The sequence below is a fragment of the Roseibium algicola genome, from assembly GCF_001999245.1.
Taxonomy (GTDB): domain Bacteria; phylum Pseudomonadota; class Alphaproteobacteria; order Rhizobiales; family Stappiaceae; genus Roseibium; species Roseibium algicola.
Genome location: NZ_CP019630.1, coordinates 3372672 through 3488014 on the forward strand (window position 1 = coordinate 3372672; position 115343 = coordinate 3488014).

Here is a 115343-nt window from a genome sequence, read left to right on the forward strand (position 1 = left end):
GGTGCTGTCGGTGGACAAGGCCTGGAAGCGTCTGGAACGGGAAGCCATGTCCGGTCTGGAGGACAAGGACCGCAAGAAACTGCGGAAGCTGCTGCGGCAGGTCGAGAAGAACCTGTCGATTTCCGTCGACGACGACCCGGAACACGAGGCCGATTTCGACACAGACGGCGATGAAGTCGCGGAAGCCGAAGCCAAGGAAATAGACAAGGCCAAGACGAAGGAACTTTCAGTGGCCTGATCCGCGTCTGGCTGCCGAATCTCCCGTCAGCCGCCAGATGGCACCATGTGCAGGGCGGCCGGGAAAGATTACAAATCCGTCATTTGAAAAGGGGCGTTGTGCTTCTTACCTCCGTCGCAGCCAGACTGGCACATACGGAGGATGCACACATGCAACTGAGGTATCGGACGATAAACGAGGACCGCGGTGCCCGCCGGGCAGCAGAGCTGCGAGACCGGTTCCGGCACGTGTCGGATGCTTCCATCAACCACCCGCAATTCGGTTTGAGACACGGTGCGCAAGCCCGCACCTGGAGCGAGGTCAAATCTCGTCAGTCTCAATTTCAGGAGCTCATGGCCTGGAGTGTGCTGGCGGTGGTGATGGTCTTCATCGGATTGATGATGCTCTAGACATCGCTGCCATCCTGGCTGAAACCGACCGGTGACGCTTCGGAGAAAGCGGCACCGGCACGAGATGAACACGCGGCGAACGGCTGGACCGTTCGCCGCTTTTTTGTGTCTACCGGCTATGGCCCATCTGGGGGATGCAGGGCTCTGCTCTCCGGCGCTAGAGCATTCGCGTTTCACAAACGGTTGATCCGGCTTATGAAGATTGTCGAGGACGTCGCAAGCAACCGCTGTGGTCAACAGCAACTGGGGGAATGTCATGAGTGTCGCGGTGACTGGCGGGAGAAAGAATTGGCTCGGGCAATCCACAGCCGTCAGGCGCGGCAAAGCTGCCCGGCTCTCTGCGACGCTGGATCACGGCAAAACCCTCCGGCCTTTCCTGGCATTCATTGTCCTCCTTGCCGGAACAAGTTCAGCGGCAACCGCGCAGACGCCTGATCCCGAACCGAAATTGCCCGCGGGTCTTGAAGCCGAGATTGCGTCTTGCAAGGCGGATCCAGCGAACCGGATCGGCGGCGCCGCGATTGTGGCGAGTGCCTGGAGGACCGGGCAGCGGAACGGCGGGCGGAACTGGACCGCAGACGCGAAAAACTCGCTGAACGGCTCTGCAATCCCGCGCATACGAAACAGCTGTTTGAAGGTGGAAAAACCTGGGAGGCGCTGCGCCAGAGCGAATGCGGATTGCTTGGCAAGCTCCCGGGAAATACCGCGTCCTATATCAACATGGCGTCCTGCGAGATGACGCTGGCACTTCAGCAAAGCGAGGCGCTGGCTTTACTGGAGGATTTTGCCAATCCGTGGTGCCCTTCCTACGAACTGGTCGAAGACGCAAGCCGGAAGGGCGAGCCGGTGCCAGGGGAAGCGGTCGAGATTGTGGGCAGCTCCCTGTCGTGGACATTCGAGCCCACGCCAGACGCCCGGATCGTCGTGTCGGACAGTGTGTCCGGAGAGGTCGTTCCACTCGATATCTCTGGCTGCTCGTTTTGTTCGGGTGATGCGGACAATTGCGAGCAGGACGGTATCTACACCATGCGCGAAGACCCGGAACGTCCGCTTTTTGTCGCGGTTTGCCACAAGGGTGCACATTCCCAGCGTCTGACCCTGTTCGACCCGGTTGTCCGGGGCGCTGAACCCGTCGTCGAGAGTACGGGCGAATATTTCATCGAATGGCAGATTCAAAAGGGACGGCTGGAGTACCTGCCGGACGGGGCAGGGGACGCAGTCTGGCCCGAATACGACTGACCAATCGCTGTCGGCTGGACTGCGTTCATTTGAATGCAGTTTCCAGTTCCTCCAGCAAGGCCTTGATCCGCCGCACCCCTGACCGGCCTTTTGGATAAACAGCCTGTAGCCCGGCGGGGGGCAGCTCGAATTCCCGCAGCAATGGCACGAGTTTGCCCGCTGCCAGGTCTTCAGCAACATCCCACTGGGACTTGCGGGCAATCCCGAACCCGGCGAGACACCAGTCGCGCACCAGCCCGCCGTCATTTGCCGTGCGCCGTCCACTGACCGGGCAGCGCACTATCTTGCCGTCGATCAGGAACTGCCAGGAATTGTCGGGCTCGGAGCCAAAACGCATCAGCAGGCAATCATGCCGGGCAAGGTCCCGGGGATGGTGCGGACGGCCATGGCGTTCCACGTAGGACGGAGCGGCACAGACAATCCGGGCGTTGGCCGCAAGCTTGCGGACGATAAGTGTTGAATCCTTCAACTCGCCATACCGGATCGCAACGTCGTACCCCTGCGAGGCAACGTCCACGAAACCGTCACTCAGGTGAAGATCGATCGTCACGTCCGGATGAGCTTCCAGAAACCGATTCAGCACAGCCCGAAGGCGTGTTCTGCCGAGGTCAAGCGGTGCCGACAGGCGAATGGGTCCGGCCAGTCTTTCCGCGCCTAACCGGATACGGACATCCAACTCTTCCGCCTCGGCAAGCAGGCGGCGGGCGCCGTCCAGCAGCAAACGTCCTTCCTCGGTCAGACTGAGGGCGCGCGTGCTCCGTGTCAGCAACCTGACGCCGTAATGAGCCTCAAGCGCTGCCAGCCGCTCGGACGTCGTAGCGGGGGAATAGCCCATCTCCCTGCCCGCGGAGGCAATGCCTCCCGTTTCCGCAATGCGCACGAACAGCGCGAGATTGTCCATCATTATTCGAAAATTCCGAATTTAGGTTTCGGAATTGTCTCAATTATCTGGCCTTGCCGCAAGCATTAGGTTCGTGGGCAACAAAGGCAGTCCGATGATTGCTGCCGGAAAGGAAACGGGATGCTGCTCGATCATATCACCATCAGAACCCACGATCTCGTGACGACACGTGCCTTCTTCCTTCAGGTCTTCGACGATCTGGAGGAGCGTCCGCGTCCTCGCCGCATCCGCCAAATTCCGGGGCACTGGCTCTACTACGGCAATGAACCTCTCATTCATCTGATCGGAATTCCTCCACACGCCGAAGAGGATCGGCAGGCCGACGGCTGGGACCACATCGGTTTCCGCCTCGAAGGTTACGAGGCCTTCCGGGCAAAGCTGGAACGGCTCAGCATTGCCTATTCCCCCATGGAGCTGTCGGAACTGGGCGAGCGTCGTCTGTTCTTTCGCACGCCCACCGGTCAGCTGATTGAAACCGTCTTCCGGGAAACCGACCAAAGGAGTGCGTGAGATGGCATTTACCCAGGAAACAAGAACCGTGGTCATTGGCGGCACATCCGGCATCGGAAGTGCCGTGGCCGATGCGCTGGCACGCCGGCCGGGAGAGGTCTTGCGCGCAGGGCGCTCCAATGGTCTGGACGTTGAAGACCCGAAAGAGGTTGCTGTCTATTTCGCCGCGATCGGTCCGGTTGACCATGTGGTTTTCACGGCCGGCAGCCAGGCACCGGGTGGACCCGTGTCCGGTCTTGATCTCGAGGCAGCCAAAACCGCTTTCGACACGAAATTCTGGGGTGCGGTCGCGGTGGCGCAAGCCGCGGCCAAGCATGTTCGACCGGGCGGTACCATAACATTCACCAGCGGTTTTCTGGCGCGGCGAACGGTTCCAGGAACCTTTGTGAAAACCGCAATGAATGCAGCGCTGGAGGCAGGTGCCAAGGTGCTGGCGAAGGAGCTTGCTCCCGTCCGGGTCAACGTCGTCAGCCCGGGCCTTACCGATACATCCGCTTACGCCGCAATGGATCCGGCCGCCCGGACAGCCATGCTGAACAAGGCTGCAGAGACCCTCCCTGCCGGGCGGTTCGCAAGACCGGCGGATGTGGCGGCAGCCTATCTCCTTCTGATCGACAACTCTTCCATGACCGGTGCCGTGATCGATGTTGACGGCGGCGCCCTGATCAACTGACGTTTGTGAAAGGACTTTCCATGACCAGCCTGTTCGACCGATATGACCTCGGTCCCCTTGCCCTGCCGTCACGTATCGTGATGGCTCCAATGACGCGCTCGCGCAGTACGCAGCCGGGCAACGTGCCCAATGACATGATGGCGGACTATTACGCCCAACGGGCAAGCGCCGGGATGATTGTCAGCGAGGCCACGCAGATCTCATCACAGGGCCAGGGTTACAGCTTCACTCCCGGCATCCATTCGGCGGAACAGGTCGATGGCTGGCGCAAGGTGACGGACGCCGTTCACCAAAAAGGCGGACGCATGGTATTGCAGCTCTGGCATGTCGGCCGCATGAGCCATGCCCAATTCCAGGGTGGAGGTCAGCCGGTTGCTCCCTCGGCCATCGCCCCGGGTGCGTCCATCTGGGCGGTTGATCCGGAGACCGGGCAGGGTGGCATGATCGAATGTCCCGTTCCGCGAGCACTCACGGCTGAAGAGATTTCTGCCATCGTCGAGGACTACCGGACAGCTGCAGCCAACGCCAGGGCAGCCGGGTTTGACGGTGTCGAGATCCATGCCGCCAATGGGTATCTGATCGACGAATTCCTGCGATCGACCTCCAATCGGCGGACGGATGCTTATGGCGGCAGTCAGGAAAACCGTATCCGGTTTGCGCGGGAAGTGGCCGAAGCCGTTTCAAAAGTCATCGGGGCGGAGCGGATCGGCATTCGCTTTTCACCCTTCATCACCCAGCGTGGCATGGACGATCCGGCAGCACCTGAGACGATCCTGAAGCTCGCCGGGGAACTGGACAAAATCGGTCTTGCCTATGTTCATCTTGCCGAGGCCGATTGGGACGACGCGCCTGAAACGCCCGAAAGCTTCCGGGCTGCCTTGCGAGAGGCCTACTCCGGTACCGTCATTGTTGCCGGCGGCTATACCAAGGTGAAGGCAGGCCGGATCCTTGCAGATGGATATGCGGACCTCGTTGCCTTCGGTCGTCCTTTCATCGCGAACCCGGACTTTCCGCGCCGCCTGGCGGACGGAGTGCCGCTTGCCGATTTCGATGGGTCGACGCTCTTCGGTGGCGATGCCGCAGGATACACAAGCTATCCGGTGGCAGCATGACCACACCAATGAGCAAGGCAGAGATTGCAATGGCGACCGACAGGGTCGGGACGCATCTGGTGTCGGAAGAAAACGGCGTGAAAGTCTGGCATCTCCGACTGGCGCCGGGCGAGACACTGCCTGCCCACCGGCACGAGCGGCCGTATTTCTGGACCGTCCTGACCGATGGCAAGGCCGTCTCACGTCAGGCGGATGGCCGCATTCTGGACGTGACCTACAGGGCGGGTGATACCCGGCATATGTCAGATCTGTCGCCGGATACGGCCTTCGTGCACGATCTCACCAACACGGGCGAAGCGGAACTTGTTTTCGTGACCGTCGAATTCGTTCGGTAAACGGGTTTCGGCGTCAGGACGAGTGGAATGAGGACGATACCTGTTGCTTTGCTGCGAGCACAGGACCGTCCTTTTCAGCGTCTGCGGCAGCATCAGGCGGCGTATACTTGTGCGTTTATTTTCAGCTTGAATGACGCTATAATTGTGTCCTTGGGTTCCGAAGCCTGGGAGAACGTGCGGTTGGCCGTATTTTGACCGACAAGACGCATATTCTCATCCGACCGTCGGCGGTTGACTGACGTGCCGGCTCGAAGAGACAGGCTCCATTGTTTTAACGATTCTCGATACGGTGTTGGTCATGCCGGTAACCAGTGCAGAGCTGAAGCAGCATCTGGAGCAGAATGAAGCGGCTGTCGACAGGGTGTTGCGCCGGGTTCAGGGGTTCACGGATTCCCTGATGACGCTGGATGCCTTGCGCAGCACGGCGGGCATCACCGGGCAGCCTCTTGAAGAACTGCTGGCTGATTTTCTGAACGAGGAAAATCTCGGCTGGGAGTTCATGTTCCACCTCACCCAACCAATCGAGCCGATCAACGCCGCCAATTTCGACCTCGAGGATCTCGGTGATTTCGCGCACAAGATGCTGGGCTTCAAGCTGTATGTTTTCGATGAAATAGGATTTTGCGGTATCGCGACACTCGTGTCTCACCGGCTCGCGCTGACCGCCTGGCATGTGACGGTCAAGGACAAGCGGAAGGAGCGCCGGTCCGGCCTCACGGTTCGCACGCAAGAAGGGAGCAAGTCGCTGCGCGTGCTTGGTGTGCGTTTCGAGATGCCTTGCCATGACGATCAATGGGATGTCGGCCTGCAGGACGGGGATATCCTGCGTGCCAACCCGGATGTCGCCTTGCTCGCCATCGAGCAACCGATGACAACGTATTACGAATTGCCGGCGAAACCTCCGGCGTGGATCACCGGGCGGAGAAAGCTTTGCCTGAGCCACAGACAGGACGACAACGGCAGGGGCGTCACCTTCGTTACCGGTCGTGCGACGATCGATGATCCGCCTCGTATCCAACTGGAATGGGAGGACGGTGTCACCAGACCCGGGTCGTCAGGCGGGTCGGTTTTCGACACGGATCTTGCATTCGCCGGTTTCCATCAGGGACAGCTGAATGGTGTGTCCGAGATCGTTCCTTACGCCACCTTCGCCGGCATAGACGAGTTTACCCAGGCAATTGCGGAGGACCGGGCACCGCCTTACATCTATTCGTTGACGGGGCGTGTCGATGGTCATCTGATTATTGGGCGGCAACGCTATTGTCATGCCATCCATGACGTTGTGCGGGGAGCCGCCCGTCACTTGCGCGGGATCTGGATCAAGCGGATGGAGATCGACCAGACGACGGGACTGGAATTTTCCTACGATCTCTTGTGTCAGGTTCTGGCGCAGAACGGTCAAGCGGCGCAGGTGTTCAGGGTTGAACTGTCTCTGGGAATGGAAGACCTGCTGGAAACGCTGAACGAGAGATTGCATGGCGGAACGCCGCTGCTGGCGCGGCCCGGGGCTGCGGACGACGAAACCAGTGAAGGGGCGAGCGACAAGGATCGTGCCAGGCAACTGGTGGACCTCCTGGCCAAGACGACCGGCGCGACCGCGGACAGGCCGAGCTGGATCTATTTCGACAATCCGCGCGGAGGCCTGCGCAAGGCGGCACAACAGCAACTGGAACTGCTTCTGGCAATGATCCTGAGCGATACGCGTCTTCGATTTGTCATGGCCGGGGGCGAGACCTACAGCGTTCCGGGGCCAAAGGCGGAAAATGCCAGTGCGCTGACCGGGCCGGGAGTGATGGTGGATTACATCGGCCAGTTCGACCGCGAGGATGTCCGTCATACGCTTGAGGCGATCAACCGATCGCTGGGGCTTGGCCTGCCGACGCATGTGGTCGATTTCGTTCTGATGCAGGCCCTTCACGGCGTGCAAGCCCAGGGAACGGTCTATCGCAGTGCGGAAGTGAAAACCGTGTCGGAGAATCTGCAAAGGTCTCTCGCACCGTTGCTTCCGGCCCAAGGAGCATCATCGCCATGAGCAAGGACGGTGATCAGCTCGCGGAAGGCCTGAAGGCGGCCATGCGGTTTGCCGCAACGCGCAAAACCTTCACGCCGCGTGATGCGGTGGAGGCAGCTTCCAAGGTCTTGCAGGACAAGCTGACGCCATTGACGATTGCCCGGTTGCTGACGGAGCTCAACAAGGTCGTCCTGGAAATTTCCTCCGAGCCCGTCTGGTCACTTCGCAACGGGCCGCGCCATGGTGTGCTCAAGACCATCGAAACACCGGAGGAAGACACACCTGTTGCCAGAGCCCTGCGTGGGGAGGAACCGTTCTCGCAGGAGACCATCGAACGACTGATTGCGGAGACACCGGATCTGCCCGAGCAGGATCAGCTCAAACGGATCGAAGAGATATCCGATGACCTCGACAGGGCCGGACCGAGTGCGCCTGCCTATCCGTTGCTGGTGCGCCTGCGCGGAGTGATGAACCGCGTGGATGCCGCAAGGCGGGCCAATGCCATGCTGAGCCGGGAGTTTTTTGGCCGGGAGAAGGAACTGGCCCGCTTGCTCGACTGGTGCGCGCGGCCCCAGGAAAAAACACCTGTCAGCGCCTTGTTCATCACCGGCCTGCCGGGCATCGGCAAATCCTTTCTGATTGACCGGGCAATGGCGGAATACAGGTCTGTTCAAAAGGCGCCAATCGTTCTGCGCCTGGACTTCGACCGGCGCGGGCTGAACCTGGAAGATCCCGACAAGCTGGTGCATGAGCTCTCCCGCCAACTGGGCGATATCCTGACAGACGAAGCCCCCAGACTGCGCGATCTGAGGCTCAAGTATTCCGGCAATGCGGAAACGACCGGCACGACGGTGAGCAGTACCCTTTTGCCGACCGAGCTGGTCGATGCCATGGGCGCTGCGGTGCGGTCGCATGGCGGGCAGGTGGTCCTGGTGCTGGATACGCTTGAAGTGTTGCGCGGTCATGGCGAAACCCGGCCCATTCTGCTGTTCGAGGTTCTGGACAATCTGGTGCGGGCCGGGCTGTCGCCGATCTCGATCATTGCGGCCGGACGGGGAGATGCGCTCGATTCCGTCCGCAAACGCATCGAGGGACCGCCTCTGGAGCTGGAAGGCCTGAGCGAGACGGAATCCCGCAATCTTCTGGACAAGTTGGGGGCTCCGCCGGATTTGCATGACAGGATCTTCGAACTTTCGCGTGGCAACCCGCTGATGCTGCGGCTTTCAGCCAAGGTAACGCAGGCGGAGGACTTCGATCCGGGCGAACTGGAATACGGCGAAGCAGGCAGCATCACGGAAGCCTATCTTTACCGGGCTATCCTTTCGCGCATTGACGACCCGCTGCTGGCGAAGCTGGCACACCCTGGTCTTGTCCTGCGCCGGATCAGCGCCGAGGCAATCCAGTTCGTTCTGGCGCCGGCGCTCGGGCTCGGTGAGCATATCGACGAAGCTGCGTCCAGGCGACTTTGGCAGGAACTCAGCAACCACCATTGGCTGGTGGCCGTTGACGGTCAGGACTGGCTGAAACACCGCAGCGACCTGCGGCGGGAAATCCTGCCTATGCTCTACGTCGAAAAGCCGGAGCTGGCCGCAAGAATAGACCGGGCGGCGGCGAACTGGTTCGCCGGGTTTGACCGTGAGACCGCGCTCTATCATGCCTTCCAGGCGACGCGGGCCGGAGACCCGATGCCCGAATTCACCGCAGCCGACGTTGCGGGCCTCAGCGAAGATGAACTGGACGAACTTCCTCTTCCGGCGACGAACGCCATTCTGCAGGAGCGCGGCGAGCGCTCACGCCGGGCGCGCTACACCAGCAGCGAGCAGGGAACATCCGAACCGGTTCCGACTTCGAAAGCGGAGGAGGTCGAGCCGGAACTGGTCCGCGAACTCGAACTGACCCTTCGGCGGGGCGATGTGTTCGAGGCCGATCATATCTTCACCCTCAACAACGCCTTTCCGCGAAATCCCTCACCTTCCCGTCCCGAGGCCGCGGCAACGCTTGCCTATTTCTGGCTCTCCGGCCAGTGGGCGCGGGCCATGTCCCTTTGGCGGAAGCTGCCGAAATCCTTGCTGGAACGATTGAGCCGGGAAGACCCGGGCCTCTACGGGCTGGTCCTGCTGGAAATCGAGGCGGAAGCGGATTTCGACGGACTTGTCGCCCGGTTGCGGGGTGATGAAAAACTGGCGGCAACAGCCTGGCAGGCGCGTTCCGAGGGTTCCAGGATTGCCCTGAAGGGGGCGCTGGAATTCGCTCTCATGGCCAGCCAGGAAGGGCGGCCGGAGTATGTGGAGATCCTGGATCCGGTTGCCATGTCCGTCTTCAGGTTCGGCGAGAGAGTTTCGGAGTACCCGGCTGACGCAATCCGGCAGGGTGCCAACCGCGCCGAGCGGTTTGCGATCATGACCGGACAGCAGCATCCCGACACGGATCAGCACACCATTGCCCGAATGAACCCTGCGATCGCGCCCTTGAGCGTTCTTGCACGCATTCAGCACAGTCCGCGCATGGCGCAATATCTGCGCGGCTTTTACGAGGGGTTGCATGAAACGCTGGAGATGCTGGGAACGCCTGATCTCTTCGACAGTTTCGAACGCTATTCCAGCGACATCGAGATCGAAGGACCGGAAATTCTGGGGGCACTGGGCCTTACCTGCGACTGGGTAGGGGCATTTGCAGTGTTCAATGCTGTTCCGGATGCGCCGACGGTTGCGCGGGCGGCCGAACGGTGGCGGCGCTTCAGTGGCGGTATCTGGTCCTACCCGGGTACGCCGCCGTCTTACTGGGGCAACGGCGAGAGCGATGTCTTGCTGATGGCGCGGGTCAACAGTCTGCTTTCGCGGAAGGATCCGCCGGCAACCGCCCGTGCGCTGTTGCGGCGATTGGCCTATGCGGCCGACTATCCCGACACGGAAGAAGGGGCCCGGCGTGCCCGGAGTGTTTTCGAGCGACGGCTGATGCGGCCTCTGGCAATGGCGATGACCGCGGGCTCTGCCCAGGACATTGCAGCTGCCCTTGCACCCAGGCTCATGGGGCCAGCCCTGACAGCGGCGTTGGCCGTGATCGGGGCTGATGCTGCGAAAAGAAACGAACCGGTCGACGCGTCGACATTGTTCTAGTCGCGTGCGTTTGCAGGTTCGTCAAACACGAAAGAAAGGAGAGAACCGGGCACTGTTCAGGTTCCGTGTTTCCGGCAAGGCCGCAAGCCTCGTCGATGCCCGAACCTATGGGGAATACCGGACAATAATACAGACATTGATATTGGAGGAATTTCCATGAACACGCGAGCATTATTGGAAAGTCAGGGACGGCTCGAAGCATTGAAATCGGGCGGACGGCTTGAGGCTGCGAAACGCGCCATCGAGGCAGGACACCCCTTTGTTGAGCAACTTGGACTGGACATACCGGATACGCTTGATGCGCTGGATATGTCCCTCGGCCAGCTTGAAGCCGCCGGCACGCCGTTGACGCAACTGGAAGCCATCGTGCGACTGGTTACCCGGCCGCCGATGGTTGTTGAAAACGGCGCGGTCTCGCTGATCCCGCTGCCGGATGAGTTCGGTGCCGACATAGACATCAAGATCAAGCGGAACGAACACTGGATCGGCTCGATCGGGCGGGTTGAATTCATCAACCACTCGATGACCTGGGGCGGAACCGCCTGGGTGGTTGGAGAAGAAGCCGATGGCCGGCATCTTCTGGTCGTGACCAACCGGCACGTGGCCAAGATTGTCGCACGCCGAAACGCCAGGGGAGAGGGTGTCTTCATGCGCTCGCCCTTCACGATGGTCCGTTACGGTGCGCGCGTGGATTTCAACGAAGAGGTTGGCGCGTTGCCGTCAGACGAGCGCCCGGTCGAGATCCTTCGCTTCACCTATCTTGCAGATGATGCCAGCGCCGATGTCGCGATCGGGCGGATCGAAAAACCTGCCGGCTTCGCCGTGGCGCCCTTGCCTCTGGTGGATACGGACGCGGAAACGGACGAGATCGTTGCGGTGATCGGCTATCCGGCCTTCGACAGCCGAAACGACCGCACCGAAATGGAGAAGTATTTCAAGGGCCTCTACGATGTGAAGCGGTTTGCTCCGGGCAAGATGATGCCGGTTGAGCCGGGAACCGTGCTCAGCCACGACTGCACCACGCTCGGTGGAAACTCCGGCTCACCGATCCTGAGCCTTGATCGCAACAAGGTGGTTGGGTTGCACTTCGCCGGAGCCTATGGAATTGCCAACAGCGCTGTCAGGGCGAGCACATTGCGGGATCTTCTGTCAGGCAACCGGCCCACGCAGGTTCTGGTCGAGGCTAGCCTTGAACAGGAGGTGGCCGACGGTTTCCACGACCCGAACCATTTTATCGGCCGGAACGGCTACGATCCCAACTTCCTGTCGAAAAAGGTCGACTTTCCGAAGTTGCCGGACGGCATGTTCAATCTGGCCAGCCCGACGGATGCGCTCGCCGGCCGTCCGCATGAGCTGCGCTATACCCACTTCGGGCTTCTCTATGATGTCGATCGCAGAAGCCCCGTGGTTACTGTCGTCAACATCGACGGCGAAAAGGCAATCAAGATCAAACGCAAGAAACCGGACAAGTGGTTTTTCGATCGGCGCATTCCTGTGGAAGCACAACTCGGCAAAGGCGACTTCCCGGGAGATCTGGACCGGGGACACATGGTCCGGCGCGAGGACCCGAACTGGGGCGATGACCGCCCGGTGGCGCAACTGGCAAACGACGATACGTTCCACTACACGAACGCCTCGCCGCAGCATTCCTCCCTCAACCAGAACCGGTCCACCTGGCAAGGTCTGGAAAACCATATCCTCGACAGCACAAAGACCCATGCCTTCCGGGCAACGGTCTTCACAGGCCCCCTTTTCGACGACGACGAGGATCCGTTCCTCGATGGGGTCGGCATCAATCTGCCCCTGCAGTACTGGAAAGTGGTGGTGATGGATGCCTTGCAGGACGACGGCAGTCTTCGCCTGCACGCGACCGCCTATCTGTTAAGCCAGGGACAGGCCATTCAGAAATACCTGCAGGACCGCCGCGAGTCGGAAGCTGTCGAAGGGTTCGCCTTTGGTGAGTACAAGACGTTCCAGGTGTCGGTTGCCTTTCTGGAAGACCTGTCGGGCTTCGATTTCGGACCGTTGAGGGATGCAGACCCGCTGGCGGCGCTTGCAGACGAGCTTGAGCTGCCCGACAGCCGACCGCAGTTTGTCGAGATCACGGGAGCAGATTCTCTGGTCCTGTGAGGAAATGTGAGCCTGCTGTGCGCGTGAGATGACCAATCGGTCCGAGCATCCGTCTCGGCAGGTCCCTGCCGTTGCTCCGGTCTTTGCCTTTATCGGCAGGGCCGGAGTGGCAGGTGTTTGATATCGACGACTTGAGTTGCGCTAGACCAGGAACGGGTAGCCACCCTCCAGTTTCAGAAGGGCGATCTTTGTTTCCGTACCGCCCGAGCCGGAATATCCGCCAAGGCCGTTTGCCGACAGGATCCGGTGGCAGGGGATGATGATCGGTATCGGGTTGGCGCCGCAGGCCTGGCCGATCGGCTGTCCGTATGTGTCCAGTTCCCTGGCAAGGTCGCCATAGGTGCGGGTTCCGCCATAGGGGATTGCGAGCATCGCCTTGAACACCGCCTGGTGCAGCTCGCCGCCTTTCGGGGCGAGCGGCAGGTCGAAGGTTTTCAGATCACCCGCAAGATAGGCCTGTACCTGGCGTGCCGCTTCCTTGAGCAACGGTGTTTCTTCTTTGCCAGAGGGCCCGTTCCAGTGTAATTGGGTGATTGCGCCGTCAACTTCCGTAATGGAAAGGCGTCCCAGCCATGTTTCAATTTCTGCAACCGGCATAACCGCCCCCGCTTGTCTTTTAAGGTTAGGTAGTGGGTTGGTGCAATTATCTCAACCGGACCGTTCCTGCCGGGACATGTCCGCTACTCTCTTTTTCATCTGCGGATGATCGTTTGAAAAGGGCCGCCGCCGATGGCGCATGACAGTCAGCACCGTTCGACCGGCAATGCCGCCGCTGCCACGGCGCCGCTCGCCGGGATCGGTCTCATCGTGCTGGCTTGCCTCAGTTTTTCCGTTCTGGATGCAACGGCCAAATACATGTCGGCCAGCCTGCCGACGCTGCAGATCGTCTGGATGCGGTTCGTCAGTCATGTGATCCTGTCCCTGGTCCTGTTCCAGGTCTGGAAGAAACCTTCGCTCCTGAAGACGAACCGGCCGGTCCTGCAGATCGTGCGGTCGTTCTGTCTGCTCGGCACCACCATTTTCAACTTTCTGGCAGTTCGTTACCTGCAGCTGGCCGAAACCATGTCGATCATGTTCGCCGCGCCATTCGTCATCACGGCGCTTGCCGGGCCGCTGCTTGGGGAATGGGCCGGATTACGCCGCTGGATTGCGATCATTGTCGGCTTCATCGGGGTTCTGGTGGTCACCCGGCCAGGACTTGGCGGTATGCACTGGGCGGCGATCTATTCGGTTGCGGCCATGTCCTTTTACGCGGTCTATGCGCTGCTGACACGCCAGCTCACGGCAACAGACAGCTCTGCCGGAATGCTGATCATTTCAGGTATTGTCGCAGCCATTGCCATGGCGCCGGCCGGTATCTCGGTCTGGGTCACGCCTCCGGACCTGTGGACATGGGTTCTGCTGTTCGCGACCGGCGCTTTTGGTGCGGGTGGGCATTTCCTGTTCATCATGGCGCACAGGATCGCGCCTGCACCGGTGCTGGCGCCCTTCATCTATACGCAGATTGTCTGGATGATCGCGCTTGGCTTCCTGATCTTCGACGACGTGCCCACGTATACGACCATTCTCGGGGCAGCCATCGTTGTCGCGTCAGGCCTCTACATCCTCTACCGGGAACGCGTGAAGGGGATCTGATCAAGGCTGCATCTGCCCGTACGCTGGCCTTAGGCGGTTGACGGGATTGGATAGTTCCCGTCTTAATACCCGCCGGGGTTAAAACAACCGCCGGTCAGGAAGGATCGCCAGCCTTTAAGGGAGGTGTGGGATGGAGCTGAACCGCCGCAGGTTCTTGACAGGGGCAGCAGCCACGGCAGGCTCATTGGCCTTGCCGCAGGTGGCGCACGCCAATGCAGCTGCAAACGCTTATTTCAGTGGCTATCAGGAAGATAGCGGGTTTCAATACAGAAGAACCAACTTCAAGAAGATCGATCCCGTCTGGCATCGGCAGATGGTGAAGTATTTCAGTGACGAGCCACCCGGCACTGTGGTGGTCGATACCAACAATCACTTCCTGTACTGGGTATGGGAAAACAACACCGCGCTTCGTTATGGCGTTGGCGTCGGGCGTGAAGGCTTCCAGTGGTTCGGCCGCGCCCGGATTGACCGCAAGGCCCTTTGGCCGCGGTGGGTGCCGCCACCGGAGATGCTGAAGCGGCAGCCGGATCTTCCAAGAATGGTCGAAGGCGGAGCTGCCAACAATCCACTAGGGCCACGGGCCTTGTATCTCTACCGGGATGGAAGCGACCTCGGGTACCGGCTGCACGGCACGCTGGAGCCCTGGAGCATCGGCCATGATGTGTCGAGTGGCTGCGTGCGCATGTTCCCGGAAGACATTGTCGACCTTTACCAGCGCTGCCCGAAGGGAACCGGCGTTCTGGTGCTGGAGCATCTTGGAGAGAAAGCGGGCTGAGCCCGTTCATCCGGAGCAATTTGCAATCGACCGGCGGAGCTGCAGTCGAAAGGGCTGAGGGCTGCCGGGCGAGGGGGAAACTTAAAGAGGATTTGGGGGCTTCCTTGGAAAATACATTTGGCCGGATCGGCCGGGGCGCAGTCTTTGCGCTCATGATCGGATTTGGAGTGGCCGGCTGCAACAGCGCCGGTGGATTGTCGTCACCCGATGTGACCAACGCACCGGCCGCCGGTTTCGGAAATATTTCGTCGGGTTCGGAAGAGGAATTCATCATCAATGTCGGTCGCCGGGTCTATTTCGACCAGGGCTCGGCTGTGGTCACCGATGAGGCCCGCATCACAATCGAAAATCAGGCCAAGTGGCTGAAGTCGAACAAGAAGTGGCTGGTCAAGATTCAGGGCCACGCCGACGATCCGGGCAGCGAGGCTGCGCAGAAGACATTGTCGACCCAACGGGCGAACGCGGTCATGGCCGAACTGGTCAAGCTGGGGGTCAATCCCAAGCGCATGTGGGTGAAGGGGTATGGCGTGGAGCGTCCGGTAACGGATTGCGACAAGGTCACCTGTCAGTCTCAGAACCGCAGGGTTGTCGTCAATCTACGTGAGGAATTCGACGATTCCGCTCCCGCTGGACGGCGCTGATCTTTGTGAGGGGCTTCGATCCCAAACTTCGGAAAAACAGAAAAACCTGTTTACCCAGAGGGGAGAGGGCTATAACGGTCTCTCCCAACGCCGCTGCGGTTATTGAGAAATAGGAATGTCTGAAGACAACGGTTCCCCTCCCTCCCAGCCGGAATTTCCGCAAAAGCCTGGTAAAAGGCTCACTCTCGGGCACATTGCCGACCAGCTCGGTATTTCCACGGCAACCGTGTCGCTGGCGCTTCGGGACAGTCCGCTTGTTGCCGAGGAAACCAGGGCGAAGGTCAAGCAGACCGCGGAGGAGATCGGATATATTTACAACCGGTCGGCGGCTTCTCTCAGAACCGCCCGCAGCCAGATTGTGGGCGTTGCCGTTCATGACATCCTGAACCCTTACTTCGCCGAAGTCTTTTCTGCGCTCGAGGACGTTCTGGAAGAGCAGGGGCAGATGATCTTCATCTGCAACCACCGCGACGACGTCAAACGCCAGCGTGCGTTCGTCAACACGCTGCTGCAGCACCGCGCGGACGGATTGATCCTGTGTCCTTCGGTCGGAACCTCGGCCGAAGAGATCAACAGGCTGGTGGACCAGGGGATACCCGTTACGCTGGTGGCGCGCGAGGTTCCGGGGGTCTGGGCACCGTGCGTACGCGGTGACGATCTTGCCGGCACCTATCAGATCACCAAGCACCTGATCAAACAGGGGCACAAGGACATCGCCATGGTTGGCGGTCGCCGTGGCAGCTCGACCGGCCGCTACCGCAATGCGGGCTGGCGCAAGGCGCTGGAAGAAGCGGGGATCGATCCCGCGAGCCAGCTTGACCTGCCTGAGCTGATGACTCAGGCCGATGGCCGGGCCGCAGTGCCGAAGATCCTGGAAGCCGAACATCGCCCCACAGCCATCGTCGGCTTCAACGATCTCGTCGCCCTTGGAATGATGACCACGTTCCGGCGAGCGGGGATCGAGCCGGGGCCGGACATGGCGATTACCGGTTACGACGATATCGACGGCGCCGATGCGCGTACGCCCGCGCTGACGACGGTGTCAGCCCAGCCGGACAAGATCGGGCGGTTGGCAGCACTGACCCTGCTGCGCCAGATCGCGGGTGACCGCGTGCCCAATACGCCCATCGTGATCGAACCCGATGTGCGGATCCGTGAAAGCTCGCCGCCTCCCGGCGTGCGACTGGCCCCCAAGCTGGCCGACTAGACAAGTCGGCTGGCGGTCGCAGCCTGCTTTTAAGAGGCCGTCAGATCATCCTGTCGACCCTCGCCTCGCGCGGGTCTGGAACAATCCAAAAAATTTCTAGGCGGCGGTTCCCTGAAACCGGCTCGCGCTTCGCCTGTCCGCGATGACTGCAACGTGGCTCGTCATGTTCGGATGCAAAAACGGGCGGCCAGAGCCGCCCGTTCCAGGTGTTCCTGCTGTTTCAGGTCAGCGCGGCTCGTCCGCCAGACCCTTGAAGATGGCGTAGCAGGCCAGCAACAGCACGATCGTGAAGGGGAATCCGGTCGAGACCGCCATTGCCTGCAGGGCTCCCAGGCCCCCGCCAAGCAGAAGCGCGATGGCGACCAGACCTTCGAAGGTGCACCAGAACACGCGCTGCGGCACCGGCGCATCGACCTTGCCACCTGCCGTGATCGTGTCGATCACCAGAGAGCCGGAGTCCGAGGAGGTGACGAAGAACACGATGACCAGAATGATGGCGATGAACGAGGTGATCGATGCCATCGGCAGATCGGCAAGCATGCCGAACAGCGACAGTTCAGGGCTGTAGCTCGCGATCACGTATTCATGCACTTGGCTGTCGTTGCTGGCCAGGACCTGTTCGATGGCGGTGCCGCCGAACGCTGTCATCCAGATTACGGACACGATGGTCGGAATGATCAGGACGCAGACGATGAACTCCCGAACAGTGCGGCCACGGCTGACGCGTGCAATGAACATGCCGACAAACGGCGACCAGGAAATCCACCAGGCCCAGTAGAACGATGTCCACCCCTGGCGGAAGCTGTCGTCCTCGCGGCCGAACGGCATCGACAGCGGCACGATTTCCCTGCCGTAGGCAATAATGTTGGCGAAGAAGTCGGAGACCAGCGTTGCGGTCGGACCAGCGGCAATCACGAACACAAGCAGCAGAGCCGCAATCAGCATGTTGATTTCCGACAGAACCTTCACGCCGCCGTCGAGACCACGCAGAACCGAGACCAGCGCAACGCCGGTGATGCCGATGATCAACACGACCTGTGCCGTGGTGCTGACAGGAATGCCGAAGACGAAATCGAGACCCGCATTTGCCTGCTGGGCGCCAAAGCCAAGTGAGGTCGCGAGACCGAACAGGGTCGCGAACACGGCCAGGATATCGATGACATGGCCCGGCCAGCCCCAGGTGCGCTCACCGAAAATCGGGTAGAACACCGAGCGCATGGTCAGCGGCAGGCCCTTGTTGAAGGAGAAGATCGCAAGAGCGAGTGCAACCACGGCGTAGATCGCCCAGGGGTGCAGGCCCCAGTGGAAGATGGTTGCGGCCATGCCCATGGCCTTCGCGGCCGCGACATTTTCCGGAATGATATTGCCGTCGGCGTCGAAGGGCTTTGGCACACCGATCGGCTCGGAAAAGGCCATGTGATAGACCGGTTCCAGAACGCCGAAGAACATCAGGCCAATGCCCATGCCGGCGGCGAACAGCATGGCGAACCAGCCGAAGTAGGTATAGTCGGGTTCGGCGTCCTTGCCGCCGATGCGGACGTTGCCGAGGGGAGTGACGATCAGCGCCAGGCAGACGAGGACGAAGACGTTGCCGGAGATGATGAAGAACCAGTCGAGGTTCGATGTCAGCCACTTGCGCAGATGATCGAACATCGGGCCGACTTCGGTCTGAAAGGCAAGGGTCAGAAAGACGAAGGCAACGATGGTCAGGCCAGAGACCAGGAAAACCGGATTGTGGATGTCGAGGCTGAAAGGGCCGACAGAAGTTTCGATGTTGTCCTGGCCAATCTCGTATTCGGTGTCGATGAGATTGGCGGCGCCTTCCGGATCCGGAATGCCTTGATTGTCGCTCATGGGAGCGCTCCTTTTGTTCGGGAAACGGGTTATCTCACGAGGAAGACGGAAACATCTGCATGGCTCGCGACGCGTCCACCGTTCGACGGCCAGAAGTGATCCGGCACGTGCGGGATGTGCGTTGCCATGACCACGAGGTCCGCACCGGTATCGTGAACAGCCTTCAGAATCGCGTTTTCCAGGTCGACAGCCGGATCGTGAGAGAAAACGGCATGACCGGAAGCGGTGATTCCGTGTTTCTGCCCTTCTGCGGCAGCGTAGGCAGCCAGCTTTTCCCGAAACTCGTCCGGAGTGTGGGCAAGGGCGCTTGGGGTGTTTGAAGTTACCGCCGCAAATACCACGGGAATACTATTGGTTTTTGCTATATAAGCACCCGTTGCGATGGCTTTTTCAAGTTTATCCGCATGACTGAGGTCAATCGGAACTAGTATTTTTGTGAACAAATGTCCCTCCAAGATCTGTTCAGGCAAGAATATACAAGATTCAAGCCGTAGAGGTCCTTGCGCGGAGGGTCCGCTTCAGTATTGCATTCTAGTGTAATGTCGTCTTGTCCCGCTCCGCTACGATTACACTACTGTTGCATATACGGAGGGCGGCGTCAAAAGAACGGCAAGAATACGTCCCGATGCGACATATTGGCGCGTTGGGTTTGAATTAGCGCGCAATTTTGCGCGGGAAGCCGGGAAAACGCTACGGCATCGCGTGTCGAACGTGGCCGCGAGCAGGCCAGACGGTCTAGGCCGGTCAGAGGGCCGGAGCGTGTTCCGGATTCGAACTCTTGTGGGCAACGCATTTGTTGCGGCCCGTCGCCTTTGCCTCATAAAGCGCCGTGTCGGCCTTTTGCATGAGGGTCGAAAATTCCAGATCTTCGCGAGCGACGGTGGCAAGGCCCATGCTGCAGGTGACCGTCTGTTTGACGATGTCGAGCTGGCATTCCTCGATAATCTTCACCCGCAGGCGTTCACACACCAGCATGGCATCTTCGATTTCGGCGTTGTGCAGGATCATGCAGAACTCTTCGCCGCCGACCCGGCCGAAGATGTCGACAGCACGCAGGGCGCTGCTGACGGTATCGGAAAATTTTTTCAAAACCTCGTCGCCGGTGGCATGGCCGTACAGATCGTTGATCTGCTTGAACTTGTCGATGTCCATCATCACAGCCGTGAAGGGGCGTTTTGTGCGGCGGAAGCGCTGCACTTCTGTATTGGCCCGTTCCAGGAAAGCGCGGCGGTTCAGGATCTGGGTCAGGTCGTCGATGCTGGCGACCCGCTCCAGGTTGATCTTGGCGTTCATCAGGGCCTGGTGATCGCGCTGGCGGGCGATCTCATGTCCGACCCAGTCCGCGAACTGACGCACGATCTGAAGATCCGACGGGGAAAATGCCCTTTTGCGCACGTCCGGGGCGGTGAAGTTGATTGTCCCATGAACTTCACCATCCACGAGAATCGGGGCGCCGATATACGTCTCCAACTTGAAGATCTCGTGGCAGGGATGCCTGGCGAACTCCGAGCTCGCGGCATTTGCGGTCGCGATCGGCTCTTCGGACCTCAGCGTCAACAGACAATAGGTGTCCTGCAACGGGAACGAAGTGCCCGGAACGAGTTCTCCTTCCGGGCTCTGGGCGTGTGTGATCGTGTAGTGGTCGTCAATCACGTGACTGATAATGCCAAAGGGAACCTCGAAATGTTCGGTCCCCAGACGCAGGATTTCGGCAATCTTGTCTTCGTGGCCGAGCTCGCGGGTCGAAGTGATGGCATAAAGTTCGGCCAACGTACGTTCCGTTTTCTTCCGGTCGGTTATATCGGATATCAGAACCACGATAGCTTCAACGGCACCATCATCGCCGAAGCGCGGGTTACAGCTCATCAGGCATTCGCGCAAAATGCCGTCGGGAAAATGGAAGCTGACTTCCGATGAAACCTTCTCACCGCTCATCGCTTCCTCGAAGATCGTGCGAACGGCTTCGCGTTCCTTCCAGGGCAAGCGGTCACGAAGCCGGGTGCCGATGAGAGTTTCCGGTTTTTCGTTGAACCAGTCACACGCGGTCTTGTTGATGAAGACGCATCTGCCCTCCAGATCGACCTCGGTGACGCTGGCGACAATGTTGTCGGCCATGAGCGAAAGGTTCTTGTAAGCGTTTTCCGCCTTGGCCTGAGCGTGTTTGAGTTCCGTGATGTCGAACCGGATGCCGGCGATGCCGCCGGCGCGGGTGCGGGTTTCCGAAATGCGCAGCCAGCGGCCGTCACTGAGGTTTTGCTCCAGGATCGAGCCATCGCCGGCCTGATGCCGATCGAGGCGCTCCGCCAACCATTCGTCGTCCGTCTTGCCGCCCGTCTCGTATTGCTTGCGGTTTAGGCCGAACCGCAGGATGTCCTCGAAACGATTGCCGGGGAACATGGCCGGTGCCGAATGGGCATAGATCTCGCGATAATTGTCGTTGCAGATAACCAGCCGGTCATCCTTGTCGTAGAGTGCGAAGCCTTCCGAAATCGCGTCCAGAGCATCTTCAAGCGTCAAGGCGATGTCGCTCAGTTTGCTTTCCAGCGCCTTTCGTTCCGCCTGATCCCGCGCGATAAACAGGATGCCGGTCAATGTGTGATCTGTATCGAACAGCGGTGCGCTGACAACCTCGACGGATACGGTCGACCCGTCTTCGAGTGCCAGATCGATTGAATAGGCCTTGCGGTTCCGGTGATCCGTTGGCGATTGGTAGAGTTCCGCCATCTGGGCGAACTGGTTCGGATCGGCGAAGAACCGTTTCGTTGTCGTGCCGACGACCTTTTCGCGATCCACCTTCAGCAGTTTGGACATAGCCTTGTTTACGAAAACGATGGTGCGTTCGGGGTTGGTCACGAGGACACATTCGTTCAAATCGCCGAACGTCTGTTCAAGATCCAAAGTGATGTTCTTGGTCATTTCCGTCCCCATTGTCCGACCTTTGTGCGGGCCGCGGTGTCATTCAAGACAATAAAAGTTTAATAAAAGGGATACGTAACGGAAGACTCCTTGAAGAAAATACGCATGTTAACCTTGGTCAGGTCTAGCGATCAGTATTTATGCCAAGTGCTCAGTTCTTGCGGTTTTCGTTCAGGAATTTTTCTATCCGTCCCAGGGCATCGCGTATGTTGTCTGTGGAATTCGCGTAAGACAATCTGATGTAGCCTTCGCCCAATACACCAAAGTCGGGGCCCCCGATGGTCGCAACGCCGGTTTCTTCCAAGAGGGCGGATGCAAGTGCCTTGGCCTTCCAGCCGGTCTGCTTGATATTCGGAAAGGCATAAAAGGCACCAAGCGGAACGCGGCAGGAAATGCCCTCGATGGCGTTCAGGCCGTCAACGGTCACCTTTCGCCGGCCGTCGAATTCCCGAACCATGTCCGCCACTGCGGTTTGCGGTCCGGTAAGCGCTGCAAGAGCGCCGAACTGGGCGGGGGCGTTGACACAGGACCACGCGTTGACCGCGAGCTTGCGCGCCTTGTCGATCAGGCCTTCAGGCCAGAGGGAAAAACCCATCCGCCAGCCGGTCATGGCATAGGTCTTCGACCAGCCGTCGAGCAGGATGAGCCTGTCGCGCAGCGACGGGAACCCCAGCAGGGAGACGTGCTCCATGCCATCATAGGTCATCTGCGAATAGATTTCGTCGGACATGACGGCTACATCAGGAAAGCGTTCCAACCCGGCGACGAGCTTTTCAATTTCATCGCGGGGGGTGACGCCGCCGGTGGGGTTCGCCGGCGAATTCAGGATCAGCAGACGGGTCTTGTCGGTGATCAGCGACAGCGTCTCTTCGGCAGAAAAGGCAAAGTCGTTTTCCTCGCGGATCGGAACCGGCACGGGCCGGGCGCCGGTGAACTCGATCATCGAGCGGTAGATCGGGAAGCCCGGATCGGGATAGAGAATTTCACTTCCCGGTTCGCCGAACATCAAGATGGCCATGAACATGGTGACCTTGCCACCGGGAACGATCAGAATGTTGCCCGGGTCAGTCTCCACTCCGTGACGTTTCAGAAGGTCGGCGGAGACTGCTTCGCGCAACGGGGCAATGCCGGTTGCGGGCGTGTAACCGTGCTGACCGTCGCGCAGGGCCTTGATGGCCGCTTCAACGATGTGATCCGGCGTTTTGAAGTCCGGCTGACCGATGCCCAGGTTGATGATGTCGCGGCCTTGTGCGGCAAGTTCCGTTGCCCGTGCCAGCACGGCGAATGCGTTTTCCTCGCCAATCCGGTCAAATCCGCCAATCGTGTGCAGCATTTTGGTCTCCATGCCTTTGCGCGCTTCCTCGAGCCGACGTTAATGCGGTGGACAAGGATTTGAAAAGGCTGAAGAACGGTCAAAGCGTTCGGGCGAGTGTCCACAGGTATGCCGGGAAAAGGGAAATTTCCGTACCGCCCTCCCAATACGGAGGTGAAATGCTTATATTCGCGCCCAAGCGGCCCGCCGACCGGCGGGCGACCCTTTATCTTCTGCCAGGAAAGCGCGCAATGACTGCGACCCAGGACAGCCAGGCACAGATCCCCGTTACCGTTTTGACGGGGTATCTGGGTGCCGGCAAGACCACACTTCTCAACCGGATCCTGACCGAAAACCACGGTCAGCGTTACGCGGTCATCGTCAACGAGTTCGGCGAAGTCGGTATCGATAACGATCTGCTCGTGGAATCCGACGAAGAAATCTTCGAAATGAACAACGGCTGCATCTGCTGCACCGTGCGCGGTGACCTGATCCGCACTGTGCAGAACCTGATGAAGCGCAAGAATGCCTTTGACGCGATCATCGTCGAAACCACCGGTGTTGCCGATCCGGCTCCGGTCGCACAGACCTTCTTCATGGACGACGATGTGCGTGCTGCCGCGAAACTCGACGCGGTTGTGGCCGTTGTCGATGCCCGCCACGTGCTGCAGCGTCTGGAAGACACCGAAGAGGCCGAAGATCAGATCGCCTTTGCCGACGTCATCCTGATCAACAAGACCGATCTCGTCTCGGGCGAAGAGCTTGCCACCGTCGAGGCGCGTATCCGTTCGATCAATCCGTATGCCGTGCTCCACCGGAGTGAGCGTTGCGGCATCGAGATCGCCAAGGTGCTGGATCGGGGGGCGTTCGATCTCGACAGGATCCTGTCGCTCGATCCGCATTTCCTCGAGCATGGTCATCACGCCGACGAATGCGGTCCGGACTGCGACCATGACCACCATCATCACGGCCACGACCATCATCATGACCATGGACACGATCATGGACATGGGCATCACCATCATCACCACGATGAGGATCCCCATTCGGTGAAGAGCATTTCCCTTAAGGCAGGCGACCTTGATCCCAACATGTTCTTTCCCTGGATCAACCAGGTCACGCAGGTTCAAGGCCCAAACATTCTGCGCCTGAAGGGCATCATTGCCTTCAAGGGGGATCCGCAGCGCTATGTCATCCAGGGGGTGCACATGATCGTGGAAGGCGATCATCAGCGCGACTGGAAAGAGGATGAGCCGCGAGAAAGCCGCCTGGTCTTCATCGGACGCGATCTCAACTGGGATGTCCTGAGAGACAGTTTCCAGGCCTGCGCCGCGCAATAAGGAAGAAGAGACTTGCCGACAGTTGCTCCCGTGGAGGTGGACGGCTTCGTCGTCCGCGCCGGCTATCTGAAAGAAACGGCCTTTTTTGCGTCCGGAGAAGGCGACATCGTCCTGTCCGGACAGGGTGAAACGAAACTGAAGCCGCACAAGGCCGGGCTTCTGGCTGCCGAGCCGACAATCGACGGCAAGGGGCTGATCACATCGGGTGACGACGGCTGCATCTTCCTGAGTGCGGCGGACGGATCGAGCGAATGCGTTGCTGAACGGCCGCGCAAGTGGATCGACCTGATCGCTGCCGGACCGTCCGGTGCGCTTGCCTTTGCCAGCGGCCGCACCGCCTGGGTGCGGTTCGCGGACGGGCGCGAAAAAGAATTTGCGCATGAACGGGCCGTCGGCGGTCTTGCCTTCGCGCCCAAGGGCATGCGGCTGGCGGTCGGACGCTACGATGGAGCGACGCTTTGGTGGGCCGGCACGGACGGCGCACCGGTCGAACTCAGCTGGAATGGCGCGCATCTGGGCGTGAGCTTTTCGCCCGACGGCAAGTATGTTGTTACCGCCATGCAGGAAAACGCTTTGCACGGCTGGCGCCTGTCGGACAGCCAGGACATGCGCATGACCGGCTACCCGGCCAAGGTCAAGTCGTTCAGCTGGTCGGTCAAGGGGCGATATCTGGCGACCTCCGGTGCCAATGCCGCCATCCTCTGGCCGTTCTTCGGCAAAACCGGGCCGATGGGGCAGACACCGCTGCAGCTGGGCACAAGGGGTGACAACCTGGTCAGCGCCGTTGCCTGCCATCCGAAGGAGGATGTCGTTGCTGTCGGCTACCAAGACGGCATGATCCTGATGTGCCGGTTCGAGGACAATGCCGAGGTGCTGCTGCGGCGTCCGGGCCTGGGGCCGGTGTCTACAATGGCCTGGGATGCCGATGGTGTTCGGCTGGTCTTCGGAACGGAAACCGCGGAAGCCGGGATCATCAGTCTGCAGGACTGACGGGCCGTAACCTGGAAAGGGAGATCCTGACACGAGATGGCACGTATCATGATGCTGATTGTCATGTTGCTGAGTGGAACCGCGACGTCCCAGTTGCCGGAGTTCACGCAGCAATATCGTCAGCGACTTGGTGGGGCCATCGACGCTCTGGAGGAAATTCTGGCCGATTTCAATCGTGACGCCGCTCGTTACGGACTGACGTCGGCAGAAGCCATAGCGCGTCAGAAATCCTCGGAAGATCCCTTTATCAGAGCGCGCGGCGACAGCATGCTGAACGCCGAAATCCGCTTGAGCAGGCTAAAACTGCAGAGGGAAGAGCTGGAAACGGCCGGGCCGCTGGATCGCATGATCATCTTTGCGCGCGGCTTCGACCCAACCCTGGCGCAGGCAACGGCCGAAGACTACGAGCCCGCCGTTCCGGTTACGCCGGCCGGCTTTGCCAGTGCAGGTTTCGGTGCACTTGGCGGGCTCCTTGTCATGCGCCTGCTGATCGGCGCCGCGCGCCTTGGGCGCCGCACCAGACCTGCCCGTCCCTAAACGCCCCGCCAGGCCGGCCTTTGGCGAAGCCTTTGACCGGCCGCCGGAAAATACGCTAAGCAGGGTTTCTGGAATGGCCCCAACGGGAAGGATGCCGGATGGACGCAATCACGCGGATGCGCTGCTTCATTCAAGTTGTCGATTCAAACGGATTTTCCGCAGCGGCCCGTGAAATGGGGCGTTCCAAGGCGCTGGTCTCGAAATATGTCGGCGAGCTGGAAGACGAACTGGGCGTGCGTCTGTTGAACAGGACCACCCGTCAGGTGTCGCTCACCGAAGTCGGCGAAGCCTATTACAAGGAAGCTGCCGAAATCCTGCAGCGGATCGATGATCTGCAAGCCTCGGTTCAGTCCTCGCACCAGGAAGTCCGTGGGCGTTTGCGTGTTTCGGCTCCCCGTTCGATGGGCGACGACCTGCTGAACCAGGCCATGATGCATTTTCTGGTGAAGTATCCGGAAATCAATCTGGACCTCAGGCTGGAAGACCGCTTCGTCGATCTCGTGGAAGAAGGTTTCGATCTTGCGGTCCGGGTCACCCAACTAGAAGATTCCAGCCTGATCGCCCGCAAGATTGCTCCCTTTCGCACCGTGGTATGCGCCACGCCTGAAGCGATCGAGGCCTATGGGGCGCCGAATGTGCCCGCCGATCTTTCCACACGGCCTTGCATCATCGATACGAACTACCGCTTCAAGCAGAACTGGGCCTTCTACACGAATGGAGAGCGTTCGTCGGTGGCAGTGAAGGGCCCGCTGGAAGTCAACAGCGCTGCCGCAGCGCGCGAAGCGGCGTTATGTAACCTCGGTTTCCTTCGTACGCCGCTGTTTTTTGTGTCCAAAGATATCCGCGACGGCAAACTGGTTACGCTACTGGAGGCCTATGAGGAGCCGATGCGCGGTATTCATGCAGTTTATCCGCACCGCCGGCACTTGAGCGCAAAGGTGCGCGCCTTTGTTGATTTTCTGGTCGAATGGTATTCGTCAGGTCAAAACGACTGCTGATTTTTTTTAGCTGGTTCAGCTATTTCCCATTCCTTTGAGAATACGTTTTCGGATTTTATTTTCCGTTTCGTTTTTCTTGGTTAAATGAATGTAATCTGTAAATTTCTATCTATGGTTATTTAAGGGAAATTACTTACAATAAGTTTCGGTGAAGGTTTTCCTTGAAAAGCCGATGTATAAATCCCAAGGTTTACTCATGGAAAACGCGCAGGAACATATTGCCGCTCGCCTGGAAGAGGTTTTCTGGAGCCGGGGTTTCGCCGAGCCGAGCGTTCCCGAACTCAGGGCCGGGGCAGGTGTCAGTATGCGCACGCTTTACCGTCATTTTCCCTCGCGCGAGGCGATGGTGCTGGGCGCCCTTGAATACCGGCATCGGCGCTATCTCTCCTATGTTCGCGAAGGTGTGACGTCGCCCGGGCTTGAGGCCGCCGTTCAGCTTTTTGACAAGCTGGGAGGCTGGATGCGCATGACGGCGGGCAAGGAGTGTCTGTTCCGCCAGGCGCTTGCAGCAAATCCCGGCAGCACCGAAATAGCGGCGATGGTCAAGCGCCACAAAGGCGAGCTTCTGCGTTTCTTCGGCGAATTGAGCGGGCAGGAAAGTTTCGCCTCGCGTCTTTACCTCCTGCATGAAGGCGTCACCGCCTGTTATGCGGAAATGGGGGAAAGAGCCGTTGAGGACGCGAAGAACCTTGTGAGGCAGATGTTCAAGGCAGCCAACGAAAGCCAGCTTTCCTGACCTGAGCATTAAATCAGGTGCACTGTTGCGGTGCTTTCTTCTTCTGCCGACCGTATGCAGGCCCGACAACCGGAAACAGGCAAAGCAAAAAAACGGCGGCTCAAGGCCGCCGTTTCCGTTTGTCGTGAAAGTTTTAATCAGGCCGACTTCGCTTTAGCCAGACGCTCTTCCGCCATTGTGTCGGCCACGCGTTCCGGGGTGCTGCCTTCGCGGGCGGCCCGCTCGAAAATCGTTGCCAGGGTTTCGCCGATGGCGATCGTCTTTTCACGCACCAGCTTGTCGCCGCTGTCCGCTGTTGCCAGGGCAATGGAGATCACGCCGCCGGCATTGATCGCGTAGTCGGGAGCGTAGAGGATGCCGCGTTTCTTCAGGGCCTCGCCGTCCGCCGGCGTCTGCAGCTGGTTGTTGGCAGCCCCTGCAACGATCTTCGCCTGGATTTGCGGAACGGTGCGAGCATTGAGGCCTGCGCCGAGCGCGCAGGGAACGAAGATATCCGCCTCCACCATATGAGCTTCGGCCGGATCAACCGCTGTGGCTCCGAACGCATCGATGGCACGCAGCACAGCCGGTGCATGAATGTCGGAAACAATGAGCCTTGCACCGGCTTCGTGAAGCTGGCGGGCAACGTCATGCCCCACGTGGCCCAGTCCCTGCACGGAGACAGTCTTTCCGGAAAGGTCGCTGCTGCCGTAGACAAATTTTGCGGACGCCTTGATACCTTCGAAGACACCGAGAGCCGTATAGGGCGACGGGTCGCCGAGGCCGGTTGCCTTGGTGCCGCGCACATGGGCGGTCTGGCGGGCAACGGCTTCCATGTCGTCTGGCGACACGCCAACGTCTTCTGCGGTGATGTAGGTGCCGGACAGGCGCTCCACATGGCGGCCGAATGCCTCCATCAGGGCTTCGGACTTGTCCTTGCGGGGGTCGGCAATGATGACGGCCTTGCCGCCGCCGAGATCAAGGCCTGCCAGAGAGTTCTTGTACGTCATGCCGCGGGACAGGCGCAGGGCATCCGTCAGCGCATCCGCCGGGTTCTCGTAGGGCCAGACGCGGCAGCCGCCAAGTGCCGGGCCGAGCGTGGTGTCGTGGACGGCGATGATTGCCTTCAGGCCGGTGGCCTTGTCCTGGACGAAAACGATGTCTTCGTGATCGCCCATCTCCGGATGATCGAAAACGGCACTGTGGTGAACTGGTTTATGCAAGGCGTTCATGGCTGGCTCGGTGCAGTGGTTATTGTTGTGAATATTTTAGGCTGCATCCCGGGAATATTGTCTTTTTTCTCCTAAGTTTGAACGTTGGATGAGTTGAAACATTCCTCATTTGATTTCTATGGGTGAAAATTGTTCCTCGGGCGTTTTGCGCCGCGAAATTGTCGCGGTCATCTTCCTGCCGTCTTCTCTGGTCAAACAACGCACTGCGTGTCATGTAAACATATTACATCTGATCAGTGGGTGATCCCGTTGCGCTTGCTTTCCACCTTTCGAGCCAAGGTTCTTCCTGCGGCCTCTCGCCGTTTCCTGTTGGGTCTGGGTTTTCTGTTGGCTGCTCTTGCCGGAGCCAGTGCGCACCCGCATGTCTTTGTCGAGGCACGAAGCAAGCTGGTTTTCGACGATGCCGGACAGGCGATTGCGCTTCAGCACGTGTTTCGTTTCGATGATGCGTTTTCCGCTTTCGCCATCCAGGGCTTCGACAAGGATGGCGACGGTCACTATTCGCGTGAAGAGCTGAGTGAACTGGCAAAGGTCAATGTGGAGAGCATGGCCGATTACGGCTATTTCACGTTCGGTGACAATAGCCGGGTCGAATTCGATTTCGATGACCCGACGGATTACTGGCTGGAAGTGGTCAAGGTTCCCCTCAAGGACTACTGGGTGATGAAACCCGAGGACTTTGAGGCCATGGAGGAAGATGTCCGCATGAATGGCGGCTCCATGCCGGAGGATGTGAACCTGCTGGAACTGCATTTCACGTTGCCGTTCAAACAGCCTAGCGATACCAAGAGCCTGATCACGCTCGACGTTTACGACCCGACCTATTACGTCGATTTCCGCTTTGGTGCGGGGGACGATGCGCTGGGAACGGAAAACGCACCGGGCACTTGCCGTGTGAGCCGCAAGGAACCGCCGCCGCTGGATGATGCCGAAGCCTATGCACTTGCACAGATCGGTGCAGACCAGCGTGACCTGCCGCCCGAGCTTCAGTCCGCTGCCGCCTCGCAGGTCAATCAGATGCTGGTTGCCTGTGGTGATGCAATGGCCGCCGCGAGCTCCTCGTCCGGAACTTCGGAAGCCGCAACGCCCGAAACCACGTCCACGGACACTGCTGCCAGCTCGCCCGCCGATGCTGCCGCCGCAATTACGGCTGCACTCGATACGGCGAAGGCTTCAGAAGAAGCGGTTGCCGCGCCTAAGGCGGGTTTCCTCGATACTGTTTTCGGGACAATTGCAGTCAAGCAGAAGGAATTCTACCAGGCGCTGGTCGCCAGTCTCAGGGCCTTCCGCAACAATCCGCATGCGGCCTGGCTGCTGATGGGGCTTTCCTTCGCGTATGGCATCTTCCATGCCGCAGGGCCTGGGCATGGCAAGGCCATCATCACGTCCTATGTGGTTGCCAACAACGAGACCCTTCGCAAGGGTATTTATCTCTCCTTTGCCTCGGCATTCGCACAGGCGGTGACCGCGATCCTTCTGGTTGGAGGTCTGGCCGTCGTTTTCAATCTCACCAGCATCGCGATACAGGATACGGCGCGGTGGTTCGAGATCGGATCTTATGTGCTGATCACCGGTCTGGGCGGCTGGCTGTTGTGGCAGAAAGCCCTTCGTCCGCTGGCCATGAATGTGGCGCCCCGTCTGTCAGGCTCGCAACTCGCGCTCGCGGGCGCTTCGGCGGCCGGTCATCACGGTCATGGCCACAGTCACGATGGCCACCATCATCATGGTCACGATCATCACCACCATGACCATCACCATCACGAGATCGGTGCAGATGGCGTGTGCACCACATGCGGTCATGCCCATGCCCCGACGCCGGACATGCTTCAGGGCAAGATCACCCTTGCCCGGGCCGTGTCGATCATTTTTGCAGTTGGTCTTCGGCCCTGTACCGGTGCGCTGGTGGTGCTGGTCTTTGCTCTTTCGCAAGGCATGATCGCCGCCGGCATCGCTTCCACCCTGGCGATGGCGGTTGGCACCGGTATAACCGTCTCGCTGCTTGCAGGCATGGCAGTCGGGGCCAAGGAACTTGCCGTGCGGCTTTTCGGCGAAGGCAGTCCGATGGCGGTGAAGGTTCACCGGACGATCGAAATCGTCGGGGCAGCCATCGTCTTCCTGCTGGGTCTCACGTTGCTGATCGCAACTCTCGGCTGGGGCTGATTACAAACCCAGGCGTTTGACGCGGTAGGCCCGGACGGCATCACCGAAGGCGGCAAACAGCTTCTTCGACGGGCCGTCCGTCGACACCCAGTATTCCGGGTGCCACTGTGTCGCGAGGACGTAGCCGGCACTATCCTTGACGGAGGCCGCTTCGATGGTCCCGTCTTCAGCTTCCGCTTCCGTGATCATGCCATTGCCCAGCCTGCCGACAGCCTGGCGGTGGAGTGAATTCACCTCGAAAGGCTCGCTGCCGACAACGGTGGCCAGACAGCTGCCTTCGGCGACTTCCACCGGATGGGCAATCCGGAAACGTTCGTCCTGCCGTTCTGATGTCGGCGCGCGGTGATCGGCGCGACCTTCAAGGGACTGGATCTCGGTCAGCAGCGTACCGCCAAGGGCAACATTCAATTCCTGCATGCCGCGGCAGATGGCAAAGACGGGAATGCCGCGTTCGACGGCGCGCTTGAGCAGCGGCAGTGTCGTGGAATCGCGGGACGGATCGTATGGACCGTTCTCTTCCGTTGGCACTTCGCCATAAAGTTCCGGATTGACGTTGGATCGGGAACCGGTCGCCAAAACGCCGTCGACCTGGTCCAGAGCCGCATCCAGATCCAGATCCGCCCCCAGGGACGGCAGGATCATCGGGATGGCATCGGAGCCTTTCAGCACGGCCTGCAGATAGGTTGAGGTCGCGGCGTGCCAGTTGTAGCCCTCGATGGTTTTCACATCGGCGGTTACCAGGACAAGTGGTTTGGTCATTTCATGCCTGTCAGATGGGAGACCCATGTCTCCGGAAGTGTTTGGCCAGGGTGTGGACCCAAACAGATTTAGCCGAGCCGGATCAGTCCAGCAATCCCAGATCCTGCGCGACCTTGTAGAGCTGAGCGGCATTCTTGTTGCCGACCTTTTCCCGCAGGTTCAGGCGGTGGGATTCGACGGTGCGCACGCTGATACCCAGTTCCTTGGCGACTTCCTTGTTGGGCTGGCCTTTGGCAATGGCTGTCAGCACCTGGCGCTCCCGATCAGTCAGCCCGTATGGGTCTTCCACCGGTGCGGATGTGCCGGCACCAACCAGCGTCGGGCCGACCGCGGAGGAGAAATAGTACCCGCCATTGGCAACACTGGTGATCGCGGTAATCATTTCGGCTGCGGAGATATCCTTCAGGATGTAGCCGCGGGCACCTGCCTGAACGACGCCGCGCACATACTCCGGGTTGTCGTAGACCGACAGGATCAGCACCGCGATTTCAGGCAGCGTCTTGCGCATCTGCGTCGCCGCTTCCAGCCCGTTCATGACCGGCATGGAGACATCCATCAGGAGAACGTCGGGGCGCAGGTCTCGTGCGAGAGCCAAGGCATCGCGGCCGTTTGTCGCTTCACCGACCACTTCCAGTTCGGCCACCTTTTGCAGCCGGGCCCGGATACCGTCCCGTACCAGCTCATGGTCGTCTGCCAGAAGAACGCGGATGGGCCTGGTAAATGACCGGGGTGAAGGTGAATGCACTGTCATCTTTGCATCATGCCGCTTTTGCCGCCGCATTGTCGAGCGGCATCTGGACTTTAATACGGGTTCCGCCGGAAGCTCGTCTGCTCAGGGTTAACCGGCCGCCGTAGGTCTCGATCCGCTCGCGCATGTTGCGGAAGCCGAGGCCGCCGGATTTCGGCAGCGGGCGAGGGAGGCCGACGCCGTTGTCTTCCACCGAGAGAACAAGCTGCTGCATGCCGACCTTGAGGGAAATCGCGACCTCGCTGGCGTGGGAATGGCGCGCTACATTGGTCATGCATTCCTGAACCACACGGTAGAGGGCGGTCTTGGCACCTTCCGACAAGCGGGCGTGGCATTGCTCCGCCTGAACGTTGACGGTGATGCCCGACTGGTTCTGGAACTCCTTGCCGAGACTGCCGAGCGCCGCCGCAAGGCCCATGTCATCAAGGACACTGGGTCTGAGATCTCGCGATATCCGCCGGACCTCGGCAATGGTTCCATCCAGTGTCTTGAGGCATTTGGCTGCCTGCACCTGAAGATCCGGATCCCGGTTGGCCTCGCTATGGATCATTTCGACGCCATAGCGCACGGACACCAGAAGTTGGGAAATACTGTCGTGCAGTTCGGTGGAAACGCGTTTGCGCTCCTGTTCCTGCACCTGGAAGATCCTGTTGGTCAGTTCCTTCAGCTTGGTGTCCGCAAAGCGCTGTTCGGAGAACCGCACACCGGCGATGAGGAAACCCGCAATGACGATGGCCGCAAGCGTGATCATGAAGGTGACGAACAGTGTCTGGCGGATGGAGCGGGCAAAGTCGGTGCGGATCGCGGTGACCTCGCGGGCGATGTCATCGGTGTAAAGGCCGGTGCCAAGCATCCAGCCCCACTTGTCGAGCAGGATTGCGTAGCCGAGCTTTTCCTCGACCGTGCCTGTCGAGGGCTTGTGCCAGACATACTGGTGGAAGCCGCCGCCGTTCTGGGCCGCCTCGATCAGGTTGCGGATGACGTAGTCGCCGTTGTCATCCTGGAGCTGCCACCAGTTTCCCCCCACCAGGTGCGGCAGCTTGGGATGGACCAGGTTGGTACCGTCGAGCGTGTAAACGAAGAAATAGCCGTCGTAGTCGAAGGTCAGATGCTGCAGGATCATCTTGACCTTTTGCTGCGCTGCTTTGCGACCTCCCGGTTCTTCCTTGTAGATCTGCTCGATCGAGGTGAGAGCAAGACTGACGTAGTTCCGGATTTCCTGGCGCTTGGAGGACAGGATGCGCTGTTCCACTGCCTGGGTCTGCGTGTTGATCAGTTCCCGAGACTGATAGTACGTGGCCGCACCGATGAGTACGGAGACGGCGATCAATGGCAGGATCGTGATGAGCAGCAATTTGGTCTTGAAGGTCACGAATTTTGCTCTCTTGTTGCGCGAACATGCGGCAAACGATTATCTCTCTTGCGTGGTTCTCGGTAGTATTACTGAGAAGCTGCGCAGAACCACGAATAGCGCTTCAGACACTCGGTCAACTAGACATACCTCGAGATCGGTGCAAGTGTGTACCCGGTCCGAAATCGGGTCCGATTAGGGAGGAAACTAATGGATCGTCGTTCGTTTATCAAAAAGGCTGGTATTGGTGCCGGCGGTGTTGCCGCTGGATCCTTGCTGGCTGCTCCGGCAATTGCGCAGGGCACCAAGGAAATGGTCATCGTGTCCACATGGCCGCGCGACTTTCCGGGTCTCGGTATTCCGGCACAGCGCCTCGCAGCCCGTATTGCAGAGCTGACCGCAGGCCGCCTCAACGTTCAGTATTTCGCCGCTGGCGAACGCGTTGGTGCCTTTGACTCCTTCGACGAAGTCGCTTCCGGTAACGCGCAGGCCTATATCGGCGCCGATTACTACTGGAAAGGCAAGCATCCGGGCTGGGCAGCATTCACTGCCGTGCCGTTCGGTCTGACCCAGGCTGAAATGGACGCCTGGATCAAGTACGGCGGCGGCCAGGAACTGTGGGATGAGCTGGCTGGTGAATTCGGCCTGAAGAACTTCGCCATGGGCAATACCGGTGTCCAGATGGGCGGCTGGTTCAACAAGGAAATCGAAACCGCTGACGACCTTAAGGGTCTGAAGATGCGTATTCCGGGTCAGGGCGGCGACGTCATGGCGAAACTCGGCGCGTCTCCGGTGTCCCTGCCGGGTGGCCAGATCTACGAAAACCTTGTTTCCGGCGCGATCGATGCAACCGAGTGGGTTGGTCCGTTCAACGACTACTTCATGAAGTTCTACGAAGCTGCCAAGTACTACTACTATCCGGGCATGCACGAGCCGGGCGCCATGCTTGCTCTGGGCATGAACAAGGCATTCTGGGATAGCCTCGACAAGGTCGATCAGCAGATCATCGTTGCAGCGTGTGCGGAAGAAAACTCCAACACGATGGCTGAAACCAACGCCAACAACGGTAAGTACCTGACCCGCCTGATCAACGAGCACGGCGTTGAGCTGCGTGAATTCTCCGACGAGATCTACGACAGCTTCGGTGAAGCCGCTCAGGAAGTTCTGGAAGAAGCGATGGATCATTCCCCGCTGTCCAAGAAGATCTTCGAGAGCGTCATCAACGCACGTCAGGAAATCGGCAGCTACATGGCGATCGCCGACATTGCCTACAGCAACAAGCGTAACCGTTACCTCGGCATTCCGAAGTAATCGGTTGAGCAAATAAAAGGGGCGGGAGAAATCCCGTCCCTTCTTCTTAGACAAAGATAAAAAGGCACAGCCACGATGACGGCCTTGGACAATGTTCAAGACGGCTCGCCTGTTATGAATTCCGGTGGTAAAGCCTCGCCGGAGAGCGCCCGCTTCTTCCGCCTGTGCGGCTGGATCGTATTGGCGATCATGACGGCGTTTCTGCTCAACAACTACCTGACCTATTGGCAAGACCTTCCAGGCATTGCGCCCATCTTCGGTGGCGCGGCCAATGGATCCATGCCGATTCTCTGGTCCTGGTTGCAATTGGCGCTCTATGCGGCGTTTGTCCTGTTGGCCTTCGGCTATGTGCGGACGAACGGAAACACGCTGCGTGAAGACAGCGTCCGGATCACCAACATCAACGCCTATCTCATCAGGGCCTGCTTCTTCGCGGTGCTGATCGTCGGGTTGGTCGACAGCGCGATCTCGTTCCTGCGCATCGAGGGCTTTCTGCCCGATGTCGTCGGGCAGGCGCTTGCCGACGATCTCGGCAAATCGCAGTTCCGGGGCCCTTATGTGCACATGCCGCTGATCGCGCTTTCATTCGTGATCGCAGCCTTCACCCGCACGCTCGGCTTCACCTGGCTTGCGCTTCTGGTGGTTGCCGCCGAACTGATGATCGTGATCGGCCGTTTCGTCTTCTCCTACGAGCAGGCTTTCCTCGCTGATCTCGTGCGGTTCTGGTACGCGGCGCTGTTCCTGTTCGCCAGTGCCTACACGCTGCTTGAAGAAGGGCATGTTCGGGTCGACATCTTCTATGCGGGCCTGTCCTCGAGAGCCAAGGGCATCGTCAACGCGGTCGGTTCCGTTGTGCTCGGCATCAGCCTTTGTACCGTCATCCTGGTCATCGGCATGGGCGGCAAGCAGAACATCATCAACAGTCCGATCCTGACCTATGAGACCACGCAGGCCGGCTTCGGTCTTTACGTGAAATATCTCATGGCGGGTTTCCTGGGCGTGTTCGCCGTTTCCATGATGATCCAGTTCGTGGCCTATTTCCTGGACGCGGTTGCCGATATTCGCGGCGAACCGGGTGGCCGGGATCATGACAGCCACACTGTTCAATAGAGCCTGACGAGACCGCTTGATATGGAACTTTTCTTCCTTCTTCTCCTGGTCGTCCTGATGGCGATTGCGCTTGGGTCGGGTTTCCCCGTCGCCTTCGCGCTCCCCGGATCGGCCATCCTGACCATCGGCATCGCTGCCGGATCGGGTTACCTGTTTGCCGGCGACCCCGGCGCGTATTTCTCTCACGGTGGCCCAAGCCAGTGGCTCAGCGCGGGGGTGACGAACTTCCGTGGCATCTACTGGGAGGCCGAGCGAGATACGCTCATAGCCATTCCGCTGTTCGTCTTCATGGGCATCATGCTTCAACGGTCCAAGATCGCTGAAGACCTGCTGGTGACGATGGCACGGCTGTTCGGCCCGGTGCCGGGTGGTCTCGGTATCTCCGTGGTGTTCGTGGGGGCTCTTCTGGCAGCCACCACAGGCATCGTCGGCGCAACCGTTGTCGCCATGGGCCTGATCTCGCTGCCGGCCATGCTGCGCAACAAGTATTCGGTGCCGCTGGCTACGGGAACGATTGCCGCTTCCGGGACACTGGGACAGATCATTCCGCCGTCGATCGTTCTGATTATTCTGGCCGACCAGCTTGCCAGCGCGGTCGATCAGGCCGGTTCTCTGCGCCAGACACTTTACAAGGCGAGCACCGGCGAGCTGTCGATGCCGTCGGACTACTCTGTCGTGTCGACCAGTGCCGGCGAAATGTTCCTGGGTGCCTTCCTGCCGGGTCTTGTCCTGGTTGGCCTCTACATGCTGTTCATTCTGGGTTTCGCGCTGTTGAATCCGAAGTCGGCACCGGCAGTCCATGAAGAAGGCACCTTCACGCGTGCGTTCGCAGGCAAGGTGGTCCTGACCCTGGTGCCGCCGCTGGCCCTGATCTTCCTGGTGCTTGGCTCGATCATTGCCGGTGTCGCTACCGTGAACCAGGCCGGCGCCATCGGTGCCGTCGGAGCGATGGTCATGGCCGGTTATCGCCTTCGTGATGGCAAGCGCGGAGCCTACAGCCCGGCGATCCTGGCCATTCTGGCCTTGCTGGGGCTGGCCGTGGTTGTCAGTTTCTTCGGCTCGGTCAATATCAAGCTGATCCAGACCAGCGACGATGTTCTCGCCCTGGTGCTGGCTATCATCGCCGTTTCGCTACTGCTGATCGCGATCCTTTGGTCCGGTTGGCGTACGCTGAAGTTCGAAGACACCATGCGCGGAGTGATGGTGGAAACCGCCAAGACCACCGCGCTTGTGTTCATCATTCTTCTCGGCGCTGCCATGCTGACTTCTGCCTTCCGTGCCTTCGGCGGGGAAGAGCTGGTCAAGAACTTCCTGCAAGGCCTGCCGGGCGGGTTCTGGGCTCAGTTCCTGATCGTGATGCTTGTGATCTTCATCCTCGGCTTCTTCCTCGATTTCATCGAGATCGCCGTTGTGGTGGTGCCGATCGTTGCACCGATCCTGCTTGCCGATCCGGAAGCAAACGTCACCGCCGTGTGGCTTGGCGTGATGATCGGTCTCAACATCCAGACCTCGTTCCTGACACCGCCCTTCGGCTTCGCGCTGTTCTATCTGCGCGGCGTTGCACCGGCCGTGGTCAAGACGCTGGACATGTACAAGGGCGTGGTTGCGTTCATCTGCCTGCAGTTGCTGGCACTCGGCATCGTCGGGCTCTATCCGCAGCTTGTGAACTATCTGCCGAACCGCTCGTCGCTGCTGTCCGAGACAGCTCCTCCGCCGAAGAACCCGCGTCTGCAGTACTGCATGGAGACCCTCATCTACGAGGACTTCCAGCAGAACGGCGACAAGATCCTGTCGGCAATCCAGTCGGTCGAATCCATCGACATGAGCTATCTGCCGGAAGATCTGCGCGATGATGTCATGGACGGTCTGGAAAAGGCGAAGGAAGCCATGCCGCAGATGGAGGCAATCCATCAGGCTGAAGCTGAAGTAGCAGCAGCAGCGGGTGCCTACAAGCCGGTGCACACACAGGTTCGTGCCATCGAACGCGATGCCCGCCGTCTTGATGACCGGATCGCCGACCTTCAGGTCATCGTTGACCGGTCGGGAGAAACCGGCATCTACACGGCTGCACAAGGTGAGCGTGCTCAGGCTCGCATCGACGAGCTGAAAGCCCGACATGAAGCCCTGATGGCTCAGATCCCGTCCGATTGGCAGGATACCTACACAACCTTTGCCAAGATCCAGAAGGCAGAGGATGTGGCCCGGATGACCTATCGTCGGACTGTCGATCAGGCTTACGAGCCGATCGCGGAGCTGAAGGCTATCCTCAACGGTGCTGATCTTGTTGCAAGCTTCAAACCGGAACTCGAAGCCCTGAAGGCAGAAGTGCCGACGCTTGATCCGAAAGCGGCCGAAGAAGCGATTTCGGCCATGCGTTCACGGGTTGGAGATGCGGAAGGCACGAGCGATATCCGCGATGGCCTGAACGAAGCCCGCAAGATCATGCGCAGCCGTCAGCCGAACGCGGAAGAAGCTGTTGCTGAAATCGACAAGTCGATTGCCGCTCTGGATGCGGATCTTGCCTGGCGCCGCAAAGGGGCCGAGGAAATCCTGCCGCAGCTGGAAACCTTCGATGACGCCGTGGCTGCCAATATCGGTGTGAGAGCCCAGAACCGTTTGACGACGGATATGGCTCTGGATGTTGCCGGATGTCTGTCCGGGCATCGGGATATTTCCCTGAGCTTCTGATCTTCAGAAGCTTTCCAAGATGCAAAAAGGGCTGTCCCGGTGGACAGCCCTTTTTTAGTTGTCTGATTGGTCTTGCGGAAGTCAGGCGAAGCGCTGCCAGGCGGACGTGAAAATACCGGCGGCTTCGGGCGCTTCAATAATTCGGCCATGACACATGACGATCCGTTTCACGGGCCAGCTGCCAACGGCTTCCTGAAAGGGGGCGATGCCGGATTTGTCGCGGATCGCGTAGCGGTGATAGAAGGCCACTCCCGGCACGCCGTAGCAACCGATTGCCCTGAAGAACAGTTTTTCTGTGAAATTGTGTTCCGGTTGATAGTTATAGAGCAGGTCAGCCGTTACCAGCGTGCCCGAACGCCGGTGAAAGAGAACCGTTTCATTCAAGTCGTGCCCGCTCAGTGTCGCATGCTCGATTTCTCCATCAGCCACGACTGTTTTATCAGTGACAATTTCCGAGTTCGCGATCTTGCCGATCTTCCGTTCAAGCCCTTTGGGAACAAGTACACGGGCATTGGGAAAATGGTCCTGTGCGGCGTGCAGATACATGTGATGGAAAAGGTTCGGCGCAAAGAGCACCGCGATCTCGCCCAGGCTGCGGAGGGCGTTCCTGACATCCTTGCCCAGTGCCACCGGAGAGTGGAGCACCAGTCCGCCGGAGGTTTCCAGAACGGTCATGCGAAGGCTGCCCTTGCAGCCGAGCCTGGTAAAGGTGGTATCGAGCGTCCAGAGCCCTTCGTCGAGTTTTCGGAGTTCCTGTGCGGAGTTGCTCATGACCACTTCACATCACAGGCCAGCATATAGCCGGAACCGTAGATGGTGCGAATGTGGGCGGGCTCGTTCTTGCGGTTGAGCTTCTTGCGGATGCGCGAGATGCGCACGTCGATGGACCTGTCGAGGCTCTCGTCACGGCCGCCATGTTCAAGCAGGTAGTCTCGCGACAGCACGCGTTTGGGAGCTCTCAGCAGAGCTTCCAGCAACGTGGCCTCTCCAGTGGACAGAAAAGTTTCCTCGCCTTCCGGAGAGGTCAGGCAATGGGAAGCGGGTTGGTAGGTCCAGCCTTCGAACCGGGCGCAGTCGACGCTGGCCTTCACCGGTGCCTGGTCGGACGAGCGACGCAGAATGGAGCGGATACGTGCAACCACTTCGCGCGGGTCAAACGGTTTGACCACGTAATCATCCGCGCCAAGTTCCAGCCCCATGACACGGTCGGTGGAATGTCCGCGCGCCGACAGAACGATGATCGGCACTGATGACCGGCGTCTGATCTCGTTGATGAGTGCCATGCCCTCCATATCAGGCAGGCCGAGATCGACGATGCAGGCATCCGGTGTTTCCAGGCCGAGTGCGATCAGCATCTGTGAGGCCGTGGAAAAGACCTTGCCTTCCATCTCGAACTGGAGAAGGGCATCCAGCAGCAAGTTGCCGATTTCCGGTTCGTCGTCGACGATGAAAACCGTGCGTTTGGTTGCCTGGAGGGAGCGTGTCTGCAAGGCGCGTTCCTGTGTCCTAGATCAAGGGTTACTGATTTCGATCCGTCTGTGGGATCGTTTGAGCGGAGAAGCCTGGCAACTGAGACCGGCAAGTTGGAAAGGGGCTCGGGACCAGACCAGATGGGTCAATCGCAATTCTCTTTGCATAACCTTCAGGCCGGATCTGGTGTGGGGCTGAGAATCTTTTGCAGGGTGTCTGCAAGTTGAGCATCTGCGAAGGGTTTCGCCAAGACCGGAAATTCGCAGGCGTATTCCTGTCCTGCAAGATCGGACCAGTCGGCGTAACCGGACATCAGTGCAATGCCCAGATCATGACGCTTCTGCTGGATCTCGCGTGCGAGGGCCAGACCATTGATCTGCCCCGGCATGATGATGTCGCTCAGCACTCCCCGCAATTCGGGAAGGTCCAGCGCCAGGCTTCGCGCGTCTTCCGCGTTTTCGGCTCTCAGCACCGCGTATCCGAGGTTCTGCAACTGGTCCGTCACCGTGTTGGCAACATCCGGGTCATCCTCCACCAGAAGCAGAAGTTCACCCTGACCCGGTTTCAAGGGGAGCGTTTCGCCCTCGTCCGTGTCCCGGCCAGTAGATGGCGTGATACGCTGATAGGGCAGATAAAGGGTCAGATAGGTGCCGACGCCCAGGGCGCTGGAGATGTGGATCGCGCCGCCTGACTGGCGAATGAATCCATAGACCATGGACAGGCCGAGCCCGCTGCCCGTGCCGAAGTTCTTGGTGGTGAAAAAGGGTTCGAAGACACGCAGTTGCGTGTCCGGATCCATGCCGCCGCCAGTGTCGCCGACGGTGATACGCGCAAACCTGCCGGATGGAATGCCCAGGTCATCGGCTTCGCGAGTGTCCAACTCGCATGCATCCAAAGTGATGGTCAGCGTGCCGCCTTCCGGCATCGCATCGCGTGCGTTGAAGGCCAGGTTGATCAGCGCTGTTTCCATCTGCGTCGGGTCGATGCAAGCGCCGATTTCCTTGTCCTGAGCGGTAATCGTCACGTCGACCGAAGGCGGCAGGGAGCCTTCCAGCAACCGGCCGGCACTGGCGATGACCTTGGCAAGCGACACATTCTGGGGATCGATCGCCTTGCCACGGCTGAAGGCAAGCAGGCGCTGGATCAGATCCGAGCCGCGCTTGGTCGCTTCGAGCATTGGTGACAGCTTGCCGTCGAGGGTTTCCCGGTCGAGCGGCGTTTCCATACGCCCGAGAGACAGAAGATTGCCCATCAGGATCGCAAGCAGGTTGTTGAAGTCGTGGGCGAGCCCGCCGGTGAGCTTGCCGACGGCATCCATGCGCTGAGACTGCACAAGCGCTGCTTCCGCCTGCTTCTGGTCCGTGGCATCGAGCGACAGCACAAAAATGCCCAGGGTCCTGCCGTCCTTGGTCATGTCCGGAATGAGGGTCGAGCGCATGTAGGCGGTACTGCCGTCCGAACGATTGCGCTGATATTCGTAGCTGACGGCATTGCCTTCAAAGGAGCGGTTGATATGAGGCTCCAGCTCCTTGAACAGGTCCTCGCCAACCACTTCCGGTGCCGGCCGTCCCGCGATCGAGGCAACCGAGTGGCCGAACCAGTCGGCGTAGCGGCGGTTGGCGAAGCGGAAGACGGGGCCGGGAGACAGATAGGCAATCAGGGCAGGGATGTTGTCCGTCACCAGACGGAGCCAGTCTTCCGACTGCTGCAGTGCCCGTGTGCGCTCTTCCACCGTTCGTTCCAGCTTTTCCTGCCGGCGGCGATCCTCGGTGACGTCGGAATAAGTTGTGACGAACCCTCCCTTCGGCAGGGGGGTGCCCGAAACGGCGATCACCTGGCCATTTGGACGGATGCGTTCGAAATAATGCGGTTCGAACAGCTTGGCCCGTTCCAGTCGGCGCTGGATCTTGCCTTCGATATCGCCGGGCCCATATTCGCCGCGCTCGGCGTTGACACGCAAGAACGCTTCCAGATGCGTGCCGCGACGAGCCAGTTCCTGAGGAAAATCAAGCATTTCCCAAAGGCCTCGATTCCACGCGACAAGTCTGAGATCGGCGTCGAAGGCCGAAAAGCCCTGATTGATGTGGTCAAGCGCGGCCTGCATCAGATCGAGCTGCGTCTTGAGCTGTTGTGTCTCCTCCATGGGGTGAGAGTAAGCCCGAAAAGCAGGTTTGACCATTCATCCGAGAAGAGAATGGCAGTCCTTGCTGACAAGACCCGACGAGGGTTACGTGCAGGCCGAAAAACTTCGCCTTTCATGATATGCTGGCCAAGTATTTTTGACTTTGTTTTTCCTGCGATGGAGGGATCCATGCAACTAAAGAAACTTGACCCGAGGCTGCGCCGGTATGCGGCCGAGGCAGAACTGAAATCATTTGACGACGAAACCGCCCTCGACACCATTCCGTCCGCTCCCGCGTCCCTGGAGAGCACTTCTGCCGGGTCGCCGCCGCTTGGGGAGGTCCGACGCGTTCTGGTCGAACTGCAGGCGGATCAACCGCCCGCGGCCTTTGCTGACTTTCATTGGGTACATGTGGCCGGGAAGATCTATTCCGTCTCGCTTCCGATGAACAGGCTGGCGGAGCTGCATGCGCATCCGTCGGTGGAAACTGTCGAAGCCGGGCGGCGCTGGTTTCCGATGCTCGAAACCTCCCTTGCCGAAACCAGGGCGAACACGGTCCATCAGGGCAGTACCGGCGTTCCGGGCCGCACAGGGGCCGGTGTTCTGGTGGGCATCATCGATTACGGAATGGATTTCACGCTCGACGATTTCCGCAAGGCGGACGGCACCACAAGGCTGGCCTTTCTCTGGGACCAGCGCCTCGACGCCCGTCCGGGCGAGAGCGCGCCGGATGATTTCGCCTATGGCGTGGAGTATGGGGCCAACCAGATTGACGAGGCACTGAATGCGTCTGATCCGTTCAGTGTTGTCCGGCACAGGCCGGATGCGGCTTCACACGGCACACATGTTGCGGGAATCGCGGCAGGCAATGGCAGATCGCACGATTCCGACTTCGCAGAAGGAGCGCATCTTGGAGCAGCGCCCGAAGCCACGCTGATCTTTGTTCAGCCGGATACGCGCGACGGGTCCGGCACATTTACCGATTCCAGCCACGTGGTCGATGCAGTTGCCTACATCATGAACAAGGCGGATGCGCTCGACATGCCCTGTGTGATCAACATGAGCCTCGGGCAGAATGGCGGTAGCCATGATGGGGAGAGCCTTGTCGAAAGGGCGATCGACCGTCTGCTGGAGCCTCTGGGGCGGGCGTTCGTGAGCGCGGCGGGAAATGAACATGTCTGGCATGGGCATGCCGCCGGGAACATCAAGACGGGCGAAAGCCGGGAACTGCGCTGGAAAACGGGTGGTGGCATGCCTTTGCCCGATGGCACCATCACCCAGACCGGAACGGACAGGACGTCGAGCGAGCTGGAGATCTGGTATTCGAGTGTCGACAGGTTTGCCGTGACACTGACTGCACCGGATGGAACACAGTACGGACCGGTCACCCCTGGTAAATCCCTGCTTCAGGACGAGGTCTTTATCGATTCGGAGCGCTTTTCGAGCTTGAACGGACAAGCGCGGATCTACATGCAACTGGAAGCACCATTCGGGCTCGGGATGCTGAGGTCCGGTGTCTGGACCTTGAAACTGGAGGCACTGGAAGGAGAAAACGGCCGGTTCGACGCCTGGATCGAGCGTGATCTGCGTGACCGGGACAACAATTATGCCGATCAGTCTTTCTTCCAGGGCGGCGATTTCGACCCTGTCCGCACGCTCGGCACTCCGGCAACAACTCGCAGGGCAATTGCGGTTGCCAATTACAGCCACTATTCACTTTCGCCGGCGGCTTCCTCCAGCCGCGGGCCCACACGCGACAATCGGAACAAGCCAGAGGTTGCCGCCCCTGGAACAAATATTGTTGCGTCCTGTGCACAAGGCGGACGGAACAACGGCAACGGCGGGGTCCACCCGATGCGTGTGCTGAAATCCGGCACCAGCATGGCTGCCCCGCATGTTGCCGGTATCGTTGCCCTGCTGTTTCAGGAAGCACGCTCCTTGTCGGCGCCCCAGATCGCAAACATCCTGATGGCGACGTCGGATAATCCGGACGGCATACCGGGGTTCGATGTTGCCTGGGGCTTTGGCCGGGTGAACGCGGCGCGTGCTCTGCGGCTGTTGCGCGATCCCGATCAGCCCGGGCGCACCGATGCGGTGATTTGAGCTTTTTGATGTGAAAAACAGGATGCGGCGTCGTTAACGCCGCATCGCACCGCCGACCTGGATATAGGTGACAGCGGTATCCTCAGCGAGCGAGTTGAGGTTTTCTGCGGTGACGAGCAACGTCATCAGGTGGCTTTGAGGGCTCCAGGACAATAATTCAGGAGTGCCCGCGCTGGTGGTGCGCATAGCCAGGTCGTCCGGGGTCTTGCCCGGTGCAAGTTCGACCATCGCCTTCATTTGCGCCGAGGGATCGTTTCTCATGATCGCCTTGCGCGCCTGCGGGCTGAGTTTCATCTGCCTGAAGTCCATACCTGGAATATAGCACTGCGCTGTCGGTCTTCAAAACCGGGTCAGCGTTTCCGATGCCCCAGTTTTGCGGCCTTGGCCATTTCGGCCCGTTTTTGCGCGTAGTTGGGTGCAACCATCGGGTAATCCGCGCTCAGGCCCCATTTGCGCCGATACTCGGCGGGGGTCAGGTTGAACTTCGTCTTCAGGTGGCGTGTCAGAAACTTGAATTTCTTGCCGTCCTCGAGACAGACGATGAACTCCGGAGTGACCGAGTGCTTTATAGGCACAGCCGGCACGAGGGGAGCCCTGAATACGGTCGGGGTATTGTTGGTCGCGGTTTCCAGGGCAACGTGGACATCCAGAATCAACTCGATCAGATCCTGCTGCGGGACCGGGTTGTTCGTCACGTAGTTGGAAACAATTCCCGCGGTGAGCGCCATCAGGTTCGGCGAATCGAAGCTCTCGCCTTCTTCTGGTTCAGCCATGGGAGTTCCTTTTCCGAAATTGGGGACTGGAGAGGGCCGTGGGCGGGGCGGTGCCGGGCGCGCAGGCAAACCGTGCCAAATAGATTTGTTTTACGACTTCTCTTTTCAAGTAGCGATCACGTTTTTATCAAATAAAAAAATGTATGAGGAAATTTCGCCGATTTGGGAAACCCGAGAGTTTTCCATTGGCGCAATCTCAACTGTAGTTCTCAAGAAATACTGGACTAAAAATTCTGGTTGTTCCAAAAACCGCTGAAATCTGCAGGAAAAATAGACAAAATCGAAAATGCTATTTCTTCTCTATAGAAAAACTTGCTTTTCAAATCTGTAAACTGAACAGTGTAGTCATGAAGTTCGCATCTGCAGCAAAAGCAAATGTAAGAAAAACAGCATAAATAAACACAAAGTATTTAAAGTAGTGCGAGGGCGGGGGATATGGGGATGCGGTTTCGGGAGTTCAAGGGCAAAAATGAAAAAGTGAAAAATTGTAAAAAATGATGGATTATCAATGTGTTGCAAAAATATGACTCCAAATGTCAATGTGCGCCAGAGAAAAATTCTGGCTTGAATTCCGGCGTCGGAACTGGCTTTTTGATGCGGAGACGGCCAACGGGGTGCAAGTAAACGCTTGTTGTTGGTAGTCTAAAGGTTAGTTTGAAGGGGTCGCGTTAAAGTATTCGAATCCGTTCCTTCAGCCTTCCGACTGAATTTGAAACTGGAGTAATGTAATGAAACTCAAGAGTTTGATGCTCGGCGCGGCCGCAGCTGCTGCTGCAACCACCGCCCAGGCGGCTGACCTTCCGGTCGCTCCGGAGCCGGTCGACTATGTTCGCGTTTGTGACGCATACGGCGCGCGCTTCTACTACATCCCGGGCACCGAAACCTGCCTCCGCGTTGGCGGCCGTGTTCGTACCCAGGTTGTCGTCAACAACGTTCTGGAAGACGGTGCCTTCAGTGACCGTGACTCCGACGGCTACTCCTGGCTGTCTCGCGGCTACCTGTACCTGGACGCTCGCACGGCTACCGAATTCGGTACCCTGCGCACCTACGTGTCCATCTACTCCACCGTGACCAACGGCGAAAACAGCACCACGCTGGAAAACGCCTACATCCAGTGGGGCGGTCTGACAGCTGGTCGTCTGACCTCGAACTTCGACATCTTCACCGGTCAGGCCTTTGTCGGTGTCGTGGATCGTGACTGGTCCGACGTGACGTCCAACCAGATTGCCTACACCGCTGCTTTCGGCAACGGCTTCTCCGCGACCATCGCTCTGGAAGACCGTTCCGATCGTGAATATGGTGATTACGGCGGGACCCGTGCTCCGGACTTCGTTGCCGCTCTCGGCGTTTCCCAGGGCTGGGGTTCTGCACAGCTGTCCGGTGCTCTGCACCAGGTTTACCCGGATGCAGCTGCCAACCGCACCAACAATGGTGGTGAAGACTCCCTGGGTTGGGCAGTCGGTGGTGGTGCTGCCATCAACCTGCCGATGCTCAACTCCGGTTCGAACATCTTCTTCCAGGGCTTCTACGCTGATGGCGCACTGTCCTACATCACCACGTATGACGGCGTAGCCGACTACAACGGCGGCGACACCTCCACCGGTTACTCGCTGTCTGCTGGTGCCTACATCCAGGCAACTTCCACGATCGGCCTCGCGCTTGACGGTTCCTATGCCGACATCGACGCCGCAACTGGCCTGAACGACGTAACCCGTTACGCAATCGACGGTTCGGTTCAGTGGGAGCCGGTCTCCGGCTTCGTCATGGGTGCAGACGTAGGTTACGCAAACACCGACATCGACACCCAGGGTGACCAGGACGAACTCCTCTTCGGTGTTCGTATGCAGCGCACCTTCTAATCTTACGGTTAGACTCTGACTGACTAAAAATGACCTCCAGTCAGTCAATCGGCCCGGCAGACTCCAAACTGCCGGGCCTCCCCCGTTTTTGGGGGACCCGCAGTCGCCAAGAGGAAAAGCGCCGTGTCTGCTGTGCTGTGGTTTCCACGGCAACACCGAGCCGGTGCAGCTGAAATTTCTTTGCCTCTCCAATTGAAAAGACGTGCGACGCCAGAATGTTCTCGGCTAACATTCGCGGAATGCCAAAGTCTGAATACAAAAAGAAAAATCCGACGGTTCAGGACGTCGCCCGCGCCGCCAATGTGTCGACGGCAACTGTCAGCCGCGTTTTGACGACACCCGACAGGGTGTCCGCGGAAACCCGGCGCCGCGTGTCGGAAGCGGTCGAAAAGACCGGCTACGTCCTCAATCATGCCGCGCGCAATCTTCGCCGCCGGGACACGGGAACGATCGTTGCGCTCGTTCCGGACATCGGCAATTCCCACTTTTCGAACATTCTCCAGGGCATTGAAACGGTCTGCGCGGAAAGACAGCTGAAAGTGCTGATTGCCGACACGCGCAAGCCGTCCATGTCGCATTCGAGCCTGAGTGACTATTTCAGCAAGAACAATTGCGACGGGATCGTTATCCTGGACGGGCATTTCTCGATTTCCCGAATCAGATCTTCCAATCCCAAGTCCCCGCCCATCGTGCTGGCCGGCGAATGGAGCGACGATCCGGCGGTGCCAATTGCCGTTGTCGACAATCTGATGGGGGCGGATCTGGCAGTGTCGCACCTCCTCGAACTGAAGCACTCCAATATCGGCCACGTTACGGGCCTCCTGTCGCACAAGCCGGGAAGGGACCGGCTCGACGGATTCCGAGCCACGTTGGGCGGTGCGGGTCTCGATCCGGCCAGTGCCTGGATCTTCGAGGGGGACTACACGCTGGAAGCCGGCGTCAGGGCCGCAAAGGCATGGCTGGACCTGCCGAACCGGCCGACCGCCGTCTTCTGTGCCAGCGACCGGTCCGCCTTCGGCTTCATTTCATTCCTGAGCGAAGCCGGCATCCGTGTGCCGCAAGATGTTTCGGTTGTCGGGTTTGACGACATCGACATTGCCGGACATTTCGTGCCGCCACTGACAACAATCCACCAGCCTCGCCGGGCAGTTGGCGAGCAGGCAGCGAAACTGTTGCTCAACCTGCTGGGTGGTGCAAAGCCGGACAACGGCAGCGTTCAACTGGAGCCCTGGCTGGTGGTCCGCAAGAGTGCAGTCGAGCTGGTCTAGGCATCAGTCATTCGCACATGCAGCGCAAATGAAACAATTCGACACGATTGAAACATATTGCTGAAAATCCGCCGTCCTAGCCTGATTTTCAACGGGTTGGGACAGCGTCCTTCTTCGCCTTTAACAATTTACCGGTTGAAGGTTCGGTCGGCACGGCGTTTCATAGCCCCACAGGAAACGACCCTGGAAAACCGGGGCGCCTTCTAAAGGGAAGAAACATCTATGGTAGGGTCGGCCAGCGCTACATCGCGCGGGGAGGACACCTTTCCGAAGATTCTCATGCGCAACGCGCAAGTCTTCGGAGACCGGACGGCGTTCCGGGAAAAGGATTTTGGGATCTGGCAAAGCTGGACCTGGTCCGAGGTGTGTGAAGAAATCCGCGCATTCTCCATCGGTTTGAAATCTCTGGGCCTGAAGGCTGGAGACAAGATCGCCATCGTCGGTGCGAACCGTCCAAGGCTCTATTGGGCGATGGTGGCCGCCCAGGCACTCGGGGCCGTTCCGGTGCCTGTCTATTCGGACAGTGTTGCCGAGGAAATGGCCTTCGTGCTCGGCCATGCCGAAGTCACCTTCGCGGTGGTCGAGGATCAGGAGCAGGTCGACAAGCTCCTGTCGATGGCGGACGAGGTAAAGTCGCTCACCGAGATCATCTATGATGAAGTGCGCGGCCTGCGCGACTACGATCATACCCACCTGCACGGCTATTCCTCGGTACAGGAAAAGGGACGCGAGCTGCTTGCGGCAACGCCGTCCCTGGCAGCCGAGTGGGAAGCCGGATTCCGTGACGCCAAGGGCTCAGACATTGCGGTGATGCTGTACACTTCAGGCACCACCGGGAGACCGAAGGGCGTGATGCTGTCCTTCGACAATCTCGTCATTTCGGCGCGCAACGGTAACAAGTTCGATCATCTGGACGAGACCGAAGAAGTGCTCGCCTACCTGCCGATGGCCTGGATCGGCGACCACGTGTTCTCCCTGGCGCAGGCTTTCACGGCGGCCTACTGCGTCAACTGTCCGGAAAGCATGGACACGATCGACGTGGACCGGCTTGAAATCGCGCCGACCTATTTCTTCGCACCGCCGCGTGTTTTCGAGAACATGCTGACCCGCATCATGGTGCGCATGGAAGATGCGGGGAAAACCAAGCGTGCGATCTTTGACTATTTCATGGAAGTTGCCCGCAAGGTGGGCGAGAAGATCCTGAATGGCGAAACGGTCGGCCTGAAGGACCGGATGCTTTACGCCCTCGGCGAATTCTGCGTCTACGGACCTCTCAAGAACCGCATGGGTCTTACCCGCATGAAAGTCGGCTATACGGCCGGCGAGGCCATCGGGCCAGAGATCTTCCGGTTTTTCCGCTCGCTGGGCCTCAACCTCAAGCAGCTCTACGGCCAGACCGAGGCCAGCGTCTACATAACGCTGCAGCCGGATGGCGAGATCTACGGCGATACGGTCGGCAAACCTGCTCCCGATGTTGAGCTCAAGATCGCCGACAGCGGTGAAGTGATGTATCGCTCGCCGGGTGTCTTCGTCGGCTATTTCAAGAATGACGAGGCTACCGCAAGCACCAAGACGCCGGACGGCTGGGTGCATACGGGTGATGCCGGCATCATTGCCGAGAACGGCCACCTGAAGATCATCGATCGCGCCAAGGATGTGGGCAAGCTCAATGACGGGGCACTGTTCGCGCCGAAATACATCGAGAACAAGCTGAAGTTCTTCCCGAACATCAAGGAGGCGGTCGCCTTCGGTCACGAGAAGGACATGGTGGGGGTTTTCATCAACATCGATCTGACCGCGGTCGGCTCCTGGGCGGAACGCAACAACGTCAACTATGCCTCCTACCAGGAACTTGCCGCGCATCCAGATGTCTACGGCATGATCGAAAGCCATGTCGATCAGGTGAACCGGGACCTTGCCCGCGAACCGATGATGGCGGGTGCGCAGATCAAGCGGTTCCTGATCCTGCACAAGGAACTGGACGCGGATGATGGTGAGCTCACGCGCACGCAGAAGGTTCGCCGGAGCTTCATCGCCGAACGCTATGGTCCACTGATCGACGCGCTTTACGACGGATCCACCTCCAAGCATGTGCGTACCGAAGTAACCTTTGAAGACGGCCGCAAGGGCGCAATCGAAGCCACCGTCGAGATCCGCGACATGTCCACCCATGACGCCGGAGCGGGCGTACAGGAGGCCGCCGAATGAACGCGATCGTTTCCGACAAGACACTGTCGCCGAATGGTGCGCAGGAACCGGCTGAGCGCGAGGTACTGCTGCGGGTCGACAACGTGTCGCTGTCCTTCGGCGGCGTGAAGGCGATCACCGACATTTCGTTCGACATCCAGAAGGGCGAGATCCGCGCGATCATAGGTCCGAACGGGGCCGGCAAGACGTCGATGCTCAATGTCATCAACGGATTTTATCATCCGCAGGAAGGCACGATCACCTGGCAGGGCCAAGTGCGCCGCAAGATGAAGCCTTACGAGGCAGCCAGCCAGGGGATTGCCCGGACCTTCCAGAACGTGGCGCTGTTCAAGGGCATGACCACGCTGGATAACATCATGTCCGGCAGAACCTTGAAGATGCACAAGAACTTCTTCTGGCAACTTCTGTGGCGCGGCCCGGCGGAGCGCGAGGAAATCGAACATCGGCGCAAGGTCGAGGACATCATCGATTTCCTTGAAATTCAGGCAATCCGCAAGACACCGGTCGGGCGTCTGCCCTACGGGCTGCAAAAGCGGGTCGAGCTTGGCCGCGCGCTGGCGATGGAGCCGGACCTGTTGCTGCTCGATGAGCCGATGGCCGGTATGAACCTTGAAGAAAAAGAAGACATGAGCCGGTTCATCATCGACGTGAATCAGGAATTCGGCACGACGATCGCCCTGATCGAACATGACATGGGCGTCGTCATGGATCTCTCCGACCGGGTGGTCGTGCTCGACTACGGCAAGAAGATCGCCGACGGGCCACCGGAGGAAGTGCAGGCCAGCCAGGCCGTTATCGACGCTTATCTCGGTGTGAGCCACTAGGAGGGACGAACCATGCTCTACGACATTTTTATCGATCCCTTCGTACAGATGTACCAGATGCCGGATTTCTTCCTGCAGGTCCTGTGGGAAGGTTTCGTCGCCGGAATTCTGTATGCGCTGATCGCGCTGGGTTTCGTGCTGATCTTCAAGGCTTCCGGCGTGTTCAACTTCGCCCAGGGCATCATGGTGGTGTTCGCCGGCCTGACGCTGGTGGGCCTCAACGAAAACGGTGTGCCTGCCTATCTGGCACTGATCCTGACCATCGGCGTGATGGGGGTTCTGGCATACGGAGTGGAACGGGTGGTCATGAGACCCCTGGTCAACCAGCCGGAAATCATCCTTCTGATGGCGACCATCGGCCTGACATATTTCCTCGTTGGCTTCGGTGAATTCGTCTTCGGCGGCGAGCCCAAGCAGATGATTACCGAGCAACTGGGACTGCCAACCGGCTCGACCGCGTTCGAATTCGGTGACCGGGGGCTCGTGATCCTGCAGCATATCGATATTGCGGCAGCCGTGATCGCGGTGGTGATGGTGACGGCGCTCGGCATCTTCTTCAACAAGACGCGGATCGGCCGAGCCTTGCGGGCCGTTGCTGATGACCACCAGGCTGCCCTTTCCGTCGGTATCTCTCTCAACCAGATCTGGGCGATCGTCTGGTTCGCAGCAGGCCTCGTGGCCCTGGCGACCGGCATCATGTGGGGGGCGCGGTCCGACGTGTCCTTCGCGCTGGAAATCGTAGCGTTCAAGGCGTTGCCGGTGCTGATCCTCGGCGGCTTCACGTCGATCCCGGGTGCCATTGTCGGCGGCCTGATCATCGGCTTCGGCGAGAAGATCGGCGAACTGTACTGGGGTGGTCTTGTGGGGGGCGGGATTGAATCCTGGCTCGCCTATATCATCGCCCTGATCTTCCTTCTGTTCCGGCCACAAGGCCTCTTCGGCGAACGTATCATCGAGCGGATCTAGGGATATCTGACCCATGTTTTATCGCGAAGCTGGCCAATTCAAGACGAGCTACAAGGCGGATCAGGCGCTGTTCCCGATTCTCCAGGACCGCGTCGGCCTGGCCGTCATACTCATCACGGCGTTTGCAGTCATTCCGGCCCTTGCAAACGACTTCTTCCTGACCTCCATCATGATCCCGTTCCTGGTATTTTCGCTGGCGGCGATCGGGCTGAACATCCTGACCGGGTTCTGCGGACAGTTGTCCCTGGGAACCGGTGCGTTCATGGGGGTCGGCGCCTATGCCGCCTACAAGCTGACGTCGATCTTTCCCGATGCCAATGTCATCGTGATGGTTCTGGTGTCCGGCGTGTTCTCGGCTGCCATCGGCGCGGTCTTCGGACTGCCGAGCCTGCGCATCAAGGGGCTTTACCTGGCGGTGACGACGCTCGCCGCGCAGTTCTTCCTGGAATGGTGTTTCATCCGTATTCCGTGGCTCTACAACTACAACGCCTCCGGCGCGATCGAAGTGCCGCGCCGCGAAGTTTTCGGCATTATCGCCACAGGGGCGGAAGCAACGCCGCTGGCGCGCTACTTCATCGTTCTCGGTATCACGGTGCTGATCGCCTTTTTGATGGCGAACGTCCTGCGCGGCCGGATCGGCAGATCTTGGATGATGATCCGCGACATGGACATTGCGGCTGAACTCATAGGCGTTCGCCCGCTGCAGACCAAGCTGATGGCCTTTGCCGTGTCGTCCTACATCTGCGGCGTGGCCGGTGCGATGATGGTGTTCTTCTGGCTGAATGCCGCCGAGCCGTCGTCCTACTCCATCCGGTTGTCCTTCCAGGTGCTGTTCATGGTGATCCTGGGCGGCCTGGGCAGCCTCGGCGGAGCCTTCATGGGAGCCGCTTTCATCTGGATCCTGCCTGTTGTTCTGAAATTCGTACCCGGCCTCCTCGGCATCGACCTGGCCGCGGAGACCGTGGAGCACGCGACCTTCATGATCGTTGGCGCTCTCATCATTTTCTTCCTGATCGTCGAACCGCACGGCTTTGCGCGGCTCTGGCAGATCGCGAAGCAGAAGCTCAGGGTCTGGCCGTTCCCTTACTAGGGGCTGCCAGCCTTTTCGCCCGCCATCCGGACATGGACCGATCCGGTGAGGAATGGCGCAACCGGTCCGGCGGTATTCATTTCGATGCCGCGTGGGAGGAGAATATGAAAAGCATTAAGCAATTTGCGCTGGGAACCGCTGTTGCGCTCGGGGTCGGTCTCTCCGGCGCCATGACGACCGCGGTCCAGGCACAAGATACCAACTATGTGCCGCTCCTGACTTACCGGACAGGGCCTTACGCCGGCTCCGGCATCCATATCGCCAACGGCATGCATGACTACCTGCAGATGCTGAACGAGCGCGATGGTGGCATCGGCGGCGTTAAGCTGGCGCTGGAAGAGTGTGAAACCGGCTACAACGCCCAGAAAGGCGTCGAGTGCTACGAAGCCACCAAGGGCAAGGGCGCGCTGGTCTACAACCCGTATTCCACCGGTATCACGCTTCAGCTGATCCCCAAGGCCGGTGTCGACAAGATCCCGGTTCTTTCGATGGGCTACGGCCTGTCGGCTGCCGCTGTCGGTTCCACGTTCCCGTGGATCTTCAACGTGCCGGACACCTATTGGGACGGCGCTTCCGTGGTCATCAAGTACATCGGTGAGCAGGAAGGCGGTCTTGAGAACCTCAAGGGCAAGAAGATCGGTTACATCTTCCTTGACGCCGGTTACGGCCGCGAGCCCCTGCCGCTTTTGGAGCAGCTGGCCGAAAAATACGGCTTCGAACTGCTGCAGTACCCGGTTCCGGGTGCGGAAATGCAGAACCAGTCTTCACAGTGGCTCAACGTACGCCGCGACCGTCCGGACTACATGATCATGTGGGGCTGGGGTGCGATGAACCCGACCGCCGTCAAGGAAGCCGTCAAGATCCGCTTCCCGATGGACAAGTTCATCGGTGTGTGGTGGTCCGCAGGTGACGACGATGCTGCCGCCGGTGGTGAAGGTGCCAAGGGCTACAAGGCACTGAACTTCTCCGGTGTCGGCGCCGACTTCCCAGCTCTCGATGACATCAAGAAACACGTCATCGATACAGGCAAGTCCTCCACCGATGCGGAGACGATCGGCAGCACGCTCTATAACCGTGGCGTCCTGAACTCGGTCATCATCGCGGAAGGCATTCGCAGCGCCCAGCAACTGACCGGCAAGACTGTCATCACGGGCGAAGACATGCGTCTTGGTCTCGAGGCTCTCAACCTGGACGAGGCTCGTCTGGCTGAGCTCGGTCTGAAGGGCTTTGCCCATCCGATGAAAGTGACCTGCGATGACCACGCCGGCAGCCATCCGGTGTTCATCCAGGAGTGGGACGGCAAGAAGTGGCGTCAGGTTTCTGACTGGATCGAGCCGATGACCGATGTGGTCCGTCCGCTGCTGGAAGCAGCCGCTGCGGAATACGCAGAAAAGAATGCGCCGTGGCCGGCGCGCACCGAACCCTGCCCGAACTGATAGGCAGTCCGCTCCGCCGCGCCGCATAAACGTGCGGCGGAGCAACCAGGGAGAAGAGGGAATGGCATTGCTGGATGTAGAACAGCCTGGTTCGCAGGGCGCTCGGGATGCTGCCGGGACAATCCTGTCGGTCAACAATATCGAGGTCATTTATGACCACGTGATCCTGGTGCTGAAGGGCGTGTCGCTGACGATTCCCAAAGGCGGGATCGTGGCGCTGCTCGGCGCGAATGGAGCGGGCAAGACGACCACGCTGAAAGCGATTTCGAACCTGCTTGGTGCCGAACGTGGCGAAGTGACAAAGGGCAAGATCCTTTTCGATGGCGAAGAAGTCCAGGCCCTGTCGCCAAACGATCTGGTTCGCCGGGGATGCATCCAGGTGATGGAGGGCCGGCATTGTTTCGGTCACCTGTCCATCGAGGAAAACCTGCTCACGGGCGCCTATACCCGCAAGGACGGGTACAGCGCCGTGAAGGCGGACCTGGAGATGGTCTACAATTATTTTCCGCGTCTGCGCGAGCGGCGTGGCAGTCAGGCGGGTTACACCTCCGGCGGCGAACAGCAGATGTGCGCTATCGGCCGTGCCCTGATGAGCCGGCCGAAGATGATCCTGCTGGATGAACCGAGCATGGGGCTGGCGCCTCAGCTTGTGGAGGAAATCTTCGAGATCGTCCGCCAGCTCAACCAAAAGGAAGGCGTGTCCTTCCTGCTTGCCGAACAGAACACCAACGTGGCGCTGAAATACGCGACCTACGGCTACATTCTGGAATCCGGCCGCATTGTGCTCGACGGCGACGCCAAGGCGTTGCGCGAGAACGAGGACGTCAAGGAATTCTATCTGGGCGTTGGCGGTGAGGGCCGTCGGTCGTTCCGGAATGTCAAACATTATAAGCGAAGGAAGCGCTGGCTGGCCTGACGGGGTTTCAGACACAGGGCCGAAACAGGCGGAGACGACCATGAGCGACATTCAGTTTGACGCGCGCGAGCGGCAAGACGCCGCTCAGCGCGAACGGGATCTTTTTGCCCGATTGCCGGATCTTCTGGTCCATGCGACCGGCAAATCCTCCGGGTGGGCCGCACATCTGGACGGATGCGATATTGCTGGCGTTACCGACCGGACAGCGCTTGCGGGACTGCCGGTCCTGCGCAAGTCTGACCTTTTGGAAAAGCAGCGGGCACAGCCGCCCTTCGGCGGATTTCTGGCAGGTGAGCTTTCCGGTGCTGCAAGGGTTTTCATGTCGCCAGGACCTATCTGGGAACCGCAGGCGCCCGGGCTCGATCCCTGGAACGGTGCGCGAAGCCTGTTCGCAGCCGGTTTCCGCAAGGGCGATGTGGTTCTCAACGCGTTTTCCTATCACCTGACACCGGGTGGCTTCATTCTGGATCAAGGTGCCATTGCACTTGGATGCACGGTGTTTCCCGCCGGCGTTGGCAATACGGACAGTCAGGTCGAAGCGATCGAGGTGCTCAAACCGTCCGGTTTCGTCGGCACGCCGGACTATCTGAAGATCCTCCTCGATCGTGGCCGGGACCAGGGCCGGGATGTCTCCTCCATCAAGAAGGCCTTGGTCTCGGGTGGCGCGCTGTTTCCATCCCTGCGCGAGGAATACGAGGCAGGCGGAATTCGTGTCGGACAGTGCTACGCGACAGCGGACCTCGGCGTCATCGCCTATGAAAGCGAGGCAAGGGAGGGCATGGTCGTCAACGAGGACTATATCGTGGAGATCGTGCGCCCGGGCACCGGCGAGCCGGTGGCAGATGGTGAGGTCGGCGAACTGGTGGTCACCAACTTCAACAGCCTCTATCCGCTGATCCGCTTCGCGACCGGCGATCTGTCCAAGATCATTCCCGGACAGTCGCCCTGCGGACGCACCAACATGCGGCTTGCCGGCTGGATGGGACGGGCAGATCAGCGCACCAAGGTCAAAGGCATGTTCGTCGACCCGGCGCAGATCGCGCAGATCGTTGCCGCGCATCCCGAAATCAGCAAGGCCCGCCTTGCCGTCAGCCGCATTGGCGAGGCCGATGCCATGACACTGACCGTGGAAACCGACGCCTCCGGCAACGGCTTGCCGGAACGGGTTGCAGAAACACTGCGTGAAGTGACCCATCTGAAGGGGGACGTCCTGACCGTTGCTCCGGGTGGTTTGCCGAATGACGGCAAGGTGATTGCGGATGAACGGGAGTACGGTTGAGGCTCGGAGCAACGCGCAGGCATGCCTCCGGAGTTAATGCAAGTTTCAGTCTCATCCCGAGGAAGCGCGCAAGCGCTGTGTCGAAAGATGGCTGCATACTCCGGGGCAAGTTGCCCATCCGACGGGACGAAGCTGGCGGCTCTCCTCAGTTTGAGGTCTTTTGTTGTTGCACTTCCGCCTGAAATTCGGTGATCTGCCTGCTCAAATCTGCGTATGACAAATGCCGCATTGGCCTCGGCATGTGCTTGGCCTATGTATGGCGTCAGACAGACAGATCGTTTTAGGACCAATCCCGCAGATGACCGTTCAACCGACCGCGCCGATCGCAGCCGACCAGGAAGCCGCATTCAGAAAACTCGACCTGCCGAAGGACCATCCTTCGGTCAAGAGCGGCAAGGTGGGCGTGCTTCTGGTCAATCTGGGCACACCGGACGGCACGGACTATTGGCCGATGCGCCGGTATCTGCGCGAATTCCTGTCCGACAAGCGCGTTATCGAGTGGCCCCGGGCAATCTGGTATCCGATCCTCTATGGCATTGTTCTGATGACCCGGCCGGGAAAGTCCGGCAAGGCCTACGAGGAGATCTGGAACAAGGAAAAGGACGAGTCGCCGCTGCGCACGATCACGCGCAGCCAGTCGGACAAACTGTCCGAGATGCTGGGCGATGCGGGCGGCAAGCTGAAGATCGACTGGGCGATGCGCTATGGTCAGCCGTCGATCCCGGACAGGTTGAAGGCGCTCAAGGACGAGGGCTGCGACCGGATCCTGATCTTCCCGCTTTATCCGCAGTATTCGGCAACCACCACGGCGACCGTCAATGACGTTGTCTGCAAGACACTATTGAAGATGCGCTGGCAACCGGCGATCCGGACCGTGCCGCCCTATCACGACGACCCGGTCTATGTGACTGCCCTCGCAAAATCAGTTGAGCGGCATCTGGAAAGCCTCGATTTCAAGCCGGACGTGGTGCTGACATCCTACCATGGCATTCCGCAGTCCTATTTCAAACGCGGCGACCCCTATCATTGCCACTGCATGAAGACGACCCGTCTCATGCGCGAGGTCCTGGGCTGGGACGCCGAGAAACTGCGGGTGACCTTCCAGTCCCGGTTCGGTCCGGAAGAATGGTTGCAGCCCTACACGGACAAGACCGTCGAACAGCTGGCCAAGGACGGCGTGAAAAACGTTGCTGTGATGAACCCGGGTTTCGTTGCAGACTGTCTCGAGACGCTTGAGGAAATTGCCGGCGAGGCCGGGGAGATCTTCGAAGAGAGCGGCGGCGAGAATTTCAGCCATATTCCCTGTCTGAACGACAGCGATCTTGGCATGGATGTGCTGTCCCATATCGTGCGGCGGGAACTTGGCGGCTGGATCTGACCACCCGCAAATCCACAGGCGTTTAACCTTGCCGGTGGAAAATACTCGTAAAATTTCGCGATACTGCCCATAAGTCACGGCACTGTTTCACGAGCGCCTTAAGTGTTTGTGCGAACAGGGCTAGCGGACGCGTGTCCGTATCGGCTCAACGCCGCGAATACGCTGGAAACGCTCTGGTATTCGGCGCATAGTGACGGTGCTATTTTAGAAAATTACGGGAGACGTATATGCCAATCGCGGGATTTGACATTTTCCTGATCGGCCTTGTCGTGCTGGTCATTCTGGTCTTTTTCGCCGGCGTAAAGACGGTGCCGCAAGGCTACAATTATACGGTCGAACGTTTTGGCAAGTACCGGAAGACGCTGACGCCGGGTCTGAACTTCATCATCCCATTCATCGACAGGATCGGCCACAAGCTCAACATGATGGAGCAGGTGCTGGATGTTCCGACCCAGGAAGTGATCACCCGCGACAATGCGACGGTGAGCGCGGACGGCGTGACCTTCTACCAGGTGCTCGATGCTGCCCGTGCTGCCTACGAAGTGCTTGGTCTTCAGAACGCTATTTTGAACCTGACCATGACCAACATCCGCTCGGTGATGGGGTCGATGGATCTCGACAACCTTCTGTCCAACCGCGATGAAATCAATGCCCAGATCCTGCGCGTCGTTGATGCGGCTGCAGAGCCATGGGGCATCAAGATCACCCGCATCGAGATAAAGGATATCAATCCGCCGCGCGATCTGGTGGATGCCATGGCCCGCCAGATGAAGGCGGAACGCGAGAAGCGTGCCTATATCCTTGAGGCCGAGGGCAAGCGCCAATCGGAAATCCTTAAAGCCGAAGGCCAGAAGCAGTCGCTTATCCTGGAAGCGGAAGGCCGCCGCGAATCCGCGTTCCGTGATGCGGAAGCCCGTGAACGCGAGGCGGAAGCGGAAGCCAAGGCAACGCAGCTCGTCAGTGCGGCCATCGCTTCCGGTGACGTCCAGGCAATCAACTATTTCGTTGCCAACAAATACGTTGAGGCGTTCAAGGAACTGGCAACCTCGCGCAATCAGAAGACGCTCATCCTCCCGATGGAAGCGACCTCGCTGCTGGGGGCCTTGAGTGGCATAGGCGCCATTGCCAAGGAAGCGTTCGGTGAAGACGGCTCTTCCAAGCGCTCGTCGGCGCGCATTCCCAATACAAGCAGTGATGAGGGAGACGAGAACCGGTGAGCCTGATTGAAAGCACAATCGCGGCCCTCGGGCCCTGGAGCTGGTTCGTTCTGGGGCTTCTGCTGCTGGGACTCGAGATTCTGGCGCCTGGCACGATTTTTCTCTGGTTTGGCCTGTCGGCGCTTGTCGTCGGTGTTGTGGCTCTGTTGTTCGATTTCGCCTGGCAGGTGGATGTTGGGCTGTTCCTCGTGCTGTCACTCGTCAGCCTGCTGATAGGACGCCGGCTGATGCAGAAGCTTGCGTCGGAAAAGGGCGATCCGGGGCTGAACCAGCGCGGAAGCCGTTACGTCGGCCGGGAATTCACCCTTGCCGCGCCCTTGAACGAGGGTGCCGGAAACCTGTCCATCGATGACACGATCTGGCGCATTACCGGACCGGACATGCCGGCTGGCACGAAAGTTCGTGTCGAGGCAATTGACGGGGCGCGGCTGGTGGTCTCGCGGGTCAGCTAGATCTCACCGGCATCGTACGTGTTTCCTTAGCAGGGGGCTGTTGCCGTACCGGACTAAAGTTTGTGGCCGGCCGGCAGCGGCGGTTCTTCAGCCTTGAGCAGAATGCCGATCCTGCGGTTTGCCGCCAAGTAGGGGTCGTTGGGGAACAGCGGTTCGGTGTCGGCCTTGCCAACCACTGAGTAGAACTGATTATCCGGCACGCCGTATTCGGACAGGATCTGCCGGGCGACATTGGCGCGTTCGCTGGACAGCTCCCAGCCGGTATAGCTTGGATCGATGGACTGTCGGCCAGCAGTCGTGTGACCTGTAATCTCGATGCGATTTGGCATCTGCGACAGCACAGGTGCCATCTTGGCGATCAGGCGGCGGGTGGTCTCGTAAGGATACTTCGAGCCTTCCCGGAACATTGAGCGCCCGTCCTGATCGACGAGCATGATGTTCAGTCCGTCCTCGGATTCTTCCAGAATGATGTTGCTGGAAATCTCGGTGATTTCCGGCATCTCCTGCCAGGCCTGGCGCAGCGAGGCTGCCGCCGTCGCGAATTGCCGCGGTTTTTCGATATCGGCTTCCAGCGTGTCGTGCGTGTTGGCTTCCGGGCCCTGTTTGCGCCGCTGTTCATGGCGCACCTGGGAGAAGTCGGAATCCATTTCCTGTTCGACCTGGCTGATATCCTTCATGTAATCGCGGATCGGAATGCCCTCGACCTCGATGATACCGGTCTTGCGGGACGTGTCCTTCACACCGAAGGCTTCGCGCATGGACCCGGCGACCACCTGAAGCTTTTCCTTGTCCTGAATGGAAAAGGAAATGATCAGAACGAAGAAGCAGACGAGCAGGGACATCAGATCGGCAAAGGTCACCAGCCAGTCCGGTGCGCCGCCGCCGCCTTGAGGTTTCTGTTTCTTTGCCATCGCGCTGTGGTCGCTCTTTTGTCAGTTCCGGATCAGACTTGGTACGATCGATTGCGATTGAGCCCTTACCAATCGCTTCCAGGGTTGGCGAACAATCTGCCCGGGTTCATCTGAACGCTTCCTGCTCTAGGCCGCGTCCGCCAGTTCGGCGCGCAATTTGTCCGGCAGGTATGCAATCAGCATTTCCTTGATCAAGGCCGGGCTCTTGGATTCGCGGATCTGGCAAACACCGTCGATGATCAGCGTCTGGTTGAGATCGTCGACGTCGAATTTCGCATCCAGCTTGTCCACCAGTGGCAGACAAAGGATGTTGGAGATCAACGCGCCGTAAAGGGTCGTCAGAAGGGCGACAGCCATGGAAGGGCCGATTGCCGCAGGGTCGTCCATGTTGGCAAGCATCTGCACCAGGCCGACCAGCGTCCCGATCATGCCGAAGGCGGGAGCAGAATCGCCAAGTGCCTTGAAAACGCGCTTGCCTTCCGCGAGCCGGGAAAGTTGCAGGTCGCGCTCGCGTTCCATCGATTCCTTGATGAATTCCAGCTCATAGCCGTCCGCAATATATTGCACACCCTTGGCAAGGACCGGATCGGAGACGTCCACGTTCTCCAGGCCAAGCGGGCCGGACTTGCGGACGATTTCACCCAGGTTGCTGATTTCGGTAATCAGGTCGCGAGGGCTTGCGTTCTTGCCCGCAAGCGCAACCTTGAAGCCTGTGACGAAAGCAGTGGCGATGTCGGTAAGCTGGAAGCGGATCAGCGTGGCGGCGAGACCGCCGCCGACCACGATGAGGACCGACGGCACGTCAATAAACTGACCGAAACTGCCACCAAGAAAAATAGCGGTCGTCACGATGCCAAAGGCACCCACAATGCCGATTAATGTCGCCAGATCCATTCTGTACACACACCAAGGTCTGCGGCGTCAAGCCGATGAAACTTCGGGGCAGTGTAAGAGGCTTATGGCTAATCAAATCCTAATGACGCGCCACTTGCGGGTCGGAAAAGAAACTTTTTCGACCCTGTGAGGCAATATTGCCTGCTTCGGTGAAAGATCAGGCTGCGCCGATGCGAAGAAGATCGTGCAGATGGACAATGCCGACGGGGCGACCGTCCTCGATCACGAACACGGAGGTGATCGACAGGCTGTTGGCCAATTCAAGAATTGAAGCCGACAATGTGTCCGGAGAAACGGTCTTTGGAGCACGCGTCATGATTTCACCGGCAGATTTTGCCAGGAGATTTGACGAAACATGGCGGCGCAAGTCACCGTCGGTGATGATGCCGATCAACTGTTTCAGCTCGTCGACGACACCCAGCACACCGAAACCGCGCTGGGTCATCAGGACGATGCCTTCGCTCATCGAGGTGTTTGCGGACACCAGCGGCATGCGTTCGCCAGTGTGCATGATGTCCTTGGCCGTTTTCAGGCTGGCGCCCAGGCGGCCGCCCGGGTGGAATACGCGGAAGTCCTGCGCGGTAAACCCACGTCCTTCCAGAAGAGCCACAGCGAGTGCATCACCGACGGCCAGCTGAATGAGGGCGGAGGTTGTCGGGGCGAGGCCATGCGGGCAGGCCTCGGTGACAGCAGGCAGGTTCATGACGATATCAGCTGCACGGCCGAGGGTGCTGTCCTTGCGCGAGGTGATCGCGATCAAGGGCACCTTGAAGCGACGGGTGTAGCTGACGATGCCTGCCAGTTCCTGGGTTTCACCCGACCAGGACAGGGCGATCACGACGTCGTCTTCGGTGATCATGCCCAGGTCGCCGTGACTGGCTTCACTGGCATGAACGAAGAAAGACGGCGTTCCCGTTGACGCAAGGCTTGCTGCGATCTTGGTGCCGATATGACCACTCTTGCCGATGCCGGTGATGACAACGCGTCCCTTGCTCTTTTGAATGAGATCGAAGGTCTTCTGGAACGGGATGGCAAGTCCGTTCTTCAGCGCTGCGCGAACGGCACTCAGGCCGGCAATTTCCGTTTCCAGGGTCCGCTCTGCGGAGACGAGGCACAGGGACGTCATGTCTGTATTTTCTTCGGAAACCGGGTCGCGCAGAACGGTGGTCATGAACATAATTCTTTTTTTATTTAGGATCGCCTAGCTCTATGCCAGTCGCCGACGGGGATCAAGAACCCGTGATCTATTAAATGCATTAGATCAGGTGACTTTATGTAACTTTGTGTAACCTTCCAAATTGCGAAAAAGAAACGAAGGATTAACCATCATTCGTCAGGTTGGACCGGACATTCCACGTCGACTGGTCCCGGAATTCATGCGCAGCTTTCTGCCTCTGATCACTTTTCTTGCCGTTTTGCAGGCCGTTTCCGCGGCTGCACAAACGACGCTTGACGATTTGCGTGGATCGGACGACCCAGGCGGGGCGCAAGAATCAGCAGACCCTTCCGATCAGGCAGCCCAGGCGGCAGACCGAAATCCTACGCAGGCAAATGTCTTTTCCCTTCGTTCGACACTGAATTCGGCAACGGCGGAAACCGGATCGAGCGGCCTTGGAACCAATGGCAGAGCCACTCCTGTCAGGCCATTTGCCGACAGGATTGCAGCTGTCGACAGGGCGGTTCCTCTATCGGACAGCGGTATCGACGACAGCGTTTTTGGCGGAGATACGACCTTCGATGCGGCACAAGGGATCCGGCTCGGGTCCTTCACGCTGACGCCCCAACTGACCGTGTCGACAGGTTGGACCGATAACCGGTCACAGGCGGCAGATGGAACCTCTGGCAAGTTCTACCGGATTTCACCCGATGTTTCGCTGACCTCGAACTGGTCACGCCATCAGCTGGACACGTCGCTGCGAGGTTCCTTCACCGGATATCCCGGTGATACCGACGACAACGAGGCGAACGTCTTTGCGGCGGCAAACCTGCGGCTCGATATCAGCGAAGCGACACAGGTCACGACCAGTATAGCCTACACGCTCAGCCAGGAGGACGACGGCAGCGCAGAATCGGCTTCCGGGACCGACTACGATCACGAACTTTCGGGAAGCCTCAGTGGTACGCGCGCAGTCGGCATCGTTGCCGCAACAGCTTCGCTCGGCGTCGACCGGAATTTCTATACGTCGGAAAGCGGCTCGGAATCCGGACGTAACAACACGCTCTACTCCGCCAGCCTGCGGCTGGACGGCAATACCGGCAGCGTGTTTTCCCCGTTCGTTGAGGGGGCGCTGCTTCTGCGGCGCTATGACGATACCTGTAGCGACGCCTTGTGCGAAAAACGAAATGCCAATGGCTATCAGGTCATGGGTGGTGTCACCATCGCATCCGGCCCCAAACTGACCGGGGAACTCGGTGCGGGGTGGCGGATCGAGGACATTGAGGATGAGAGGCTTGAAAACCTGTCAGGCCTGATCGCCGACGCCTCCCTGGTCTGGTCGCCAAGCCGCCTGACGACGGTTACCGCTGGTCTTGGCACCTCCTTCGAGGCAACCGATATCGACGGTGCCAGCGGTTCGATCATCTACTCCGGCGACCTGCGCCTCGCTCATGCCTTCAGTGATCGTCTGGTGGGCGAGACCGGTGTCGGTTACAGTTACCGGACCTATGAAGGTGTTTCGATCGAAGAGCGTACCCTGACAGGGTTTGGTGGTCTGACCTTCGCTGTGACGAAGAACATTGCGGTGACGGCGGATTATACCCATCGTCGTTTCGACAGTTCCCAGCAGGGGAACGACTATTCCGAAAACGCTGTTGAAGCCGGGTTTAGATTGCGGCATTAACGTCACGGTAACCAAATCAACATCATTCATGGGGCGGGGGCAGAAACTTACGGACCTGGGCATCGAGGAGGCCCTGATGCGGAACCTTGCGCAGCTGACTGCGAACGTGAAAACCATATTGCCCTTTTCAGGAAGACTGAGAACCCTCGGGCGCCGGCTGCTTTTGACTGCCGCGGCGACGGGCACTTTGCTGGCCGTTTCTGTGCCGGCACAGGCCGATCAGGGGTTCAGCCAGTTCGTTTCCGGCTTCTGGCCGACGGCCAAGGCAGCCGGCATTTCTTCCCAGACCTACAACGCGGTCTTCACTGGCATGCAGCCGGACGATGACACCTTGCGCCTGATGAGCAAGCAATCCGAGTTCGTGAAACCGATCTGGGATTATCTCGATAGCGCCGTTTCAGACACGCGGGTCGAAAAAGGCCGCGAGATGCTGAAGGAGTACAGCCAGGTTCTTGCGGTCATCGAAAACCGCTACGGCGTCGATCGTGAAGCCGTCCTGGCGATCTGGGGCATGGAAACCAACTATGGCGGCTTCATGGGGCGTCATAACGTGATCCAGGCACTGGCGACGCTGGCCTATGCGGCGCCGCGCCGGAAGAGCTTCTGGGAAAAGGAACTTGTTACCGCGCTGGCGATCGTCCAGGCAGGTCATGTGCGTTTTCAGGACATGGAAGGTTCCTGGGCCGGCGCCATGGGGCACACCCAGTTCATGCCCTCTAGCTGGAAGGCCTATGCCGCCGACTATGACGGTGACGGCCGCCGGGATATCTGGACGTCCATACCCGATGCACTCGCCTCAACCGCTGCCTATCTGCAAAAGCACGGCTGGCAGACAGGCAAGACCTGGGGATACGAGGTAGCCCTGCCCAGCGGGTTCGACTATCACATGGCCGACGGCGAAAAGACGCTGACGCTAGGCGAATGGGGGCGATACGGAATTCGCCGGTCAAACGGCAAGGATTTTCCGCGGCCGTCCGACAACGCCATCCTGGTTCTGCCTGCCGGAGCAAGCGGACCGGCGTTCCTGATGCTGAAGAACTTCTACGTGATCAAGCGTTACAACAACGCGACTGCTTATGCGCTTGCCGTCGGCCATCTTGCCGACCGGATCATTGGCGGCGGACCGATCGAGGGCGACTGGTCGCGCGAGCACCTTCCGCTCAATCGCTCTGAAACCGCGGAATTGCAGGCGCTTTTGAACCAGCGTGGATTTTCTGTCGGTACGGCGGACGGCAGGATCGGACCTGCTACCCGAAAGGGTATCCGAGCCTACCAGCGCTCACGTGGGATGGTTCCCGACGGTTATGCATCCATTGTTTTGCTGGCACGCCTGAAGCTGGACGGCTAAACTGGGCGCAGTGCAGCTGCAGCAGGAGCACAGCGTGAGAGTTCAGACACGGCAACGGGAAGGGAAGGGGACACGCGCCGCCTCGCTTCGGGTTGTCGTATCCCTTGGCCTTGCACTTGTTGCCTGCTCTGCCGGAATCTCTGCCGCACAGGACGCGCAACGCGGTGAAATCGTGGTTGCGCAGAACGGGCCCTTCCGGGGGTTCAATCCGTTTGCTCCATTGCAGCGGCTATTTGGCGGTGGGGGCGAGAAGCGCAGAAAGCAGCCACAAAAGACACAGCAGAAGCCGCGGGTTTCCCGGCCCGCGGGTGCACCGCCCAAATTCGACGTTCTCGAAAAGGACCCCAATGCCGGCCTGATCCTGGTCGTTGGGGACCGCATGGCACGCGGTGTCGCCGACGGTTTGAAATACACACTCGCGCAAAAACCACAGATCCGTGTCGAAGCCATTACCGAGGACAAGGAAGGCTTTGTCGGGGAAGGTTCGCCGGACTGGGCGACGCAGGTGGTTTCCAGGATCCGGGGGGCGGACGTTCAGGCCGTTGTGGTGATGATCGGCCGGCAGGACCTGGGTAAATCCTTTTCCGGTGAACCGCCCGTTGAATTCATGACTGCAGAGTGGCTGGAGAGCTACCGCAGGAAGGTCGACGGGCTTGTGCGTGTGGTGCGACAGGAAAAGAAACCGCTTGTGTGGGCCGGCCTGCCGCCCACGGGCGACGAACTGGTAAACGCGGATTTCACGCAGCTCAACTCGATCTTCCAGGGCGCGTCAGAGGACAGACGGGTCCGCTATGTCGACATATGGGATATCTTCCTGGCTGAAGACGGCAGCTTTTCCTCTTACGGACCAGATGTTGACGGCAAGAACACGCGTCTGCGCACGAACGACAAGATCGATTTCACATGGGCAGGCTATCGGAAAGTCGCATTCTTCGTGGAACGCGAACTGTCCCGCCTGCTCGGAGGCTATGGCGGGCTAGCTTTCGAAGGCGTGGAGGATGATCCGAACTTCATCGTCCTGACCGGACGTACGACGTCGCCGGAAGCACTGCTTCTGGGTGGTGAGGATGAAGAAGAGATCAATTCGGCCAGCAGGACCTATCGTTTCTTTGTCAAAGGCGAGCCCTTGCCACCCATGCAGGGACGTGTGGACGATCCAAGGATGCCTGCCGTAGCGGTATCTGCGCCGGCTGCCGCTGTTGAGGAAGTGTTTGCCCCGACGAGCGCCGATTTGCGTGAGAGCTTGAGCTCAACAGCCAGCCAGGATGCGCAAGGCCGCGTTTCTGTGACTGTGCGCCCGGGATCGCAATGAGCCTTTGAAATAGGTTTGAAAAACACAAAACCCCGCAGGCGTTTGCCGGCGGGGTTTTTTCATTTCCGGATGAAGAGTTCAGCGCGGCAGGTCGGTCGAGCCGGTCAGGAACTCGTCAACAGCGCGCGCTGCCTGACGGCCTTCGCGGATCGCCCAGACAACCAGGGACTGACCCTTGCGCACGTCGCCGGCAGCATAGACCTTGTCCAGGCTGGTCTTGTAATCGTCGGTGTTGGCCTTGACGTTGGTGCGGCCATCCAGCTCCAGCTTGTCGCCGGCTTCGGCGATGTAGGTTTCCAGCAGCGGGCCGGAGAAGCCGATAGCCGCCAGAACGAGGTCGGCGCGCAGGATGAATTCGGTGCCTTCGATCGGGCGGCGTTTTTCATCCACGCGGGCGCATTTGACGCCGGTAACCTTGCCGTCTTCGCCGACTAGGGCAAGTGTTGCTGCGGAGAACTCACGTTCAGCGCCTTCAGCCTGCGACGACGAGGTGCGGAACTTGGTCGGCCAGTACGGCCAGATCGCCAGCTTGTCTTCCTTCAGCGGCGGGATCGGGCGGATGTCGAGCTGCGTCACCGACAGGGCTCCCTGACGGAATGCGGTGCCGACACAGTCGGATGCGGTGTCGCCGCCGCCGATGACGACGACATGCTTGCCACCGGCCCAGATCGGGGCCTCGTCGCCTTCCGGCTCACCGCCGACCCGGCGGTTCTGCTGGACCAGGTAAGGCATCGCCCAATGGCAGCCTTCCAGTTCCATGCCGGAGACACCCGGATCACGCGGACGTTCGGCACCTGCGCACAGGATAACCGCGTCATGACGCTCGGCCAGTTCTTCCAGGGCAACGGTTACGCCGACATTGACGCCGTAATGGAACGTCACGCCTTCAGCTTCCATCTGCTTCACGCGGCGGTCGATGTAGTGCTTTTCCATCTTGAAGTCGGGAATGCCATAGCGCAGCAGGCCACCGGCCTTCGGCTCACGTTCATAGACATGCACGGTGTGACCAGCGCGGGCGAGCTGCTGGGCGGCCGCCATGCCTGCGGGGCCGGAGCCGATGATCGCCACTGCCTTGCCGGTCTTGGTTGCCGACAGCTCCGGTACGATCCAGCCTTCTTCCCAACCCTTGTCGGCAATCGCCTGTTCCACGCTCTTGATGTTGACCGGAATGTCTTCCAGGTTCAGCGTGCAGGCTTCCTCGCAAGGAGCCGGGCAGATGCGCCCGGTGAACTCGGGGAAGTTGTTGGTGGAATGCAGGTTCTTGAGCGCGTAGTCCCAGTCGCCCTGGTAGACCAGATCGTTCCAGTCCGGGATCTGGTTGTTGACCGGACAGCCGGTCGGGCCATGGCAGAACGGAATGCCGCAATCCATGCAGCGGGCCGCCTGATTGGTGACGTCCTGGTCGTTCAGCGGAATGGTGAACTCGCGGAAATGGCGAATACGGTCAGAGGCAGGCTGATACTTCTGTTCCTGCCGATCGATTTCCATAAAACCGGTTACCTTGCCCAAGGCGACCTCCTCAAAATTTCATGCGTCTGTCCAGGGTGGCTGCAATCGGCCGCGTCATGCGGCCGAGAGCCAGTTCGTGCGTTTGGCCGGATTATTCGGCGGCGACCATGCCGAGGCGCTGCTCTTCCATTTCGCGCAGGGCCCGGCGGTATTCGACCGGCATCACCTTGACGAACTTGGGCCGGTACTGGGTCCAGTTGTCGAGGATTGCCTCGGCCTTTGTCGAGCCGGTCAGTTCCAGATGTTTCGTCAGCATCTGGCGCAGGCGCTCATCGTCATGGCGGGTCATGTCGCAGGAAAGGTCCACGCGGCCCTTGTGCTCGATATCGCCACCATGGTGGTGCAGCTTCTCCAGAAGATCGTCTTCTTCGGTCACCGGTTCCAGTTCGACCATGGCCAGGTTGCAGCGGGAGCCGAATGTGCCGTCTTCATCGAGCACATAGGCAATGCCGCCGGACATGCCGGCCGCGAAGTTGCGTCCGGTCTGGCCGATCACGACGACGACGCCGCCGGTCATGTATTCGCAGCCGTGGTCACCCACGCCTTCGACAACGGCAACAGCGCCGGAGTTGCGAACTGCAAAGCGTTCCCCGGCAACACCGCGGAAGTAGCATTCACCTTCGGTTGCGCCGTAGAGCACCGTGTTGCCGACAATGATCGAGTTTTCCGGCACGATCCGGGTGTTCTCCGGTGGGCGGACGATCAGCTTGCCACCGGCAAGACCCTTGCCGACATAGTCGTTGGCATCGCCGACAAGATCAATGGTGACGCCGCGGGCGACGAAGGCGCCGAACGCCTGGCCTGCCGTACCCTTCAGATTGATCTTCAGGGTGTCGGGGTGTTTCAGGCCCTTGTTGCCGTACCGCTTGGCGATTTCACCGGAGAGCATGGCACCAACCGACCGGTCGACGGAACAGATCGTCTCGTCGACAATTGTCGGTTCCTTGCTGTCCAGGGCCGGCTTGGAAGCGGCAATCAGGCGACGGTCCAGGATGTCGTGGATCGGGTGATCCTGACGCGTCGTCCAGCGGGTCTCTTCCGGTTTTGCTTCCGGCTGGAAGAAAATACGGGAGAAATCGAGACCCTTGGCCTTCCAGTGATCGATCGCGGCTTCCTTGTCGAGGAAGTCGGACCGGCCAATCATGTCTTCCATCGTTTTGAAGCCGAGGTTGGCCATCAGCTCGCGCACTTCTTCGGCGACGAAGAAGAAGTAGTTGATGACGTGTTCCGGGGTGCCCTTGAAGCGCTTGCGCAGGACCGGGTCCTGGGTCGCGATGCCGACCGGGCAGGTGTTGAGATGGCACTTGCGCATCATCAGGCAGCCCGCGGCAATCAGCGGAGCGGTCGAGAAGCCGAATTCGTCGGCACCAAGAAGCGCACCGATGATGACGTCCCGGCCTGTGCGGATGCCGCCGTCGACCTGAAGGGCGATGCGCGAGCGCAGTCCGTTCAGCACCAGGGTCTGCTGGGTTTCAGCAAGGCCGATTTCCCAGGGAGAGCCGGCGTGTTTGATCGAGGTCAGCGGTGATGCACCGGTACCGCCGTCGTAACCGGAAATCGTGATGTGGTCTGCGCGTGCCTTGGCAACGCCGGCAGCAACCGTTCCGACCCCCACTTCCGACACCAGCTTGACCGAGATATCGGCTTCCGGGTTGACGTTTTTCAGGTCGTAGATCAGCTGCGCCAGATCTTCGATGGAGTAGATGTCATGGTGCGGCGGGGGCGAAATCAGGCCGACGCCCGGGGTCGAGTGACGCACCTTGGCGATAACCGCATCCACCTTGTGACCCGGCAACTGGCCGCCTTCGCCGGGCTTTGCACCCTGGGCGACCTTAATCTGGATCATGTCGGAGTTGACCAGATATTCCGTGGTCACGCCGAAGCGGCCGGAAGCAACCTGCTTGATGGCGGAGCGCTGCGGGTTGGACGAGCCGTCCGGCAACGGATTGAAGCGCTCCGGCTCCTCGCCGCCTTCACCGGTGTTCGACTTGCCGCCGATCTGGTTCATGGCGATTGCCAGGGTCGTGTGAGCTTCACGCGAAATCGAGCCGAAGGACATGGCGCCGGTGACGAAGCGCTTGACGATGGCTTCTGCGGGTTCCACCTGGTCGAGCGCGATCGGCGAGCGGCCGATTTCGTCCGCGGACTTGATCCGGAACAGGCCGCGGATCGCGTAGCGTCCGCTCTTTTCGTTCACTTCCTTGGCGAAGGCGCGATAGGTGTCCGGGAGCTTCGCGCGCACTGCATGCTGCAGCAGCGCGACGGAGTCCGGGGTCCACATATGGCTTTCACCGCGAGTCCGGTAAGCGTATTCACCGCCAACTTCCAGCGAGCGGCGCAGGATGGCGACGTCGCCGAAGGCCTGCTCGTGGCGCAGAACGGTTTCATCGGCGACTTCGGCAAGGCCGATGCCTTCGATCATGGTTGCCGTGCCGAAGAAGTACTTCTTCACGAAGGACGAGCCGAGACCGACAGCGTCGAAAATCTGCGCGCCGCAATAGGACTGGTAGGTCGAAATGCCCATCTTGGACATGACCTTGAGGATGCCCTTGTCGATGGACTTGATGTAGCGATAGACGACTTCGTCCTGATCGACTTCCTCCGGGAAGTCCATTTCCATGTGCATGGAAAGCAGCGTTTCAAACGCGAGATAAGGGTTGATCGCTTCCGCGCCATAGCCGGCCAGAACACAGAAATGGTGGACTTCGCGCGCTTCACCGGTTTCCACCACCAGGCCAACAGAGGTTCTCAGACCCTTGCGGATGAGGTGATGGTGCACGGCAGCGGTTGCCAGCAGCGCCGGGATCGCGATGCGTGAGCGGCTGATCAGGCGATCGGACAGGATGATGATGTTGTATCCGTCCAGAACCGCTTTTTCTGCGCGCTCGCACAATTCGTCGAGAGCGCCTTCCATACCGACAGCGCCTTTTTCGGAATTGTAGGTGATGTCCAGCGTCTTGGCGGAGAACTGGTTGTCGGCGATGTCGCCGATGGCGCGGATCTTCTCAAGGTCCTCATTGGTGAGGATCGGCTGGCGCACTTCCAGGCGCTTGGAGGTCGACAGGCCTTCAAGGTCGAAGATGTTCGGACGCGGGCCGATGAAGGAGACAAGGCTCATCACCAGCTCCTCGCGGATCGGGTCGATCGGCGGGTTGGTGACCTGAGCGAAGTTCTGCTTGAAGTAGGTGTAAAGCAGCTTGGACTTGTCGGAGAGCGCTGAAATCGGCGTGTCCGTGCCCATGGAGCCGATGGCTTCCTGGCCGACGGTTGCCATCGGCGTCATCAGAAGCTTGATGTCTTCTTCCGTGTAGCCGAAGGCCTGCTGGCGGTCGAGAAGGCTTTCGCCGGCTACCGGCGCGCGCTGGCGCACGCCCGGAAGGTCTTCCAGTACGATCTGGGACCGGTGCAGCCAGTCCTTGTACGGGTTGGCCGTGGAAAGCTGCCGCTTGATTTCGTCGTCGGAAACGATCCGGCCTTCGTCCATGTCGATCAGCAGCATCTTGCCCGGCTGCAGACGCCATTTCTGGACAATGCGCTCTTCTTCGACCGGCAGGACGCCAACCTCGGAAGACATGATGACGAAGTCGTCGTCAGTAACGATGTAGCGGGCAGGACGCAGGCCGTTCCGGTCCAGCGTTGCGCCGATCTGGCGGCCATCGGTGAAGGCAACGGCTGCCGGGCCGTCCCACGGCTCCATCAGGGCCGCGTGGTATTCGTAGAAGGCACGACGGTTGTCGTCCATCAGCGGGTTGCCGGCCCAGGCTTCCGGGATCAGCATCATGGCCGCATGGGCGAGCGAATAACCACCCATGACCAGGAACTCGAGGGCGTTGTCGAAGCAGGCTGTGTCCGACTGGCCTTCATAGGAAATCGGCCAGAGCTTGGAGATGTCGTCGCCGAGCAGCGCCGACGATACGGACGCCTGACGCGCCGCCATCCAGTTGACGTTGCCGCGCAGCGTGTTGATCTCACCGTTGTGCGCAACCATCCTGTAGGGGTGCGACAGATCCCAGGACGGGAACGTGTTGGTGGAAAAACGCTGGTGGACAAGGGCCAGGGCCGACGAAAAGCGCTCGTCCTTCAGGTCGGCGTAATAGGCACCAAGCTGATAGGCGAGGAACATGCCTTTGTAGACAATGGTCCGGCTGGACATTGAAACGATATAAAAGCCTTTCGAAACCGCATCGGTTTCGGCACGCACACGGTTCGAGATGACCTTGCGCAGTACATAAAGGCGGCGTTCGAAGGCATCTGCCTCACCGCCGGTCTTGCGGATGAAGACCTGACGGGAAACCGGTTCGGTGGCAGCGATGTCAGGTGCCTTGGAAAGCGATGAATTGTCGACGGGCACGTCACGCCAGCCAATCAGTTCCTTGCCTTCGTCTTCAATGACACGCTCGACGATGGCTTCGCACTTGGCGCGCAGCTCATCATCCTGCGGCATGAAGATGAAACCGACACCATATTCACCGGCATCGGGAAGCGGTGTGCCGGCGTTCGCGAGTTCTTCTGCAAAGAACGCGTGCGGGATCTGCACCAGCATGCCTGCGCCATCGCCCATCAACGGGTCGGCACCAACCGCGCCGCGGTGCGTGAGGTTTTCAAGAACCTGCAGACCGTCGGCAATAATCTTGTGGGACTTCTCGCCTTTCATGTGGGCGACAAAGCCGACACCGCAGGCGTCGTGTTCGCGCGACGGATTATAGAGCCCTTTGTCGGCGGCCGTGCTCAGTCGTTCCGCAAGTGTAGCGGTTGCGGTGGTCTTCATGTCCACGCTCCCAGCTTGCATGGCTGTGCTCGTCGTCAGCTCTATCTTCGTCATGTGCGCCCTCACTGTTGACCCCAGTGCCGCCGTGGCTGGGAGCGTCCGGTTCCGTTCGGGTCGCATTCCATCAAGAATGCGGTCCGGCGAACCCTGGCTTTCCTGCCCCGGCTCTGTTGTTGTATTAACCACGGCCGTTTATCAAAGCAAACCGCCGCATTGACGCAGCGGTCCTCCGCTGCCGAAACGTTCCGTCTCGCTTCCTTGCGGATCCTCCCCGGATCCGCCCAGTGGTCAGCCTGGCTATCACCGATGCCTTTTTGTCCTGCGCCCTGTCCGGGCCGTTTTGGGCATGGCGATAATTGGGACAGCATACCTGTCCTATTCCAAGCGGCGCGAACATGACAGATTTCGCCGTCGTGAGCAAGAGTGTTTCTGCGTCGCCGCATTATAATTGTTTCGCGCGAAAAGTGCCAATCGTCCGGAAAGGTCAAAACCGACGATAAATATGTAAGAATCTTGCGTTTGTTAAACTTTGTGCAGTTATGCTCGCAAAACAGTCACATGCGTTTGATTTCCTATTTATCTTCAATAGGGTCATCTACGGTGGGTGACTGGCGGCCCAGCAAAAACGCCGGTACGCAGTGATTTTTCAACGACGAGAGGAGATCGAGATGAAGCATAAGGCCATGTCTGCAGCAATTGTTGCCGGTGCGGTGGCAACCGCGGTTGCGGGTCTGTCGTCAACCGTTCCGGCCCACGCCCAGGCCAAGGAAAAATGCTATGGTGTGTCCCTGAAAGGTCAGAACGACTGCAAGGCGGGTGCAGGTACGACTTGCGCCGGTACGTCGACCGTCGACTATCAGGGCAACGCCTGGACCCTCGTTCCGAAGGGCACCTGCGTGACGATGGATGTTCCTGGTGGCCGTCACGGCTCTTTGACCGAACTTACGCGCGACCTGCCGGAAGCCTGATAGGCTTCAGACGGCCGCAACTGCGGCAATCTGGTCAGGCAGGCACCTGCTTATCCCGCACTTGGTGCCGAGGCGGGCAGGGTGCCAGCCCTTTCAAAGTCATGAGCCATGGTGCTTCAGTCAGCCCAGTCTGAAGATGTCCTCAGCCAGTGTGCCTGCCTGACAAAACTTATTCCACCCGGAGGGCTCCATGGTTTCCGATACCCGATCAAACCCGGTTCAGCGCTGCGAGGCGGCTGTTCCCGCGCGCGCCGGAGCCGGTCTGAAGCCGGAGCATGTCGCGGCTATTCTGGAAACGTCCGCGGATATCGGTTTTTTTGAAGTTCATGCCGAAAACTACATGGGGGGCGGCGGTCCGCCGCACCGGCAACTGGAGGCAATCCGCGAGCGGTATCCCCTGTCTCTTCATGGTGTCGGTCTTTCGATCGGCGGTGAACAGCCACTGGACAAGGATCACCTGCGGCGCTTGTCAGACCTGAACAAGCGATATGAGCCGGGACTGTTTTCCGAGCATCTGGCATGGTCGACGCACGACACGACTTATTTCAACGACCTGTTGCCGGTGCCCTATGACGAAGCCACGCTGAACCGTGTGTGCGATCACATAGATGAAGTGCAGGAGACCGTCGGACGGCAGATGCTTCTGGAAAATCCTTCGACTTACGTCGCCTTTGCACAGAGCACGATGAGCGAACTGGATTTTCTGAGCGAGATCGCGCGCCGGACCGGCTGTGGCCTGTTGCTCGACATCAACAACGTGCATGTGTCCTGCACGAACCACGAGAGATCTGCCACAGACTATCTTGCCGCCTTCCCGATGGCTGCCGTCGGTGAAATACATCTGGGCGGTCATGCCCCTGACCGGGATGACGCTGGCCGGCCATTGTTGATCGACGCGCACGACCGGGAGGTGGATCTTGCGGTCTGGCAGCTTTATGAAGATGTCATTCGTTTACAGGGGCCGCTGCCGACCCTGATCGAGTGGGACAACAATGTTCCTGCCTGGCCGGTTCTGCTTGCCGAGGCACAAGCCGCGGATCGCATTCTGGCGCAGCCTGCAGAGGCTGGCAGAAAGCAAGCAGTCTGACATGCGTGGTCCGCTGTCCCTGTCGCAGGTCAATGCCGCCTCGTTTGGGCGTGCGCTGCTCGACCCGCAAATGGCAACGCCCGATGGACTGACTGGTCCGGACGGAGAAACGGCGCCGAAGCGATTCAATGTCTACCGCAACAACGTCATCGTCAGTCTGTGCGAAGCGCTCGGTGAAAGCTTTCCTGCGGTGAAGGCGCTGTTGGGGGAAGAGTATTTCAGGGCGCTTGCCCAGGCCTTCGTGACAGCTCATCCGCCGGTGTCGCCCGTGTTGATCTGGTACGGCGCCGGTTTCGCCGATTTCCTGGACGCGTTTCCGCCTCTCAAGGCATATCCTTATCTCGGCGATGTTGCCCGGCTGGAATGGTCTTGGCTCCAGGCCTATCATGCTGCGGATGCCGCGCCTCTCGATCCGGCAATCCTGGGCAGCATCGATCCGCAAAGACTCGGGCGCGTTCGCTTCGTACCGCATCCGGCGGCGCACGTCGTGACATCTGCCTGGCCGATCTGGGCGATTGCGCGAGCCAACAGGTTTGAACCCGATGGGGCTGAAGCTGTCGATCTTGACGAGCCGCAATCGGTAATGATCACCCGGCCGGACATGGAAGTGGATGTCTATCTGCTGCGTCCGGGCGGGGCTGTTTTCACGATGGATCTCCTGCAAGGGCAGACGCTTGCAGCGGCGGCAAGCCGGGCTCAGGAGGACGACGACGGTTTTTCCTTGTCCGATTGCCTTTCGGACTGTCTTGCAGCTGGTGCATTTTCCGCCCTGCAACTGGATGACTAACACGCATGCGGCAAATGGATGCCGCTTGATCATGGGGGATTAGATGGGTGTGTTGATTGGGTTTTTTGTCAGGCTCTACACGATGGTGTTCGGAGCTCTGGAACGGCTGACAAATGGCTGGTTCATCGGGCTTGCTGCCCGGTTCATTTTTGCCGCGATCCTGCTGCAGTTCTTCCTGAACTCGGCGATGACGAAAATCGGCGGCAACATCATGAACATCTTCACGCCAACCGCAGGTGCCTATGCGCAGATGCTGCCCAAGATGATGGAGCAGGTCAGCTACGACACCAGCCAGATTGCGTTCTTCCCGTATGGTCTCATGGTGCTTCTGGGCACCTGGGGTGAATTTGTCCTGCCGGTGATGGTGGTTGTCGGTCTATTCACCCGCTTCGCCAGCCTCGGCATGATCGTCTTCATCTGCGTCATGACCTATGTCGACATCTATGGCCATGGGGCTGATGCAAAGACGATCGGGGCGCTGTTCGACGGTGAACCCTATGCGATCATCGCCGATGACCGGTTGCTCTGGATCTTCCTGTTGCTGGTGCCGGTGCTCAAGGGGCCGGGTGTCGTCTCGCTGGACTGGCTGCTCGGCCGGTCCTATCGCAAGCGCGAGATGTACTACTGAAAAATCGGTTGCCGGTTGTGATGCCAAGTGATTAAACCGGCACATGAATTTTGCCAGTGACAATTGGGCGGGTGCGGCTCCGGCGGTGATGTCGGCGCTGGCCCGCCATAATGACGGGTTCTCGCCGGCCTACGGCACCGACCCGTTGACCGATTCCGTCTCCGCCACGTTCAACGAGATCTTCGAACGCGAGGTTGCCGTCTTCTTCGTGGCGACCGGTTCAGCGGCGAATTCTTTGGCGCTGGCTTCCTGTGCCAAGCCGGGCGGGGCGATCTTCTGCCATTCCGGTGCGCATATTCAGGTTGATGAATGCAATTGTCCCGAGTTCATGACCGGCGGCAACAAGCTGTTGAGCGTGAAGGGACCAAACGGCCGGTTCTCCGCCGATGCCCTTCGCGAAAAGATGGCACAGGTTCCTGACGGTGTTGTCCACCATGGTCAGGTCGCATCCGTTTCCATCAGCCAGGCAACCGAATGCGGCACCGTCTATACGCTGGATGAAATCGGCGCGATCAAGGATGTCTGCCGGTCCCGTTCGGTGCCGCTTCACATGGACGGCGCACGATTTGCCAATGCGCTTGTGACGCTCGGCTGTTCGGCAGCCGACATGACATGGAAAGCGGGGGTGGACCTGCTTTCCTTCGGAGCCACCAAAAACGGCTGCTGGTGCGCGGAGGCCGTGGTTTTCTTTGATCTGGACGCCGCAAAATCCTTTGAGTATTTCCGCAAGCGCGGCGGTCATCTTTTCTCCAAGAGCCGCTTCGTGGCGGCCCAGTTCGAAGGCTATTTCCAGGATGACACCTGGCTGACGACCGCAAGCCACGCCAACGGCATGGCGACCCGTCTTGCTGAAGGCATTAGGCAGGCCGGAGGGCGTACTGCCTGGGCGGTGGAAGCCAATGAACTGTTCCCGATCCTGAAACGCAGCCAGATGGAAGCGCTTCAGGCGGCCGGTGCCAAGCTCTATGAATGGCCGGCAGAGGGCCTCGCCGAAGGCCACGCCCCGGCGTCGGACGAAGTCTGTGTACGTCTCGTCACCAGTTTCGCAACGACGGATGAAGACGTCGATGCGTTTTTGAAAGTGCTGTCCGGGACGGTCTGAGGGCCGCCTCTCGTGTGCCGAGATGTCTCGTGACGCGCAGGAACATCAAAAAAGGCGCCTGGTTTCCCAGGCGCCCCGATGATGCGATTGCCGCAGTTGAACCAGACGGCTAGTGAGCCGTGGTTTCGATCTGCTTGGTTTCACCACTGGTGATTTCGATCTTGCGCGGCTTCATGGCTTCCGGGATTTCCCGAACAAGATCAACGTGCAGCAAGCCGTTTTCGAGGCTTGCCCCTTCCACGCGAACATGTTCGGCAATCTGGAAGCGGCGTTCAAAGGTGCGCGAGGCAATGCCGCGGTAGAGAATTTCCCGGCTGGCATCTTCTTCAGCTTTTTCACCCTTGATGGTGAGTGTGTGCTCCTTGGCTTCGACGCTCAGTTCGTCGTCGGAGAAGCCTGCCACGGCCATCGTGATGCGGTAGGCGTTTTCGCCCGTGCGCTCGATGTTATAGGGCGGATAGCTCGGCGCTTCGTTGCCGGCGGCATCGAGCATCGAGAAAAGCCGGTCGAAACCGACGGTGGAGCGGTAAAGCGGAGAAAAGTCGAAGTGACGCATGTGTCTGTCCTCTCTTGAGCAACTGATACTTCACTGATGTTGAGCAGTCCTTGGTCCCCCGGATTGGCGGGACAGGCTGCGGTGCAAACCCGGTCTGGCGCTTGCATGAAGAGATTTGGTAATTCGGATTTTCATTTCAAGAGGCGGGAAATGTGGGGCGTCGTGGAAACATGAACGCCACATGAACAGTGCCTTCCGGTTGCGTTCAAGTGGCCCGGTGCATCTTCAATCCAACGTCAGCACGGCGCTGGCGGAACAAACTGGAGATTTGAAGATGTTTGCCAATGTTTCGAAATTGTCCGCCCCGATCGCCGGTGCCATTCTGCTGGTGTCCGCAGGTTTCATCACCACCGCATCCGCTGCCCCGCTGGTCGGAAAGACCCAGATCGAACCGGCAAAAGCCGAGCTGGTGGTCAAGGTCGATCATCGCCGTGGTAACGGGCGCAGTGGCAACTGGAACGGCCGTCACGGTGGTCGCCATTTCGAAATGGGTCCGCGCCAGATCCGCCGCAGCCTGCGTCACCGCGGTTTCGACCATATCAAGATCCTCGACCGCCGTGGTCCGATGTACATCGTACGGGCAAAAGGCTGGCGCGGCATGCCGGTTCGGCTGGTCGTCGATTCCCGCAATGCCAACATTGTCCGCAGCCATCCGATCGGTAAGCGTGGTCACTGGCAGCGCCGCTGGTACTAAGCAGCAGCTACAAGCTGTCTGACACTTTCAGGGCCGGCTTCCCAGGGAGCCGGCCTGAAGCTTGTTGTGAGGGGCGCCTGGCACGGGTATCACTTGACGATGCAAGACAACGCCGGACGGTGCCGGCAGGATCTGCAGGCGTGACGAGTTGTTGACGAAAAACCATTATCTGTTTGAAAAACAAACTCTCAACGAGCCCGAGTGATTCGCAGCGCATGACCTTGATCGACCATCCCGACAATCCGGTGCCCGAAGGGGCGCGATCCGGGTTCGTCACGACGCCGGATGACAAGAAGATCCGGTATGCGCATTGGCCCGCCGCCGGTGCCCGGCGCAAAGGTACGGTGACACTGCTTCAGGGGCGGGCGGAGTTCATCGAGAAATACTTCGAAGTGATCGAGGATCTGCGACAGCGGGGCTTTGCGGTCATCGCCTTCGACTGGCGCGGGCAGGGCGGGTCGCAACGCCTTACCCGCAATCCCCGGCGCGGGCACGTTTCGAACTTCAACAAGTACAAGCTGGATTTGCGCACCGTTCTGAAGGAAGTCTCACTGGCGACCTACCCCGGGCCTCACTTTGCGCTTGCCCACTCTACCGGAGCGCTGGTTGTCCTGTCCGATACGGACCGTCTGCGGACGATGCTGGACCGCGCGGTGCTGACAGCGCCGCTGCTGGGGCTGCCGACGGGAACATGGTCTCCCGGCCTGGTGTCCGGGTTCCGGTCGATCCTGCGCAAGCTCACTCTGGGGCTGTTTGGCCGCCCGGGCCTGAAGGCAACCTCTCCAAAGACGTCCTGGCTGATCGAAAAGGTTGCCATTCCGGTTGCCCGCCTGTTGTCGATGTTCGGTCTTGGCAGATTGTTTGTGCCAGGGGGCAACGCTGAAATTTCAGTGCCCTATGAAAGCAACCGGCAAACGACGGACAAGGCGCGGTTCGAGCGGTTCAACAAGGTGCTGGAACAGGCGCCAGAGCTGGGTGTCGGGTCTCCCACTCTCGGTTGGCTGGGTGCGACCGGTCGCGCCATGCTGGCGCTGCGCCGGCGGGAGGCCGGGCCGAATATCAAATTACCCTGTCTGGTGCTGGCTGCGGGCAACGACCGGATCGTCTCCACACCCATGATCGAGGACTTCGTGGCACGGGCGAAGGCGGCTGCCTATGTGGAAATCGCGGGCGCCGAACATGAGCTGATGATGGAACGCGATGCCTTCCGCGACCAGTTCTGGGCGGCGTTCGATGCCTTTGTGCCCGGTCTTGAAGCCGAACAGGCGCTGGAACGGGCTGGAAGCTGATCCCGCGCCCTGATATGGCCGTGTGGCCGGTCAGGCTGCCTTTGCGAGGTCCCGCAGGAGGATTTCATGCAGACGCGGGTCGCCTGACGCAACGATCTGGCCGCCGTCGGCCGGAGAGCCGCCGGTCCACGTCGTGACAACACCACCTGCTCCTTCAATAATCGGCACAAGTGCAACGATATCATAGGCTTGCAGACCGGATTCGATTACCGCGTCGCCGTGGCCGGCTGCGACCATGCAGTAGGCATAGCAGTCTGTGCCATAGCGGGATAACTGAACGGCCGCTTCGATCTGGTCGAACGCCTGGCGTTCGCCATTCTTGAAAAGTGCCGGTGTGGTGGTGAAAATAGTGGCATCTTCCAGCTTCTCACAGGGCCGGGTTTTGAGCTGCCTGGCACCCAGAGGTCCATCGTACCAGGCCGTCTTGCCGTCGCCACCGAACCGTTCGCCGATATAGGGCTGAACCATCATGCCGAGGCTCGGGACGCCATTGGTCCGCAGGCCGATCAGCGTCCCCCAGGTGGGCAGGCCGGTGATGAAGGCACGGGTACCGTCAATCGGGTCCAGCACCCACACATGTTCAGCGTCGAGATTTTCCGGGCCGTGTTCTTCGCCAAGGATTCCGTGGTCCGGATAGGTCTCGTTGATCAGGGCGCGCATTGCCGTTTCACCGTTCTTGTCGGCGATGGTGACCGGGTCGAAGCCGGCTTTCCACTTGTTGTCGATTGCAAAGCCCTGGCGGAAATGCGGCATGATCGCACCGCTGGCTGCTTCCGCCAGCCTGTCCAGAAACGGGGCAAACAAATTGGAACTGGAAACAGGCCCTGCCGACATCATTACCTCCTGGCTGCGGAAACCGCTCAAAACCCAAATCAACGTGAATTGCCGCTTGTATAACCGGTTCTGCAAAAAAATGAATCTGCAAAACCTGAATGACTGCTCATACTTTGATCAGTTTGAAAGGGCTGTCGGGCTTGACCTTTGTGCGGTGCAATGCGATTTTATTGCGGTGCGATACGTTGTGTCGTACCGCCCTCCTTGGGCGTTTCCTCCCTAGACTCGGGCCGCCTCTTTTGAGAGCGGCCTTTTTTTTGGGTCCGGGGTTTTATTCCGCTGCGATGGAGTCCGCCGGCAAGGCTGCATCCGGCATGGAGGTCAGTTCGCGGGCAAACTGGCAAAGGTTGTGGAAGAGATCCCCGAAGCCGGGGGTCGGCTGGTGGGTTGCCTCGTCCATATAGAGCCCGCGATTGATTTCGATCTGCAGGGCATGCAGACCGCTTGTGGGGCGGCCGTAGTGTTCGGTGATGAAACCGCCCGCATACGGTTTGTTGCGCGAGACGGTGTAGCCCATCTCCTTCAGCACCGAGCAGGCGAACTCCGTCAGGTCGCTGCTGCAGCTGGTGCCATAGCGGTCACCCAGGATGAAATCCGGCCGCGTGTCGGTGGTCTGGCATTTCACGCTTGAAGGCATGGAATGACAATCGATCAGCACGGCGTAGCCGAAGGTGACATGGGTCTGGGCCAGAAGCCGGCGCAACGTGGTGTGGTAAGGCTTGTAGATCTCCTCTACCCGGCTGAGGGCTTCGGATACCGGCAGCTTGTGCCTGTAGATCTCGTGGTTCTCGCTGACGATGCGCGCCACGGTGCCAAGCCCGCCGGCCACGCGGATCGAACGGCTGTTGGCATAGGTCGGCAGACGCCCGTCGAACATCTTCGGGTCGAGCTCATAGGGCTCGCGGTTCACATCAAGGTAGGCCCTGGGGAAATGCGCACGCAGGAGCGGCGCGCCGAGCGGCACGACATGGGCAAACAGATCGTCGACATAAGCATCCTCCGACCGCCGAATGGCTGTTTCGTCCAGGCGGGAAGACGCTAGAAAGCTTTTGGAATATTGCCTGCCGGAATGGGGCGAATTGAAAACGAACGGAACCCTTTGGTCCGCAGGACACAAAACTTCAAACGCTGGGAAGCCGTTAAAGTCCGCCTCGAAAGAGGCTTGTGAAGAAGGCTGCTTGTCGTCCGTCAATGGTGTGTCCTGGTTGCCGCCCGGTGCAGGCCATGGCCCATGGTGCCAAGGAATCGCGGCGCAGTCCACCTTGGTGGGATCAAAAGCCCCGCGGCTGTGGGGAAACATCTGGTGATCGAGGGCAGGAATGGCCAGATGCCACGAATGCCGCAGCCGTACCAATGGCCCGGGAATGCATACGCCACGACGATTTTCCCCGACGTGAGAAGCCGACAGGTTCTCACGAGGCAAGTGATGGTTCGTTCTCAACAAGAGCCTATCCACACCGTGGGGTCGTGATCCAATTCACCCTATCATTCTGTGGAATTCGAGCTATAACCGGCAGAAAGGGAACCGAACCCACACGAACAAAGGACCTGGTCAATTACGATGCCGCGTATCCTGCTTGCCGAAGATGATAATGACATGCGCCGCTTTCTGGCGAAGGCGCTGGAAAATGCCGGTCATGACGTCGTTTCGTTCGATAACGGCAGAAGCGCCTACGAGCGCCTGCGCGAGGAACCGTTTTCTCTGCTTCTGACCGATATCGTGATGCCGGAGATGGACGGGATCGAGCTGGCGCGCCGGGCTACGGAACTCGATCCGGACTTGAAGGTGATGTTCATTACCGGTTTTGCCGCCGTTGCCCTCAATCCGGAATCAGATGCTCCCAAGGATGCCAAGGTTCTTTCCAAGCCATTCCATCTTAAAGATCTTGTCCAGGAAGTGGAGCGCATGCTGGCCGCCTGACAAGGTGTTGACGCGGCGGAAAACAGGGGTTGCGAACCGGGCTGGGGAAATTTTGACAGTTCGGTGAAAAAGGGGGGTTGCACAGTTTGCGGATCCCCGTTATATCGCACTCCACCACGGCGCTGGGGCGTCGGACTACCGAGAAATTCGGGCGTGTAGCTCAGCGGGAGAGCACTTCGTTGACATCGAAGGGGTCACAGGTTCAATCCCTGTCACGCCCACCATTATTGCGCTGATTGAAGTTTCAAGAGGCGCGGATTGATCAGAAGACAGGCGCAGGACCTGCCGCAGCTTCTAGACCAATCCAGTCAAACGTGAGCGCCTTTGGCGCTCATTTGGTTTAAAGAAGCAGGGCCCTTGTGGGGACAGTGACATGAAGATCAAAAACTCGCTCAAAGCGCTCATGACCCGCCACCGCGACAACCGCATGGTTCGCCGTAAAGGCCGCGTCTACATCATCAACAAGAAAAACCCGCGTTTCAAAGCACGCCAGGGCTAATCTTGTTGCCGCGCATCGCGTGGCGGAAGAACTGAAAATCTCTTCCTGAACAAGGCTTTATCTTGTTGCTGGGAGAGGTGGCCAGGTCCCTGCCACCGTAGCGCACGAAGATGTGTCAAATTCCCGGATTGACCGCCGCATCCAACGATCCATAATCGTCGGATGCGGATTTTTGTGTTTGCCCTCCTGTTTCTCGCCGGCGTCAGTCTAGCCAGCGCCCAGCCTGTTCCAGATCTCGGTCCGGAAGCAGAGCCACCTTCTGCCGAAGACTTCAATGCACTTCCCGACGATCTTCCAGAAGACGGCGGGCAGGTGGTCGTCGATGAGAATGATCCGGAAGACGAGAAGTCGCGTCTGGACGAACTCTTTGCCAATCTGGCCAAATCGGACAATCCGAAGGAAGCCGAGCGTATCAGCCGGGAAATCCAGATGCTCTGGATGGATTCGGGCAGTGATACGGTGGATGTGCTGATGTCGCGGGCCGGCAAGGCGATCCAGGCTGACGATCATGCGTTGGCGCTGGACCTTCTGGACACAGTGGTCATCCTGAAGCCGACTTATGCGGAAGGCTGGAACCGGCGTGCGACAGTCCACTACATGACGGAAGATTTCGGCAAGTCCCTGGTCGATATCGAGCGCACACTGGCGTTGGAGCCCCGTCATTGGGGGGCCTTGTCGGGGCTCGCCATCATCCAGCGGCGTCTGGGGTTCGAAAGCGAAGCGCTGGCGACGTTCCGGCGGGCTCTTGAAGTCAACCCGAGCCTGGAAAATGCCACCAAGGCCGTGAACGATCTGGAAAAGGAAGCCGAGGGCGAACCCGCTTGAGGCAAGCCCGCCTGAGGTAAGCCCACTCGAGTAAGCTTGTTCGGTCTGTCTTTATGCCGCCAGGCTTGATTGCTGCGAGCGCGGTGCTATGTCCGGGCTATGATCCCGTTCCTGATTGCTCTTCTTGTCGCCGCCTGTCTGTTTGTCGCCTACTCGCTTTTCAGGGCAAGGCAGATTTCGCGCACCTACACACCTGACGGCAGTCTTGCCGAGGTGAACGGTGCGCAGATGCACTATCACTTCATTCCTGCGTCACAGGCGGCCAGCGAGCGGCCTGTGCTGGTGTTCCTGCATGGGGCCAGTGGCAACGCCTACGACATGAAGTTGGCTTTTGAAGGCGCATTCAAGGGGCGCTATTCGCTTCTTTTCATCGATCGTCCGGGGCTTGGGTTCTCGCAGCGCTCCAGAACGGGCCGGAACACGCCTGAAAGCCAAGCGGAACTGATTACCGGATTGCTCGCGAAACTCGGCATTGGGACATCAGTGGTGGTGGGGCATTCGCTCGGCGGAGCCGTGACGGCAGCTGTGGGCCTTGCTGCTCAGGAGCGGGTGAAGGGGCTGGTCTTCCTGGCTCCTGTCAGCCATGTGTGGCCGGGCGGCGTCAACTGGTACTACAAGGTTGCCGCGATGCCTGTCATCGGTTGGCTGTTTGCCTGGACGCTGACGATCCCTGTCGGCGAGCGGCTGGTGCCACAAATGCTGAAGCATGTTTTCCATCCGGATCCGCCACTTGCCGGCTATGCGGCGTCTGTCCGTCTGCCGCTGCTTTTCCGTCCCGAAAGCTTCCGCTCGAACGCGGCGGACATCTGCAGCCTGAAGGAAGCTGTCCGGCAACAGTCCCGGCAGTATGGAAAGCTGGGGCAGCCGTCGCTGATCATCACGGGTACGAAAGATACGGTGGTCTGGCCATCGATCCATTGTGAAGGCCTTTTGCAGGATCTGCCGGATGTGGAGCTGCTTATGCTGGGCGCGGCCGGTCATATGCCCCAGCATACGCATGCGGATGAAATCGTGTCCGGTATCGACAGACTGGTGGCGCGGATAGAGGCATCAGAGGACAAGGCGGGAGCGGCTGAAGCCAGGGCCGGGACATTGCGCACGGCATGAAAAAGGCGGCCTTGAAGCCGCCTTTCGTCATCCGGTTTGTTTTAACCGATTAGATCGTCAAATGCCGCCCTGGCCGTCGTTGCCGACGAAGGCAATCCGCAGCATGTTCGTGGAGCCCGGAGTGCCGAACGGCACACCTGCGGTCACGATAATGCGCTGACCCGGTTTCGCAAACCCTTCGGAGAAGGAGATGCGGCAGGCGCGGTCGATCATGTCTTCCTCGTTGGCGGCGTCTTCACTGACCACACAGTGCAAGCCCCAGCCGAGCGACAGGCGGCGTGCAGTTGCAAGCACCGGCGACAGAACGATCACCGGGCTAGCCGGACGTTCACGTGAGGCGCGCAGGCCCGTTGCGCCAGACGTCGTGTAGCAGACGACAGCAGCAAGGTTCAGTGTTTCGGCAATCTGCCGGGCCGCTGCCGAAATCGCGTCGGCGCCGGTGGCTTCCGGCTCGGTCCGCTGTGCGTAGATGATCGTGCGGTAGTTGGGATCCTGTTCCACCTGCTGGGCGATCTTGTCCATGGTGGACACTGCCTCAATCGGGAATTCGCCTGCAGCGGATTCGGCCGACAGCATGACGGCGTCTGCGCCTTCGAACACGGCGGTGGCAACGTCGGACACCTCGGCGCGGGTAGGCACCGGTGCGTTGATCATGGATTCCAGCATCTGTGTGGCGATCACAACCGGCTTGCCGGCACGGCGGCAGGCGCGGGTGATGCGCTTCTGAAGGCCGGGAACCTGTTCCAGAGGCAGTTCAACACCCAGGTCGCCACGGGCAACCATGATGGCGTCGGACAGTTCGATGATCTCGTCCAGCCGGCCGATGGCCTGCGGCTTTTCGATCTTGGCCAGGACGCCGGCGCGGCCACGGGTGATCTTGCGCACTTCGGCAATGTCGTCCGGGCGCTGCACGAAGGACAGGGCCACCCAGTCGACGTTCTGGTCGAGGGCGGCGATCAGGTCCTTGTGGTCCTTCTCGGTCATGGCGCTGGTTGCGATTTCCGAATCGGGAACGCTGACGCCCTTGCGGTCGGACAGCTTGCCGCCGACGACGACTTCCGTCACGGCCCTGGTGCGGTCGGCTTCCAGAACCTTGAGCTGGATCTTGCCGTCATCGAGCAGCAGGCGGTGGCCCGGCTCGAGAGCCTGAAGAATTTCGGGATGCGGCAGGTGTACCCTGTCGACACTGCCGCCGGACTTGTCGGCGTCCAGCGTGAACGTTGCGCCGTTTTCCAGCATGACCGGACCGTCGGCAAACGTTCCCACACGCAGCTTGGGTCCCTGCAGATCGGCCAGAATGCCGATTGGTCGTCCAACCTTCTCCTCAACAGAACGGATGCGTTCAACGAGCATCTTCAGACGATCATGATCGGTATGGCTCATGTTGATGCGGAACACGTCCGCACCGGAGCGATACAATTTTTCGATGATGTCTTGTTCTGAGGAGGAGGGTCCGAGAGTTGCAAGAATTTTGACTCGCCGGTTACGCCTCATCGCCCACCTGTCCCCTGTTGCACGGGTTCGGTCAGCTGGACCGTCCAGCTGCTCTGTTCGCCCGTGTCGATTTCAAAAAAGCCTGTCCGCTCGAATCCGCGAGCCACACAGTCCTCAATTCCACGAATGGTGAATTCCTTTTCCCGGGTGCACATGAACGCCCGGCCACCCCATTCGCCGAATTGGTCATAATCAACTGCGTAGATGTAATAGTATCGTGACACCAGCGCCCCGGGTACCAGGGTCTCGCAGGAATTGGAAGCAAGGTTCCACCAGCCTTCGGTGACCCAGTCGGTCTTGTCCTTGTAGCCGATGGCTACACCAACCTGACTGTCGGTCTTGTTGCAAAGGCGCAGATCAGCTCTGGCTTCGTCACTGGATGCGGAGAAAAACAGCACGGTGAGGAATGCAGCAAAGGCAAATTTCACAGGCACGCTGATACATGCCCGAGACTCGCCCTGGTTCCGTTCCCCAACCTTAAACATATGCAGTCGTTCGCTTTGCTGCTTTACAGACATTCGCTTTTTGCGTCGACAAGGGGGCCTTGTCAACGTCGTTAACGGGATACGGAGCCTTTCGCCCAGACTTGTTTCCCGAACCGTCCGGATTTTTTGTCCAAATGAACAGTCCCACCCCCTATGCCGTCAGAAATGGGGCGGGAACATGGCCGCTCCGCCTCAGATCGGTGTTAGCTGTCAATAAAGCGTATACCGCGTTGTACACACCTTGGCAAAAACACAGGTGCCTTGATTGCAAGGAAGGGTGTGGAAGGTGTGGATGGCCTGCGGTGTTGCCGCCGGAAAGCGGTGTTTTCGGGCTTGGTTCCTTCGCCGGTTTGCCGTAAACCTGACCGCCTGCGCGATAGCGAGCCATAAAAGTTTCCACGAAGCGAGACATGATAGAACCAGCAGCCGAAACCGGCCGGGCCTTTCAGCCGACCGAATACGTAAAGGGCGATTTTACTTCCGGATTGCTGCTCTTGTGCGATCACGCCCGCAACACGGTCCCTGAGCCTTATGGCGATCTCGGCGTTCCGGCCGAACAGTTCGAACGCCATATCGGTTATGACATCGGTGCGCGCGCGGTCACGCTCGAACTTGCAAAGCGACTCAATGCACCAGCTTGCCTGACCACCTATTCTCGGCTGCTGATCGATCCGAACCGGGGCGATGACGACCCTACACTGATCATGCGCCTGTCGGACGGTGCCGTCGTGCCGGGCAATGCAAAGGTCGACACGAAGGAGCGGGCGATCCGCATCGACCGATTCCACAAGCCTTATCACGACCTCATCGACCAGACGCTGGATGCCATGATGGAAGTGAGCGAGCCGCCGGTGATCGTCTCCATTCACAGTTTCACGCCGGTCTGGCGCGGCGTGCCGCGGCCCTGGCATGTCACCGTTCTGTGGGACAGCGACCCACGAGCCGTTCAGCCCATGCTTGAAGGCTTGAGAGCGCAGGAAGACATCGTCGTCGGTGACAATGAACCCTACGACGGAGCTCTCAAAAACGACACAATGTACCGGCACGCAACCCGCCGGGGAGTGGCACATGCGCTTCTGGAACTGCGGCAGGATCTGATTGCCGACGCGGCTGGAGCGCTTGAATGGGCGGACCGACTCGAGCCGGTTCTGAGAAAAATTGCCGGCATGTCCGACTGCCGGCGGATTCAGCATTTCAAGTCGCGTAGCGACGCTGCTTAAGGCCGGGCCACCGGTCCGGGACAGGGAGACCTTCGGGATGGACGATCAGACGAAACTCGAACTGGAAGCTGCGGTTTTCAGACGCCTTGTGGAACATCTGCGTGGACGGACGGACGTTCAGAACATCGACATGATGAATCTGGCCGGTTTCTGCCGTAACTGCCTGTCCAACTGGTATCAGGACGCGGCACAGGACAAGGGCGTTTCCCTGGAAAAATCCGAGGCCCGCGAAATCGTCTACGGCATGCCTTACGACGATTGGAAGGCCAAATACCAGACCGAGGCGACTGCGGATCAGCAGGCCGCCTTTGAAAAGAACAAACCCCAACACTGAGCCGGAAGTTGCGTCGGCTTGCTTGGCTGCTTGACGGCCAATGCGGAGTCTGGCAACGCACGGCCAGGTTATTGACGGCGGCTCATATCAGCCGCGGCCATTGAGACCGCGCACTGCGCGACAAGGAAGTACGAGAAGGAGAAACAGAAAACATGTCCGATCCCGGTGGAGTGGCAGGCGACCAGCTGCGCGCGTTTGTAGAGCGTATCGAGCGTCTTGAAGAAGAAAAGAAAGTCATCTCCGATGACATCAAGGACGTCTATGCCGAAGCCAAGGGCAACGGCTTTGACGTCAAGATCCTGCGGAAGGTCGTTTCCCTGCGCAAGAAGCAGCCGCATGAGCGTGAAGAGGAAGAGGCGGTTCTCGACCTCTACCTGCATGCACTTGGCATGGCTGGTGGTGCTGGCGGCGGCGAAGGCTGACAAGCTGCGGTAACCGCGGTTCACGACAAGAAAAAAGAGCGGCTGAAAAGCCGCTCTTTTTTATGCTCAATCTTTTACTGGTCGATGCTTCAGCGCGCGAAGCGTACCGGAAGGATGACCACTGCCGGACCGTCGAATCGGTCTGTGCGCAGGTCGCCGTAAGGATTGTTTTCAAAGCTGGCGGAGACAAAGCGGTTGCCCGGCATCATCACATTCTTCAGCTGGCGCTGGTTGGGATGGCTGAGCCACGCGAAGGTCTGATGACGCGTGGTGCCTGCGCCGGACAGAAGCGTCGGAGCGGATTTGTCCGGCAGGCTTGCAAACCCGGCAAGCGGATCGACAATCTGATCACGCGGGATGCGGCCTGAAACGGACTGCTGGCGTGCAGGGGCTGTCTTGGCGGTGGCACCGGCTGCCGGCCGATTGGCCTGTGCCCGTGCCGGTTCGCTTACCGACGGACGCAGCGAGCGGCTCAGGCTCGTCGGTGCTGCAGAGGCCGAAGCATAGGCGAGCGTCGTTTCCGAACGCGGTGCAGGCACCGGAGAAGGTACGGAAGTACCCGTTGCCGCGGCAATGGCTGCGACCGGATCATCGGTCGGAGCGGAGCCCGGAACGGGGACATCGCCGGTCAGGCCGAGATTAGCCGCTGCAACCTTGGCAGCATCGCTAAGACCCTTGCTGGGTTTCTGCTGCGGCGTGCGCGAGGCTACCTGGAACCGCGAGTCGATTGCTTTCTCGGGAGCCGGGTTTGCACCTTGTGTCGGCGCGCCCGGTTGCCCGGTCTCGATTGCAAACCGCTGTGCATCAAGCGTGTTCGGTGCGGGCGGAGGCGTCTTGCTTGCCGCCACGGCGGGAATATCTGCAGGCGGTTTCACGATCGGCGCGTTGCTGGCCACGACAATCGGTGCTGCTGCCGGTGCTTCCGGTTCGCTTTCCAGGACCTTCCGGCTGGGAACAGGCGGATTTTCGATCACCACAGCCGGGGCTTCGGCAACCGGTGCCGGCGTCGTGTTGCCAACTGCGCCCGGACGTTTGGATGTGTTGTCACGGTTGTTGCCGCCGCCAAAGAGGCTGGCAAACAGGTTGCCGCCACCGGAGGACGCATTGTCATCCTGCGCGGTTACCGGAATCGGTTTGCCCGGGCGGGTCAGATTCTGGTCGCGCGTGCTCAGGCCATTGGAAGAGCTTGAGCGCGTGTTGGACGCGACGATCGTCGGTTTGGAACTTCTCGACCGGCCGGACTTGCTTTCGGCGAGCGCAACCTTGTAGCCGCTCATAGGTTTGCCGTCGGACGGAAAGTGGAGTGTCTTGCCGTCCGGGAACACGCGAGCCAGTTCGGAACGGCTCATGCGCGGCCAGTGACGGACACTGCCGGTGTCCATGTGCACGAAGGGGGAACCGGATCTCGGATAATAGCCGACGCCGCCCACTTCCTTGCGCAGGCCGGTGGCACGCAGGGTGGCAAGTTTCACGCCGGGAATGAAAAAGTCCATCGCCTTGCCGAGCGTGTGCTGGCTGTTCTTGGCAACGCCAGAGGACCGCTTGCGCAGCATGTTGTTGGTTGCGGGAGACCGGTAGCTGGAGACGACGTGGATCGGCTGGCTTGCGCCCACCTTCTGGTATACTTCCCAGACCAGATCCAGCAGTTCCGGATCGATCTTGGTCATTTCGTTACGGCGCCAGTCGCGCAGGAAGCGGTTGGCTTCGCGCAGACCATCCGGCAGATAGCGGCCGTTTTTCTTGAAAGTAATCGACACACGCTCTTTGGTATGCGTGTTGTACAGCTTCAGGGTACGCGTCTCGGCCTGGGCAAAGGTCACCAGGCACACAGACACAACAGCAAACGCGCCGGCCGCTTTCGCGGCACGCTTCAGCCAACCGACGGCGTCGAAATCAACTAACCGTGTACGCAATCTCTATCTCGCCGTTTTCAGAGGGCTTTCACCCATCCCGTGCTCCCCAGCAGGATGCATAGCCTAGCTGCCGCAGGTTAAGAAGTTTTTACCCTATTTTCGCTTCGCTGATAATCGTTGCAGAACTGCAACGGCGCAAGCGCGTAGTGCAAAAACGCTCCGGTAGCGGTGGTTACCCGGAGAATGCGTCAAAATATCGTCGAAATCGACAGTTTGCGCTATGATTTGCCTCAATTCAGGCTGCCGCGTCCTTGCCGCTCTCGTCCAATCCGTATTCCTTGAGCTTGCGATAGAGCGTGGATCGGCCGATTCCCAACCGTTTGGCAACTTCTGTCATGCGTCCGGAATAATGATTGATCGCTGCGCGAATCAGTTCCTCCTCGATATCGGTCAACTTGCGGACATGACCGTCCTGATCGAGGTTGCGCATGAAACCGAAGGGCGCCGCTTGCTCAAAACCTGCCTGAGGGGCAGGAGCCGAGGGGGTGTGGTGCGGCGGAACCGAGGGTTCGCTCGGGCGGACCGGTGCTGCGGCAAGATCGCCTCCGGACAATCGATCCGGATAGGCCGTCTGTGCCTGAGGCTGGAGCATTGCGCCCGGGGTGGCGGTCTGTTCCGTTGCCGCGGCAACCTGCGGAAAATCGTTGATCGTCAGTTGCGGGCCGTCGCACAAGACGACAGCGCGGAATACCGCGTTCTCCAGCTGCCTGATATTGCCCGGCCAGTGATACTCCTGGAGCATCGCGAGCGTGTCCGCGGTGACGCCGGCCACCTGAGGCTTGCCTTCCTCTGCCGCGAACCGGGCCAGGAAATGGCGGGTAAGCGCGGGAATGTCCTCTCGCCGGTCGCGCAACGGCGGGATCCATATCGGGAAAACGTTGAGCCGGTAATAAAGGTCTTCCCGGAAGACACCTTCCTTCACCTGGTCGATCAGGCGGCGGTTGGTTGCCGAGATCAGACGGAAATCCACTTTCACCGGACGGCGAGCGCCGATCGGGTCGATCTCGCTTTCCTGCAGGGCGCGCAGCAGCTTGACCTGAACTTCCTGAGGCAGTTCGCCAACCTCGTCCAGGAACAGCGTTCCGCCATGAGCTTCCTGAAACTTGCCGACATGCTTGTCGACCGCGCCGGTGAACGCGCCTTTCTCGTGGCCGAAGAGAATCGATTCGACCAGATTGTCGGGAATCGCACCGCAGTTGACCGTGACCAGAGGTTTGGATTTGCGGTCGCTGGATCCCTGAATGGCGCTGGCGATCATTTCCTTGCCGACGCCGCTTTCCCCCTCGATCAGGATCGGAATGTTCGACGCGGCGGCGCGCTTGCCCAGATTGATCACCCGTTCCATGGCCGGCGAGTGGGTGATGATGTCGGCGAAGGTCAGTGTGCCCGAAGCCTGTTTGCGGATCCGGGTGATCTCGCCTTCCAGAGCGGATGTCTTCAGAAGATTGCGGATCGAGACATTGAGCCGTTCCGGCGCCACCGGTTTGACCACGAAATCCTGCGCGCCCGCATTCATGACGTTGACCACGGTATCGATGCCGCCATGGGCGGTCTGAACGATGACCGGCGTTGCGTTCTTGTCGGAGCGCAGACGTTCCAGAACGCCCAGGCCGTCAAGCTCGGGCATCACCATGTCGAGAATGATCAGGTCGATCTCGCTGGCTTCCGGGCTCGACATGATGCGCACCGCTTCGGCACCATTCTCGGCCGTTTTCGACCGGTAGCCGAATTTTTTCACGGCTTCCTGAAGCAACCTGCGCTGGATGGGATCGTCGTCAACAATGAGAATTTTGCCGCTGAGTGCTTGCATTGGCGGTTTCGCTCGTCCCGAATTGTCTCGTTTCGAACCATTCTGGTCGCAATTGGGTAAACAAATCGTCCAAGTGCAGGCAAAAAAGTTTTCACAGTCAGATTGCAGGCGGGCCTTTTCCCGGCCTACTAATTCTAACAACAGAAGATTGCCGGACCCGTTCGTCCGCAGACGCACCGGAGAAAAAACTTGCCCATCCCACATCCCGTCCATGCCCCCCAGGCCGCCGCTTCAGGAGATCTCGGAGCGCTTCCCGAATGGGACCTCACGGATCTCTATCCCGCGGTCGACGCGCCGGAGGTTGCTGCCGACCTGAAGGAGATCCTGGAGCGGTCGAAAACCTTCGAGACGTCCTACAAGGGGCGACTGGCCGACATGGCCCAGACCAATGTTCCCGCGCTGGTCACGGCAATTCGCGCCTATGAGGAACTTGAAGACCTGATGGGCAGGCTGATTTCCTTCGCCGGCCTGGTCTATTCGGAAAACACGATCAAACCTGCGTCGCAGAAATTCTACGGCGACGTGCAGGAGCAGATCACGACGGCAAGTTCGCATCTTCTGTTCTTCACGCTGGAGATGAACAAGATCGATGACGGCGTGATGGAAACTGCGCTTCAGGACAGCCAGTTTGCACATTACCTGCCGTGGATCGAGGATCTGCGCAAAGGCAAGCCCTATCAGCTGGAAGACCGGGTGGAGCAATTGTTCCACGAAAAGTCCGTCACGGGCGCGGGTGCCTGGAACAGGCTCTTCGACGAGACGATGGCCTCGCTGACCTTCGATGTCGACGGTCAGGAACTGTCGATTGAACCGACGCTCAACATGCTGGTGGATCCTTCGCCCGATACCCGCCGCAAGGCGTCGGAAGCTCTGACGCAGACCTTCAAGGAAAACCTGCGCACCTTCACGCTGATCACCAACACGCTGGCCAAGGACAAGGAAATCTCCGATCGCTGGCGGAATTTCACGGACATTGCCGACAGCCGCCATCTTTCCAACCGGGTCGAGCGGGAAGTTGTCGATGCGCTGGTGGCAGCCGTGCGCGACGCCTATCCGCGCCTGTCGCATCGCTACTACAAGCTGAAGGCAAAGTGGCTGGGTATGGACCAGCTCAACACCTGGGACCGCAACGCACCTCTGCCAAATGCCGACACGCGAGTGATCCCCTGGGATGAAGCGAAGGACACGGTGCTGTCCGCCTACAGTGCCTTTTCACCCGACATGGCGGAAATCGCAGGCCGGTTCTTCGACCGGCGCTGGATCGATGCGCCGGCCCGCTCCGGCAAGGCGCCCGGTGCGTTTGCGCATCCGACAGTGCCAAGCGCACACCCCTATGTGCTGGTCAACTACCAGGGCAAGATCCGCGACGTGATGACCCTTGCCCATGAACTGGGCCACGGCGTTCACCAGGTGCTGGCGGCACCCAACGGACCGCTGATGGCGCCGACACCGCTGACCCTGGCGGAAACGGCCAGTGTCTTCGGCGAGATGCTGACGTTCAAATCCCTGCTTGCCAAGGCGGACAACCCGCAGACCCGCAAAGTGATGCTGGCCTCCAAGGCGGAGGACATGATCAACACGGTGGTGCGCCAGATCGCCTTCTACACCTTTGAGCGCAAGGTTCACACGGAACGGCGCAATGGCGAGCTGACGTCGGACAAGATCGGTGAATTGTGGCTGTCCGTGCAGGGCGAAAGCCTTGGTCCGGCGATCAAGTTGAGCGAAGGCTATGAAACCTTCTGGACCTATATTCCGCACTTCATCCATTCGCCGTTCTATGTCTATGCGTATGCCTTTGGCGATTGCCTGGTGAACTCGCTTTATGCGGTTTACGAGGAAGCGGAGACCGGATTCCAGGAGAAGTATTTCGATCTGCTGAAGGCTGGTGGTACCAAACACCATTCCGAACTTCTGGCTCCGTTCGGACTGAGCGCGGTCGATCCGGATTTCTGGAAAAAGGGCCTGTCGGTGATCGAGCGGATCATCGACGAACTCGAAGCTCTGGAAGAGGCTTGACGCGGTTTCCGATGACACGGCCAGCGTTGCCACCCTTCCACCACACGCCCTATGACGGCACCAGCCAGCCTTTCACCGTCGGTCTGAAGCCGATCGGTGAGGAGGTCTGGCTGGAACCCGATCCCTTTCTGGCGAAACATCTGGGTGAGAAGAAACGGCTGTTTTCCGATCATCTGGAAACGGTTTTCCGTGCAGAGCCGGACACAGATGCCGCGCAGCACGAGGTCCTGGACCTCCTCACGGAGAACCTCTCGCGGTTTCATGCAGATACCCACCGGGTCGGGGATGCCGAAGTCGAGATTGTCGCCAACGGCGCGCGTATCCCGCTTGCCGGGGCTCCCGCACTCGTAACGGCTGCAAGTCTTGTGCAGGAAGATCTTGTCTTGATGCGGCCCGGGCAGGACGGCTACAGGCTCACGGCTGCCGCGCTCTGTTTTCCCTCGTCCTGGTCTCTGGCGGAGAAGTTCGGCCAGTCCATGACGGGCATTCATGACAATGTTCCCGGCTTCAACGGAAGCCGCATGGGAATGATGGTGGCCCGGATATTCGACAATCTGAAAGCCGGACAGTTTCTGGAGCGCTTCAACTGGTCGATCTATCCCGACGGCGATCTTCACCATCCCTTGCCGAAACAGATCCGCGTCAAGATTGACGACGGTGCACTGGCCCAGCTTTTCCTCCGGGTCGAGCGGCAAACCTTGCGGCGTCTACCCGGGTCCGGCGATATCCTGTTCACCATCAAGATCCATCACGATCCGTTGGCGGCACTGGAAGCGCAGGAAGGGCGTGCAGGGCTGGCGGAAGGGCTTCGCAAGCAGCTTCTTGCGCTTGATCCGGATCAGCTTGCCTACAAGGGCCTTGTGGCAACACGGGACGATCTGGCCCGGGCGCTGGAAAAAATCAGTCTCGGCTAGCGGAAGATCGTGCTGTGTGCTGAGCGTCAATCAGTGCCCTGACCTTTTCCCGGTCTTCAGCGCTCGCCGGGTGGTAGACCATCATCGCAAGGTCCGCACGGCCGTCGACGGCAAAGGTCGAACATTCAAGGCTCATCCAGCCGGCCACAGGGTGTTTCAACCGCTTGGTAAGGTCGTCTGTGGCGAGGACGTCATGGTCCTTCCACAGGCGTTCGAAATCCTGGCTCAGCTGGCACAATTCCTCTACCAGGGTTGTGGTTTCATATGCGGCGCCGGCGCGTACCACATCGGCCCGAAAAGCACCGACGACGAAACGGGCGACGCTTTCCCAATCCGCCTGAATATTGCGGACCCTCGGGTCGCTGAAGATCAGCCGCAAAATGTTGCGTTCGCCGGGGGGCAAGCTGGCGTAGTCGGTCAGGACGGCCGAAGAAGCGCGGTTCCAGGCGACGACGTCCCAGGTGTGGGTCCTGATCATGGCAGGGGTCTGTTCCAGGGCATCCAGAATGTTCTGGAGCCGGGGCGACACACCTTGCTGCGGTTGGTAGCGAACGTCAGGGGCACGGCCGAGCCCGATAAGATAAAGATGCTCGCGTTCGACATCCGTCAGCATCAGGGCCTTTGAAACCCGGTCAAGGACGTCGGCCGAAGGCGCACCGCCACGTCCCTGTTCAAGCCATGTGTACCAGGTGACGCTTACATTCGCGCGTTGTGCGACTTCTTCGCGCCTCAGGCCCGGCGTTCGCCGGCGGGTGAGGGGAATGCCGAATGCGGCGGGATCCAGTTTTGCCCTGCGATCCTTCAGAAACCGGCCTAGTCTATTGTCTTCCTGGATATCCGCCATCTTATCCTGTCAGTTATTATACCTGTATAAAGTCACTACTTTAACTGGATAAATATTGCCGCAAGACTGCTCGCCGTTCAACCAACGGAGTGTTTTCATGCGAGTATTCGTTACCGGCGCAACAGGGTTTGTTGGCTCCGCCGTCGTTTCGGAGTTGTTGCAGGCAGGCCATCAGGTGCTTGGCCTCAGCCGATCGGAAAGGGGGGCTGCACTCCTCCGGTCTCAAGGAGCACAAGTGCAGATCGGGTCGCTGGAGGACCTCGACAGCCTTCGTGATGGAGCAAGAGCAAGTGACGCTGTCGTGCACACGGCGTTCAATCATGATTTTTCGCGCTTTGCCGCAAGCTGTGAGGAAGACCGTGCCGCCATTCTGGCCCTCGGCGAGGGGCTATCCGGAACAGACCGGCCGCTGCTGGTTACCTCGGGTGTTGCCGTTGTCCGGTCCGGACCGGTGGCAACTGAAGCCGATCCGGCGGTTCCAACCTCACCGGCCTATCCCAGAGCTACCGAGGCCGCGACGGCCGAATTGGTGCAGGCCGGGATCAACGCCAGGGTGGTCCGCCTGCCGTTCTCGGTTCATGGACCGGGTGATCATGGTTTTGTTCCGATGCTGATCGGCATCGCCCGGGAGAAGGGGTTTGCCGCCTATGTTGGCGATGGTGAAAACCGCTGGCCGGCAGTGCACCGTCTGGATGCGGCAAGGGCTTATCGTCTGGCACTTGAAACACCGGAGACAGATGGTCCTTTTCACGCAATCGGCGAAGAAGGCATTCCCTTCCGCGCAATCGCCGAGGCAATCGGCCAGGGGTTGGACCTTCCCGTGCGCTCGCTCACTCCGGACGACGCAGGATCCTATTTCGGCTTCCTGGGTATCTTTGCCGGAATGGATGGTCCTGCGTCCTGCGGCAGGACCGGGGCTGCGCTCGGCTGGCAGCCGGCAGAATGCGGTCTGCTGGCGGACATCGGCAGGAGCGACTATTTCGGATAATAGCCGGGCGTTGCCAGGCAGTTGGACGCCTGCGTCGGAATAGCGGCTGGTGGAGCTGGATATTGTTGCGGTAGTTCATATGTAGTGCCAGGAGACCGTATCCAACGGTTCGATGCATCGGGCGTTCCCGGAACGCCAGTTGTTACAAGGGAGCCCGCCACCGCATGGCCGACAGCAAAGACCGTGAAAGCAACCGCCTCAGCGCCCGCATGGGGCGCTACGCCAAAGTCGGCACCAACATGGGTGGCATTGCCGCAAAGGTGGCCGGGGCACGGTTGTTCGGCATGGAACTCGACAATGCCAAGAACGCGGCCGAACTGGCCGCGGCCCTTGGCGGGCTGAAAGGCCCCTTGATGAAGGTGGCGCAGCTCTTGTCGACGATCCCGGATGCATTGCCGCCGGAATATACGACCGAACTTGCCAAGCTGCAGGCCAGTGCACCGCCCATGGGCTGGGCCTTCGTCAAACGCCGGATGCGGGCCGAGCTCGGTGCGGACTGGCAAGGCCGGTTTGCCGAATTCGGCAAGGAGCCGGCCGCAGCGGCTTCCCTTGGACAGGTGCACCGGGCCACCGGCCATGATGGGCGCGTTCTGGCCTGCAAGCTGCAATATCCGGACATGGCTTCTGCAGTCGAGGCGGATCTCAAGCAACTGCAGATGCTGTTTTCGTTGCACCGGCGCATGAGCCCGGCCATCGATACACGCGAGATCGCCAAGGAAATCAGCGCCCGGGTCCGCGAGGAGCTGGACTATGCCAGGGAGGCGGCACATATCGCCGTCTATCAGGGCATCCTGGGAGACTTCGACCGTATCCGCGTACCCGAAGTGATCCCGGAGCTGTCGACCAAACGCCTGCTCACAATGGGGTGGCTCACCGGAAAACCTCTGCTCGACTACAAGGAACACAGCCAGGACGAGCGCAATCTGCTCGCCAGAACCATGTTCCATGCCTGGTGGCATCCGTTCAGTCATTTCGGCGTCATTCACGGTGACCCGCATCTGGGCAACTATACCGTGTTCGAGCAGGAAGGCGCTCCGGCGGGCATCAATCTGCTGGACTACGGCTGCATCCGCATCTTCCCCGAGGCGTTTGTCGAGGGCGTCGTCGAACTCTATCGTGGCCTTCTGGAAGAAAATGACGATCGTGTCGTCGCGGCCTATGAGCGCTGGGGCTTCAAGGACCTGAAAAAGGAAGTCATCGAGGTTCTGAACATCTGGGCAAGGTTCATCTACGGTCCTCTGCTCAGTGACCGCGTCCGATCGATCGCGGACGGCGTGTCGGCCGCCGAATACGGACGCAAGGAAGCCTTCCGCGTTCATTCCGCCCTGAAGCAACTGGGGCCGCTGACGGTGCCGCAGGAGTTCGTCTTCATGGACCGGGCGGCAATCGGGTTGGGCGGGGTGTTCCTGCACCTGCGGGCGGAACTCAATTTCTTTGAGCTGTTCAACGAGCAGATCGACGGTTTTGAAGCGGCAACCGTACGCAAGCGCCAGAACGATGTACTGGCTTCAGCCGGGCTTGCCGGAGCCTCACATGCTGCCTGATTGTGCGAAGGTTTTCAGTGCGAAAAGGGATGCCAAAGCCAAAGCTGTCAAAAAGTCGCGACCTGTGTGACGAATTGTGCACTTCCCGTCATTGCCGAACCGGCAGGCTTTATTGTATGTAGGCTGCCGACTATCGAATTTTCCTGGGGGACTTCATGTCTGACGAAACTGCGCCCGCAATGGACTATGACGCTCACGAGCAGACTTACGAGGGGTTCATCAACTTCTCCAAGATCGGCACGATCGCAGTCCTGACCATTGTCGTCTGCCTGATCATGTTCGCCTTTGGCGGCACCGCTGCTACCGTTTTTGGCTGGCTGCTGCTGATCGCAACCCTCATTGCCACCGCTGTCGGCATGGCTCTGGGTGCATCCGGCTGGATCCCGCCTGCAGCTGTCTTCGTTCTGAGCGGCATCCTGGCGATCCTGACCGTCTGAGCTAAGCCTCCGGCCTTCATGGTCCGGCCAGCACAGACGAACACATCTGTTTTTGGAAAGGCGCGGTCAGATCCGCGCCTTTCCTTTTGTTCTCGGACCCCAAGTGCGATGAGCCAAGCCGCGCCAGCATCCTTTGTCTATGACCCGCCGCTGGAGCCGTTTCTGACGGTGCTGCACGCAGATGACGATCTTCTGGTCATCGACAAGCCGAGCGGGCTTTTGAGCGTGCCAGGCAAGGCTGCCGAACATGGCGACTGCGTCGAAAGCCGCGCGCGGGAGCGCTTCCCAGATGCGCGGATCGTTCACCGGCTCGACATGGATACGTCCGGTGTCATGGTTCTGGCAAGGAACCCCGCAGCACATCGGCATCTGGGGCTTCAGTTCGAACGGCGCAAGACGCTCAAGACCTACATTGCCGATATCTGGGGGAGCCCGTCAGAAGACGAGGGAGAAATTGATCTGCCGCTCGTTTGCGACTGGCCGAACAGGCCCAAGCAGATGGTCAGCTTCGAGTTTGGCAAACCTGCGCTAACCAGGTGGAAGGTACTTGAGCGGAAAGAACTGACGACGCGGGTCCGGCTGTTTCCCCATACGGGACGGTCGCATCAACTGCGTGTCCACATGCTTTCGCTCGGGCATCCAATCACCGGCGACAGGTTCTATTCGGAAGGTGAGGCGCTGACAGCCTCCAGCAGGCTTGCGCTTCACGCCGAAACGCTTGAACTGCACCATCCGGCGCATGGGGAGCGAATCTGTTTCCGGTCCGAAGTACCGTTCTAGATAGACATTCGGCCTGAGTGGTGCCTCGGCCAACTTCAGCCGTTACCGAGCGAGACACCGCAAACAGGTCTGGGTAGTCACCGCACATGATGACTTCAGGTCTTTTGGAAAGCTTACGTTTGGGCCGGATTAGCCGTTGCCGACGCGGCCAAGACCTTCGCGGGCGATCTTGTTGGAGTTGTCCAGCGTGATCGCGCGGGTGTAGCTCCGGCGGGCATCCTTCGGATTGTTGAGCATTTCCTGGGCAAGGCCCCGGTTTGCCCACGCAATAGCGGAATCCCGGTCGAGGTTGACGGCCATCGACAGGTCCGAGAAGGCGGCGTTCGGGTCGTTTACAGCGATGTAGGAGATGCCGCGAGCGATATAGGGAGCGCTTGCCTTCGGGTTCAGGCCGATGGCAGTCGCGAAGTCCTCGATCGCGCGTTGATGCTGGTTCTGCGCCTGGTAGATCAGGCCACGATTGTAGAACGCACGGGCATCGCTGCTGTCACGGGTGATGACGGAATTGAAGTCGGCAAGGGCAGCGTTGTAGTTGCCCTGCTGGCGATAGATGTTGCCGCGCCCGACATAGGCCACGTCATAGTCCGGCTTGATGTTGATCGCGCGGGTGTAGTCGGAGACCGCCTGATCGTTCTGGCCCATGCGGCGATAGACAAGACCGCGGTTGGCATAGGTCTGGTAGGACTGCGGGTTGAGCTGCAGAGCCCGATTGAAGTCCTCGACCGCCTTGTCCAGCTTGCCGGCCTGGCCGTAGGCAATGCCGCGGGTGCTGTAGGCGCTTGCATCGTTCGGATTGGCATCGATCACCGCCGTCAGAGAGGCGATGTTGGTCGAAGATCCGGCCGAAGCATTGGTCGGCACATCGTCGTAGACGCCCGTGGTGCAGGCCGACAGCACGGCAGCAAGGCCAAGCAACGTTGCATGGGGCAGAAACTTGCGCATGCGGCACATACGATCTCTAAGGGTCAAGCGATTAGACATGCCGTTCATCTGCCTCCAATAGGGCGGGAGTATGGCTGCTTCACGCTCTTTGAACCGAGCCGGAAGCATTCCCCGCAAAACGCCAAAAGCCGACCGGAACTTCGGTCGGCCTTAGGGCAGTTTTGAGAAGATTGGCGGCCAAATCCGCCAAAAACGCTCAAGCCGAACTTAGCGGCGAGCGGACTTGCCCGGGAGCAGGCCTTCACGCTGTGCCCGCTTGCGAGCCAGCTTGCGTGCACGGCGAATTGCTTCAGCCTTTTCACGCGCCTTCTTTTCAGACGGTTTTTCAAAGTGACCGCGAAGTTTCATTTCACGGAAGATGCCTTCGCGCTGCATCTTTTTCTTGAGCGCCTTCAGCGCTTGATCGACATTGTTGTCGCGAACCAGAACCTGCACGCGTTTTTTCCCGTTTTCGATGCGCTGCAGAGGATCCGCAGCAAGAATAACCATGATGGAAGCGAGGCTTCGCCAACGAACCTTACGGTGGTTTCAAAAACACATGCGAATGCCCATCGGTTTACCGATCAACCAAGCATCCACTTGTGTACAGAGACCTTATCGCCGCTGACGCGTCGCTCACTTTGGCGCGCTTAATACCAGAGCAAACCCTATGTGTCCACAGGCATTCGCAAAGAAACCCGCCAAAATCGGATTCCGGCACCTGCGCCGGAGCGTGTCCCCAACCCGTAGAACAAGTGTGGACACCGGACAGTATCACGACTAGAGGTGGATGTCTCACCCCGGTCAGAAGAGCCTCGTGCAAGAAGGCGTGACCTTGCCCACATTGTTGGAGGAAACAATGGCGCAGAACGCGTCAAGGGCTCCCGATTCGGACAAGAGCCAGTCCCTTTGGCGGAGCGACATACGGCCTACCCTTTCTCTAGGGTTGCCGCTTGCCGGGGCCCAGTTGGCCCAGATGGCCATCAATACCACGGACGTTCTGATGATCGGACGTCTCGGCGCGCAGGAGCTTGCTGCCTCCGTGCTGGCCTTCAATTTCTACATGCTGGTCTGGTTTTTCGGCATGGGTGTGCTGCAGGCGGTGATTCCGCTTGCCGCCCGCGCCCGTGGCCAGAGAAAGCTGCGCGACCTGCGCCGGGCCGTGCGCATGGGCTTCTGGATTTCCGTCCTGTTCTGCATCCCGGTCTGGGGCATCCTGATCTTCATTGAGCCTATCCTGCTGATGTTGGGGCAGGAGCCGGAACTGGCCATGCTCGCGGGGGTCTACATGGTCTATCTGCAATGGACCATGTTGCCGGCTCTGTTGATCATGGCCGTGCGCGGCTTCCTGACCGTAATGGAGCGGACGCAGGTGGTGCTCTGGGCGACGATTGCCGGTGCCATCGCGAATGCGTTCCTGGATTATGTGCTGATTTTCGGCGAACTCGGTTTCCCGCGCCTGGAACTGGTTGGGGCGGGGATTGCCTCGGTCATCAGTGCGACAACGACATTCCTGTTCCTGCTGGCATATGCCGTGCTGCACCCCAGGCTGCGGCGCTACAACATTCTTGGCCGTATCTGGCGGTCGGACTGGCCTGTCTTCTTCCAGATCGTCCGGCTGGGAACGCCGATTGCACTGACCATCATTGCAGAGGGCTCCCTGTTCACGGCCTCGTCGGTGATGATCGGCTGGCTGGGCACGCTGCCGCTCGCCGGTCACGGCATCGCCCTGCAGATCGCATCCATCACCTTCATGGTGCCTGTCGGTCTGTCCGTGGCCGCCATGACCCGCGTCAGCCTTGCTTCCGGGCGGGACGACCACAAGGGGGTCGGCCGCGCCGGCTGGACCGCGTTGGTCGTGACCATGCTGTTCATGGGCCTATTTGCCATTCTGTTCTGGACGATCCCGGAGCAGCTGGTGGGCGCATATCTCGACCTCAGCGACCCTGAAGCCAGGGAAGTGATGGCCTATGGCGTCTCGTTCCTGACGGTTGCGGCACTGTTCCAGCTTGCCGATGGCGGCCAGATTATCGGCGTCAATAACCTGCGCGGCCTGGGCGATACCACGATACCGCTTTTCTATGCCCTGTTTGGATATTGGGTCGTCGGCATCAGCCTGTCGCTTGGACTGGGTTTCGTGGCCGAATGGGGCGGGGTCGGTGTCTGGTGCGGCCTGGCGGGTGGCCTTGCCTCCGTCGCGGTGCTGGCGAACCTGCGCTTTGCCCAGCGGGAGAAACTGGGTCTCGTGCCCGGCTGAGCCAGCCCCGTTTTGGCAACGTATCGGCGTCAAAACCAGAAAGCCCCGGCTCGTGTCCGGGGCTTTTTCAATCCTTTTCAGATGGTCCTGTTCAGGACTTTAACGAGATCCGGTTGACGTGGCCCATCTTGCGGCCTTCGCGGGTTTCGGCCTTGCCGTAAAGATGCAGACGGGCAGCGGGTTCCTTGAGAACCTCGTGCCAGCTGTCGGCGTCGAAGCCGATGAGATTTTCCATGACGGCATCCGAATGCCGCTCGGCAGAGCCAAGAGGCCAGCCGGCGACAGCACGAATGTGCTGGTCGAACTGGGACGTCAGGCAGGCGTCCTGCGTCCAGTGGCCGGAATTGTGAACGCGCGGCGCAATCTCGTTGACCAGCAGCCTTTCGCCAGCTTCCTTGCGCACCAGGAACATTTCAACGCCCATGACACCGATATAATCCAGACCGGCAACAATCTTCCCGGCCATCGCACGGGCTGCGTCCAGCGTTGCCTGCGAGACGCCGGCCGGAACGGTCGAGGTCTTCAGGATGTGGTTTTCGTGGTGGTTCCGGGCAACGTCGTAGCAGGCAATGCCGCCGTCCAGGTCGCGTGAGACAATCACGGAGACTTCACACTCGAAGGGGATAAGCGCTTCGAGCACCATCGGTACCGCACCGAGTTTTTCGAAGGCGCCGTCGGTATCCTCGGGCTTGCGGATCATCTGCTGCCCTTTGCCGTCATAGCCGAAGCGGCGGGTCTTCAGTACGCCCTTACCGCCAAAACGCGCGACGGCTTCATCGAGATCCTGCTGCGAGGCAATGTCGGCGAAGTCGGCAATGGCAACACCGGCACCGGAAAGAAACTGCTTTTCGAAAAGCCGATCCTGGGAAACCTCCAGCGCGCGTACACCGGGGCGCACCGGAACCTTGGCGTCGAGATGGGCAGCGGTCGGACCCGGCACGTTTTCGAATTCATAGGTGACGGCGTCGACGGAAGAGGCGAAGCGGTCGAGCGCATCGATGTCCTCGTAGGGCGCAACCGTGAAGGTGGCGCTGACGTCAAAAGCGGGACTGTTCGGATCCGGGCAGAAGATATGTGTCTTCAGACCAAGACTGGCGGCCGACTGCGCCAGCATCCGGCCGAGCTGGCCTCCACCAAGGATGCCGATGGTGTCGCCTGGGCTCAAACGGGTTTTGGCGTTCATGGTATGGATCCTGCCCGCGTCGGGCTATTTCAGTCGTTGGATGGCGTTTCGGCGACGGCGGCAGTGCGCTCGGCGCGGAAGGCGGTGAGGGCGGCGTCGATCGCCGGATCATGCAGGGCCAGGACAGCAGCTGCCAGCAGGGCGGCGTTGGTGGCACCCGCCTTGCCGATGGCAAGCGTGCCGACCGGAATGCCGGCGGGCATCTGCACGATGGACAGGAGACTGTCCTCGCCGGAAAGCGCCTTGCTTTCGACCGGAACACCGAAGACGGGCAGCGGCGTCAGGGCCGCAGTCATGCCTGGAAGATGGGCTGCACCGCCTGCGCCTGCGATGATGATCTTGAAGCCTTCGGCCTTTGCGCTCTTGGCGAAGTCGTACATCCGGTCCGGCGTGCGGTGGGCGGAGACGATGCGTGCCTCGTAGCTGACACCGAGCTGGTCCAGCGTGTCGGCGGCGTGTTTCATTGTCGGCCAGTCCGACTGACTTCCCATGATGATGGCGACATCCGCTTTGGCCATAAAATGCTCCAGTTTCCGGCGGGCTCAGAAGAGCCGCGGAGTATAGGCAGCGCGCCGCGCATCGCAAGCGCGAATCGGCAGATTTCGTGTCGGAAATTCACATTCGGGGTGCATGGTGCCGATGCGGGAAACCCGGTGGCAGGCAAGCTCAGGCGATGATGTCCGGGAACAGCTGATCCTCAAGTGCCGTGATCCGGTCCTTGATCATCAGTTTCTTCTTCTTCAGCCGCTGCAGCTGCAAGGCATCTTGGTTCGAAGTTGAGGCGAGTGCCTCGACGGCCGCATCAAGATCTCTGTGTTCCTGGCGAAGCTGCGCCAGTTGCAAACGCAACGCATCACTATCCATCTGCGCCATCTATGTCCCCCAAACAGGAGATAAGTCCTAATCCATTTTGCCGATGACGGGCAAGATATCATCTTAGGCCAGCCGGTGGCCGGTTTTCAAAAGTCCCTTGCTTTCGTCACGCGAACCGGGGTGCAGGTCACGATTTCGTATGTTGAAAACTTGTGAACTGGCAAATCTTTCAAGGGTAATTTTCGTGAGTTTTAAGTGTCTTAATTGGGGTCGCTTCTTCAGGGTTTCCTAAGGATAGCAGCGAGAATGCATAATTTGACGGCGAAACGCTCAAGCTATGCGCAAAGAACAATCGACAACGTCGGAATTCCTGTGGCACGATGAAAATGTTGAGCCAACAGACAGGAGGTTATCCATGTCAATGCAGTCGCATCTCGCAGAACTTGAGCGCCGTCACGCGGAAATGGAACGCAAGATTGAAGACGCTCAGTTACATCCGAGTACAGACTCCCTGCAATTGGCTGACATGAAGCGTCAAAAGCTCAAGATCAAGGATGAGATTACGCGAATACGGGAAAAGGAAACGCTCCATTAGAGGGCAGTTCCTCTGAGATTGAACGCCGCGCATTGCGCGGCGTTTTTGTTTTCAGCCCCTAGAGCGCCTTTGCCTGCTCACGCAGGGCGAATTTCTGGATTTTGCCTGTCGAGGTCTTGGGCAATTCGCAGAAGACAACAGTCTTCGGAGCCTTGAAGCTGGCAAGGTGCTGCCTGCAGAAGGCAATCAGGTCGGCCTCGCTAACCGTTGAACCGTCCTTCAGCTCGACAAAGGCACAAGGGGTTTCGCCCCATTTCTCGTCCGGTTTCGCCACCACAGCCGCGGCCTGCACGTCGGTGTGCTTGTAGAGCACTTCTTCCACTTCGATGGAAGAGATGTTCTCACCGCCGGAGATGATGATGTCCTTGGACCGGTCCTTCAGCTGGACATAGCCGTCGGGGTGCAGGACGCCGAGGTCTCCGGAATGGAACCAGCCGCCCTTGAAGGCCTTCTCGGTCGCTTCCGGGTTTTTCAGGTAGCCCTTCATCACGACATTGCCGCGGAACATGACCTCGCCAAGGGTCTCGCCATCGGCGGGCACCGGCTCCAGCGTTTCCGGGTCGAGCACCGTCAGACCTTCCAGCGCGACATAGCGTACGCCCTGGCGTGCCTTTTTCTGTGCCTGTTCGGCAAGCGGCAGGTCGTTCCATTCGACCTTCCAGTCGTTGACGACCGCCGGGCCGTAGACTTCCGTAAGGCCATAGAGATGGGTGACGTTAAAACCGGCGGTCTTCATGGCTGCGAGCACGCTTTCCGGCGGCGGGGCGGCGGCTGTGAAGAATTCCACTTCGCGGTCAAGATCGCGCTTGTGCTCGGGCGCTGCGTTGAGGAGCGTCGACATGATGATTGGCGCGCCGCACAGGTGGGTGACGCCTTCATCGGCAATCAGGTCCCACATGGTTTGCGGGCGGACCCAGCGCAGACAGACATGGGTTCCGGCGACAAGCGACAGGGACCAGGGAAAGCACCAGCCGTTGCAATGGAACATCGGCAGGGTCCAGAGGTAGACCGGGTGCTTGGCCATGGAGGCGGTAATCACATTCGCCTGGGCCAGCAGATAGGCGCCGCGGTGGTGGTAGACCACGCCCTTCGGATTGCCCGTGGTGCCGGAGGTGTAGTTGAGCGCGATCGCATCCCATTCGTCATCCGGAAGCGACCAGGCAAAGTCCGGGTCGCCCGATTGCACGAATTCCTCATAGTCGAGGCTGCCGAGACGTTCGCCTTCCTGCGGAAATTCGGTGTCGGAAAAGTCGATCACGGTAGGTGTCACCGTCGCAATCGACAGGGCTTCCTTGACGACCGGCGCATATTCACGATCGGTGATCAGCACCTTGCAATCGGCATGGTCGAGCTGGAAGGCAATGATAGCAGCATCGAGGCGTGTGTTCATGGAATGCAGAACCGCACCGGCCATGGGCACCCCGTAGTGGGCTTCCAGCATCGGCGGCACGTTGGACAGCATGACGCTGACCGTATCGTTCTTGCCGATTCCGAGCCGCGTCAATGCGGATCCAAGCTGGCGCGCCCGCCGGTGAAAGGTCCGGTAGTCGGTCCGCTGACGGCCATGGACGATCGCAACCGTGTCCGGAAACACATCCGCCGCCCTCGCCAGGAAGCTCAGCGGACTGAGCGGTGCATAATTGGCGGTGTTCTTGTCGAGACCCCGGGCGAAGGGGTTGACGCTGGCATCCATGACCATCCTCCCTGAAGCATCCCGCCAGCAGATGGGAACGGGATGCCAAAAACGTCTTGAGACCAATCTGGTCCCCTCCGCCAAATGGGGGGAAGGCACGGTGACCGGTTGATTTTGGCCGTATCAAAACCGGAAACGGTTTGCCGTGCAATTGGTCATTGGCGGGGGTATCCCCTTAGACGATCCACCCTGCACGCCTTGTCAGGCAAGAAGGCCGACAATTCCATCATAAGTCAGCTTGGCGCCGATCACGCCCATGAAGATATAGATGATGGCGTAGAACATTTCCGCCTTGACGATGCGCACCAGCCAGACGCCGACAAGAGTTGCCACCAGCGCAACTGGAAACAGCGTGACGGAAGTCGACAGGTTGGTGGCGTCGAATTGTCCCAGCAGGAAATAAGGCACCAGCTTGATCGCATTCACGGTGGCGAAAAAGATGACCGCCGTTCCGGCAAACAGCATGGGCGCCATGCGCAGCGGCAGCATGTACATCTGAAAGGGTGGACCGCCGGTGTGGCTGATGAAGCTGGTGAAGCCTGCCATCATGCCCCAGAACGTGCCTTTCGGCAGATTGTGGCCGCTCGCGGTGGTGATCTTGCGCTGCTTGAAGAGATAATCGGCGACGAACGCCAGGGACATTATGCCGATCAGGAAGATGACGAAGGAGTCGTTGACATAGGCGGCCGTGGCCCAGCCGATGCCAATGCCCATCACGGCCGCAGGCAGCAGAATGCTGAGGGTTTTCCAGTCAGCACGGCCGCGATAGGCAATCAGCGCGACAATGTCCATCACGATCAGGATCGGCAACATGATGCCGGCGGCCTGCAGCGGTGAAATGACGAGCGCCATGATCGGCACTCCAAGCATGGCGAAGGTGCCGCCGAACCCGCCCTTGGACAGGCCGACCAGAAAGACCGACGGAATGGCGGCTGCATAGAACCAGGGATCAGTAATTGGGATCATGTGCTGAGAAACGCGAGGAGTAGAACGGACAGGCCCGGCAGACAATCATGCCAGAGTGCTTACGTAAAGTCCCGAAGGCCGAATTGCCTATAAGCGGAGGCTTGCAATTTCGGGTGCCCTTACAGCACTCTAGGCCTCAAAAGCCGGAGCTGTGTCTCCGGGCTTGTGTTTGGGAGGACATTGTCATGGCAAGCCGGTATCACGAGATCTACCAGGGCTGGAAACAGGATCCGCTCGGGTTCTGGAAAGAGGCCGCTGAGGAAATCGACTGGGTCTCGACGGGCGACAAGGTGTTCGATCCCGATCAGGGGCAATATGGCCGCTGGTATCCGGATTGGGAGTGCAACACCTGCTACAATTGCCTGGACCGGCACGTGGAGCGCGGTCGTCCCGGCCAGCCGGCACTTATCTACGACAGCCCGATTACCGGACGGACGGCAAGCTACACCTATGCGGAGCTTCTGGAAGAAGTGGAGGCCATGGCCTGCGTTCTGGCCGACCAGGGCCTCGTCAAGGGCGACCGGGCCATCATCTACATGCCGATGATCCCCCAGGCCGTGATGGCGATGCTGGCTTGCGCGCGTCTTGGTGTCATTCATTCCGTCGTCTTCGGCGGGTTCGCCGCAAACGAGCTGGCAACGCGAATCGATGATGCAACCCCGAAGGCAATCATCGCAGCGTCCTGCGGCATCGAGCCGGGCCGCGTCATTGCCTACAAGCCCCTGATCGATCAGGCCATCGACATTGCCAGGCACAAGCCGGACAGCTGCCTCGTCTTCCAGCGCGAGGAACTGACGGCGGACCTGAAAGCGGGCAGGGACCACGATCTCGGAACTCTTCAGGCAGATGCTGTCGCGGCCGGGCGCAGGATCGCACCGGTTCCGGTGAAGGCAACCGACCCGCTCTATATTCTCTACACTTCCGGCACGACCGGTCAGCCCAAGGGTGTCGTTCGCGATAACGGCGGCCACATGGTGGCGCTGAAATGGTCGATGCAGAACCTTTACGACATTCAGCCGGGGGAAGTTTTCTGGGCGGCATCAGACGTCGGCTGGGTGGTTGGCCATTCCTACATCTGCTACGCGCCGCTATTGCACGGCTGCACCACGATCGTGTTCGAGGGCAAGCCTGTGGGGACGCCGGATGCGGGAACGTTCTGGCGGGTTATTTCCGACCATAACATCGTATCGCTGTTCACGGCGCCGACTGCCTTCAGGGCGATTCGTAAGGAAGACCCGAAAGGCGAGCTGATCCAGAAATATGATCTGTCCCAGTTCCGGTCCCTGTTTCTGGCGGGAGAGCGTGCGGACCCTGAAACGGTCAACTGGGCCATCGACCAATTGCAGGTGCCGGTGATCGACCACTGGTGGCAGACGGAAACCGGCTGGTGCATCGTCGGCAATCCGGTTGGTCTCGGCCAGTTGCCGGTCAAGCCGGGGTCTCCCACCGTGCCGATGCCCGGCTACGACGTCCAGGTGCTGGACGATGCCGGCCATCCGCTGGGCGCCAATACACTTGGCAACATCGTGGTGCAACTGCCGTTGCCGCCGGGTTCATTGCCGACTTTGTGGAATGCGGACAAGCGATTCTTCGATGCCTATCTCGCCGAGTTCCCCGGGTACTACAAGACGGCGGATGCCGGGATCATTGATGATGACGGGTATCTGTCGATCATGGCGCGGACCGACGACATCATCAACGTTGCCGGCCACCGACTGTCGACCGGCGGCATGGAAGAGGTGCTGGCCACGCATCCCGATGTTGCCGAATGTGCCGTCATCGGCATTGCAGACAAACTGAAAGGCCAGCTGCCTTGCGGGTTCGTTGTTCTGAAAGCCGGTGTCGACCGGACCCACGACGAGATCGAGAAGGAGCTTATCAAGCTGGTGCGCGACAAGATCGGCCCGGTGGCGGCGTTCAAGATCGCGATCACCGTCGACCGGTTGCCGAAAACGCGTTCCGGGAAGATCCTTCGAGGCACCATGCGCCAGATCGCCGACGGAGAAAGCTGGAAAATGCCGGCCACGATCGATGATCCGGCAATCCTGGACGAGATTACCGAAGCGCTCAAAACACACGGAATTTCCGTCTGAATTGACCAGGTGACGTTGCTGGAGGGCGATAACAGCCATCGACACAGCCGTTTTTGACACTTAATGTCGGGCCGCCGCGAAGCGGCCCGCGCTATTTGCGCATCAGAATTAAACTCAAGCAGCCGTGAGGTTTCCGTGTCTTTGGAGAATAAGGTCGCCATCATTACCGGGGCAGCCCGTGGGATCGGATTTGCAGTCGCCAAGCGCTTTGTCGCCGATGGCGCGAAGGTCGTGATTGCCGATGTGGATGACGAAGCCGGTGAAGCCGCGGCTGAAGATCTGAAATCGCAGGGCGAGGCAATGTACATCCATTGCAACGTCGCTGAACGTCTGGACGTTCGCAATCTGGTTGCCGAAACGCTGAACGCCTATGGCGATATCGATGTACTGGTCAACAACGCCGGCATCGTGGTCGGCGCGGATTTCCTCGACCTGGAAGAAGAGGATTTCGAGCGCGTCCTGTCGATCAACCTGAAGGGTGCATTCCTGTGCTCGCAGGCCGTTGCCCGCCATATGGTGGAAAAGGTTCAGAACGGTGGCGAGCCGGGCTGCATCGTCAACATGTCGTCGGTCAACTCGGTGCTCGCGATCCCGAATCAGATCCCCTACTGCGTTTCCAAGGGTGGCATGTCGCAGCTTACCAAGACGACCGCCCTGTCGCTTGCCCAGTACGGTATCCGCGTCAACGCCATCGGGCCGGGCTCGATCATGACCGAGATGCTGGCGTCGGTGAACAGCGATCCGGCGGCGAAGAACCGCATCCTGTCGCGGACGCCGATGCTGCGCGTTGGCGAACCGTCCGAAATCGCCAGCGTCGCCGCGTTCCTGGCGTCCAGCGATGCCAGCTACGTCACCGGTCAGACGATCTTCGCCGACGGTGGCCGCATGCCGCTCAACTACACGGTCGCGGTTCCCGACGACGCGTGATTTGACATCGGCATTCATCAGCCAAGAAGGGCGGCAATCGTGCCGCCCTTTTCACATTTGACGGGCTATGCGGTTTCCGCGTCCAGCTCGGCACCAAACTGGAGCCTCGCCAGTTTGGCATAAAGGCCACCGGCAGCGGTCAGTTCGCCGTGTGTTCCGGTTTCGACAATCCGTCCGTTTTCCATCACCACGATCCTGTCTGCCTTGAGAACCGTCGCCAGCCGGTGCGCGATCACCAGCGTGGTCCTGTTCTCCATCAGCCGGTCGAGGGCTTGCTGGACCAGATTTTCGCTTTCCGCATCGAGCGCGCTCGTGGCTTCGTCCAGCAGCAGCACGGGTGCGTGTTTCAGGACGGCACGGGCAATGGCAATGCGCTGGCGCTGGCCGCCGGACAGGGTAATGCCGCGTTCGCCGACGATGGTGTCGTAGCCGTCCGACATCTTCTCGATGAAGGGGGCTGCAAGCGCTGCTTCAGCGGCGGCGATGACTTCCTCCTGGCTGGCGTCCGGCCGTCCGTAGGCGATATTCTCCGCAATGCTGGCGCCAAAGATAGCCGTGTCCTGCGGCACCAGTGCGATATGGCGGCGCAGGTCTTCCGGGTCGAGATCCGGCAGGGCAACGCCATTGAGGCGGATGTCACCCGAGACGGGATCGTAGAACCGCATCAGCAGGCTGAAGAGGGTCGATTTGCCCGCGCCGGAGGGCCCGACCACGGCAACGGTCTCGCCCGGCGATATGGTGAGGCTGAGGTCGCGGACGACAGGCATTTTCTCCGCGTTGCGATAGGCGAAAGACACATCCTGGAAGACGATCTCGCCGCGTGGCGTCTCGGGCAGGCTGACCGGGTTTTCAGGTGCGGCGATTTCCGGCTGGATTTCCAGAAGTTCCGACAGGCGCTCTGCCGCGCCGGCTGCCTGTGAGAGTTCGCCCCAGACTTCGGAGAGCGCAGCCAGGGATCCAGCCGCCAGAATGGAATAGAGCAGGAACTGGCTGAGTTCACCGCCGGTTATCCTGCCGGAGAAGACGTCGCTCGCACCGATCCAGAGGACGGCGACGATGCTGGCCCCGATCACCATGATGGCAAAACCGGTCAGCGCAGCGCGGGCGACGATTGCCTGGCGGGCAGCCTGGAAGGCGGCATTGACGGCATCTGCGTAGCGGCCTGCGCTGCGGCTTTCATGGGTAAAGGCCTGAAGCGTGCGGACCGAGCCCAACATCTCGCTTGCATAGGCAGACGCTTCAGCAAGGGTATCCTGGGCAAAGCGGGACCTTCTGCGCACCTGGCGCCCGAAGCCGAGGATGGGAATGAGAATGACCGGGATAGCTGCCAGGACGATGACGGAAAGCCGTGGACTGGTGACGACCATCATCACGGCAGCGCCCAGGAACATGATCAGGTTGCGCATGGCAAGTGACGCGCTGGAGCCGAAGGCAGCCTTGATCTGGGTGGTGTCGGCCGTCAAACGGGAGAGGATTTCCCCGGATTTGGCGCTGTCGTAAAAGACCGGGCTGAGCCTGGTCATATGAGCAAAGACATCGGAGCGCACATCGGCGACGACCCGTTCGCCAATCCACATGACCAGGAAATAGCGAACGGAACTGGCAGTTGCCAGGGCACACACCACGCCGATCAGCACGGCGAAATAGGAATTGACCAGCGCGGGGTCATCGGCGCCGAAGCCGAAGTCGATCATCCGGCGGACCGCCGCAGGAAGGACAAGCGTTATGACGGCGGCCGAGAACAGGGCTGCGACTGCCGCTGCAACCATGGTCTTGTGCCGGAAGAGATACGGCAGCAGCCGGGTAAGCGGGCGAAGCGATCTGCGGGACTTTCCGGATGGGGATTGGGTTTCGTTGGCAGGGGCGTCGGCCACTGGGGTCTCCTTGTTGTTCCTTCCCGTCTTAGCATGTTCCGCAGTGCGGACAATGACTTTGGACAAAGCCGCCAAGAGCTTTAAAAGGGCTTTGCCGGAGGAAAGCGGGCCGTGTCGGCGAGGGGTTGAAATCCTTTGCCGGAGATAGCTGGAAATTGCCGGAATTTGCCCCTTGTCTTGGCTCCTTCCATGGGGTATATCCCCGCCTCATGTTTCTGAGGGCGGCGTCCGCAACCGGATCGGCGGCCCCTCATTTCGTTTTGCGTTTGCTTGGCGGCTTTCCCGGAAGGTTGTCACAGGGCGCTTGAAAGGACCGGCCATGAAAGCGGATATTCATCCCGACTACCACACCATCAAGGTCGTCATGACCGATGGCACCGAATACACCACCCGCTCCACTTATGGTGCGGAAGGCGACACCCTGACGCTCGACATCGACCCGACGTCCCACCCGGCATGGACCGGTGGTGACCGTCAGCTGATGGACCGCGGCGGCCGCGTGTCCCGCTTCAAGAACAAGTTCGCTGGCTTCCTGGGCTCCTAAGCTTCAGCCACGACAGTTTCAAACGAAAAACCCGGCCTCTGGCCGGGTTTTTTGTGTTTTGAGGTCCGCAGGAAACGCAGCAAGTACAATGTCACCCAGGGCG

Annotated in this window: 100 protein-coding genes and 1 tRNA gene (1 of these 101 only partly in view); 65 read left to right on the plus strand and 36 right to left on the minus strand. The window is 59.6% G+C overall.

What is annotated here, in order from left to right:
• The 3 genes from B0E33_RS15690 to B0E33_RS15700 all read left to right on the plus strand — a co-directional run.
• Positions 1-238: the 3' end of a MarR family winged helix-turn-helix transcriptional regulator gene (locus B0E33_RS15690; RefSeq protein WP_077291706.1), read on the plus strand. Its footprint begins 305 nt before the window's first position; the window shows 238 of its 543 coding nt (coding positions 306-543); the start codon falls outside the window, past its left edge; the stop codon is at positions 236-238.
• Between the two features lie 149 nt (positions 239-387).
• Positions 388-627, plus strand: a complete 240-nt coding sequence (locus B0E33_RS15695; protein WP_077291707.1) for a hypothetical protein — start codon at positions 388-390, stop codon at positions 625-627.
• 480 nt (positions 628-1107) lie between these two features.
• Positions 1108-1866: a DUF1311 domain-containing protein gene (locus tag B0E33_RS15700; protein WP_077291708.1), complete on the plus strand. Its 759-nt coding sequence runs from the start codon at positions 1108-1110 to the stop codon at positions 1864-1866.
• Between the two features lie 25 nt (positions 1867-1891).
• Here the strand turns inward: B0E33_RS15700 and B0E33_RS15705 are convergent, their stop codons facing one another.
• Complete coding sequence (locus tag B0E33_RS15705) at positions 1892-2770, minus strand: LysR family transcriptional regulator (protein WP_208997637.1); 879 nt, start codon at positions 2768-2770, stop codon at positions 1892-1894.
• 117 nt (positions 2771-2887) lie between these two features.
• Here B0E33_RS15705 and B0E33_RS15710 point away from each other — a divergent pair, with 117 nt between their 5' ends.
• The 7 genes from B0E33_RS15710 (at position 2888) to B0E33_RS15740 (ending at position 12654) form a co-directional block, all read left to right on the plus strand.
• A complete protein-coding gene (locus tag B0E33_RS15710) occupies positions 2888-3277 on the plus strand; it encodes a VOC family protein (protein WP_077291710.1) in 390 nt (129 codons plus the stop codon).
• Between the two features lies 1 nt (position 3278).
• Complete coding sequence (locus tag B0E33_RS15715) at positions 3279-3950, plus strand: SDR family oxidoreductase (RefSeq protein WP_077291711.1); 672 nt, start codon at positions 3279-3281, stop codon at positions 3948-3950.
• A 20-nt stretch (positions 3951-3970) separates the two neighbouring features.
• Entirely contained in the window at positions 3971-5062 is a 1092-nt protein-coding gene (locus tag B0E33_RS15720) for an alkene reductase (protein ID WP_077291712.1), read from the plus strand.
• Positions 5059-5397, plus strand: a complete 339-nt coding sequence (locus B0E33_RS15725; protein WP_077291713.1) for a cupin domain-containing protein — start codon at positions 5059-5061, stop codon at positions 5395-5397. The genes B0E33_RS15720 and B0E33_RS15725 overlap by 4 nt, the downstream gene beginning before the upstream one ends.
• 298 nt (positions 5398-5695) lie before the next feature.
• Positions 5696-7429 carry a trypsin-like serine peptidase gene (locus tag B0E33_RS15730; RefSeq protein ID WP_156912420.1) on the plus strand — a complete coding sequence of 578 codons (1734 nt, stop codon included), beginning with the start codon at positions 5696-5698 and terminating at the stop codon, positions 7427-7429.
• On the plus strand, positions 7426-10524 hold the full coding sequence (locus B0E33_RS15735) for an AAA family ATPase (protein WP_077291715.1): 3099 nt from the start codon (positions 7426-7428) through the stop codon (positions 10522-10524). Before B0E33_RS15730 ends, B0E33_RS15735 begins: the two co-directional genes overlap by 4 nt.
• 156 nt (positions 10525-10680) lie before the next feature.
• Complete coding sequence (locus tag B0E33_RS15740; protein WP_156912421.1) at positions 10681-12654, plus strand: DNA/RNA non-specific endonuclease; 1974 nt, start codon at positions 10681-10683, stop codon at positions 12652-12654.
• Between the two features lie 141 nt (positions 12655-12795).
• On the opposite strand, the gene B0E33_RS15745 is transcribed toward B0E33_RS15740, so the two are convergent.
• A complete protein-coding gene (locus tag B0E33_RS15745) occupies positions 12796-13251 on the minus strand; it encodes a methylated-DNA--[protein]-cysteine S-methyltransferase (protein WP_023003661.1) in 456 nt (151 codons plus the stop codon).
• 132 nt (positions 13252-13383) lie between these two features.
• Between B0E33_RS15745 and B0E33_RS15750 the strand changes: the two genes are divergently transcribed.
• From B0E33_RS15750 to B0E33_RS15765, 4 genes are all read left to right on the plus strand, one after another.
• Positions 13384-14289 (plus strand): DMT family transporter, encoded by a 906-nt coding sequence (locus tag B0E33_RS15750; protein WP_023003659.1) that lies wholly within the window; start codon positions 13384-13386, stop codon positions 14287-14289.
• A gap of 130 nt (positions 14290-14419) precedes the next feature.
• Complete coding sequence (locus B0E33_RS15755) at positions 14420-15064, plus strand: L,D-transpeptidase family protein (protein ID WP_077291716.1); 645 nt, start codon at positions 14420-14422, stop codon at positions 15062-15064.
• Positions 15065-15168: 104 nt separating this feature from the next.
• Positions 15169-15705 carry an OmpA family protein gene (locus B0E33_RS15760; protein WP_023003655.1) on the plus strand — a complete coding sequence of 179 codons (537 nt, stop codon included), beginning with the start codon at positions 15169-15171 and terminating at the stop codon, positions 15703-15705.
• Positions 15706-15820: 115 nt separating this feature from the next.
• Entirely contained in the window at positions 15821-16912 is a 1092-nt protein-coding gene (locus tag B0E33_RS15765) for a LacI family DNA-binding transcriptional regulator (protein WP_055661151.1), read from the plus strand.
• Between the two features lie 225 nt (positions 16913-17137).
• On the opposite strand, the gene B0E33_RS15770 is transcribed toward B0E33_RS15765, so the two are convergent.
• The 4 genes from B0E33_RS15770 to B0E33_RS15785 all read right to left on the minus strand — a co-directional run bounded on the left by B0E33_RS15770 (position 17138) and on the right by B0E33_RS15785 (position 23015).
• Positions 17138-18766, minus strand: a complete 1629-nt coding sequence (locus B0E33_RS15770; protein ID WP_077291717.1) for a BCCT family transporter — start codon at positions 18764-18766, stop codon at positions 17138-17140.
• 29 nt (positions 18767-18795) lie between these two features.
• Complete coding sequence (locus tag B0E33_RS15775) at positions 18796-19236, minus strand: universal stress protein (protein ID WP_208993452.1); 441 nt, start codon at positions 19234-19236, stop codon at positions 18796-18798.
• A gap of 274 nt (positions 19237-19510) precedes the next feature.
• Positions 19511-21682 carry a diguanylate cyclase gene (locus B0E33_RS15780; RefSeq protein WP_077291718.1) on the minus strand — a complete coding sequence of 724 codons (2172 nt, stop codon included), beginning with the start codon at positions 21680-21682 and terminating at the stop codon, positions 19511-19513.
• A gap of 151 nt (positions 21683-21833) precedes the next feature.
• The gene (locus tag B0E33_RS15785; protein WP_077293365.1) at positions 21834-23015 is read right to left on the minus strand and encodes a pyridoxal phosphate-dependent aminotransferase; all 1182 of its coding nucleotides are present in this window, start codon (positions 23013-23015) and stop codon (positions 21834-21836) included.
• Between the two features lie 230 nt (positions 23016-23245).
• Here B0E33_RS15785 and B0E33_RS15790 point away from each other — a divergent pair, with 230 nt between their 5' ends.
• The 5 genes from B0E33_RS15790 to B0E33_RS15810 all read left to right on the plus strand — a co-directional run bounded on the left by B0E33_RS15790 (position 23246) and on the right by B0E33_RS15810 (position 27595).
• Positions 23246-24334, plus strand: a complete 1089-nt coding sequence (locus tag B0E33_RS15790) for a CobW family GTP-binding protein (protein ID WP_031270558.1) — start codon at positions 23246-23248, stop codon at positions 24332-24334.
• A 12-nt stretch (positions 24335-24346) separates the two neighbouring features.
• Positions 24347-25324, plus strand: a complete 978-nt coding sequence (locus B0E33_RS15795) for a WD40 repeat domain-containing protein (RefSeq protein ID WP_077291719.1) — start codon at positions 24347-24349, stop codon at positions 25322-25324.
• 36 nt (positions 25325-25360) lie between these two features.
• Positions 25361-25861, plus strand: a complete 501-nt coding sequence (locus B0E33_RS15800; protein ID WP_077291720.1) for a DUF2937 family protein — start codon at positions 25361-25363, stop codon at positions 25859-25861.
• Positions 25862-25959: 98 nt separating this feature from the next.
• A complete protein-coding gene (locus B0E33_RS15805) occupies positions 25960-26859 on the plus strand; it encodes a LysR family transcriptional regulator (RefSeq protein WP_077291721.1) in 900 nt (299 codons plus the stop codon).
• 196 nt (positions 26860-27055) lie between these two features.
• Positions 27056-27595: a TetR/AcrR family transcriptional regulator gene (locus B0E33_RS15810; protein ID WP_023003632.1), complete on the plus strand. Its 540-nt coding sequence runs from the start codon at positions 27056-27058 to the stop codon at positions 27593-27595.
• Positions 27596-27732: 137 nt separating this feature from the next.
• Here B0E33_RS15810 and B0E33_RS15815 read toward each other — a convergent pair whose 3' ends face one another.
• Positions 27733-28806, minus strand: a complete 1074-nt coding sequence (locus B0E33_RS15815; RefSeq protein WP_077291722.1) for a Glu/Leu/Phe/Val dehydrogenase dimerization domain-containing protein — start codon at positions 28804-28806, stop codon at positions 27733-27735.
• Between the two features lie 249 nt (positions 28807-29055).
• Here B0E33_RS15815 and B0E33_RS15820 point away from each other — a divergent pair, with 249 nt between their 5' ends.
• Positions 29056-30966: a HoxN/HupN/NixA family nickel/cobalt transporter gene (locus tag B0E33_RS15820; protein WP_077291723.1), complete on the plus strand. Its 1911-nt coding sequence runs from the start codon at positions 29056-29058 to the stop codon at positions 30964-30966.
• On the opposite strand, the gene B0E33_RS15825 is transcribed toward B0E33_RS15820, so the two are convergent.
• From B0E33_RS15825 to B0E33_RS15835, 3 genes are all read right to left on the minus strand, one after another.
• Positions 30967-31725: a gamma-glutamyl-gamma-aminobutyrate hydrolase family protein gene (locus B0E33_RS15825; protein WP_023003626.1), complete on the minus strand. Its 759-nt coding sequence runs from the start codon at positions 31723-31725 to the stop codon at positions 30967-30969. It abuts the gene before it with no gap.
• An 82-nt stretch (positions 31726-31807) separates the two neighbouring features.
• Complete coding sequence (locus B0E33_RS15830; protein ID WP_077293367.1) at positions 31808-32476, minus strand: response regulator; 669 nt, start codon at positions 32474-32476, stop codon at positions 31808-31810.
• Positions 32477-32483: 7 nt separating this feature from the next.
• The gene (locus B0E33_RS15835; protein ID WP_077291724.1) at positions 32484-33845 is read right to left on the minus strand and encodes a cache domain-containing protein; all 1362 of its coding nucleotides are present in this window, start codon (positions 33843-33845) and stop codon (positions 32484-32486) included.
• Positions 33846-34034: 189 nt separating this feature from the next.
• Here B0E33_RS15835 and B0E33_RS15840 point away from each other — a divergent pair, with 189 nt between their 5' ends.
• The 3 genes from B0E33_RS15840 to B0E33_RS15850 all read left to right on the plus strand — a co-directional run bounded on the left by B0E33_RS15840 (position 34035) and on the right by B0E33_RS15850 (position 38933).
• A complete protein-coding gene (locus B0E33_RS15840; RefSeq protein WP_077291725.1) occupies positions 34035-35135 on the plus strand; it encodes a TRAP transporter substrate-binding protein in 1101 nt (366 codons plus the stop codon).
• Between the two features lie 75 nt (positions 35136-35210).
• On the plus strand, positions 35211-36245 hold the full coding sequence (locus B0E33_RS15845) for a TRAP transporter small permease subunit (protein WP_023003617.1): 1035 nt from the start codon (positions 35211-35213) through the stop codon (positions 36243-36245).
• A gap of 21 nt (positions 36246-36266) precedes the next feature.
• Positions 36267-38933 carry a TRAP transporter large permease subunit gene (locus B0E33_RS15850; RefSeq protein ID WP_077291726.1) on the plus strand — a complete coding sequence of 889 codons (2667 nt, stop codon included), beginning with the start codon at positions 36267-36269 and terminating at the stop codon, positions 38931-38933.
• 81 nt (positions 38934-39014) lie between these two features.
• Here the strand turns inward: B0E33_RS15850 and B0E33_RS15855 are convergent, their stop codons facing one another.
• The 3 genes from B0E33_RS15855 to B0E33_RS15865 all read right to left on the minus strand — a co-directional run bounded on the left by B0E33_RS15855 (position 39015) and on the right by B0E33_RS15865 (position 42546).
• Positions 39015-39704 (minus strand): DUF4336 domain-containing protein, encoded by a 690-nt coding sequence (locus tag B0E33_RS15855; protein WP_077291727.1) that lies wholly within the window; start codon positions 39702-39704, stop codon positions 39015-39017.
• A complete protein-coding gene (locus tag B0E33_RS15860; RefSeq protein WP_023003610.1) occupies positions 39701-40423 on the minus strand; it encodes a response regulator transcription factor in 723 nt (240 codons plus the stop codon). Before B0E33_RS15860 ends, B0E33_RS15855 begins: the two co-directional genes overlap by 4 nt.
• Before the next feature lie 152 nt (positions 40424-40575).
• Positions 40576-42546 carry a PAS-domain containing protein gene (locus tag B0E33_RS15865; protein ID WP_077291728.1) on the minus strand — a complete coding sequence of 657 codons (1971 nt, stop codon included), beginning with the start codon at positions 42544-42546 and terminating at the stop codon, positions 40576-40578.
• A 168-nt stretch (positions 42547-42714) separates the two neighbouring features.
• Here B0E33_RS15865 and B0E33_RS15870 point away from each other — a divergent pair, with 168 nt between their 5' ends.
• Positions 42715-44628: a S8 family peptidase gene (locus B0E33_RS15870; protein ID WP_208997638.1), complete on the plus strand. Its 1914-nt coding sequence runs from the start codon at positions 42715-42717 to the stop codon at positions 44626-44628.
• Positions 44629-44661: 33 nt separating this feature from the next.
• Here the strand turns inward: B0E33_RS15870 and B0E33_RS15875 are convergent, their stop codons facing one another.
• Together B0E33_RS15875 and B0E33_RS15880 are read right to left on the minus strand one after the other, a co-directional pair.
• Positions 44662-44922 (minus strand): hypothetical protein, encoded by a 261-nt coding sequence (locus B0E33_RS15875; protein ID WP_152505492.1) that lies wholly within the window; start codon positions 44920-44922, stop codon positions 44662-44664.
• A gap of 56 nt (positions 44923-44978) precedes the next feature.
• Positions 44979-45401, minus strand: coding sequence for a Ros/MucR family transcriptional regulator (locus B0E33_RS15880; protein ID WP_023003602.1), 423 nt, complete (start codon positions 45399-45401; stop codon positions 44979-44981).
• A gap of 728 nt (positions 45402-46129) precedes the next feature.
• On the opposite strand from B0E33_RS15880, the gene B0E33_RS15885 reads away from it, so the two are divergent.
• From B0E33_RS15885 to B0E33_RS15940, 12 genes are all read left to right on the plus strand, one after another.
• A complete protein-coding gene (locus B0E33_RS15885; protein ID WP_077291730.1) occupies positions 46130-47260 on the plus strand; it encodes a porin in 1131 nt (376 codons plus the stop codon).
• Between the two features lie 239 nt (positions 47261-47499).
• On the plus strand, positions 47500-48528 hold the full coding sequence (locus B0E33_RS15890; protein WP_023003596.1) for a LacI family DNA-binding transcriptional regulator: 1029 nt from the start codon (positions 47500-47502) through the stop codon (positions 48526-48528).
• 222 nt (positions 48529-48750) lie between these two features.
• Positions 48751-50736: an AMP-dependent synthetase/ligase gene (locus B0E33_RS15895; RefSeq protein ID WP_055661165.1), complete on the plus strand. Its 1986-nt coding sequence runs from the start codon at positions 48751-48753 to the stop codon at positions 50734-50736.
• Positions 50733-51560, plus strand: a complete 828-nt coding sequence (locus B0E33_RS15900) for an ABC transporter ATP-binding protein (RefSeq protein ID WP_023003592.1) — start codon at positions 50733-50735, stop codon at positions 51558-51560. Before B0E33_RS15895 ends, B0E33_RS15900 begins: the two co-directional genes overlap by 4 nt.
• A gap of 12 nt (positions 51561-51572) precedes the next feature.
• A complete protein-coding gene (locus tag B0E33_RS15905; RefSeq protein WP_023003590.1) occupies positions 51573-52526 on the plus strand; it encodes a branched-chain amino acid ABC transporter permease in 954 nt (317 codons plus the stop codon).
• Between the two features lie 13 nt (positions 52527-52539).
• Entirely contained in the window at positions 52540-53616 is a 1077-nt protein-coding gene (locus B0E33_RS15910) for a branched-chain amino acid ABC transporter permease (RefSeq protein ID WP_023003588.1), read from the plus strand.
• A gap of 104 nt (positions 53617-53720) precedes the next feature.
• Positions 53721-55052: an ABC transporter substrate-binding protein gene (locus B0E33_RS15915; protein WP_077293371.1), complete on the plus strand. Its 1332-nt coding sequence runs from the start codon at positions 53721-53723 to the stop codon at positions 55050-55052.
• A gap of 61 nt (positions 55053-55113) precedes the next feature.
• Complete coding sequence (locus B0E33_RS15920; RefSeq protein WP_023003584.1) at positions 55114-55968, plus strand: ABC transporter ATP-binding protein; 855 nt, start codon at positions 55114-55116, stop codon at positions 55966-55968.
• Between the two features lie 40 nt (positions 55969-56008).
• A complete protein-coding gene (locus tag B0E33_RS15925) occupies positions 56009-57247 on the plus strand; it encodes a phenylacetate--CoA ligase family protein (RefSeq protein WP_077291732.1) in 1239 nt (412 codons plus the stop codon).
• Between the two features lie 298 nt (positions 57248-57545).
• On the plus strand, positions 57546-58625 hold the full coding sequence (gene hemH / locus B0E33_RS15930; RefSeq protein WP_075282867.1) for a ferrochelatase: 1080 nt from the start codon (positions 57546-57548) through the stop codon (positions 58623-58625).
• A 233-nt stretch (positions 58626-58858) separates the two neighbouring features.
• Positions 58859-59842 carry an SPFH domain-containing protein gene (locus B0E33_RS15935; RefSeq protein ID WP_077293373.1) on the plus strand — a complete coding sequence of 328 codons (984 nt, stop codon included), beginning with the start codon at positions 58859-58861 and terminating at the stop codon, positions 59840-59842.
• On the plus strand, positions 59839-60294 hold the full coding sequence (locus tag B0E33_RS15940; protein ID WP_077291733.1) for an NfeD family protein: 456 nt from the start codon (positions 59839-59841) through the stop codon (positions 60292-60294). The genes B0E33_RS15935 and B0E33_RS15940 overlap by 4 nt, the downstream gene beginning before the upstream one ends.
• A 53-nt stretch (positions 60295-60347) precedes the next feature.
• Here B0E33_RS15940 and B0E33_RS15945 read toward each other — a convergent pair whose 3' ends face one another.
• The 3 genes from B0E33_RS15945 to B0E33_RS15955 all read right to left on the minus strand — a co-directional run bounded on the left by B0E33_RS15945 (position 60348) and on the right by B0E33_RS15955 (position 63270).
• The gene (locus B0E33_RS15945) at positions 60348-61205 is read right to left on the minus strand and encodes an OmpA/MotB family protein (RefSeq protein WP_023003573.1); all 858 of its coding nucleotides are present in this window, start codon (positions 61203-61205) and stop codon (positions 60348-60350) included.
• Between the two features lie 126 nt (positions 61206-61331).
• Positions 61332-62099 (minus strand): motility protein A, encoded by a 768-nt coding sequence (locus B0E33_RS15950; protein WP_023003571.1) that lies wholly within the window; start codon positions 62097-62099, stop codon positions 61332-61334.
• 157 nt (positions 62100-62256) lie between these two features.
• A complete protein-coding gene (locus tag B0E33_RS15955; protein ID WP_023003569.1) occupies positions 62257-63270 on the minus strand; it encodes a KpsF/GutQ family sugar-phosphate isomerase in 1014 nt (337 codons plus the stop codon).
• A gap of 205 nt (positions 63271-63475) precedes the next feature.
• Between B0E33_RS15955 and B0E33_RS15960 the strand changes: the two genes are divergently transcribed.
• The 3 genes from B0E33_RS15960 (at position 63476) to B0E33_RS15970 (ending at position 67599) form a co-directional block, all read left to right on the plus strand.
• A complete protein-coding gene (locus B0E33_RS15960; RefSeq protein ID WP_077291734.1) occupies positions 63476-64939 on the plus strand; it encodes an outer membrane beta-barrel protein in 1464 nt (487 codons plus the stop codon).
• Positions 64940-65015: 76 nt separating this feature from the next.
• Complete coding sequence (locus B0E33_RS15965; protein WP_051990118.1) at positions 65016-66287, plus strand: lytic murein transglycosylase; 1272 nt, start codon at positions 65016-65018, stop codon at positions 66285-66287.
• 34 nt (positions 66288-66321) lie between these two features.
• Positions 66322-67599, plus strand: coding sequence for an SGNH/GDSL hydrolase family protein (locus tag B0E33_RS15970; RefSeq protein ID WP_077293375.1), 1278 nt, complete (start codon positions 66322-66324; stop codon positions 67597-67599).
• Between the two features lie 78 nt (positions 67600-67677).
• Here B0E33_RS15970 and B0E33_RS15975 read toward each other — a convergent pair whose 3' ends face one another.
• Together B0E33_RS15975 and gltB are read right to left on the minus strand one after the other, a co-directional pair.
• The gene (locus tag B0E33_RS15975; protein ID WP_031270545.1) at positions 67678-69108 is read right to left on the minus strand and encodes a glutamate synthase subunit beta; all 1431 of its coding nucleotides are present in this window, start codon (positions 69106-69108) and stop codon (positions 67678-67680) included.
• Positions 69109-69199: 91 nt separating this feature from the next.
• A complete protein-coding gene (gltB, locus tag B0E33_RS15980; protein ID WP_206051371.1) occupies positions 69200-73876 on the minus strand; it encodes a glutamate synthase large subunit in 4677 nt (1558 codons plus the stop codon).
• 668 nt (positions 73877-74544) lie between these two features.
• On the opposite strand from gltB, the gene B0E33_RS15985 reads away from it, so the two are divergent.
• The 5 genes from B0E33_RS15985 to B0E33_RS16005 all read left to right on the plus strand — a co-directional run bounded on the left by B0E33_RS15985 (position 74545) and on the right by B0E33_RS16005 (position 78448).
• Complete coding sequence (locus tag B0E33_RS15985; RefSeq protein ID WP_023003557.1) at positions 74545-74844, plus strand: BufA1 family periplasmic bufferin-type metallophore; 300 nt, start codon at positions 74545-74547, stop codon at positions 74842-74844.
• A 190-nt stretch (positions 74845-75034) separates the two neighbouring features.
• Complete coding sequence (gene bufB, locus B0E33_RS15990) at positions 75035-75931, plus strand: MNIO family bufferin maturase (RefSeq protein WP_077291736.1); 897 nt, start codon at positions 75035-75037, stop codon at positions 75929-75931.
• Position 75932: 1 nt separating this feature from the next.
• Positions 75933-76718: an HvfC/BufC N-terminal domain-containing protein gene (locus B0E33_RS15995; protein ID WP_077291737.1), complete on the plus strand. Its 786-nt coding sequence runs from the start codon at positions 75933-75935 to the stop codon at positions 76716-76718.
• A gap of 43 nt (positions 76719-76761) precedes the next feature.
• A complete protein-coding gene (locus B0E33_RS16000) occupies positions 76762-77346 on the plus strand; it encodes a DoxX family protein (RefSeq protein ID WP_023003550.1) in 585 nt (194 codons plus the stop codon).
• 43 nt (positions 77347-77389) lie between these two features.
• The gene (locus B0E33_RS16005) at positions 77390-78448 is read left to right on the plus strand and encodes a threonine aldolase family protein (protein WP_077291738.1); all 1059 of its coding nucleotides are present in this window, start codon (positions 77390-77392) and stop codon (positions 78446-78448) included.
• A gap of 109 nt (positions 78449-78557) precedes the next feature.
• Here B0E33_RS16005 and B0E33_RS16010 read toward each other — a convergent pair whose 3' ends face one another.
• Positions 78558-79004 (minus strand): Hsp20 family protein, encoded by a 447-nt coding sequence (locus tag B0E33_RS16010; RefSeq protein ID WP_055661173.1) that lies wholly within the window; start codon positions 79002-79004, stop codon positions 78558-78560.
• A gap of 274 nt (positions 79005-79278) precedes the next feature.
• Here B0E33_RS16010 and B0E33_RS16015 point away from each other — a divergent pair, with 274 nt between their 5' ends.
• Both B0E33_RS16015 and B0E33_RS16020 read left to right on the plus strand, forming a co-directional pair.
• Positions 79279-79698 (plus strand): hypothetical protein, encoded by a 420-nt coding sequence (locus B0E33_RS16015; protein WP_156912423.1) that lies wholly within the window; start codon positions 79279-79281, stop codon positions 79696-79698.
• Positions 79699-79913: 215 nt separating this feature from the next.
• Positions 79914-80987: an alpha/beta fold hydrolase gene (locus B0E33_RS16020; RefSeq protein WP_077291740.1), complete on the plus strand. Its 1074-nt coding sequence runs from the start codon at positions 79914-79916 to the stop codon at positions 80985-80987.
• A gap of 30 nt (positions 80988-81017) precedes the next feature.
• Here B0E33_RS16020 and hisN read toward each other — a convergent pair whose 3' ends face one another.
• Positions 81018-81824, minus strand: a complete 807-nt coding sequence (gene hisN / locus B0E33_RS16025; RefSeq protein ID WP_077291741.1) for a histidinol-phosphatase — start codon at positions 81822-81824, stop codon at positions 81018-81020.
• Between the two features lie 268 nt (positions 81825-82092).
• On the minus strand, positions 82093-82938 hold the full coding sequence (locus B0E33_RS16030) for an N-formylglutamate amidohydrolase (protein ID WP_055661267.1): 846 nt from the start codon (positions 82936-82938) through the stop codon (positions 82093-82095).
• 444 nt (positions 82939-83382) lie between these two features.
• On the opposite strand from B0E33_RS16030, the gene cpdR reads away from it, so the two are divergent.
• From cpdR to B0E33_RS16055, 5 genes are all read left to right on the plus strand, one after another.
• The gene (cpdR, locus tag B0E33_RS16035; RefSeq protein ID WP_006932209.1) at positions 83383-83742 is read left to right on the plus strand and encodes a cell cycle two-component system response regulator CpdR; all 360 of its coding nucleotides are present in this window, start codon (positions 83383-83385) and stop codon (positions 83740-83742) included.
• Between the two features lie 149 nt (positions 83743-83891).
• Positions 83892-83966: transfer RNA gene (locus tag B0E33_RS16040), tRNA-Val, on the plus strand.
• Between the two features lie 149 nt (positions 83967-84115).
• Complete coding sequence (gene ykgO / locus B0E33_RS16045) at positions 84116-84241, plus strand: type B 50S ribosomal protein L36 (protein ID WP_006932207.1); 126 nt, start codon at positions 84116-84118, stop codon at positions 84239-84241.
• Positions 84242-84403: 162 nt separating this feature from the next.
• On the plus strand, positions 84404-85066 hold the full coding sequence (locus B0E33_RS16050; RefSeq protein WP_077291742.1) for a tetratricopeptide repeat protein: 663 nt from the start codon (positions 84404-84406) through the stop codon (positions 85064-85066).
• Between the two features lie 99 nt (positions 85067-85165).
• Positions 85166-86173 (plus strand): alpha/beta fold hydrolase, encoded by a 1008-nt coding sequence (locus B0E33_RS16055; protein WP_208997640.1) that lies wholly within the window; start codon positions 85166-85168, stop codon positions 86171-86173.
• A gap of 57 nt (positions 86174-86230) precedes the next feature.
• On the opposite strand, the gene pyk is transcribed toward B0E33_RS16055, so the two are convergent.
• A complete protein-coding gene (pyk, locus tag B0E33_RS16060) occupies positions 86231-87667 on the minus strand; it encodes a pyruvate kinase (protein ID WP_023003528.1) in 1437 nt (478 codons plus the stop codon).
• Positions 87664-88101, minus strand: coding sequence for a DUF1036 domain-containing protein (locus tag B0E33_RS16065; protein WP_023003527.1), 438 nt, complete (start codon positions 88099-88101; stop codon positions 87664-87666). The genes pyk and B0E33_RS16065 overlap by 4 nt, the downstream gene beginning before the upstream one ends.
• A gap of 461 nt (positions 88102-88562) precedes the next feature.
• Here B0E33_RS16065 and B0E33_RS16070 point away from each other — a divergent pair, with 461 nt between their 5' ends.
• From B0E33_RS16070 to B0E33_RS16080, 3 genes are all read left to right on the plus strand, one after another.
• Positions 88563-89372 carry an N-formylglutamate amidohydrolase gene (locus tag B0E33_RS16070; RefSeq protein WP_077291744.1) on the plus strand — a complete coding sequence of 270 codons (810 nt, stop codon included), beginning with the start codon at positions 88563-88565 and terminating at the stop codon, positions 89370-89372.
• Between the two features lie 37 nt (positions 89373-89409).
• Entirely contained in the window at positions 89410-89706 is a 297-nt protein-coding gene (locus tag B0E33_RS16075) for a DUF1244 domain-containing protein (protein ID WP_023003523.1), read from the plus strand.
• A 152-nt stretch (positions 89707-89858) separates the two neighbouring features.
• Positions 89859-90128 carry a DUF2312 domain-containing protein gene (locus B0E33_RS16080; protein ID WP_031270542.1) on the plus strand — a complete coding sequence of 90 codons (270 nt, stop codon included), beginning with the start codon at positions 89859-89861 and terminating at the stop codon, positions 90126-90128.
• An 89-nt stretch (positions 90129-90217) separates the two neighbouring features.
• On the opposite strand, the gene B0E33_RS16085 is transcribed toward B0E33_RS16080, so the two are convergent.
• Both B0E33_RS16085 and B0E33_RS16090 read right to left on the minus strand, forming a co-directional pair.
• Complete coding sequence (locus B0E33_RS16085) at positions 90218-91963, minus strand: peptidoglycan L,D-endopeptidase MepK (RefSeq protein WP_439126693.1); 1746 nt, start codon at positions 91961-91963, stop codon at positions 90218-90220.
• 313 nt (positions 91964-92276) lie between these two features.
• Complete coding sequence (locus B0E33_RS16090) at positions 92277-93851, minus strand: sigma-54-dependent transcriptional regulator (protein ID WP_077291746.1); 1575 nt, start codon at positions 93849-93851, stop codon at positions 92277-92279.
• 189 nt (positions 93852-94040) lie between these two features.
• On the opposite strand from B0E33_RS16090, the gene B0E33_RS16095 reads away from it, so the two are divergent.
• A complete protein-coding gene (locus B0E33_RS16095; protein WP_075282875.1) occupies positions 94041-95867 on the plus strand; it encodes a M3 family oligoendopeptidase in 1827 nt (608 codons plus the stop codon).
• An 11-nt stretch (positions 95868-95878) separates the two neighbouring features.
• On the plus strand, positions 95879-96781 hold the full coding sequence (locus B0E33_RS16100; RefSeq protein ID WP_077293381.1) for a heme-dependent oxidative N-demethylase family protein: 903 nt from the start codon (positions 95879-95881) through the stop codon (positions 96779-96781).
• On the opposite strand, the gene B0E33_RS16105 is transcribed toward B0E33_RS16100, so the two are convergent.
• Positions 96768-97625, minus strand: a complete 858-nt coding sequence (locus B0E33_RS16105; RefSeq protein WP_077291747.1) for a helix-turn-helix transcriptional regulator — start codon at positions 97623-97625, stop codon at positions 96768-96770. The two genes, B0E33_RS16100 and B0E33_RS16105, sit on opposite strands and share 14 nt — an antisense overlap.
• Positions 97626-97722: 97 nt before the next feature.
• Between B0E33_RS16105 and B0E33_RS16110 the strand changes: the two genes are divergently transcribed.
• From B0E33_RS16110 to B0E33_RS16125, 4 genes are all read left to right on the plus strand, one after another.
• A complete protein-coding gene (locus B0E33_RS16110) occupies positions 97723-98613 on the plus strand; it encodes an SDR family oxidoreductase (RefSeq protein ID WP_077291748.1) in 891 nt (296 codons plus the stop codon).
• 164 nt (positions 98614-98777) lie between these two features.
• Entirely contained in the window at positions 98778-100157 is a 1380-nt protein-coding gene (locus B0E33_RS16115; RefSeq protein WP_077291749.1) for an ABC1 kinase family protein, read from the plus strand.
• A gap of 155 nt (positions 100158-100312) precedes the next feature.
• On the plus strand, positions 100313-100594 hold the full coding sequence (locus B0E33_RS16120; protein WP_023003505.1) for an aa3-type cytochrome c oxidase subunit IV: 282 nt from the start codon (positions 100313-100315) through the stop codon (positions 100592-100594).
• Positions 100595-100702: 108 nt separating this feature from the next.
• The gene (locus B0E33_RS16125) at positions 100703-101374 is read left to right on the plus strand and encodes an RluA family pseudouridine synthase (RefSeq protein WP_077291750.1); all 672 of its coding nucleotides are present in this window, start codon (positions 100703-100705) and stop codon (positions 101372-101374) included.
• A 129-nt stretch (positions 101375-101503) separates the two neighbouring features.
• Here B0E33_RS16125 and B0E33_RS16130 read toward each other — a convergent pair whose 3' ends face one another.
• Together B0E33_RS16130 and rpsU are read right to left on the minus strand one after the other, a co-directional pair.
• Positions 101504-102355, minus strand: coding sequence for a tetratricopeptide repeat protein (locus B0E33_RS16130; RefSeq protein ID WP_208984760.1), 852 nt, complete (start codon positions 102353-102355; stop codon positions 101504-101506).
• A 168-nt stretch (positions 102356-102523) separates the two neighbouring features.
• Positions 102524-102751 (minus strand): 30S ribosomal protein S21, encoded by a 228-nt coding sequence (gene rpsU, locus B0E33_RS16135; RefSeq protein ID WP_008188883.1) that lies wholly within the window; start codon positions 102749-102751, stop codon positions 102524-102526.
• 403 nt (positions 102752-103154) lie between these two features.
• On the opposite strand from rpsU, the gene B0E33_RS16140 reads away from it, so the two are divergent.
• Positions 103155-104552, plus strand: a complete 1398-nt coding sequence (locus B0E33_RS16140) for an MATE family efflux transporter (protein WP_167579548.1) — start codon at positions 103155-103157, stop codon at positions 104550-104552.
• 91 nt (positions 104553-104643) lie between these two features.
• Here B0E33_RS16140 and B0E33_RS16145 read toward each other — a convergent pair whose 3' ends face one another.
• The 3 genes from B0E33_RS16145 to B0E33_RS16155 all read right to left on the minus strand — a co-directional run bounded on the left by B0E33_RS16145 (position 104644) and on the right by B0E33_RS16155 (position 106608).
• Positions 104644-105735: a 5-(carboxyamino)imidazole ribonucleotide synthase gene (locus B0E33_RS16145; protein ID WP_077291752.1), complete on the minus strand. Its 1092-nt coding sequence runs from the start codon at positions 105733-105735 to the stop codon at positions 104644-104646.
• Between the two features lie 29 nt (positions 105736-105764).
• Positions 105765-106253, minus strand: coding sequence for a 5-(carboxyamino)imidazole ribonucleotide mutase (purE, locus tag B0E33_RS16150; protein ID WP_055661187.1), 489 nt, complete (start codon positions 106251-106253; stop codon positions 105765-105767).
• A 148-nt stretch (positions 106254-106401) separates the two neighbouring features.
• Positions 106402-106608, minus strand: a complete 207-nt coding sequence (locus B0E33_RS16155; RefSeq protein WP_023003497.1) for a YdcH family protein — start codon at positions 106606-106608, stop codon at positions 106402-106404.
• A 355-nt stretch (positions 106609-106963) separates the two neighbouring features.
• Between B0E33_RS16155 and B0E33_RS16160 the strand changes: the two genes are divergently transcribed.
• Positions 106964-107143 (plus strand): YdcH family protein, encoded by a 180-nt coding sequence (locus B0E33_RS16160; RefSeq protein WP_031270536.1) that lies wholly within the window; start codon positions 106964-106966, stop codon positions 107141-107143.
• A gap of 58 nt (positions 107144-107201) precedes the next feature.
• On the opposite strand, the gene B0E33_RS16165 is transcribed toward B0E33_RS16160, so the two are convergent.
• Both B0E33_RS16165 and B0E33_RS16170 read right to left on the minus strand, forming a co-directional pair.
• Positions 107202-108842, minus strand: a complete 1641-nt coding sequence (locus B0E33_RS16165; RefSeq protein ID WP_439126659.1) for an acyl-CoA synthetase — start codon at positions 108840-108842, stop codon at positions 107202-107204.
• A gap of 195 nt (positions 108843-109037) precedes the next feature.
• On the minus strand, positions 109038-109802 hold the full coding sequence (locus B0E33_RS16170; protein WP_023003494.1) for a sulfite exporter TauE/SafE family protein: 765 nt from the start codon (positions 109800-109802) through the stop codon (positions 109038-109040).
• A gap of 185 nt (positions 109803-109987) precedes the next feature.
• On the opposite strand from B0E33_RS16170, the gene B0E33_RS16175 reads away from it, so the two are divergent.
• Positions 109988-111895 carry a propionyl-CoA synthetase gene (locus B0E33_RS16175; RefSeq protein ID WP_077291754.1) on the plus strand — a complete coding sequence of 636 codons (1908 nt, stop codon included), beginning with the start codon at positions 109988-109990 and terminating at the stop codon, positions 111893-111895.
• 135 nt (positions 111896-112030) lie between these two features.
• Positions 112031-112822 (plus strand): SDR family NAD(P)-dependent oxidoreductase, encoded by a 792-nt coding sequence (locus B0E33_RS16180; RefSeq protein WP_055661189.1) that lies wholly within the window; start codon positions 112031-112033, stop codon positions 112820-112822.
• A gap of 65 nt (positions 112823-112887) precedes the next feature.
• Here the strand turns inward: B0E33_RS16180 and B0E33_RS16185 are convergent, their stop codons facing one another.
• Complete coding sequence (locus tag B0E33_RS16185; protein ID WP_077291755.1) at positions 112888-114696, minus strand: ABC transporter transmembrane domain-containing protein; 1809 nt, start codon at positions 114694-114696, stop codon at positions 112888-112890.
• Positions 114697-115015: 319 nt separating this feature from the next.
• Here B0E33_RS16185 and rpmE point away from each other — a divergent pair, with 319 nt between their 5' ends.
• Positions 115016-115240, plus strand: coding sequence for a 50S ribosomal protein L31 (gene rpmE / locus B0E33_RS16190; RefSeq protein ID WP_006932159.1), 225 nt, complete (start codon positions 115016-115018; stop codon positions 115238-115240).
• Positions 115241-115343 lie beyond the last annotated feature (103 nt).

Bases quoted from the DNA above. Each gene is read 5' to 3' on its own strand.
- B0E33_RS15900 (WP_023003592.1), top strand. From the start codon at position 50,733: ATGAACGCGATCGTTTCCGACAAGACACTGTCGCCGAATGGTGCGCAG.
- B0E33_RS15855 (WP_077291727.1), bottom strand. From the start codon at position 39,704: ATGAGCAACTCCGCACAGGAACTCCGAAAACTCGACGAAGGGCTCTGG.
- B0E33_RS16015 (WP_156912423.1), top strand. From the start codon at position 79,279: ATGTTTGCCAATGTTTCGAAATTGTCCGCCCCGATCGCCGGTGCCATT.
- B0E33_RS15730 (WP_156912420.1), top strand. From the start codon at position 5,696: ATGCCGGTAACCAGTGCAGAGCTGAAGCAGCATCTGGAGCAGAATGAA.
- B0E33_RS16125 (WP_077291750.1), top strand. From the start codon at position 100,703: ATGAGCCAAGCCGCGCCAGCATCCTTTGTCTATGACCCGCCGCTGGAG.
- B0E33_RS15770 (WP_077291717.1), bottom strand. From the start codon at position 18,766: ATGAGCGACAATCAAGGCATTCCGGATCCGGAAGGCGCCGCCAATCTC.
- B0E33_RS16130 (WP_208984760.1), bottom strand. From the start codon at position 102,355: ATGTCTAATCGCTTGACCCTTAGAGATCGTATGTGCCGCATGCGCAAG.
- B0E33_RS15765 (WP_055661151.1), top strand. From the start codon at position 15,821: ATGTCTGAAGACAACGGTTCCCCTCCCTCCCAGCCGGAATTTCCGCAA.
- B0E33_RS16010 (WP_055661173.1), bottom strand. From the start codon at position 79,004: ATGCGTCACTTCGACTTTTCTCCGCTTTACCGCTCCACCGTCGGTTTC.
- B0E33_RS16170 (WP_023003494.1), bottom strand. From the start codon at position 109,802: ATGATCCCAATTACTGATCCCTGGTTCTATGCAGCCGCCATTCCGTCG.
- B0E33_RS15785 (WP_077293365.1), bottom strand. From the start codon at position 23,015: ATGCTGCACACGATTGGCGGATTTGACCGGATTGGCGAGGAAAACGCA.
- B0E33_RS15895 (WP_055661165.1), top strand. From the start codon at position 48,751: ATGGTAGGGTCGGCCAGCGCTACATCGCGCGGGGAGGACACCTTTCCG.
- B0E33_RS16075 (WP_023003523.1), top strand. From the start codon at position 89,410: ATGGACGATCAGACGAAACTCGAACTGGAAGCTGCGGTTTTCAGACGC.
- B0E33_RS15965 (WP_051990118.1), top strand. From the start codon at position 65,016: ATGCGGAACCTTGCGCAGCTGACTGCGAACGTGAAAACCATATTGCCC.
- B0E33_RS15735 (WP_077291715.1), top strand. From the start codon at position 7,426: ATGAGCAAGGACGGTGATCAGCTCGCGGAAGGCCTGAAGGCGGCCATG.
- B0E33_RS15920 (WP_023003584.1), top strand. From the start codon at position 55,114: ATGGCATTGCTGGATGTAGAACAGCCTGGTTCGCAGGGCGCTCGGGAT.
- B0E33_RS16090 (WP_077291746.1), bottom strand. From the start codon at position 93,851: ATGCAAGCACTCAGCGGCAAAATTCTCATTGTTGACGACGATCCCATC.
- B0E33_RS16005 (WP_077291738.1), top strand. From the start codon at position 77,390: ATGAATTTTGCCAGTGACAATTGGGCGGGTGCGGCTCCGGCGGTGATG.
- B0E33_RS16080 (WP_031270542.1), top strand. From the start codon at position 89,859: ATGTCCGATCCCGGTGGAGTGGCAGGCGACCAGCTGCGCGCGTTTGTA.
- B0E33_RS15955 (WP_023003569.1), bottom strand. From the start codon at position 63,270: ATGACCACCGTTCTGCGCGACCCGGTTTCCGAAGAAAATACAGACATG.
- ykgO (WP_006932207.1), top strand. From the start codon at position 84,116: ATGAAGATCAAAAACTCGCTCAAAGCGCTCATGACCCGCCACCGCGAC.
- B0E33_RS15925 (WP_077291732.1), top strand. From the start codon at position 56,009: ATGAGCGACATTCAGTTTGACGCGCGCGAGCGGCAAGACGCCGCTCAG.
- B0E33_RS15810 (WP_023003632.1), top strand. From the start codon at position 27,056: ATGGAAAACGCGCAGGAACATATTGCCGCTCGCCTGGAAGAGGTTTTC.
- B0E33_RS15825 (WP_023003626.1), bottom strand. From the start codon at position 31,725: ATGACCAAACCACTTGTCCTGGTAACCGCCGATGTGAAAACCATCGAG.
- B0E33_RS15740 (WP_156912421.1), top strand. From the start codon at position 10,681: ATGAACACGCGAGCATTATTGGAAAGTCAGGGACGGCTCGAAGCATTG.
- B0E33_RS15805 (WP_077291721.1), top strand. From the start codon at position 25,960: ATGGACGCAATCACGCGGATGCGCTGCTTCATTCAAGTTGTCGATTCA.
- B0E33_RS16055 (WP_208997640.1), top strand. From the start codon at position 85,166: ATGATCCCGTTCCTGATTGCTCTTCTTGTCGCCGCCTGTCTGTTTGTC.
- B0E33_RS15725 (WP_077291713.1), top strand. From the start codon at position 5,059: ATGACCACACCAATGAGCAAGGCAGAGATTGCAATGGCGACCGACAGG.
- B0E33_RS16145 (WP_077291752.1), bottom strand. From the start codon at position 105,735: ATGAACGCCAAAACCCGTTTGAGCCCAGGCGACACCATCGGCATCCTT.
- hemH (WP_075282867.1), top strand. From the start codon at position 57,546: ATGACCGTTCAACCGACCGCGCCGATCGCAGCCGACCAGGAAGCCGCA.
- B0E33_RS15910 (WP_023003588.1), top strand. From the start codon at position 52,540: ATGTTTTATCGCGAAGCTGGCCAATTCAAGACGAGCTACAAGGCGGAT.
- B0E33_RS15750 (WP_023003659.1), top strand. From the start codon at position 13,384: ATGGCGCATGACAGTCAGCACCGTTCGACCGGCAATGCCGCCGCTGCC.
- B0E33_RS15715 (WP_077291711.1), top strand. From the start codon at position 3,279: ATGGCATTTACCCAGGAAACAAGAACCGTGGTCATTGGCGGCACATCC.
- B0E33_RS15830 (WP_077293367.1), bottom strand. From the start codon at position 32,476: ATGACAGTGCATTCACCTTCACCCCGGTCATTTACCAGGCCCATCCGC.
- B0E33_RS16110 (WP_077291748.1), top strand. From the start codon at position 97,723: ATGCGAGTATTCGTTACCGGCGCAACAGGGTTTGTTGGCTCCGCCGTC.
- B0E33_RS15780 (WP_077291718.1), bottom strand. From the start codon at position 21,682: ATGACCAAGAACATCACTTTGGATCTTGAACAGACGTTCGGCGATTTG.
- purE (WP_055661187.1), bottom strand. From the start codon at position 106,253: ATGGCCAAAGCGGATGTCGCCATCATCATGGGAAGTCAGTCGGACTGG.
- B0E33_RS15865 (WP_077291728.1), bottom strand. From the start codon at position 42,546: ATGGAGGAGACACAACAGCTCAAGACGCAGCTCGATCTGATGCAGGCC.
- B0E33_RS15745 (WP_023003661.1), bottom strand. From the start codon at position 13,251: ATGCCGGTTGCAGAAATTGAAACATGGCTGGGACGCCTTTCCATTACG.
- B0E33_RS15815 (WP_077291722.1), bottom strand. From the start codon at position 28,806: ATGAACGCCTTGCATAAACCAGTTCACCACAGTGCCGTTTTCGATCAT.
- B0E33_RS16115 (WP_077291749.1), top strand. From the start codon at position 98,778: ATGGCCGACAGCAAAGACCGTGAAAGCAACCGCCTCAGCGCCCGCATG.
- cpdR (WP_006932209.1), top strand. From the start codon at position 83,383: ATGCCGCGTATCCTGCTTGCCGAAGATGATAATGACATGCGCCGCTTT.
- rpmE (WP_006932159.1), top strand. From the start codon at position 115,016: ATGAAAGCGGATATTCATCCCGACTACCACACCATCAAGGTCGTCATG.
- B0E33_RS16120 (WP_023003505.1), top strand. From the start codon at position 100,313: ATGTCTGACGAAACTGCGCCCGCAATGGACTATGACGCTCACGAGCAG.
- B0E33_RS15950 (WP_023003571.1), bottom strand. From the start codon at position 62,099: ATGGATCTGGCGACATTAATCGGCATTGTGGGTGCCTTTGGCATCGTG.
- B0E33_RS15840 (WP_077291725.1), top strand. From the start codon at position 34,035: ATGGATCGTCGTTCGTTTATCAAAAAGGCTGGTATTGGTGCCGGCGGT.
- B0E33_RS15870 (WP_208997638.1), top strand. From the start codon at position 42,715: ATGCAACTAAAGAAACTTGACCCGAGGCTGCGCCGGTATGCGGCCGAG.
- B0E33_RS15945 (WP_023003573.1), bottom strand. From the start codon at position 61,205: ATGGCAAAGAAACAGAAACCTCAAGGCGGCGGCGGCGCACCGGACTGG.
- B0E33_RS16165 (WP_439126659.1), bottom strand. From the start codon at position 108,842: ATGGTCATGGATGCCAGCGTCAACCCCTTCGCCCGGGGTCTCGACAAG.
- B0E33_RS15720 (WP_077291712.1), top strand. From the start codon at position 3,971: ATGACCAGCCTGTTCGACCGATATGACCTCGGTCCCCTTGCCCTGCCG.
- B0E33_RS15890 (WP_023003596.1), top strand. From the start codon at position 47,500: ATGCCAAAGTCTGAATACAAAAAGAAAAATCCGACGGTTCAGGACGTC.
- B0E33_RS15755 (WP_077291716.1), top strand. From the start codon at position 14,420: ATGGAGCTGAACCGCCGCAGGTTCTTGACAGGGGCAGCAGCCACGGCA.
- B0E33_RS16155 (WP_023003497.1), bottom strand. From the start codon at position 106,608: ATGGCGCAGATGGATAGTGATGCGTTGCGTTTGCAACTGGCGCAGCTT.
- B0E33_RS15880 (WP_023003602.1), bottom strand. From the start codon at position 45,401: ATGGCTGAACCAGAAGAAGGCGAGAGCTTCGATTCGCCGAACCTGATG.
- B0E33_RS15875 (WP_152505492.1), bottom strand. From the start codon at position 44,922: ATGAAACTCAGCCCGCAGGCGCGCAAGGCGATCATGAGAAACGATCCC.
- B0E33_RS16100 (WP_077293381.1), top strand. From the start codon at position 95,879: ATGACACGGCCAGCGTTGCCACCCTTCCACCACACGCCCTATGACGGC.
- pyk (WP_023003528.1), bottom strand. From the start codon at position 87,667: ATGAGGCGTAACCGGCGAGTCAAAATTCTTGCAACTCTCGGACCCTCC.
- B0E33_RS16070 (WP_077291744.1), top strand. From the start codon at position 88,563: ATGATAGAACCAGCAGCCGAAACCGGCCGGGCCTTTCAGCCGACCGAA.
- bufB (WP_077291736.1), top strand. From the start codon at position 75,035: ATGGTTTCCGATACCCGATCAAACCCGGTTCAGCGCTGCGAGGCGGCT.
- B0E33_RS15695 (WP_077291707.1), top strand. From the start codon at position 388: ATGCAACTGAGGTATCGGACGATAAACGAGGACCGCGGTGCCCGCCGG.
- B0E33_RS15800 (WP_077291720.1), top strand. From the start codon at position 25,361: ATGGCACGTATCATGATGCTGATTGTCATGTTGCTGAGTGGAACCGCG.
- B0E33_RS15960 (WP_077291734.1), top strand. From the start codon at position 63,476: ATGCGCAGCTTTCTGCCTCTGATCACTTTTCTTGCCGTTTTGCAGGCC.
- B0E33_RS15790 (WP_031270558.1), top strand. From the start codon at position 23,246: ATGACTGCGACCCAGGACAGCCAGGCACAGATCCCCGTTACCGTTTTG.
- B0E33_RS15995 (WP_077291737.1), top strand. From the start codon at position 75,933: ATGCGTGGTCCGCTGTCCCTGTCGCAGGTCAATGCCGCCTCGTTTGGG.
- B0E33_RS16105 (WP_077291747.1), bottom strand. From the start codon at position 97,625: ATGGCGGATATCCAGGAAGACAATAGACTAGGCCGGTTTCTGAAGGAT.
- gltB (WP_206051371.1), bottom strand. From the start codon at position 73,876: ATGAAGACCACCGCAACCGCTACACTTGCGGAACGACTGAGCACGGCC.
- B0E33_RS16160 (WP_031270536.1), top strand. From the start codon at position 106,964: ATGTCAATGCAGTCGCATCTCGCAGAACTTGAGCGCCGTCACGCGGAA.
- B0E33_RS15885 (WP_077291730.1), top strand. From the start codon at position 46,130: ATGAAACTCAAGAGTTTGATGCTCGGCGCGGCCGCAGCTGCTGCTGCA.
- B0E33_RS15845 (WP_023003617.1), top strand. From the start codon at position 35,211: ATGACGGCCTTGGACAATGTTCAAGACGGCTCGCCTGTTATGAATTCC.
- B0E33_RS16020 (WP_077291740.1), top strand. From the start codon at position 79,914: ATGACCTTGATCGACCATCCCGACAATCCGGTGCCCGAAGGGGCGCGA.
- B0E33_RS15905 (WP_023003590.1), top strand. From the start codon at position 51,573: ATGCTCTACGACATTTTTATCGATCCCTTCGTACAGATGTACCAGATG.
- B0E33_RS15850 (WP_077291726.1), top strand. From the start codon at position 36,267: ATGGAACTTTTCTTCCTTCTTCTCCTGGTCGTCCTGATGGCGATTGCG.
- B0E33_RS16050 (WP_077291742.1), top strand. From the start codon at position 84,404: ATGCGGATTTTTGTGTTTGCCCTCCTGTTTCTCGCCGGCGTCAGTCTA.
- B0E33_RS15705 (WP_208997637.1), bottom strand. From the start codon at position 2,770: ATGATGGACAATCTCGCGCTGTTCGTGCGCATTGCGGAAACGGGAGGC.
- B0E33_RS16000 (WP_023003550.1), top strand. From the start codon at position 76,762: ATGGGTGTGTTGATTGGGTTTTTTGTCAGGCTCTACACGATGGTGTTC.
- B0E33_RS16175 (WP_077291754.1), top strand. From the start codon at position 109,988: ATGGCAAGCCGGTATCACGAGATCTACCAGGGCTGGAAACAGGATCCG.
- B0E33_RS16140 (WP_167579548.1), top strand. From the start codon at position 103,155: ATGGCGCAGAACGCGTCAAGGGCTCCCGATTCGGACAAGAGCCAGTCC.
- B0E33_RS15710 (WP_077291710.1), top strand. From the start codon at position 2,888: ATGCTGCTCGATCATATCACCATCAGAACCCACGATCTCGTGACGACA.
- hisN (WP_077291741.1), bottom strand. From the start codon at position 81,824: ATGATGTCGGCAGGGCCTGTTTCCAGTTCCAATTTGTTTGCCCCGTTT.
- B0E33_RS15985 (WP_023003557.1), top strand. From the start codon at position 74,545: ATGAAGCATAAGGCCATGTCTGCAGCAATTGTTGCCGGTGCGGTGGCA.
- B0E33_RS15915 (WP_077293371.1), top strand. From the start codon at position 53,721: ATGAAAAGCATTAAGCAATTTGCGCTGGGAACCGCTGTTGCGCTCGGG.